The following is a 111,911-nucleotide window of genomic DNA, read 5'->3' as shown; positions in this document are numbered from 1 at the left end:
CCGGGGCGTCGCCCGACGAGTGCGTCGAGCAGATCGACATCGGCGGCCCGTCGATGGTGCGCGCGGCCGCCAAGAACCACCCGTCGGTCGCCGTCGTCACCAGCCCCGACCGGTACGCCGACGTCCTCGGAGCCGTCCGCGACGGCGGTTTCGACCTGGCCACCCGCAAGCGGCTCGCCGCCGAGGCGTTCCAGCACACGGCGGCCTACGACGTGGCCGTGGCGAGCTGGTTCGCGTCCTCCTACGCCCCCGTGGACGACTCCCGGTTCCCCGACTTCCTCGGCGCCACCTGGGAGCGCGAGAGCACCCTCCGCTACGGCGAGAACCCGCACCAGCCGGCCGCGCTGTACGTCGACGGCACCGGCAGCGGCCTGGCGAAGGCCGAGCAGCTGCACGGCAAGGAGATGTCGTACAACAACTACACCGACACGGACGCCGCGCGCCGTGCCGCGTACGACCACGCCGAGCCCTGCGTCGCGATCATCAAGCACGCCAACCCGTGCGGCATCGCGATCGGCGCGGACGTCGCCGAGGCGCACCGCAAGGCCCACGCCTGCGACCCGCTGTCGGCGTTCGGCGGTGTGATCGCCGTGAACCGGCCGGTCAGCAGGGAGATGGCCGAGCAGGTCGCCGAGATCTTCACCGAGGTCATCGTCGCGCCCGACTACGAGGACGGCGCCCTCGAGGCCCTCGCCAAGAAGAAGAACATCCGCGTGCTGCGCTGCCCCGAGCGCCCCGGCAACCCGGTCGAGGTCAAGCCCATCGACGGCGGCGCCCTCCTCCAGGTCACCGACCGTCTGCAGGCCGAGGGCGACGACCCGGCCCACTGGACCCTGGCGACGGGCGAGGCGCTCTCCGCCGGGGAGCTGGCCGAGCTCGCGTTCGCCTGGAAGGCGTGCCGGGCCGTGAAGTCCAACGCCATCCTGCTCGCCAAGGACGGCGCCTCGGTCGGCGTCGGCATGGGCCAGGTCAACCGCGTCGACTCCGCGAAGCTGGCCGTGGAGCGGGCCGGCGCCGAGCGCGCCCAGGGCTCGTACGCCGCGTCCGACGCCTTCTTCCCCTTCCCGGACGGCCTGGAGATCCTGCTCGAGGCCGGTGTGAAGGCCGTGGTCCAGCCCGGCGGTTCGGTCCGTGACGAGCTGGTCGTGGAGGCCGCGAAGAAGGCGGGCGCCACCATGTACTTCACAGGGACGCGCCACTTCTTCCACTGAGTAGCAGGACCCGGGGGCCCGCCGTCGACGGACGGCGGGCCCCTCCGTCGTCCCGGACCGCTCCCGGCCGCTACCGGCCGACCTCGTACCGCCCGACCTCGAGGAAGTACCGCAACTCCTCCGGCGTGCCGTCGATGACGTCCTCGGCCGCCGCGCGCAGGGCGGCGCCGGTCGTCGGATCGGCGAGGATGCGAGCGACGGCGACCCGGTCGTCCTCGGCCCGGGCGAGGCGGTAGCCGGTCTCGATGAAGGCGCGCAGGGCTTCCGGGGTGTTGGCGTCCAGGGCCTTGCCGGCTTCGCGTATGACGGCCTTGTCGCCGTTCTTCGTGGCGGCATGGAGGATGCGGGCGGTGGCGACCGCGTCGTCCTCGGCCTGGGCGAGCCGGTAGCCGGTCTCCAGGAAGGCGCGCTGGTCCTCGATCGTGCCGCCGAGGGCCTTGTCGGCCTCGCGGATGACGGCCTTGTCGCCGTTCCGGGTCGCGGTGTGGAGGATGCGCGCGACGGCCACGCGGACGTCGTCGTCGGACAGGTCGTCGACTCCCGTACCGGGCGCGGACGTCGCGGCGACGGCGGCGGGCCGGGCCGCGTCGGCGGCGAAGGCCGGTGCGGCCGCGAGGAGCGCCGGGGCGAGAGCGCTTGCTGCGAGGGCCAGGGCGATGCGACGCGTTCTCACAGGTGAACCTTCCGTAGGGAATTCCAGGGACCACGGCTCGGCGACGAAGCGTGGCCCACCGGACGCGGGAGGCACATGCCTCCCCCAACCCCCGTGCGCCACAAGCCGCATGACCATCCTGCCGGGAGGCACTGACAAGATCACGTCGATAACCGGGCAATGTCGAACAGGTGTTCATTGCCTGGGTGGCGCTTCCGAGCCCGCGAGCGGACACGACAGCGAGGCCGTGCCCCCGGGTGGCGGGGGACACGGCCTCGGCTGTGGTGGAGCGATCCCTGTCCGCCGGCGGCCTTCCGCGGCGGCCGGGCGGATCAGTAACGCGGGCGGTTGAACCAGGCGGACGCCTGGCTGTTGACCATCGAGGCCAGGATGATGCCGGCGATGGCGAGCGAGATCAGACCGCCGAACGTGGCCGAACCCGTCTGGCCGCTCACGGTGTTGACGATGCCACCGACGATCATCAGCGACGCGTACACGATCGTCGTGACGCGGATGCCGTTGCCGCCGTTCTTGAACTTCACACCCAGGAAGATCGACAGCGCGCCCAGGCCGAGGAGGAAAGCCGCGAGCAGCAGGCCCAGACCCGCCAGGGCGTCGGTGTCGTCACCCGAGCCGACCCCGTTGGACACGTCCTGGACCATGCCGACCACCATGCCGGCGGCGAGACCGCCCAGGATCTGGAAGCCGGAGAGGATGAAGAGGAAGACGCGGGCGGTCTTCATCAGGCCCGGCATCTCCATGGGCATCATCGGGCCGCCCGGGTAGCCGGGGTAGGCCGGCTGGCCCTGCGGGTAGCCGTAGGCGGGCGGCTGCTGGGGAGCGCCCTGCGGGTAACCGTAACCGGGCTGTCCCTGCGGGGGCTGCGGCGGGTAACCGGGCTGGCCCTGGGGCGGCGGGCCGTACGGGTTGTTCGGGTCGCCGAAACTCATGGCGGTCTTTCCTCCGTTGTCCGAGTGCGGGGACGCGCGGCACGGTGCGGAGGAGATGTGACTGATGCGGTTCGTTCCCCCCGGTACTGCCCGCGGCACTGCTGTCACATCGTTCTTTAGTCGGCTCTTACTTGTCCAGCCGCATTCCCTATGTGTTGTGCAAGTGCAACATCGCTGATCATGGACGGATACGCCCGGAGATGCGCCGGGGTCCCAGCCGGGACCCGGATTGGAAGAGTGAGGGCGTCATCAAGGAGGATGGGGGGCATGACCGCCCAGATTCTCGATGGCAAGGCCACCGCAGCCGCGATCAAGTCCGACCTGACCGCCCGCGTGGCGGCGCTGAAGGAGAAGGGCGTCACGCCCGGCCTCGGCACGATCCTGGTCGGGGACGACCCCGGCAGCCAGAAGTACGTCGCCGGCAAGCACCGCGACTGCGCGCAGGTCGGCATCGCCTCCATCCAGCGCGAACTGCCCGCCACCGCCACGCAGGAGGAGATCGAGGCGGTCGTCCGCGAACTGAACGAGGACCCGGCCTGCACCGGCTACATCGTGCAGCTCCCGCTGCCCAAGGGCATCGACGAGAACCGCATCCTGGAGCTGATGGACCCGGACAAGGACGCCGACGGCCTGCACCCGATGAACCTGGGCCGTCTCGTCCTGAACGAGCCCGCCCCGCTGCCCTGCACCCCCAACGGCGTCCTCACCCTGCTGCGCCGCTACGGCGTGGAGATCAAGGGTGCCGAGGTCGTGGTCGTCGGCCGCGGTGTCACCATCGGCCGCCCGATGCCGCTGCTGCTGACCCGCCGCAGCGAGAACGCCACCGTGACCCAGTGCCACACCGGGACACGCGACCTTTCGTCCCACCTGAAGCGAGCGGACATCATCATCGCCGCCGCCGGCTCCGCCCATCTGGTCCGCCCGGAGGACGTCAAGCCCGGCGCGGCCGTGCTCGACGTCGGCGTCTCGCGCAGCGCCGAGGGCAAGATCGTGGGCGACGTCCACCCCGGTGTTGCCGAGGTGGCCGGCTGGATCTCCCCGAACCCCGGTGGTGTGGGCCCGATGACCCGGGCACAGCTGCTGGCCAACGTGGTCGAGGCGGCGGAGCGCCGTGTCGGCTGAGGGCGGCGCCGACGGCGCGGACGACATCGAGGTCCGGGATCCGATCAGTGCGCCGGACGCGGACGGCACGCCCCGGCGGACCACCCGGCGCTTCCCGCTGTTCACCAAGGACACGGCCCGCCCGGAGGGCGGCGGCCGGGCGGCTCCCGGTGACGCACCGGCCCCCGCCCGGCAGTGGCCGGTGCTGCTCGTCTGCGGGCTGGTCGCCGTGGGCCTGCTCGTGACCGCGCTCGACGTGTTCCGGGCCGGCACGCTGCTGATCGGCAGCGCGCTGCTCCTCGGCGCGGTGCTGCGCTGGCTCGTGCCGAGCGTCGGCATGCTCGCCGTGCGCTCCCGATTCACCGACATGGTGACGTACGGCGTGCTGGGACTGGTGATCGTGCTGCTGGCGCTGATGGCCCAGCCGAAACCGCTGCTGACCGTCCCGTTCTTCAAGGACGCGTTGCACTTCACGGTCGACAACTGAGACACCGCGTACGACGGCGGCCCGTCCCCTCCCCCGAAGAGGGACGGGCCGCCGTCGTACGCCAACCCTCGGGCACGGCGGAGTCCCTGTTCAACGCCTGTCCGTGCGCTGTGGCACGGAAGTGACCGTTCCGCTACGCCCCGCGCACCGGGAACCAATGCGCGCCGTCGAGTCGTCACCCGAACGAGTCCGTTCGGAGGTGAGCGATGGGTGCGTGGCAGCCGCTGCCCGAGGGTCTGCCGCCGGAGGTGCGGCACTTCGTGGAGCAGTTACGGCTGCTCAAGGACCGTACGGGCCTGAGCCTGGTCGCGCTGGGCGCGCGCACCGCGTACAGCAAGTCCTCCTGGCAGCGCTACCTCAACGCCACCCAGCCGCCGCCCCGGCAGGCCGTCGTCGCGCTGTGCCGGGTCGCCGGGACCGGGGCGGAGGAGGCGGACCGGTTCGGGGTGCGCTGGGAGCTGGCGGTCAAGGTGTGGCCGAAGCAGACGACGCCCCCGGGGAAGCCGGAGGGCACCGAGCCGGCCGACGCCACGCCTGCGGACCCCGGGCGCCACGCGGCGGACGACGCCACGCTTCCGGTCCCCGGGCGACCCGCGGCGGCCGACGCCGAGCGGGACCCCGGCGACGACTACGAGGACGAGCCGACCCTGCCGTGGTGGGACGCGCCCCTGCCGGCCCGCCCGTCCCCGTCGAGGCGGCTGCTGACGGCGGCCGTGCTGCTCGCCGCCCTCCTGGCGCTGACCGCGCTGATCGGCGCCCTCGCGTTCGGCTGAGCCGGATGTCAGGGGCCCCCGCGTCCTGCCGTGCCCTCCGGGGTGAGGGCTCGTGCGTGTGTCCGAAAGCGCCGCCCGCGACCTGAGTGATCTTCTATGTGCGTTCCATGTGGCGATGTGTTGACAAGTTCGCGCATGTACGAGGAAGCCGTTCGACGGGCGGGCTAGCGTGGTCGACGGGGACGGCCCGGGGTGTCCCGGAGGACTGCAAGGGCTTACTACCAGGGTTGCGTGGGCCGGCCGGGGGAGCCGGTGGAACACTGGACGCGACCTGACGGGCGTGCGACGGTGCATGCCCACGGTCCCGATGCTCCCGTGCGCCCCCACCCCGGGAACTGAGATCCTTGGTGGGCGCATCCCTGTGGGTAGCCACACCGGGGACTCGACAGAGGGCACCACGCGCGGGGGAATCGCGAGTAACACCAGCACCAACCGGGGGAAGAGGGGGGACAATGCCTCGTTGGAAGGACTTGCCGGATGAGATGGATCCGCAGGTCAGAGAGTTCGCGAGCCAGTTGCGCAGACTCGTGGACCGCAGTGGTCTGAGCATCGCCGCGCTCGCCGACCGCACCGGCTACAGCAAGACGTCCTGGGAGCGGTATCTGAACGGGCGGCTGCTCGCGCCCAAGGGCGCGATCGTGGCGCTCGCCGAGGTCACCGGGACCAACCCGGTGCACCTGACGACGATGTGGGAGCTGGCCGAGCGTGCCTGGAGCCGTTCGGAGATGCGCCACGACATGACCATGGAGGCGATCCGGATCTCCCAGGCCCGCGCGGCGCTGAGCGAGTTCGGCCCGCCGCCGGCCAACGCCAAGGACGGCGCGAAGACGGGCAGGGCGGCCCGCCGGGGCGGGAGCGCCACGGCGGCCCCCGGTGTGGCCGGTCCGGCCGGTGTGTCCCCCACGGTGCCCGTCCAGCCCTCCGCCCCCGACGTGCGGGACTCCTCGGGCCGTCCGGGCCCGGCGCGGGAGGCCGGCGACGCCCGGGACGCCGAGTCCTCCGGCGGCAACTCCTGGGGCATGGCGGGCTATCGGGGCCCCGCGCCGACCGCCGCCGGGCGTGCCCCGGCGGCACCCGGCGGGTCCCCGGCGCCGGGCGGGGCTCATCCCCCCGGTACGCAGGGTTCGTTCGGCGAGCCGCCGCAGGGCCCCCGGGCCGACCGGCGGGCCGCCGCCCCTGCCGGGGCGGGCAGGCGACGGGTGACGATGTTCCTCGCGGGCGTCGTCGGTGTGCTGGTCGTCATCGGCCTGGCCCTGTACCTCACCGGCGGCGGCGGGAAGAAGGACGACGAGGCCACCCGGTCGCCCTCGCCGAGCGCCACCACCGGCCAGGACCTGCCGGCCGGGGTGAAGTGCAGCGGTGACTCCTGCACCGGCAAGGACGCCGAGGCGATGGGGTGCAGCGGCGACCTGGTGACCACCGCCAAGACCGCGACGATCGGCACGGCCGTGGTCGAGGTGCGCTACAGCGAGACGTGCGGCGCCGCATGGGGCCGGGTCACCCAGGCGTCGCAGGGCGCCGAGGTCTCGGTCGAGGTCGGCAAGGCCAAGGAGACCGGCTCCATCACGGCCGCCGGTGACACGATCGCCTACACGCCGATGGTGGCGGTGAAGGACGCGGGCGAGGCCGTCGCCTGTGTGACCCTGCCGGCCGGACAGGACGGCTGCACCCAGTAGCGGGCCGCCCCGCCCCGCCGCCTCCGCGGCCCGCCCAGGGCCCGTGAGGAAATCCGGCGGGGCAGGAATGGGCGCCGGATTACTGGGCACGCGAACCGATACCCCCACGGGAGTCCGGCATCGGTACCCCCACCCGGCGGCCGCCAGGTCCTGCTCTCCCGGACCGGTGGCCGCCGCCCCTCTTCCCCGCGCCCCAGGGTGGTTCCGCGCCATCCCGGCGACTCTGTGGGCCGGGCCACAGGGACCCGGCCGTGCGCGCTCCCGGATGCGCGATAGCCTGACCGGTGGATCTCTCGACGCCAAGAGATCGATCATCCTGACGTCCCGCACCCCGGGGCGGGGACGACCCACCGACAGCTGTCCTACGGAGAACGCCATGACCCGCACTCCCGTGAACGTCACCGTCACCGGCGCGGCCGGCCAGATCGGTTACGCCCTGCTCTTCCGCATCGCCTCAGGCCAGCTGCTCGGCGCGGACGTGCCGGTCAAGCTGCGGCTCCTGGAGATCACGCCGGCCCTGAAGGCCGCCGAGGGCACCGCGATGGAGCTCGACGACTGCGCGTTCCCGCTGCTCCAGGGCATCGACATCACCGACGACCCGAACGTCGCCTTCGACGGCGCCAACGTCGGTCTGCTCGTGGGCGCCCGCCCGCGCACCAAGGGCATGGAGCGCGGTGACCTCCTGGAGGCCAACGGCGGCATCTTCAAGCCGCAGGGCAAGGCCATCAACGACCACGCCGCGGACGACGTCAAGATCCTCGTCGTGGGCAACCCGGCGAACACCAACGCGCTCATCGCGCAGGCCGCCGCCCCGGACGTACCGGCCGAGCGCTTCACCGCGATGACCCGCCTGGACCACAACCGCGCGCTGACCCAGCTCGCGAAGAAGACGGGCTCGTCGGTCACCGACATCAAGCGGCTCACCATCTGGGGCAACCACTCCGCCACCCAGTACCCGGACATCTTCCACGCCACCATCGCCGGCAAGAACGCCGCCGAGGTCGTCAACGACGAGAAGTGGCTGGCCGAGGACTTCATCCCGACCGTCGCCAAGCGCGGTGCCGCGATCATCGAGGCCCGCGGTGCGTCGTCGGCCGCCTCCGCCGCCAACGCCGCCATCGACCACGTCTACTCCTGGGTCAACGGCACCGCCGAGGGCGACTGGGTCTCCATGGGCATCCCGTCGGACGGCTCCTACGGCGTCCCCGAGGGCCTCATCTCCTCCTTCCCGGTCACCGTGAAGGACGGCAAGTACGAGATCGTCCAGGGCCTGGAGATCAACGAGTTCTCCCGCACCCGTATCGACGCCTCCGTCAAGGAGCTCGAGGAGGAGCGCGAGGCGGTCCGCGCCCTCGGCCTGATCTGACGGGTCCGACCCGACTCACCACCACCGGTCCCCGGGCGGCGGCAGCTGCCCGGGGACCGGTGCGTTTTCCGCCTGCCCGCGGCAACGCCGCAGGAGACGGTGCAGGAGCTGCGCAGGAAACGTGAGTGCCAGGGGCGAGACGTCGGCTTCCGGTGACCGGCGTCACAGCGGTGTCCTATGCTGGTCCATCCTGGCCCGGTCAACTCCCTTGCCGCTCAGCGCAGTTGATGCAGGGCTGTGGAATCTCGGACAACAACGACCGGTTTTGTGTCGGGGGGACGATCCATGACCCAGCCGCAGCTCCCGCCCCAGCGGGCGCCGGAGCCGAGACCCGGAGAACGCCGTCCGGTCGATCCGGCGCGGAGCGAGGCGTGCCGGCTGCTGTGCGCGGGGACGTATCTGCACGTCGGCTACCGGGACGCGGTGATCGACGAGCTGTACGTGCACCGCGAGCGGTTCGCCGCTCCCTCCTACGGCTTCGACGCGGCCCGGGTCCTCGCCCACGCCCTGCGTGCCCGCCGTCAGGAGGTGGCCTGGGCGGCCGGCATGGCCGGCCTGTGGGTGGTCGCAGCGCTCCTCACCAAGTGGCTGATCATGATGGTGGTCTTTCCGATCCTCCTGATCGCGCTGGGCCGCCGGCTGGGCGGCAGCCGTGCCATCGACACGCAACTTCCGCAGCAGTTCGGCCTGATCCGCCGCCTCGTCGCCTTCACGCTGCGCTGGTACGGGCGGATCGCGCTGTTCGTCGTGTACGGCGTCCTCGTCCGGATGCTGATCGCCGGTCCCGAGGAGGCCGCGTCCGACGAGTACGTCGCCGACTCCTTCAGCGATTCCAGTGACGGCTTCCTCGACTCGTGGGGCAGCGGCGACTTCAGCTTCTCCGACCTGCTGACCGGCGACGTCGCGGACCTCAACCGCTTCACCGCCGCGTGCCTGCTGGTCCTGCCGCTGCTGCTCGCACTGCTCAGCGTGGGGCAGCGCGGTCAGTTCGCGCGCACCGTCGCGGGCGAGCTGTCCAAGCAGCGTTTCCCGGACGTGGCCGGCGACCCGGCCGAGGCCGCGACCGGGCCGCGGTTCCGTGAACTGAGCCGCCGCATCCGCCAGGAGCAGCACGCGCCACTGATCCTCTACGCGAAGTCCGATCCGTTCCGTGGCGCGGGCGTGCCGTTCGAACCGTGGTCCCTCTCGATCGAGCTGCGCCCCCGCGAGACGAGTGACGGCGACTCGCCGATCGACGCCCTCACCAAGCCCCGGGCGACGCCCGCGCCCGCGGAGCCGCTCGACAACGACACGGTCCTGAAGAAGATCCGGCCGCTGCTGGAGGAACTGCGCGAGCCGTCGGCCCGCACTTCCCCGCAGGCGGCCGACGCCGTGCTCGACCGGCTGCGCGAACTCGTCGTGGACGAGTGCGTGTTCCTGCCCGCGGAAGGGCTGCCGGGCCGGATGGCCTTCCCGTACACGCCGGAGACGTACGCGATGCACCGCGCCGACGCCGTCGAGGAGGGCGGCGAGCAGCGGCGGCACTTCCTGCGCGTCCGGGTCGGCGGCTGGGACGAGGAGATCGTCGTCACCGTGTTCGTCCGCGTCCACACCCAGGGCGGGATGCTGATGCTGGAGGTCGCGCCGCACGTACTGCCGCCGGTCGACCCGCTGTTCGCGACCGCCGACAGGATGGCGCACGAGCATCTGCACCGCGGCGGTTTCGGCCGTTACGTCTTCGCGCTGCTGCGCGTCCCGGCCGCCACCGGCGACGCGCTGCGCGTCCTGGTCCGCGCCGTCGCCCAGCAGTGGCGCCAGCTCACCGGCGTCCACGCGGACACGCTGCCGGACGGGCCCGGCGCCGCCGTGCGGGAAGTGGGCGCGGACGACCGGGCGACCCTCTTCCAGGAGATGGACGTCGCCCGCTATCTGAAGTCGATACAGGACCGGATCGCGGGCGGGGTCCGTCAGGCGCTGTGGAACGCGGGGTACGACATCGCGGAGTTCGAGCAGAAGGTCACCAACGTGTTCAACAACAGCGGGACGTTCGTCGGAGGCTCCGTCCAGGGCAACGGCATCGCCGTCGGCAAGGACAGCAAGGCCACCGCGTCGGCGGGCCAGCCGTCGGGGCCTTCGTCGGCACGTGCCGGCGGCGCGTCGAAGTAGCGGCGGACGCCGAAGCACCAGCAGACAACGGGAGGACGACATGAACCAGTCACCTGCGGGCGACGCCCAGGGCTCCGGCACGTACGTCGGGGGATCCGTCACCGGCAACGGCATCGCGGTCGGTGCGGGAGCCGGCGCCAGTTACACGTCGACGTCGGCCCCGGCCGACGCGTCGTACCAGGCGCTGCTCCAGGCCGTCCGCGAGCTCGGCGAGGACCTGAGGAGATACCCGGTCACGCCCGAGACGCGGGAACTCTCCGCGAGCCTGGAGGAAACCGAGCGGCAGGTGACCACCACCGGCCAGGCCCAGCCGGGCGTCCTCGCCCGGCTCCGTACGGCCCTCGAGGCGTCGGGCGGCGTCCTCGGCGCGATCACGTCCGCGACGGCCCTCGCCACGGCCGTGGCCGGACTCATCGGGGGCTGAACGATGGGGGGCGGGGGCGCCGGCGAGGTCCGGTGGAACAAGGAGACCCAGTCGTGGGTGCCGGTGGGCGCGGACGGTCCCCCCGCCCCGCCTCCGCCGCCCGCGAGTCCCGTTCGGCAGCCCGGGACGGACGGTGGAGCGGACGGCTCCGGCGGCGGGGCGCCGGGGGGGTGGCACACGGCGGCCCCGCCCGGCCGGCCCCTGCCGCCCGCCCCCTCCGTACCGCCCGGGGCGCCGGGCGGCCGGCGCGGCGGAGTCGTCGCCGTCGCGGTCGTGGCGGCGGTCGCGGTCACCGCGCTGGCGGTCTGGCTCGCGGTCGGCGGTGCGGGAGACGACGGCGACGGCAAGGCGGGCGGCGCCGCGTCGAGCACGGCCACCGCCTCCGGGGACGGCCGGACACCGTCCTCGGACGCCACGTCCGAGGGGGCCGGGCCCACCGATGACACGTTCTCGGCCGCGTCCGAGTCACCCGACGTACCGGTCGGCCACCGCCTGGTCGAGGACCCCTCGGGCTTCACCACCGTGGTCCCCGAGAGCTGGACCCGCAGCGAGCGCGACGGCGGGGCCGTCGTCTTCTACACCTCGCCCGACGAGCGCGGTCTGCTGCAGATCTTCGAGGTGGTCGAAGCGGGCTTCACCCCCGACGACGCCTTGGACGTCGCCGTCGACGGCCTCTCCGGGCAGCCGGGCTTCACGGAGATCAGCCGCGGACCCGTCCCCGACGAGACCGACGCGAGCGAACTCGTCTACGAGTACGACAGCAAGGACCTCGGCGAGCGGGTCAGGGCCGTCGACCGGGTGTTCCGGACGGACGACGGCCATCTGTACGCCATGGTCGTCCGCGGCACGACGGACGAATGGCCCGCGACACAGGAGACACTGCGGAACGCCAGGTCGGCGTTCACACCGAGCTGAGGCAGCGCCGGCGCGGGAGCGGCCCCGGCGCTCAAGCTGCGCCGGTCAGCTCGGCGCGCCGGGCGGCGCCGAGCCCTTCCAGGAGGGCAGCGGCGACGGCGCTCGCGCGCCGGTCCTGCTCCATCACCTCGACTCGGCCCGCCGGGGCCGGTTCGAGCACGCGCGGCCGATTGTCGCGCGGGTCCAGGGGCGAGCGGACCATGCCGTTCCGGTGACGGCCGGGGCTGGAGTGGGTTTATGTCCAGTTATGGGTGGATCTTCAGTGACCCCGCGCACTTTCGTTCACCGATCGCGCATGTAAGCGAGGGGTGCGGGCAGGTGCACTCGGTCCCGTGAGTGACGGCTGTGTGACGCACGGGTTCGAGACAGGAACGGAAGGCAACACCGATCATGGCGGACAGTACGGAACTGAAGGCACGCGGCACCATCCACGTGGGAGGGGAGTGGCGCGACGCCGTCTCCGGCGCGACGCGCGAGATCCTCGACCCCGCGGACGCGACGCCGTTCGCCGTGGTCGCGGAGGGCGACGAACAGGACGTCGACCTGGCGGTGGAGGCCGCCCGGCGCGCCTTCGACGGCGGCCGGGGCGAATGGCCGCGCACCCCCGTCGCCGACCGCGCGGCCCTGCTGCGCCGGGTCGCCGACCTGCTGGTGCGCGACCGCGAGAAGCTCGGCCTGCTGGAGAGCCGCGACGCCGGAAAGACCGTCGAGGAGGGACGCGTCGACATCGACTGCGTCGCCGACGCCTTCCGGTACTTCGCCGACCTGGTCGCCGCCGAGTCCCCCGGCCGGGTCGTCGACGCCGGTTCCCCCGACATCCACAGCGTCGTCGTGCACGAGCCGGTCGGCGTCTGCGCCCTGATCACGCCGTGGAACTACCCGCTGCTCCAGGCCAGTTGGAAGATCGCCCCGGCGCTCGCCGCCGGGAACACCTTTGTCGTCAAGCCCAGCGAGATCACCCCGCTGACGACCGTCGCCCTGATCGACCTGCTCGCCGAGGCGGGCCTGCCGGCCGGTGCCGCCAACATCGTCACCGGCCCCGGCCACTCCGTGGGCGCCCGGCTCTCCGAGCACCCCGACGTCGACCTCGTCTCCTTCACCGGCGGTCTGGCCAGCGGCACCAAGGTGGCGCAGGCCGCCGCGCCCACCGTCAAGAAGGTCGCGCTCGAACTCGGCGGCAAGAACCCCAACGTCGTCTTCGCCGACGCCTGCGCCACCGACGAGGGCTTCGACACCGCCGTCGACCAGGCCCTGAACGCCGCCTTCATCCACAGCGGCCAGGTCTGCTCGGCGGGCTCCCGCCTCATCGTCGAGGAGTCCGTCCGGGACCGCTTCGTGAGCGAACTCGCCCGCCGGGCGCAGAAGATACGCCTCGGCCGCGGCACCGCCGACGGCGTCGAGTGCGGCCCGCTCGTCTCCGAGCAGCAGCGCGACAAGGTCGAGGCGTACGTCGAGTCCGCGCTCAAGGAGGGCGCCGTCCTGCGCTCCGGCGGCCGGCGCCCCGAGCCGTCCGCCGACCGCCCGGCGAGCGGCTGGTTCTACGAGCCGACCGTCCTCGACCACTGCCACCGCGAGATGCGCGTCGTCCGCGAGGAGGTCTTCGGCCCGGTCCTCACCGTCGAGACCTTCCGCACCGAGGACGAGGCCGTCGCCCTCGCCAACGACACCGAGTACGGCCTCGCCGGCGCCGTGTGGACCGCCGACGCCGGCCGGGCCCGCCGGGTCGCGGGACGGCTGCGCCACGGCACCGTCTGGATCAACGACTTCCACCCCTACCTCCCGCAGGCGGAGTGGGGCGGCTTCGGCAAGAGCGGCGTGGGACGCGAACTCGGCCCCTCCGGACTCGCCGAGTACCGGGAGACCAAGCACGTCTACCAGAACCTGGCGCCCCAGCCGGTCCGCTGGTTCTCCGGCTGACATCTCCCTCCCCTCCGCACCGCGCAAGACTTCGCAAGATCCCTGGAGTACCCCGCTCATGTCCGAGAACACCCCTGTCTACGACTACGTCGTCGTCGGAGGCGGCACCGCGGGTTCCGTGATCGCCTCCCGGCTCACCGAGAACCCCGACGTCACCGTCGCCGTGATCGAGGGCGGCCCCAGCGACGTCGGCCGCGACGACGTCCTCACCCTGCGCCGCTGGATGGGCCTGCTCGGCGGCGAACTGGACTACGACTACCCGACGACCGAACAGCCGCGCGGCAACAGCCACATCCGGCACAGCCGGGCCCGCGTCCTCGGCGGCTGCTCCTCGCACAACACCCTCATCGCGTTCAAGCCGCTGCCGTCCGACTGGGACGAGTGGGAGGCGGCCGGCGCCGAGGGCTGGGGCGCGGTGCCCATGGAGGCGTACTACGCCCGGCTGAAGAACAACATCGTCCCGGTCGACGAGAAGGACCGCAACGCCATCGCCCGCGACTTCGTCGACGCCGCCCAGGAAGCCCTCGGCGTACCGCGTGTCGAGGGCTTCAACAAGGAGCCGTTCACCGACGGCGTCGGCTTCTTCGACCTCGCCTACCACCCCGAGGACAACAAGCGCTCCTCGGCGTCGGTGGCGTATCTGCACCCCGTGATGGACGAGCGGGAGAACCTCACGATCCTGCTGGAGACGTGGGCGTACAAGCTGGAGCTGGCCGGCACCCGCGCCGAGGGCGTGCACGTGCGGACCAAGGACGGCGAGGAGACGCTGATCCGGGCCCGCCGCGAGGTCGTCCTGTGCGCCGGCGCCGTCGACACGCCCCGGCTGCTGCTGCACTCCGGCGTCGGCCCGAAGCAGGACCTGACCGAGCTGGGCATCCCGGTCGCCCACGACCTGCCGGGCGTCGGCGAGAACCTGCTCGACCACCCTGAGTCCGTGATCGTCTGGGAGACGAACGGCCCCATCCCCGACAACTCCGCGATGGACTCCGACGCGGGCCTGTTCGTGCGGCGCGACCCCGAACACCAGGGCCCCGACCTGATGTTCCACTTCTACCAGATCCCGTTCACGGACAACCCGGAGCGACTGGGCTACGAGCGGCCGCAGTTCGGCGTCTCGATGACGCCGAACATCCCCAAGCCGAAGAGCCGCGGCCGGCTGTACCTGACCAGCGCCGACCCGTCCGTGAAGCCCGCGCTGGACTTCCGGTACTTCACCGACGAGGACGACTACGACGCCCGCACCCTCGTCGACGGCATCCGCATCGCCCGCGAGATCGCCGGATCAGAACCCCTCGCGCACTGGCTCAAGCGCGAGGTCTGCCCCGGCCCGGACATCACCGGCGACGAGGAGCTGAGCGAGTACGCGCGCAAGGTCGCGCACACCGTGTACCACCCGGCCGGCACCTGCCGTATGGGCGCCGCCGACGACGAACTGGCCGTCGTGGATCCCGAACTGCGGATCCGCGGCCTGGAAGGCATTCGAATAGCCGATGCCTCCGTCTTCCCGACCATGACCGCGGTGAACCCGATGATCGGGGTGCTCATGGTCGGGGAGAAGGCGGCGGACCTGATGGGAGGTGAGGCGTGATGAGTACGACAGCTCCCCTGACGCCTCGGAACGCGACACCCGAGACCCGGAAACCCCCGACCGGCGAGCCGGTCTTCTCCGTCGACGGCCTGTGGAAGGTCTTCGGCCCCAAGGCGCGCCGGGTCCCCGCCGACCCCGAACTGGCGGCGCTCCCGGCCGCCGAACTGCGGGCGCGCACCGGCTGCACGGCGGCCGTGCGGGACGTCTCCTTCGACGTCCGCAAGGGCGAGGTGTTCGTCGTCATGGGCCTGTCCGGCTCCGGAAAGTCGACGCTCGTGCGCTGTCTGACCCGGCTCATCGAGCCGACCGCCGGGAGCATCGCCATCGACGGCGAGGACGTACGCGCCATGGACCGCGGCCGGCTGCGTGAACTGCGCCGGCACCGGGCCGCCATGGTCTTCCAGCACTTCGGCCTGCTCCCGCACCGCACCGTCCTCGACAACGTGGCGTACGGGCTGGAGATCCAGGGCGTCGGCAAGGCCGAGCGCCGCGAGCGGGCCGCCGAGGTCGTGGCCAAGGTCGGCCTGGAAGGCATGGAGCACCGCAGACCCGGTCAGCTCTCCGGCGGTCAGCGCCAGCGCGTCGGACTCGCCCGGGCCCTCGCCGTCGACCCCGAGGTCCTGCTCTTCGACGAGCCGTTCAGCGCGCTCGACCCGCTGATCCGGCGGGACATGCAGGAGGAGGTCGTCCGCCTCCACCACGAGGAGGGCCGCACGATGGTCTTCATCACGCACGACCTCAGCGAGGCGCTGAAGCTCGGTGACCGCATCGCCCTGATGCGGGACGGCCGCGTCGTCCAGCTCGGCACCCCCGAGGAGATCGTCGGCTCCCCGGCCGACGACTACGTCCGTGAGTTCGTCCGCGACGTCCCGCGCGAACAGGTCATGACGGTCCGCACCGCCATGCGGGCCGCCTCCGCCGACGAGACCGGGAGCGGACCGGCCCTCGCGCCCGACGCCACGGTGTCCGAGGCGATCGAGGCCGTGGCCCGCACCGGCTCCCCGGCCCGGGTCGTCGAGGGCGGCCGCTGCCTGGGGGTGGTGGACCACGAGCGGCTTCTCGGCATCGTGGCCGGAACGGAGCACCCCAAGGGGGTGGTCTGATGGCGACCGTCACCGCCGCCGCCCCGCGCCCCGCGTCGCCGGGCCTCCTCGGGCGCCCCGCCGTCCGCAAGCTCGCGCTGCTCGCCGTCGTCGCCGCGATCCTGGTGCCGCTGGCCCACGCCCGCTGGTCCAGCGGAAGCTGGCCGGCCGCGCTCACCGTCGACGTCTCCGGACCGCTGACCGACACCAGTACCTGGATCATCGACCACCGCGACAGCCACCCGCTGTTCCTCTACTTCTTCGGGCACATCAGCAACGCCGTCGTGCTCGCCGTACGCGGCGTGTACCTCGTGCTGCTCGCCGCGGGCTGGGCCGGCGTCACCGCCGCCGCCGCCCTCGTCGCCTGGCGGGTCGCCGGGTGGCGGCTCGCCGCCGGGACCGGCGCCGCGTTCCTCGCCTGCGGGTTCCTCGGCATGTGGGTGCCGACCACGCAGACCCTCGCGCTGATGGTCGTCGCGGTCCTCGCCTCGGCCGTCGTGGGCGCCCTGCTGGGGCTCGCCGCCGGTCTGTCCGACCGGGCCGACAAGGTCCTGCGGCCCGTCCTGGACACCATGCAGGTGCTGCCCGCCTTCGCATACCTGCTGCCCGTCGTGCTGGTCTTCGGCATCGGCGTGCCCGCCGCCGTCCTCGCCACCGTCGTCTACGCCGCCCCGCCGATGGCGCGGCTCACGGCCCTCGGTCTGCGGGGCGCCGACAAGGAGGTCCTGGAGGCCGTCGAGTCGCTCGGCGCGACAGCGCGGCAGCGTCTGCTGACCGCCCGTATCCCGCTGGCCCGCAAGGAGCTCCTGCTCGGCCTCAACCAGACGATCATGATGGCGCTGTCGATGGCGGTCATCGCCTCCGTCATCGGCGCGGGCGGCCTCGGTGACCGCGTCTACCAGGCGCTGGCCTCGGTCGACGTCGGTGCCGCGCTCGCCGCGGGCATCCCGATCGTGCTGCTCGCCGTCGTCCTCGACCGTGTCACCGGCGCCGCCGGGGAGGCGCTCGGCGAGGAGCCGCGCCCCCACGGCCGGCGGCTGTGGCTGTACGCGCTGGCCGGTGCCGTCGCGGTGGCCGTCGCCGGACGGCTCGCGGGCCGGGTCGACTGGCCCGACGCGTGGGTCGTGAACATCGCCGAGCCCGTCAACCGCGCCGTCGACTGGATGACCGCGCACCTCTACTCCGGTGTGCCCGTCGTCGGCGGCACCGCCGACTGGGCCGGCCACTTCACCACCTGGGTCCTCGACCCGGTGCGCGACGGCCTGCAGGGGCTGCCGTGGTGGGCGGTCCTGCTGCTCGTCGCCGCTCCGGCCTGGCTGATCGGGACCTGGCGCACCGCGCTGACCGCCGTCCTCGCCATGGCCGCGATCGGTGTGCTCGGCGTGTGGAAGCCGTCGCTGGACACGCTCTCCCAGGTCCTCGCGGCCGTCGCCGTCACCCTGGTCCTGGGCTTCGCGACCGGTGTCGCCGCCGCCCGCAGCGACCGTGTCGAACGGCTGCTGCGGCCCGTCCTGGACGTCTTCCAGACGATGCCGCAGTTCGTGTACCTCATCCCGGTCGTCGCCCTGTTCGGCGTGGGCCGCGCCCCCGCGGTCGCCGCGGCCGTCGTCTACGCGCTGCCCGCCGTCGTCCGCATCACCACGCAGGGCCTGCGCCAGGTCGACCCGGCCGCCCTGGAGTCGGCCCGCTCGCTGGGCGCGACCCCCGCCCAGCAGCTCCGCCAGGTCCAGCTCCCGCTGGCCCGCTCCGCGCTGCTGCTCGCCGTCAACCAGGGCGTCGTCCTGGTCCTCGCCGTCGTCATCATCGGCGGCCTGGTCGGTGGGGGCGCGCTCGGCTACGACGTCGTCTTCGGCCTCGCGCAGGGCGACCTGGCGACCGGTCTGGTGGCCGGTGCCGCGATCGTCTGCCTCGGCCTGATGCTCGACCGGGTGACCCAGCCGACCGAACGCCGCGCGAGGAAGGGAGCCTGACATGGGTCCGCGCATCCGTACGACGGCCGCCGTGGCCCTGGCGTCCTCGCTGGCGCTGCTCACCGGCTGCGGTGCCGCCGACATGACCAAGCAGGCGTCGCCGTTCGCCAACGCGCAGGGCGCCCGGACCGTCACCCTGTCCGTGCAGTCCTGGGTGGGCGCCCAGGCCAACGTGGCCGTCGCCCAGTACCTCCTGGAGCACAAGCTCGGCTACCGCGTCGACACCGTGCAGATCGACGAGGTGCCCGCCTGGGACGCGCTCAGCCAGGGCCGGGTCGACGCCCTCCTGGAGGACTGGGGGCACCCGGACGAGGAGAAGCGGTACGTCGAGGACAAGAAGACGATCGTGAACGCCGGCGACCTGGGCGTCACCGGGCACATCGGCTGGTTCGTCCCGACGTACTTCGCGAAGGCCCACCCGGACGTCACCGACTGGAAGAACCTGAACAAGTACGCCGACCGGCTGCGTACCGCGGAGAGCGGCGGCAAGGGCCAGCTGATGGACGGCTCGCCGTCCTACGTCACCAACGACAAGGCGCTGGTGAAGAACCTCGACCTGGACTACCAGGTGGTGTTCGCCGGCTCCGAGGCGGCGCAGATCACCCAGATCAAGCAGTTCGCCAAGGAGAAGAAGCCCTTCCTGACGTACTGGTACGAGCCGCAGTGGCTGTTCGAGAAGGTCCCGATGACCGAGGTGAAGCTGCCCGCCTACAAGGAGGGCTGCGACGCCGACCCGGAGAAGGTCGCCTGCGCCTACCCGCACACCCCGCTTCAGAAGTACCTCAACGCGGACTTCGCGAAGAGCGGCGGTGACGCGGCGGCCCTGCTGAAGAAGTTCACGTGGACGACCGAGGACCAGAACGAGGTCTCGCTGCTGATCGCCGAGCAGAAGCTGTCCCCCGAGGAGGCGGCGAGGAAGTGGGTGGACCGCCACGAGTCCGTCTGGAGGAAGTGGCTGCCCTGACCCGCACGACGGCAGCGCACCCGCCGGAGCCCGGCCCGACCCCGCCCCTGGCGGGGTCGGGCCGGGCTCCGGCCGCTCGCGGCTCAGCCGTGCTGCCCCGGCCGGTAGTGGCCCGGGGTCAGACGGCAGGTCACGCCGAAGCGGTTCCAGGCGTTGATCACCGTGATCGCGGCGATCAGCTGGGACAGCTCCGCCTCCGCGAAGTGCTCGGCGGCCCGCTCGAACACCTCGTCCGGCACGAAACCGTCCGTGAGGACCGTGACGGCCTCCGTCAGCTCCAGCGCCGCGCACTCCTTCTCCGTATAGAAGTGCCGCGACTCCTCCCAGGCACCGAGCTGCACGATCCGCTCGACGCTCTCGCCGGCCGCGAGGGCGTCCTTGGAGTGCATGTCCAGGCAGTAGGCGCAGTGGTTGAGCTGTGAGGCGCGGACCTTCACCAGTTCGAGCAGCCGGGCGTCGAGGCCCTTACGGGCGGCGGCGTCCAGGCGGACCATCGCCTTGTAGACCTCGGGGGAGTGCCGGACCCACTCCAGACGGGCGGGCCGCTCGGCGGCGTAGGACTCGGGGGCGGGGGCCGTGGTGGCCGCGGTGGTCGTCGTGTTCGTCATGCTTCGACCCTAGGAGCGAGGCAGCCCAGGAGTATGGTCCACTTCCATGGCGGAACGCTGGGCCACTTTCGGCATCGACCTGCACCTCGACCCCGCGGGCCCCGGGCTGCGCCGGGGCCTGACCGACGCCCTGCGCGAGGCCGTGCGCACCGGCCGGCTCGCGCCCGGCACCCGGCTGCCGTCCTCCCGCTCCCTCGCCGGCGACCTCGGCGTCGCCCGCAACACCGTCGCCGACGCCTACGCCGACCTGGTCGCCGAGGGCTGGCTCACCGCACGGCAGGGGTCGGGCACCCGGGTGGCCGACCGCCCGGTGATCCCGCCGCCCGGCGCCCCCGTCCCACCCCGCCCGGAGAGCCCCCGCCCCGCCCACGACCTTGTCCCCGGCACACCCGACCTCGCCGCGTTCCCGCGGACGGAGTGGCTGCGGGCGGCCCGCCGGGCCTTCCTCGCCGCACCCCACCAGGCCCTCGGCTACGGCGATCCGCGCGGCCGGCCCGAACTGCGCACCGCGCTCGCCGGCTACCTCGCCCGCGCCCGGGGCGTGCGCGCCGACCCCGAGCACATCGTGGTGTGCTCCGGGTTCCTGCACGGTCTGCGCCTGCTCGGCGAGGTGCTGCGGGCACGCGGCGTACGGGCGGTCGCCGTGGAGTCGTACGGCCTCGCGCCGCACCGGCGGCAGTTGACGGCGGCCGGTCTGGCCACCCCGGCCCTGCCCTTCGACGAACGCGGCACGGACCCGGGGGAGTTGCCCGAGGGCACCGGAGCCGTCCTGCTCACCCCCGCCCACCAGTTCCCCATGGGAGTGCCCCTGCACCAGAGCCGCCGCACCCCCGTCGTGGAGTGGGCGCGCCACACCGGCGGACTGGTCCTCGAGGACGACTACGACGGCGAGTTCCGCTACGACCGCCAGCCCGTCGGCGCCCTCCAGGGCCTGGACCCCGGCCATGTCGTCCACCTCGGCACCGCCAGCAAGTCCCTCGCCCCCGGCCTGCGGCTGGCCTGGATGGTGCTGCCGCCCGCGCTGGTCGAGGAGGTGACCGAGGCCAAGGGAGGCTCCGACACCTGCGGGGTGCTCGACCAGCTGACCCTCGCCGAGTTCCTCACCTCCGGCGCCTACGACCGGCACGTCCGCGCGGCCCGCCTGCGCTACCGGCGCCGCCGGGACGCCCTGGTGCGGGCCCTCGCCACCCACGCCCCCCACATCCCCGTCACCGGCATCGCCGCCGGCCTGCACGCCGTCCTGCGCCTCCCGCCCGGCACCGAGCGCACGGTCGTCCAGGCGGCCGCCTGGCAGCACCTGGCCCTGCACGGCCTGGGCTTCTACCGCCACGAGCAGGCCGTGGCCGAGCCCCTCGACGCCCTGGTCGTGGGCTACGGCACGCCGCCGGACCACGCGTGGGCGGGAACCCTGGAGGCGCTGTGCAGGGTGCTGCCCTGAGCGAAGGCCCGCCCGGCCCCGTACAGGTACCGGATACATCATCGGCCCGCCCGGCGCCCGCCCCACGCGTACGAGGCCTCAGCCCGAGCGCCACCCCACCGCACCGCACCTGCCCGTTCTGGCGCAGCGTCCCGCCGGCCTCCGCCTCCGGCGCGATCTCGCCGTCCTTCTTCGGGTCCAGCGCGATGTCCGCGATCGCTCCCCCTGGGCTCGCGGCTGAACACCTGGACGATCTGTGCGTCGTCCGGCCCCATGACCACCCCCTGTCCGCTCCGGCCGCCCGCCGGCGGTACAGCGCAACGCCGGGGACGGCGTCAGGTCCCGGGCCTCCGGGCAGCACCCGGGGAAATCGCCGGGGCGTCCGGCGGCGGCGCCTCCCCGAAGCGCGCCAGTGCCAGCGCCCCCGCCACCGACACCAGGAACCCGAGCACCGCCAGCCAGGTCAGCCCCTCCCGGGTGCGGTCGCCCAGCCACACCACGCCCACCAGCGCCGGGCCGACGGTCTCCCCGATCACCAGGGCCGCCGTGGCCACGGTCACCGAGCCGCGCTGGAGGGCCGAGGTCAGCGCCAGGAACGCGGCCCCACCGCCGAGCAGCAGCGCGTACGTCGCCGGGTCGGCCGGCAGACGCCCGGGTGTTGCCGAGTCGATCAGCCGTACCGACACCTCCACCACCCCGAAGCCGAACCCGGCCGCGAGGCCCAGCACCAGCCCGCGCCCCCGCTCCGGCAGCCGGCCCCCGGCCAGACCCACGCCCAGCACGGCCACGGCCACCCCGAGCATCGCGAACTTCAGCGCGTCCGAACCCCCCTGGTCGCCCTCCGCCCCCGAGGCGATGCCCAGCATCGCCAGACCGGCGCACACCACGGCCACCGCGCCCCACTCGGCGCGGCTCAGCCGCACCCGCAGCAGCCGGGCCGCGACGACCGCCGTCACCGCGAGGCTGGACGCGAGCGCGGCGCTCACGGCGTGGATGGGCAGCGAGCGCAACGCCACGACCTGCAGCACGAACCCGAGTCCGTCGAGCCCCAGACCGGCCAGATAGCGCCACTGCCGCAGCGAGCGCAGCAGCACGCCCGCCTCGCCGCCCCCACCGCCCTGGGCGCTCGCCGTCCGCGCGGCCATCGCCTGCAGCACGGTCGCCGCTCCGAAGCAGAGCGCCGCACCCAACGCGCAAACCATCCCCAACAGCACAAAGCGACTCTAGGGGAGGGGGGAACGCCAGCCCGACGACGCCGACGCGCCCACCAGGTCACTAGGCTGTCAGCCTGACAAGCCACGGACAAAAGATCTCGGCGGGGGAGACAGAGATGGCGGAAGGACGACGACGGCTGCGCTCCAGCACGGTCGTGCTCGGCGGCATGGGGGTCATCGCCGCGGCCCTGACCTCGTGCGGCTCCGATCCCGACCGGCGCTGCGTCGACCGGGACAGCCGCACCTACGAGGGCTACAAGGTCGTCGCGGACAAGAACTGCGCGTCCGGCCGCGGTGCGGGCTCCTCCTCCGGCAAGGGGCGCAAGACGTCCGGCCGGGCCGACGCCGCCTGGTACTACGACGCGGACGTGTCCGGCGGCCGCGCCGACTCCGGCACCTTCAGCCGCAGCGAGGCCGTCGACCGGGGCGGCTTCGGCTGCTCCGGCAGCGGCGGCGGCTGACCGGGAGCGCCCGATGCGGCGTCGCACGATCGAACCCCGCCCCGGCTGGCAGCGGACGGTCGAGGAGCAGGGCCTCGTCTACCCCCTCACCCGCCACCCCGACGGCTCCCTGCGCCCCTACTGGGACGAGAGCGCCTACTACGTCTTCTCCCTGGAGGAGGTCGAGGCGCTGGAGGACGTCGTCGCGGAACTGCACCGCATGTGCCTCGCCGCGGCCGACCACATCGTCTCGGCGGACCGCTTCGCCGACCTCGGCATCACCGACCCGCGTGTCGTGGACGCGGTCGCCGAGTCCTGGCGCCGGCGCGCCGAACTCCCCTCGGTGTACGGCCGCTTCGACCTGCGCTACGACGGCACGGGGCCGGCCAAGCTGCTGGAGTACAACGCCGACACCCCGACCTCGCTCGTGGAGGCCGCCTCACCCCAGTGGTTCTGGATGCAGGAGCGCTTCCCCGGCGCCGACCAGTGGAACTCCCTCCACGAACGCCTGGTCGCCGCCTGGAGGAGCCAGGCCGGCCGGCTCCCGCCCGGCTGCCCCCTGTACTTCGCGTACTCCTCGGCCGACGAACTCGGCGAGGACCTGATGACCGTCGCCTATCTGAAGGAGACCGCGGAGCAGGCCGGCCTGGACACCGGCTGGATCTCCATGGAGGAGATCGGCTGGGACCGGCTCTCGGGCCGCTTCGTCGACACCCGGCTCCGGTTCATCCGCAGCTGCTTCAAGCTCTACCCGTGGGAGTGGCTGACCACCGACCGCTTCGCCGGGCACGTCCTCGACACCCTCGACAACGGCGGCGGCACCGGCACCACGCTGTGGATCGAACCGGCCTGGAAGATGCTCCTCAGCAACAAGGCCCTCCTCGCGGTCCTGTGGGACCTCTTTCCTGACCACCCCAACCTCCTGCCCGCCCACCTCGACGGCCCCCGCGACCTGGCGCACACGACGGGCTACGTCGCCAAGCCCCTGCTCGGCCGCGAGGGCGCCGGGGTCACCGTGCACGAGAAGGGCGCCCCCGCCGAGGTGCGCGACGAGTCCTGCTGCTACCAGCAACTCGCCCCGCTGCCCACGTTCGACGGCAACCACGTCGTCCTCGGCGCCTGGGTGGTCGAGGACGAACCGGCCGGCCTCGGCATCCGCGAGTCCTCCGGACCGATCACCGACGAGTACGCCCGCTTCCTCCCGCACGTGATCCTCTGACGGCCCCCATGCCCGGCAGCCCGCCCCGAGCGACCCCGGGTGCCGGGCCCGCATCGTGGACGTGCGGCCCTGCGGCCCGGCCTGCCCGGTAGGCTGGCTCACGGGCCGTGACTGGCGCGCTGGGATGGATCAACCATCGGGGAGCGGCCCCTGGACCCCGTCCAGACCGAGTGCCGTGCGCCTGGGCCGACCCGTGAACGCTGCACACGACGTCCGGAGGTCCCCATGCCAGCCGAGTCCCTCTCTCCCGAGTCCACCGCCTTCCGTGCCGCCCTCGACGTGATCCGCGCCGTCGAGCCGGGCGTGGCCGACGCGATCGGGCAGGAGCTCGCCGACCAGCGCGAGATGCTGAAGCTGATCGCCTCCGAGAACTACGCCTCCCCGGCCACCCTGCTGGCGATGGGCAACTGGTTCAGCGACAAGTACGCCGAGGGCACCGTCGGCCGCCGCTTCTACGCCGGCTGCCGCAACGTCGACACCGTCGAGTCCCTGGCCGCCGAGCACGCCAAGGAGCTCTTCGGCGCCCGGCACGCCTACGTCCAGCCGCACTCCGGTATCGACGCCAACCTCGTCGCCTTCTGGGCCGTCCTCGCCGACCGGGTCGAGGCCCCCGCCCTGGAGAAGGCCGGCGTCCGCCAGGTCAACGACCTCTCCGAGGCCGACTGGGCCGAACTGCGCCGCGCCTTCGGCAACCAGCGCATGCTCGGCATGTCCCTGGACGCCGGCGGCCACCTCACCCACGGCTTCCGCCCCAACATCTCCGGCAAGATGTTCGACCAGCGCTCCTACGGCACCGACCCGGCCACCGGCCTGATCGACTACGAGGCGCTGCGCGTGTCCGCCCGTGAGTTCAAGCCGCTGATCATCGTCGCCGGCTACTCCGCGTACCCCCGTCTCGTGAACTTCCGGATCATGCGCGAGATCGCCGACGAGGTCGGCGCCACCCTCATGGTCGACATGGCCCACTTCGCCGGTCTCGTCGCCGGCAAGGTCCTCACCGGCGACTTCGACCCGGTCCCGCACGCCCAGATCGTCACCACCACCACCCACAAGTCGCTGCGCGGCCCGCGCGGCGGCATGGTGCTGTGCGACGACTCCCTCAAGGACCAGGTGGACCGCGGCTGCCCGATGGTCCTCGGCGGCCCGCTCCCGCACGTCATGGCCGCCAAGGCCGTCGCCCTCGCCGAGGCCCGGCAGCCCGCCTTCCAGGACTACGCCCAGCGCGTCGTGGACAACTCCCGGGCGCTGGCCGAGGGCCTGACGCGCCGGGGCGCCACCCTGGTCACCGGCGGCACCGACAACCATCTGAACCTGATCGACGTCGCCTCCTCCTACGGCCTCACCGGCCGCCAGGCCGAGGCCGCGCTCCTCGACTCCGGCATCGTCACCAACCGCAACGCCATCCCGGCCGACCCGAACGGCGCCTGGTACACCTCCGGCATCCGCATCGGCACGCCCGCCCTGACCACCCGGGGCCTGGGCGCCGCCGAGATGGACGAGGTCGCCGCCCTCATCGACCGCGTCCTCACCGCCACCGAGCCGGGCACCACCAAGTCGGGCGCCCCCTCCAAGGCGGCCCACGTCCTCGACGCGAAGGTCTCGGACGAGATCTCCCACCGGGCCTCCGACCTCGTGGCCGGCTTCCCGCTGTACCCGCAGGTCGACCTGGGCTGACGTCCCGGCGAGACGCCCCGGCGCCTCACCGGTCCAGGTCGATCAGCTCCTGGCGTGGCCCCTCCCGCGGCGGTCCGGCTGCCTGCCGGGCCGCCGCGCGGCGTATCAGCGCGGTCCCGCCCGCCCCGCCCGCGAGCCCGACGACGAGCCCCGCCACCGCCCACCGCACCTCACCCGCACCCGGCCCGGAGCGCTTCGCGTCCCCGTCTCCGCCCCCGGCGACGGTCTCCGTCGCCGGGGAGCCCGTCGCCGCGCCGAACAGCCGCCCCCGCTCCAGCCGCTGGAGCACGGACCGCGGCGCGCGATGCCAGCGGATGTCGTCGTCCTCGACGTCCGGTGCGAGGTCCGAGCGCACCCAAGGGGTGCCGTCGCCGGCCACGAACAGCTGATCCTGCCGCCGCAGGGCCACGTCCCCGCCGGGCGCCCGGTCCGTCCGCGGCCAGCCCCCGACGCCCGTCAGCCCCCAGAACACGGTCAGCCGGACCGGCGGATGACGCCCCTCGACCCACTCCTCGGGCACCCGCTCCGTCCCCACGTAGGCGGGCTGGAACAGCTGCCACAGCCGGGCGAAGTCGCGGTCGCCGGAGCGCAGCGCCGTCGTCCGCCCGCCGGTGCCCGCGACGACCACGGCCACATCGGGAACGTCACGCACCCGCGCCGGCGCCGCCGAGGCGACCGCCACGGGCCCGCAGACCAGTGCCCCCCACACCAGCAGGAGCACCACACCCCGGCCCCGCCGCGATCCGCCCGCACCCCACCGCCGGCGCCCTGCGCCCCGGCCGCGCCCCGCCTCCGTCGCCGCCATGGCTCCCCCCCTCGGCCGATGCCCCGCCCCGCCGGTCACACGTCCCGCAGTTCCTGACGCGGCCCCGGCTCACCGCGCAGCCGGTCCCAGGGGCGCCGGGCCACGAGCGGGCGCAGGCCCAGCGCCAGGACCGCTCCGGCCACCGCGCCCGGCACGGCCCACCACCACCCCGTACCGGCGCCCGGCCCGGACGACGACCGCACGGGAGGTGCCGAGCCCACCGCCTCCGCCGGGCCGGTGGCGGCCTCCCGACCTCCGTCCGCCCCCGACGCCATCGGCGCCGGTGACCCGCCCGGCAGGCCCAGGTCGTCGAGCAGGGCACGCAGCTCGCCCGGACGGGCGGCCCGGTACCAGGTGCCCTTCGTCTGGCGCGCGACGTCCTGCGTCCTGCGGATCCACACGTCCTGTCCGCGGGCCATCCGATGGACCCGGTCGATGCGCCACGGCGTGACATCGTGGATCATCCAGGTGACGTTGACCTGATCGGCCGCCATCAGGTCCTCCTCCGGCGGCTGCTCCCGTGAGCCTCTGGCCGGTGTGCCGAGCAGTTCCTCCAGCGCGGCGTACCGCAGGTCGGATTGGTACAGCGACGCCGTCCGCTCAGTCCCCGGCGCCGCCAGGAGCACGCTCGTCGGCCCTCCGGCGGACGCCATCGGCGCCGCTCCCCACAGCAGCAGGGCACAGCCCGCGAGCAACGCCCCTGTCACGCCCGCCAGTCGGCGCCACGCGCCCCGCGAGCGGCCCTCTCCGGCTCCCCACATCCGAACCCCCAACCCGAGCGGTCCCCGAGCGGCCCGTCCCCGAGCCGCATGTCACTTCTGGTACACCGCCCGGCCCCCCTCGGTTCCCGTCTCCGCCCCACCTTTCCTCAACGGGCATCGAGACCGGCACCGGGAACGCGAGCCCTCACTCCTCCAGGGACCGGGCGATCTCCGTCGCCCGCCCTGCCCCCTCGACGCCCTCCAGCCGGAGCGTCACCGTGCCGCCCCCGGCCTCATGCGCCCACAGCAGCGTCGGTCCGGCTGTGCGCACCTTCCGCTCGAACAGGCCGTGCGTGTCCTGGAGCCAGAAGGAGAGCAGATGCGGCCGGGCGAACCACAGGGCCGTGGCGGGCGCCTCGCCGTCCGTCCCCTCGGGGCCGAGCGTGATCCACCGCGGCTGCTCACGGACCGTCTTGGCGAAGCGGAAGTCCAGACCCGCCCGCCGCTCGTCCAGCCGGACCGTGCGCCCGTCCTCGTGCCAGCACAGGCTGACCACGAACCGGTCGCGCGGCTCACGCGTGACGGCGACCGCGTCCGGTGTCCCGAGCCGCGCGGGCACCACCGGAGCGAACCCGGCGCGGCGCTCCACCTCGGCGAGCGGCACCGGGCGCCCGCACCCGGGGACCCGGGCACCGGGGGAGGGCGTCGCCGACGGGTCGTACCGGATCTCGGCGCCCGCGAAGCCGAACCAGTCGAGGACGGCCGCCCGCACCGGAGGCGTGAGCACGAGCACGGTCAGCAGGCCGCACAGCGCGGCCGTCAGAGCACGCCACCGCCCCCGTGCCCAGCGGCGCAGCGCGCGCAGCCGCTCGCGCGGGCCCGGCGGTTCGGACGCCGCGACGGACAGGTGCTCGGCGAGTATCTCGGCCAGCACCCGCTCGACCATCGTCTCGGCGCCGTCCGGCCCGCCCCGCGCGTCCAGAGAACGCCCGAGCGCCCGCAGTTCCTCGGGCAGGCCGGAGCCCTCGCCGGCCGGCTGTCCGTCACCCATGCTCCGCACCCCCTTCCCGAGGCTCGAACTCCGGCAGCAGCCGCCCCAGTTTCCGCAGCGCGCGGCTCAGCCGGGACTTCACCGTGCCACGGGGCCAGCCCAGTGCCTGGGCCGTCTCCCCCTCGTCCATCTCCAGGAGGTAGCGGTAGGTGACGACCAGGCGGTGCTCCTCGCTCAGCCGGCCGAGGGCGGCCTGGAGCGCGGCCCGGCGCTCCCGCTCCAGCGCGGCGACCGCCGGGTCCGCCGCCTCCGGTATCAGCGGGTCCGCCTCGACCAGCGCGGCCTCGCGCCCGGCGAGGGTGCGCCGACGGGCCGCCGCCCGCACTGTGTTCCTCGTCTCATTGGCCACGATCGACAGCAGCCACGGCCGGAAGGCCGAGCCGTCCTTGAAACGGCCCAGCGAGCAGTACGCCTTGACGAACGCCTGCTGCACCACGTCCTCCGCGTCCGCACCCGCGCCGAGCGCGGCGGCCGCCCTGAGCGCGATACCCGTATGAGCCCGCACCAGCCGCGCGTACGCCTCCGGCTCCCCGGCGCGTACGCGTGCGATCACCGCGGCCTCATCGACGATGCGGCCCCCCTCCCGCGTCCTCACATCTTTGGTACACCGCCCGGACCAGATCGGTTCCCATCCGGTCGTGGCTCGTTCCGGACCGGCTCCCGGGACCTGAGAGAATGGTGGACATGGCCACTGATCGCCCACTCGCCGCCCACGACCACCCTCAGGGGAACGGCTCCGCCGTGCCGGGCAGCCCGCGCGTCCTCTCCGGGATCCAGCCCACCGCCGGTTCGTTCCACCTCGGCAACTACCTCGGCGCCGTCCGCCAGTGGGTGGCGCTCCAGGACACCCACGACGCGTTCTACATGGTCGTCGACCTGCACGCGATCACGGTCCCGCAGGACCCGGCCGAGCTGCGCGCCAACACCCGGCTCGCCGCCGCCCAGCTGCTGGCCGCCGGACTCGACCCGGAGCGCTGCACGCTGTTCGTGCAGAGCCACGTCCCCGAGCACGCCCAGCTCGCCTGGGTCATGAACTGCCTCACCGGCTTCGGCGAGGCCAGCCGGATGACCCAGTTCAAGGACAAGTCCGCCAAGCAGGGCGCGGACCGCGCCTCGGTCGGCCTGTTCACGTACCCGGTGCTCCAGGTCGCGGACATCCTGCTGTACCAGGCCAACGAGGTCCCCGTCGGCGAGGACCAGCGCCAGCACATCGAGCTCACCCGTGACCTCGCCACGCGCTTCAACAGCCGTTTCGGCGAGACCTTCACGCTCCCGAAGCCGTACATCCTCAAGGAGACGGCGAAGATCTACGACCTCCAGGACCCGTCGATCAAGATGAGCAAGTCGGCGTCCACGCCGAAGGGCCTGATCAACCTCCTGGACGACCCGAAGGCCACCGCCAAGAAGGTCAGGAGCGCGGTCACCGACACCGACACCGTCGTCCGCTACGACGTCGAGAACAAGCCGGGCGTCAGCAACCTGCTCACCATCTACTCGACCCTCACGGGTACGGGAATCGGGGAACTGGAGCAGAAGTACGACGGCAAGGGCTACGGTGCGCTCAAGACGGACCTCGCCGAGGTCATGGTCGAGTTCGTGACGCCCTTCCGGGAGCGCACCCAGCAGTACCTGGACGACCCGGAGACGCTCGACTCGATCCTGGCCAAGGGGGCGGAGAAGGCACGTGCCGTCGCCGCGGAGACGCTCTCCCTGGCGTACGACAGGGTGGGCTTCCTGCCCGCCAAGCACTGACCCCGCCCCACCGGGGGCGGCGGGACGCGGTGCTACGCCGGCCGTACCACCGCACAGCGCTGCACATCACTTCGGTTGCGCCTGCCCGCGGCGGGGCCGTGGCCGTACAGTCGATAACGGGTGACGGCATCGGCCGTCACCCGCGCTCACCCGACGGGCACGAGCTCCGCGACGGCGGACTCACCGACGAACGACAGGAGACGACGTGGGGACCGTAACGATCGGTGTGTCGATCGCGGTCCCGGAGCCTCACGGCAGCCTGCTCCAGGAGCGGCGCGCGGGCTTCGGCGACGCCGCGGCTCACGGCATCCCCACCCATGTCACGCTGCTGCCGCCGACCGAGGTCGACTCCTCGCTGCTGCCCGCGATCGAGGCGCATCTGGCGGAGGTCGCGGCGAACGGGCGCCCCTTCCCGATGCGGCTGTCCGGCACGGGCACCTTCCGGCCGCTGTCGCCGGTGGTCTACGTCCAGGTCGTCGAGGGCGCCGAGGCCTGCACCTGGCTGCAGAAGCAGGTCCGGGACGCCTCCGGGCCCGTCGCGCGCGAGCTGCAGTTCCCGTACCACCCGCATGTGACCGTCGCCCACGGCATCGACGAGGAGTCGATGGACCGCGCGTTCGAGGAGCTGGCCGACTACCGGGCCGAGTGGCCCTGCACCGGCTTCGCCCTGTACGAGCAGGGCGCCGACGGCGTCTGGCGCAGGCTGCGGGACTTCGCCTTCGGCGGCCCGGTGGTGCCCCCGCAGGCCGGGCACGTCGAGCGCGGGTCCATCCCGGCGTCGTAGCCGCCGTCCTCAAACGGGCAGCCGGCGGAAGACCGCGCGCGGGACGTGCCGCAGCGCCGACATCACCACCCGCAGCGCGCCGGGCACCCACACCGTCTCCGAGCGCCGCCGCAGCCCCACCTCGATCGCCGTGGCGACCGCCTCCGGGGTGGTCGCGAACGGCGCCTCCTCGCGGTCGGCGGTCATCTTCGAGCGCACGAACCCGGGGCGCACGACCATGACGTGCACGCCGGTGCCGTGCAGCGCGTCGCCCAGTCCCTGCGTGAAGGCGTCCAGGCCGGCCTTGCTGGAGCCGTAGATGAAGTTGACGCGGCGCGCCCGCTCACCGGCGACCGAGGACAGCACCACCAGCGAGCCGTGCCCCTGGGACTGCAGGGCGCAGGCGCTGACCAGGGCGGCGGACACGGCACCCGTGTAGTTGGTCTGGGCGACCCGGACCGCGTTCAGCGGCTCGCGCTCGTCGCGCGCCTGGTCGCCGAGGATGCCGAAGGCGAGCAGCACCATGTCGATGTCGCCCTCGGCGAACACCTTGCCGAGCACCGCCTCGTGGGACTCGGGGTCGAGTGCGTCGAAGGCGACCGTGCGCACGTCGGCCCCCAGGGCGCGCAGATCGGCGGCGGACCGGTCCAGGGCGGGCGAGGGGCGGCCCGCCAGCCAGACGGTGCGGGTGCGGCGCGCGATCAGCCGGCGGGCGGTGGCCAGCGCGATCTCGGATGTGCCGCCGAGGACGAGCAGGGACTGGGGAATGCCGAAGGCGTCCTTCACGACAGCTCCTTGGGGGTAGTGGGGCCGGGGGCTAGGGGGTGTCTTGTCGATCAGGCCGGGCTCCCGGCGTGATCGACAAGACACCCCCTAGAGGTCGAGGCGGCGGGCCAGGTCCGAGACGAGGACGCCGCGCGGGTCCAGGCGGGCGCGCAGCGCGCGGAAGTCGTCCAGGCGCGGGTACATCGCGGCGAGCAGTTCGGGCCGCAGCCGGGAGTCCTTGGCGAGGTAGACGCGTCCGCCGGCCGAGGCCACGTCCTCGTCCAGGGTGTCCAGGAGGGCGCCCAGGCCGGGCAGTCCGGCGGGGATGTCCAGGGCCAGGGTCCAGCCGGGCCGGGGGAACGAGAGCCAGCCCGGGTCGGCGTCCCCGAACCGCTTGAGCACGGCCAGGAAGGACGGGCAGCGGTGCTCGGACACCCGCCGCACGATCCTGCGCAGGGTGTCCTCCTGGCCGTGCCCGACGGTGAACTGGTACTGCACGAAGCCGCCCCGGCCGTAGATCCGGTTCCAGTGCGGCACCCCGTCCAGCGGGTGGAAGAAGGCGGACAGCCTCTGGAGCTGCCCGGTACGCGCGCGGGGGGCCCTGCGGTACCAGAGCCCGTTGAACCAGCCGACGGTATGGCGGCTCAGCAGCCCCTCGGGCAGCACGGCGGGGACGGCGGGCAGCCGGAAGGGCCGGAAGGCGAGCGGGTGCCTACGCGCGCGCGTGCCCTTCGGCAGCGCCTCCAGGGGGGCGTGGTCGCCTCGGGTGAGCACCGCGCGCCCGGTCGCGGCGCCGCGCGCCAGCAGGTCGATCCAGGCGACCGAGTACCGGTACTGGTCGTCGGTGGCCGTCATCCTGGCCATCACGTCGTCCAGGTCGTTCGCCCGCTCGGTGTCGACCGTCATCAGCGAGGTCTGCACCGGCTGGAGTTGCAGGGTGGCGGTGAGGATCACGCCGGTCAGGCCCATGCCGCCGGTGGTGGCGTCGAACAGGGGGGTGCCGCGCGGGACCGTGCGGATCTCGCCGTCGGCGGTGAGGAGTTCCAGCGACAGGACGTGCCGGGAGAAGGAACCGGACACATGGTGGTTCTTGCCGTGGATGTCCGCGCCGATCGCGCCGCCGACCGTCACATAGCGGGTCCCGGGGGTGACGGGCACGAACCAGCCGAGCGGCAGCAGGACCTCCATGAGCCGGTGCAGGGAGACGCCCGCGTCGCACGAGACGACCCCGCCCGCCGCGTCGACGGCGTGCACACGGTCCAGGCCGGTCATGTCGAAGATCGCGCCTCCGGCGTTCTGCGCCGCGTCCCCGTACGCCCGCCCCAGGCCCCGCGGGATGCCGCCGCGCGCCCCGCAGTCACGGACCGCCGCCGCGGCCTCCTCGTAGGTCCGAGGGCGGATCAGCTGGGAGGTGGTGGGGGCGGTGCGGCCCCATCCCGTGACGGAGACGGTCTCGGCAGGCATGTCGGCGACCGTAGCGCCCGCTCGTGCGGCATTACTTCTGAAACATTCCTTCCCTCCCCGAAATGGGTGATTAATGGGATGTCGCCCAATATTGCCGTAATGATGGCCCCGTGGGCGTGAACAGTGGGTCCACATGGACCACCTCGACGCCATCGATCAGCCAGGTCTTCGGGGCGCGGACCACCGCATCCTGACCGCCCTGCACGCCCGTGCCCGCGACCCGCGGATCGCCGGCGCCGCCCGCGCCCTGTCCTGGACGGGCGAACACGGCGCGCTGTGGCTGGCGGCGGGGCTGGCGGGGGCCGCCGTGGACGGTGGGCGGCGCGGCGCCTGGCTGCGCGGCACGGCACTCACGGCCGGCGCGCACCTCGTCAGCATGGCGGTCAAACGGGTCGTGCGCCGCCCGCGCCCGGCGCACGTCGAACCGCTGGTGCGCACCGCCGGCCGGCACTCCTTCCCGAGCTCCCACGCCGCCTCCGCCACCGCCGCCGCCGTCGCCTTCGGTGCGCTCGGCGCGCCCGCGCTCGCGCCGCTCGCCGCCGCGATGTGCCTGTCCCGTCTCGTCGTCGGCGTGCACTACCCCTCGGACGTGGCCGCGGGCGCGGCCCTCGGCGCGCTCACGGTGCGCCTCGGAGCACGCTGGATGGGCACGGGAGGCGCTCATGGCTGAGGCCGGTCCCCTGACGAGCGCCGCGGGCACCAGGGAGGCGACGCTCCACGAGCAGCGCAGACCGGCGCCACGGACGGCACCCCCCTCCGGCGGACGTGGCCCGCGAGGAATGGCGATGGGCCTGCTCAGGACCGCGCGTCCCAAGCAGTGGGTCAAGAACGTCCTGGTCGTCGCCGCTCCGGCCGCCGCGGGCCGGCTCCTCTCGGTGCACGCCCTGACCCAAGTGGCTCTCGTCTTCGCGCTCTTCACCGCCTGCGCCGCCGCCGTGTACCTGGTCAACGACGCCCGCGACGCCGAGGCGGACCGCGCCCACCCCACCAAGCGCCGGCGCCCGGTCGCCGCCGGGCAGGTGCCCGTCCCCGTCGCCTACGCGGCCGGCGGCACTCTCGCCGTCCTCGCGCCCGCCCTCGCCGCCTGGCTGGCCGCCCCGGCCGTCGCGGCCCTGCTGGTGGCCTACGTCGGCATGCAACTGGCGTACTGCGTGCGGCTCAAACACGTCCTCGTGGTCGACCTCGCGGTCGTCACGACCGGCTTCCTGATGCGGGCCGTGGCCGGCGGGCTCGCGCTCGGCATCCCGCTCTCGCGCTGGTTCCTCATCACCACCGGGTTCGGAGCGCTGTTCATGGTGGCGGCCAAGCGCTACTCCGAAGCCGTCCAGATGGCCGGGAAGGCGGGCGCCACACGCGCGTTGCTCACCGAGTACACCCCCGGCTACCTGCGTTTCGTCTGGCAGCTCGCGGCCGGGGTCGCCGTGCTCGGGTACTGCCTGTGGGCCCTGGAGGAGGGCGGTGTTCCGCACACCAGCGTGCTGCCCTGGCGCCAGCTGTCCATGGTCGCCTTCGTCCTCGCGATCCTGCGGTACGCCGTGTTCGCCGACCGGGGCACCGCGGGCGAGCCCGAGGAGGTGGTCCTGCGCGACCGGGCCCTGGCGGTCATCGGGGTGGTGTGGATGACGATGTACGGGCTGGCGGTGGCCAATTGGTAGGGGCGCGGCCCACCCGCCGCGAGGTGGTGGGGTTCGCCGCCGCCGGGCTCTCCGCCTACGCCGTCGACCTCGCGCTGTTCACCGCCCTGCGCGGGCCCGCGGGGCTCGGCCCGCTCACCGCCAAGGGCCTGTCCTTCCTCGCCGGCTGCACGGTCGCCTACGCCGGGAACGCCCTCGGCACCTACCGGCACACCCGGCCGCGCGGACCGCGCCCCTACGCCGCCTTCCTCGCGGTGAACGCCGCCGGAGCCGCCGTCCAGCTGCTCTGCCTGGCCGTCAGCCACTACGGGCTCGGGTTCACCTCCCAGCGCGCGGACACCGTCTCGGGGGCGGTTGTCGGCATGGCGCTGGCTACGGTCCTGCGGTTCTGGGGCACACGGACATGGGTGTTCCGTGCGGAGGGGAGAGTCGGATCGTGGACTGGTTGAGGAGACTCCCCGTCGTGGGCCCCTGGGTGGCCCGGCTGATGACCACGCACGTCTGGCGGTCCTACGAGCGCCTCGACCGGGTGAAATGGACGCGGCTGGCGGCGGCGATGACCTTCGTGAGCTTCGTCGCGCTGTTCCCGCTGCTCACCGTGGCGGCGGCGATCGCGGCCGCGACGCTCGGCAAGGAGCAGCAGGACGAGCTCCAGGACAGGCTGGCCGACCAGGTCCCCGGCATCTCCGACCAGCTCGACATCGACGCCCTCGTGCAGAACGCCGGCACCGTCGGACTCATCGCCGGAGCCGCCCTGCTGCTCACCGGCATCAGCTGGGTGGGCTCGGTGCGCGAGTGCCTGCGCGCGGTGTGGGAGCTGCCCGACGAGGAGGAGAACCCGCTGCTGCACAAGGCCAAGGACGCCGTCGTCCTGGTCGGTCTGGGCGGCGCGATCCTGGTGACGATCCTCGCGTCCACCGTCGCCTCCGCGGCGGTCGGCTGGACGACCCGTCAGCTCGGCGTGGACGAGGGCGGCTGGGGCGGGGTCCTGCTGCGGGTCGCCGCCTTCCTGGTCGCGGTCCTCGCCGGCTTCCTGGTCCTGCTGTACGTGCTGACCCTGCTGCCGGGCGTCGAACCGCCGCGCCGCCGGCTGCTGGTGGCCGCCCTGATCGGCGCGATCGGCTTCGAACTGCTGAAGCTGCTGCTCAGCGGCTACATCCAGGGCGTGGCCACGAAGAGCATGTACGGGGCGTTCGGCGTGCCCGTCGCCCTGCTGCTGTGGATCAACTTCACATCGAAACTGGTGGTGTTCTGCGCGGCCTGGACGGCGACCGGCAGCAAGGAGGCCGAACTGGGGGACGGGTCCGCGGCACCGGAGACCTCCGGCGGCCCGGACCCGTCCGACGGCAAAGGGGTCAGGAACGGCCCCGGCGGCGCACCAGGTCGGGCAGCGGCCACCGGCGGTTGACCAGGAAGACGCCCGCGCCGAGCAGCGCGAGGACGCCCGCGGCGATGCCGAGCGCGACCCCGATGCCGCCCGCTCCGCCGGCCGTGGAGGCGCCCATCGCGGGCTCCGAGGACTTCTCCGCGCTCGTGGCGCCCCCGGCCTCCCCGGACCCGGCGCCGGGCTGCTCGCCGGTCTGGGCGCTCTTCGGCGCCACCAGCTCACCCACCGGCTGCACCTTGCCGGCCGCCTGGAAGCCCCAGTCGAGCAGCCGTGCGGACTCCTTGTAGACCTCGTTGTGCTCCTGCTTCTCGGGGTTCATCACCGTGACGAGCAGGACCCTGCCGGCGCGCTCGGCGACCCCGGTGAAGGTGTGGCCGGCGTTGGTGGTGTAACCGTTCTTCACCCCGGCGATGCCCGGATAGACCGAGATGTCCGAGTCGCCGCGCAGCAGCCGGTTGGTGTTCTGGATCTCGAAGGACCCGCGCACCGACTTGCCCTTGCTCTTCTTCGTCGCACCCGGGAACTTCGTGGTGACCGTCGAGCAGTACTCCCGGAAGTCCTTCTTCTGCAGCCCGGAGCGCGCGAACAGCGTCAGGTCGTACGCCGACGAGACCTGGCCTGGGGCGTCGTACCCGTCGGGGGAGACCACGTGCGTGTCGAGGGCCTGGAGCTCCTCGGCGTGCTCGTTCATCTCCCGCACGGTCTTGCCGACGCCGCCGTTCATCGCGGACAGCACGTGCACGGCGTCGTTGCCGGAGGCCAGGAAGACACCGAGCCACAGGTCGTGCACCGAGTACGTCTCGTCCTCCTTTATGCCGACCACGCTGGAGCCGGCGCCGACCCCGGCCAGGTCGGACACGGCCACCTTGTGCTCGGTGGTCTTCGGGAAGCGGGGCAGCACGGTGTCGGCGAACAGCATCTTCAGGGTGCTCGCCGGCGCCAGCCGCCAGTGCGCGTTGTGCGCCGCGAGCACCTCGCCGGACTCGGCGTCGGCGACGATCCAGGAGCGGGCCGACAGGTCCTTCGGCAGGACGGGGGCGCCGCCCGTCACCTGGGTGCCGGGCCGGCCCAGCAGCTCCCCGCCCACGGTCGACATGTCCGCCGGGGGTGTGGCCGACGGACTCGTGCTCGGCGACGGCCGGGGGGCCGCGTACGAGACGGGTGCGGTCAGCGCGAGGGACGACAGGACGGCGGAGGCGACCAGCAGGCCACGCCTGGCGGTCTTCGTGGGTGCGGGCACGAGCGGAAACGTACAGGGCGCTCCCAGGGAAGTCCCGTTCCCCACCTCACCCCGCTCCGCGCACCCGGCCGGGGGCGGCGATACTGAGGACATGAAGCTCAGCCGCCCCGTGTCCTGGTTCCTGCTCGCCTTCGGAGTGTGGAGCTGGGTCATCTGGGTCACTTTCGTCAAAAACCTGATCAAGGACAGCAGCGGGCTCGCGTTCGAGGACGGACGGCCCACGGCGTACTTCTGGGTGCATCTGCTGCTCGCCGTCGTCTCCTTCGTACTGGGGACGGTCGTCGGGGCCATCGGGTTGCGCGGAGTGCGCGCACTGCGCCGGACGTCATAGGAACTCGGCCACCGGGCCGGACGTTCACCGGACACACGTGAGGGAAAGGGAACGCCGGCGTGGTCATCGTCTTCGCGCTCGTCGCACTGCTAGTGGTGTCCGTCCTGGTGACGGGCAACTGGTGGATGTGGCGCCGCCTCTTCCGCGACACGACCCGCGCTCCCGGGACCGTGCGCCGCGTGGGCGCGGCCGTGATCGCCGGCGGATGGGCGCTGGCGCTCGGCGCCCTGGTCGCCGAGCGCGCGGGCGCGCCCTTCTGGCTCCAGCAGGTCCTGGCCTGGCCGGGCTTCCTGTGGCTGGCCCTGTCGCTGTACCTGCTGCTGTACCTGCTGGCCGGTGAGCTCGTACGGCCGCTGCTGCGCCGGTGGCTCGACCGGCGGGCGGGCGCCGAGGAACCCGCGGCGCGGCCGGAGCCGGACGCGACCGAGGTGGCCGCCCCGGCCGCCGCGGCAGCCGGCCCGCGCGGCCCCCGGGGCGCGTCCCCGGCCACGGGCCGCACACCGACGCTCACCGCCGGCCCGCCCCCGGCGGACGCCGGCGGCTCGGACGACCCCCGACCCCGGCCCACCCGGCGCCTGTTCGTCTCGCGGGTGGTCGCCGGCACCGCCGCGGCGGCCGCCGTCGGCACCGTCGGCCACGGCACGCGGTCCGTGCTGCGCGGCCCCAGGGTGAAGCGGGTCACCGTCCCGCTGGCCAAGCTCCCGCGCGCGGCGCACGGTTACCGGATCGCCGTCGTCAGCGACATCCACCTCGGCCCGGTGCTGGGCCGCGGCTTCGCGCAGAAGGTCGTCGACACGATCAACGGCACCCAGCCCGACCTCATCGCGGTCGTCGGGGACCTGGTGGACGGCAGCGTCAAGGACCTCGGCCCGGCGGCCGCACCGCTCGCGCGGCTCCGGGCGCGCGACGGCAGCTTCTTCGTCACCGGCAACCACGAGTACTTCTCGGGCGCCGCGCAATGGGTCCAGGAGGTGCGCCGGCTGGGCCTGCGCCCCCTGGAGAACGCCCGCACGGAACTGCCCCACTTCGACCTCGCCGGCGTCAACGACGTGGCGGGCGAGGACGAGGGGCAGGGTCCCGACTTCGCGCGGGCACTGGGCGACCGCGACCGGGGGCGCGCGTGCGTGCTCCTCGCCCACCAGCCGGTCCAGATCCACGACGCCGTCGAGCACGGCGTCGACCTCCAGCTCTCCGGGCACACCCACGGCGGCCAGCTCTGGCCGGCCAACCTCATCGCCGAGCTGGCGAACCCCACGGTGGTCGGACTGGAGCGCTACGGCGACACCCAGCTGTACGTCAGCCGGGGCGCGGGCGCCTGGGGCCCGCCCACGCGCGTGGGCGCTCCCTCCGACATCACCGTGATCGAGTTGGCGTCCCGTCAGGCCTGACCCGTGTGTGCCTGCGGCGTGGCCGAATGGTGAAACCTGCTGGAAACACCCGTAGGTAAGTTCTTTCCCATGTCGCCAGAATCCTCTTCCGCCCGATGAAACCCGTGTGATTAGGTGTGCCCGCCACTTAGGGGAGTGGCGTGAAAAATCGGACAGCTTCATGCGGGGGCCCTGCGGGGCCTGGGGAGAGGGCACACCCATGCGTACGGTTCGCATGCGGATTCTCGCGACGCTGCTGGTGCTGGCAGCCGTGGGGGTGGGTGGCTGGCAGTTGCTGCCGTCACAGCAGAACCAGGAAAGAACGATCACGGTCGGCACGACGGACGCCGTCACCTCGCTCGACCCGGCCGGCGCCTACGACGCCGGCTCGTGGGCGTTGTTCAGCAACGTCTTCCAGTCGCTGCTGACCTTCGAGCCGGGCGGCGTCACCCCCGTCCCGGACGCCGCGCAGAGCTGCGGCTTCGTCGGCGGCGGTCTGCGGATGTACCGCTGCGAGCTGCGCGAGGGCATCACGTTCCCGAGCGGGCGGGCGATGACGGGGGAGGACGTCAAGTACTCCTTCGACCGGGTCAAGCGGATCAACTCGGACGTCGGCCCCGTCTCCCTGCTGGACACGCTCGGCTCGGTGCGCGCGAGCGGCCGTACCGTCACCTTCCGGCTGTCGTCGCCGGACGCCACGTTCCCGCTCAAGGTCGCCACCGGCGCGGGCGCCATCGTCGACCGGGAGAAGTACCCGGCGGGCGAGCTGCGCACCGGTGACTCCGTCGACGGCACCGGCCCGTACACGCTGTCCGGCTACAGCGAGGGCAAGCAGGCCCTGCTCGACCCCAACCCCCGGTACAAGGGCGCCGTCAGCGGCAGCGCCACCCCGGTCGCACTGCGCTACTACTCCGACGGGAACGCCCTGGGCGACGCCTGGACCGACCGGCGGATCGACGTGGCCACGCGCACGCTCCCGCCCCGCGTCCTCGCCGGACTGGACGCGGCCGACACCGACCAGCGCGTCTCGGAGGCCGACAGCTCCGAGGTCCGCAACCTCTACTTCGACACCCGCGCCTCCTCCCCGCTGCACGACGTGCGGGTGCGCAAGGCCATGGCGTGGCTGGTGGACCGCGAGAGGCTGGCCGCGACCGTCTACAAGGGGACCGTCGACCCCCTGTACTCGCTGATCCCGAGCGGCATCACCGGGCACACCACCTCGTTCTTCGACGCCTACCCGAAGCAGAGCGCCGCGAAGGCGCGCGCCCTGCTCCAGAACGCCGGGATCAGCCTGCCGGTGCGCTTCACCTACGGCTACGCCACCGGTCGCGGCTCCGGTGCCGAGGAGGCCGAGGAGATCAAGCAGCAACTGGAGGCGAGCGGCCTGTTCAAGGTGGACGTCAAGGGCTACGAGTGGACCGACTTCCAGAAGCGGTGGGCGGGCGGTGAACTCGACGCGTACGCCGTCGGCTGGGTCGCCGACTTCCCCGACCCGGACACCTACGGCAGCCCCCTCGTCGGCACCAAGGGCACCATGAACACCGGCTACAGCGACAGGACGGTCGACCGGCTGATCACCGCCAGCCAGCGGTACGCCGACCGCGCGCAGGCCACCCGGGACTTCCACGACCTGCAGGAGGCCGTCGCCCGGGACGTGCCGGTGATCCCGCTCTGGCAGGCCAAGGAGTACGTCGTCACCACCGAGGACGTCGGCGGCGGGCAGTACCTCTCGGACGGCACCGGCGTGTTCCGGCTGTGGAGCCTCGACTGGATCTGACGCGGGACACACCCGGCCGGCGGTGTCAGGAGACGGGCACCGCCGGCGCCGGCAGGGTCACCGTGACCGCCAGCCCCTCGCCGGGCGCCGTCCGCACGGCGACCTCACCGCCGTGCGCCTCCACCACGCCCTGCACGATCGCCAGGCCCAGCCCGCTGCCCGCGCCCCCGCCGGCCCGGAAGAACCGGTCGAAGACCCGGGCCGCGTCCTCCTCGCACAGCCCCGGCCCCCGGTCGCGCACGCACAGCCGTACGGTCTTGTCGTCCCGCTCCACCTCCAGCCGCACCGGCACGTCGGCGGGCGTGTGCGTGCGGACGTTGCTCAGCAGATTGCCCAGCACCTGGCGCAGCCCCGACTCGTCGGCGTGCACGAGGAGCGACCCCTCGGCGCCGACGGTCAGCGGCCGTTCGGGCTGCTGCACCCGCAGGTCCTCCGCCGCCTCCCGCACCAGACGGCTCAGATCCACGTTGCGGAACCGCAGGGCGGGCCGCTGGTCGAGGCGGGCCAGGGTGAGCAGTTCGTCGACGAGCCGGCCCATCCGGTTCACCTCGCCGTTCATCCGGTCCCAGACCCGTTTGCGCTCGGCCTGGTCCGGCAGCATCCCCTTGTCGTACAGCTGGAGATAGCCGCGGATCGCGGACAGCGGGGTGCGCAGCTCGTGCGAGGCGTCGCCGACGAAGCGCCGCAGCTGGGCCGCACTGTGCTCGCGTGTGCGGTACGCGGACTCCACCTGGTGCAGCATGGAGTTCAGGGCCAGCCGCAGCTGCTCGACCTCCAGGGTGGCGTCGCTGCTGGAGGGGACCCGCCGGGTCAGATCGCCCTCGGCGATGGCCGACGACGTCTCCACCATGTCCTCCAGCGGCCGCAGCCGCCGGCGCACGCCGAACATCGTCAGGCAGCCCAGCAGGGCCAGCAGGGCGGTGCCGACGGCCAGGTCCATCTTGAGCGCCTTGCCCATGCCCTCGTGCAGTCCCTCGGTGGGCACGGCGACCAGCACGACGGTGCCGTCCGCCAGCCGGGCCCCCGCCATCCGGTAGCGCTCGCCCTCCACCGTGACGTCCGTCGGCTCCTCGTCGGCGGCCAGTGCCGTCGGATCGTCGACGGCCGACGCGAGGGCGTGCTGGCGGGGCGTCGGCCGCAGCGGGCCGAGAGCGACCGGCTCCCCGGTGGGGCCGACGGCGACGTACACCATGGACGGGCCCGGCAGCGGGTCGGTGTCCGTGGCGCCGTCCCCGCTGAACCTGTCCAGGGCGATGCCCAGTTCGCTCAGCGACTCGATCTGGCGCAGCGTGAACCCGGCCTGGCTGAGGGTGCCGCGCGCGCTCTTCAGCTCGGTGTCGACCTTGTCGAGCAGATAGAACCGCGCGGTCATCAGGCTGACGGCGGTCGCGACGACGATGCCCGCGGCCAGCAGCGCGACGTTCACCAGGGTCAGCTTGCCGCGCAGCGAACGTATGCCGCGGCGCCGGCACCGCTCCAGCAGGCGCCGGACCCTCATGCCAGCCCGTATCCGACGCCGCGCCGGGTGGTGATCACCGGCGGCCCCAAGGTGTCCAGCTTGCGGCGCAGGTAGCTGATGTACGTCTCGACCACGGTCGACTCCGGCGGGGTGTGCTCGTACTGCCAGACGTGGCGCAGGAGTTGCTCCTTGGGCACGACCCGTCCGCCGTTGCGCACCAGGAAGCGCAGCAGCGCGTACTCGGTGGGGGTCAGTTCGACCGTGCGGCCCGCGCGGCGCACCGAGTACGTCGTCTCGTCCAGCTCCAGGTCGCCGTAGCGCAGCGGCGGGCGCTGGGCCAGGACGTCGGCGGGGCGGGTGCGGCGCAGCACCGCCGTGATCCGGGCGACGACCACGTCCACGTCGAACGGCTTGGTGATGTAGTCGTCGCCGAAGCCGAGGGCACCGACGATCTCCGCCGGGGCGTCGCGCGCGGTGAGGAAGACCAGGGCCAGCTCGGGCCGGGTGCGCCGCAGCTCCCGGCCGAGGGCGCGCCCGTCGCCGTCCGGGAGCATGACGTCGAGCAGCGCCACGTCCGGGCGGGTGCGCTCGGCGAGGGCGACCGCGTCGCGGACGGTGCACGCCGTCATCACCTCGAACCGGTGGTAGCGCAGGGCGATCCGGAGGACGTCCGCGATGCTCTCCTCGTCCTCCACGACCAGCACGGTGCCTGAAGCCGTCGTCATGCCCCCAGTATCGGCGGGCCCGCGCGCGGCAGGGCCGGTTCCGTCTTTGGAGTTCCTTGAGAGTCATGGGCGTCGACTGCCGCGCGGGCGGGCGCGCCCCCAATGCTGTTGCGCAGGACCTGGGGGACCATCCGACCGACTAAGGAGCGTTGAGCGTGGCGGCATTGGCACGGTGGTGCTATCGGCACCGGCTGGTGGTCCTGTTGCTCTGGCTGGGGACCTTGTTCGGCCTGGGCGCGGCGAGTTCGGGGGCGGGCACGAACTACGCGAACGTCTTCTCCCTCCCGGACACCGACTCGGCGACCGCGTACGACCTGATGGAGAAGGCCTTCCCGGAGCGTGCGGGCGACACCGACACGGTGGTGTGGAAGGTGGACGAGGGATCCGTACGGGACGCGTCCGTACGCTCCCGCGTCGAACCCGCCCTGGAGGAGATCGGGCGGATGAAGGGCGTCGGTGAGGTCACCGACCCGTACGCGGAGCGAGGGGCCGCGCAGATCAGCCGGGACGGGCGGATCGCGTACGCGCAGGTCACCTTCACCGAGCAGGCCAACGCCGTCCCCAAGGAACTGATCGAGGACGTCGTGGACACGGCTCAGGCCGCCGAGCGGGACGGCCTCCGGGTCGAACTGGGCGGACAGGCCATCGCCCGCACCCAGGAGCCGCCGCAGGGCACGGCCGAGGCAGTCGGCATCCTCGCGGCCGCCGTGGTGCTGTTCCTCGCGTTCGGCTCGCTGTTCGCGATGCTGCTGCCGATCGTGGTGGCCGTCGCGGGCGTCGGCACCGGCATGATCGCCACGATGCTGATGAGCCACGTCACCGACGTGCCCGAGGTCGCCCCGCTGCTCGGCTCGCTGATCGGCCTCGGCGTCGGCATCGACTACGCCCTGTTCATCGTCACCCGGCACCGGCGCGGCATCCTGCGCGGGATGAAGCCGGAGGAGGCGGCCGTGACCGCCCTCAACACCTCCGGGCGGGCGGTGCTGTTCGCGGGCGGCACGGTGTGCATCGCCCTCGCCGGGATGCTGGTGATGAACATGCGGTTCCTGGACGGCGTGGTCATCGCGACCTCGCTCACCGTCGTCCTGAGCGTGCTGGCCGCCGTCACGCTGCTGCCGGCCCTGCTGGGCGTGCTCGGCACGCGGGTGCTCAGCCGGCGGCAGCGGGCCCGGCTCGCCGCGGCCGGTCCGGAGCCCGCGGAGGCCGGCGGGCTCGCGGCGCGCTGGTCGGTGTACGTCCAGCGGCGTCCGCGTCCGGTCGTCGCGATGGCCGTCGTGGTCATGGCGGTCCTCGCTATCCCCGTGCTGTCGCTGCGGCTGGGCGCCACGGACCAGGGCAACCACCAGGAGTCCACGACCACCCGGCAGGCGTACGACCTGCTCGCCGAGGGCTTCGGCCCCGGCTTCAACGGCCCGCTCCAGGTCGTCGTCGAGGGCGAGGCGCCCGCGGGCCTGGTCGACGGCATCCGCGGCACCGAGGGCGTCGCGCAGGTCGCGCCCGTCCCGCCCGCCAACGGGGTCACCGTGATCCAGGTCGTGCCGGACACCTCGCCCCAGTCCGAGGAGACCGACGCCCTGATCGACCGGCTGCGGGACGACGTGATCCCGCAGGCGGGGGCCGACGCCCATGTGGGCGGGGTGACAGCCGTCTTCAAGGACTTCGCGTCGGTGACCGGCGAGCGCCTGCCGTACTTCGTGGCGACGATCATCGCGCTCGGCTTCCTGCTCCTGCTGATCGCGTTCCGCTCGCTGGTGGTGCCGCTGACGGCCGCCCTGATGAACCTCATCGCGGCCGCCGCCTCCTTCGGCGTCCTGGTGGCGATCTTCCAGTGGGGCTGGGGCACCGAGCTGATCGGCGTCGGCAAGGAGGGCCCGATCACCTCGTTCCTGCCGGTCATCATGCTGTCCCTGCTGTTCGGCCTGTCCATGGACTACCAGGTGTTCCTGGTGAGCCGGATGCACGAGGAGTGGGTGCACACCAAGGACAACGCGCGCGCGGTGCGCGTCGGCCTCGCGGAGACCAGCCGCGTCATCAACTCGGCGGCGCTCATCATGATCTGCGTGTTCAGCGCGTTCGTGCTGAGCGGCGACATGGAGGGCGCGATGGCCGGCATCGGCCTCGCGGCGGCCGTCGCGCTGGACGCCTTCATCCTGCGGACCGCGCTGGTGCCGGCCGCGATGCACCTGCTCGGCAAGGCCAACTGGTGGCTGCCCGGCTGGCTGGACAAGCGCCTCCCGCATCTGGCCGTCGAACCGGCGGAGGAGCCCGCGCCGGCCGCATCGGCGCCGGACGGCACGGCCGCCACCTCGGTCGTGCACGGCTTCGTCCTCACCGCCGACGGCGAGCCCGTCGACGGCGCGGCGGTGACGCTGCTCAGCAAGGGCGGACGGCAGCTGGACCGCGTGACGTCCCTGGCCGACGGGTCGTACATCGTCTCGGTGCCCGCGCCGGGCACGTATCTGCTGGCGGCGAGCGCACCGGCGTACGGGTCACGCGCCGCGCACGTGGTCGTGGCGGACGGCCCCCTGGTGCACGACGTCGAACTGACCGGGGGCGAGGTCGACGCCGTCAACTGACGCGGTGACCTCTCAGGGGCGCTCGTCCCGGGCGGGCGCCCCCGGGCCGGCGGACTCCCCGTCCGCCGGCCCGCGCGTGCGCTCCTTCGCCGGGTCCGCGATCATCCGGGTCATCCCCGGCAGGAAGTCCGTGAACAGGTCGTGCACCTCGCGCACCAGCGGGCGCAGCACGCGGAAGCGGGCCAGCGCGACCCCGCGCGCGGTGAGCCGGGCCCCCCGCTCGGCGAGCCGGTAGCTGCGCTCGCGGCCCTCGGTCCGGTCGAAGATCCAGTACAGGACGAGCCCCATCTGGGACAGCCACATCAGCTCGGGCAGGATGTCCCGCAGCTCCTCGGGCACCTTCGTCCGGGTCGCGCCCGACAGCACCTGCCGGTGGATGCCGATGGCCTCCTGGCGGGCGTGCTCCGACTCCTGCGAGAAGGGGCTGAGCGGGCTGTCGGGGTCGGCGGCGTTCTTGAAGAACTGCACCGCGAACTCGTGGTACGGCGTGGCGATGTCCAGCCAGGCCCGCAGCACACCCGCGAGCCGCGCCTCCAGGTCCGTCTCCCGGGCCAGGATGCCCCGGACCGCCGCCCGGTGCTCGGCGGCGATCCGGTCGTAGAAGCCCTGGATCAGGTGCTCCTTGCCCTCGAAGTAGTAGTACGCGTTGCCGACGGAGACCCCGGCCTCCTGGGCGATCGCCCGCATCGTCGTCTTGTCGTAGCCGCGCTCCTGGAACAGCCGCATGGCGGTCTCCAGGATCAGGGCGCGGGTCTGCTCGGACTTGCTGGGCGTGTCGCCCTGCTCGGGGCTGTCGTTCTTCGAGGGCACGGAACGAGCCTAACCAGTGCGGATCAGGAGGACTGCGCCGCCTGGTAGAGGTTCTGCGCGTCGGCGCCGAAGTACGGGCCGTACATGCGGTTGGGCAGGAAGTTGTACTTGAAGCTGTTCACCGAGGACTGCAGTCCGGTGCCGGTGGCCTCGTCGAACCGGGTGAACCAGGGTCCGCCGCTCGCGCCCCCGGTCATGTCGCAGCCCATGCCGTGGTCGTTCGAGAGCAGGAAGTCCCGGCTGGTGGTCCCGGAGCAGTAGATGAACCTCTCGCCGTCGTAGGGGGCGGCGGCCGGGAAGCCGAAGGAGTACATGCGCTGGTTGTAGCCGGTGTTGAAGGCGAGGCCCTGCCCGCCGACGACGTCCGTGAGGCGCTGTCCGTCCAGCGGTGCCACCACCGCCGCGCCGACGTCGTAGTTGATGTCCTCGCTCGCCGTCCACTGCGGGGTGGACAGTGTCCTCGCCGCCGTCCAGCGGCCGTGGGGGGCCTGCCCGTCGTGGTAGCCGGGCACGAAGACCCAGTCGGTGTGCCACGCGCCCTCCAGCTTCACGCAGTGGCCGGCCGTGATGACGGTGCTCTTGTTGGCGCTGGTGACGGCGTTGCCGGAGCAGGACGCGGTACGGCCCTGGTAGCTGAAGAAGACGCGGCCCGCCGTGGAGACGACGGCGCCGCCGCCGGTCCACGCGCCGCCGCCGTTGGGAAAGGCGGCCGGTCCGGCGTCCGCCGTTCCGGCGGCGGGGGCGGTGGGCGCGACGGTGACCGGGCGGCCCGCGCGCGGTGCGGTGCCGACGGTCCGCGCACCCGCGTCGAGGAGGTCGAGCGGGACCGCCGAACGCATCCGCTCCGGGGTCCAGAAGGCGCGGGCCTGCTGCTGTGCCGAGGCCGGGACGGAGTGCACGCGGGCGGGCGAGCCGGGCCCCGGGGCCGCGCCCGCGGGGGTGGCGAGGGTGCCGGCGGTGACCAGCGCGGTGACGCCGACGAGGACGCCGAGGGCGGGCCGGGGTATGCGGACCATGCAGTGTGTGCCTCTCACGCGTACTCCTTCTGCGATGGGGGGTCCGGGCGGCCCGTCGGGCCGCCCGGCTGCGACAGTCGGTGCGGGTGCGGAGTGCGGAACCGGTGGCAGCGTGCCAACCCGCGCGCCGTTTTGGAAGGGTGCATGCCAAACCGGTTCCGGTTCCTGGCCGTACGCGCCCCCTCGTGTCCCCGGTTCACGAGGGGGTCGCGCACCCCCCGTCGGCACACCCTGGCGGGTGGTACGTCCAGCCCGCCCGCCGGTCGTACACCCACCCGCTGCCCTGCGGCGTCCGCCCCCGGCCCTGCGCCCCGCGCCACGCGGCGGCCGCGAGCACGGCCCCTCGGGCGAGCCGCGCCCCGTTCGGGGTGCTCAAGCGGTGGGCGAGCGGCCGATGCCTGCGCAGCGCCCACAGGGTGACGATCCAGGCTGCGGCGCCCCGGTAGACCTGCCCGGCGTCGCCGACGACGGTGATCTCGTCGAGCGTGGCCCGGTGATCGAGGCCGGGGAAGCGCCGGCGGGCCTCGGCGGACCCGGCCGGCACCGTCTCCAGCGGCACCCACGTCGGCTGCTTCACGAGCCAGTCGCGGACGAAGGCGCACAGGGAGCACTCGGCGTCGTAGAGGACGGTGAGCGCGCGGACCGGGATCCCGGCGGCCCGGGCGGGCGTCTCGGCTGTCATGGCGGGCCCCGCTCAGGCCTCGGCCGAGGGGGCGGCCCAGCCCTGCGGCGCGACCGGCGGCACCTGCTCGCGCTCCATCACGCCCCGCCGCCGGATCCTGTTGAGGACGTAGACGTTGGCGAGGTGCATGACGCCGAGCACGAGCAGGACCACGCCGAGCTTGGCCGACAGCGCCTCGAAGATGCCGCGGGTGTCCACGACGGTGTCGTCGTCGCTCAGATAGAGCGCGACGAAGCCGAGGTTGACGAGGTAGAAGCCGACCACCAGGAGGTGGTTCACGGCGTCCGCGAGCTTCTCGTTGCCGTGCAGGACGTCGGCGAGGAAGATCCGTCCGTTGTGGCTGAGCGTACGGGCCACCCAGATGGTGAGCCCGATGCTGACGGCCAGGTAGATGACATAGGCGATGACCGTGCGGTCCATGGCCCTCCCCCTTCTTGAACGTGTTCAAATCTCTGACGTGGATGACAGTAGACCTGTGTTTGAACACGTTCAACTCGCTGGCGTGAGGCGTGCGTCACGCCGTCAGGGGGCCGTGTGGGTCAGGGCCTTCGGCTCAGCTCCGGACGCTTGGTGTAGTCCGTGAAGCCGAGGACGTTCCCCCAGGGGTCGGCGATCTCCACGGTCCAGCCGGTGGCCGTCGAGAAGGGTTCGTCCAGCGGTGCCGTCCCCGCGTCCCGCAGCATCCGTGCCGCCGCCCGCGCGTCCGGCACCTCAAGCCATACGCGCGCCGAGGGCCACGGCGGTGTGCGGTGCCTGAAGGCGTCCTCGTGCCGCAGCAGGATGCCGGGCGTCTCGCCCCCCACCTTCAGCAGCGCGATCCCGGCCTCGTCGAGCCGGAACCCGACGGTGAACCCGGCCCGTTCGTAGAACCCGACGGCCTCGGCGAGATCGCCGACCGGCAGCAGCACGTTGTCGAACCCGAGCAGCTCGTAGGACTCGTCATCTGACATGGCATCAGATTAAGTGGTCGCCGCCGGGGAGAGCGGAGGGCCCGACCGCCGGGTCACCCGTTGAGATGCGGTCGGCCACCCAGCCCGGTTCGGGCCAGGAGCCGCCGGTGCGGGGCTGGCGCGGCGACGACGAAGGGCCCGCTCCCAGGGGAGCGGGCCCTTCGCGGACGTACCGAAGGCGCGTCAGTAGCGGCGCGTGATCAGTGCTCGCTTCACTTCCGCGATCGCCTTCGTGACCTCGATGCCGCGCGGGCAGGCGTCCGTGCAGTTGAAGGTCGTGCGGCAGCGCCAGACGCCGTCCTTGTCGTTCAGGATCTCCAGGCGCTGCTCGCCGGCCTCGTCACGCGAGTCGAAGATGAAACGGTGCGCGTTGACGATGGCCGCCGGGCCGAAGTACTGGCCGTCGTTCCAGAAGACGGGGCACGACGACGTGCAGGCGGCGCAGAGGATGCACTTCGTCGTGTCGTCGAAGCGCTCGCGGTCCTCCGCCGACTGCAGACGCTCGCGCGTGGGCTCGTTCGTGTCCTTCGTGATGAGGAAGGGCATGACGTCCCGGTACGCCTGGAAGAACGGCTCCATGTCGACCACGAGGTCCTTCAGTACCGTGAGGCCCTTTATGGGCTCGACCGTGATCGGCTTCTCGGGGTTGATGTCCTTGATCAGCGTCTTGCAGGCGAGGCGGTTCTTGCCGTTGATCCGCATCGCGTCCGAGCCGCAGATGCCGTGGGCGCACGAGCGGCGGAACGTCAGCGTGCCGTCCAGCTCCCACTTGATCTTGTGGAGGCCGTCGAGGACGCGCTCCTTGGGGTCGATCTCCAGCTGGAAGTCGTCCCACATCGCCTCGGCGGCGACCTCCGGGTTGAAACGGCGGACCCGGAACGTGACCGTGATGTAGGGGGAGGCGTCGGACTGCGCCTCGGCCTTGTCCAGAACGGGGGTTGCCATCAGTACTTACGCTCCATCGGCTGGTAGCGGGTCTGGACGACCGGCTTGTAGTCGAGACGAATGGACTCCGTGCCGTCGTCGCCCACCACGCGGTACGCCATGGTGTGGCGCATGAAGTTGACGTCGTCGCGGTTCGGGTAGTCCTCGCGGTAGTGACCGCCGCGGGACTCCTTGCGGGCCAGCGCGGAGACCGCCATGACCTCGGCCAGGTCGAGCAGGTTGCCCAGCTCGACGGCCTCCAGCAGGTCCGTGTTGAACCGCTTGCCCTTGTCCTGGATCGAGACGTTCTTGTAGCGCTCGCGCAGCTCCGCGATCTTCTCGACCGCCGTCTTGATGGTCTGCTCCGTGCGGAACACCATGACGTTGGCGTCCATGGTCTCCTGGAGCTCCTTGCGCAGGACCGCCACGCGCTCGGTGCCGGTGGAGGTGCGCAGCCGCTCGACCTGCTCGATGACCAGCTCGGCGGGGTTCTCCGGCAGCTCGACGAAGTCGGCCTTCTGGGAGTACTCGGCGGCGGCGATGCCCGCGCGCTTGCCGAACACGTTGATGTCCAGCAGCGAGTTGGTGCCGAGGCGGTTCGCGCCGTGCACGGACACGCAGGCCACCTCGCCGGCCGCGTACAGACCGGGGACGACGGTGGTGTTGTCCGCCAGGACCTCACCCTCGACGTTGGTCGGGATGCCGCCCATGGCGTAGTGCGCGGTCGGCTGGATCGGGATCGGGTCCGTGTAGGGCTCGATGCCGAGGTAGGTGCGCGCGAACTCCGTGATGTCCGGGAGCTTGGCGTCCAGCTGCTCCGGCGGGAGGTGGGTGAGGTCCAGGTAGACGTGGTCGCCCTCGGGACCGCAGCCGCGGCCCTCGCGGATCTCCGTGTAGATGGAGCGCGAGACGACGTCGCGGGAGGCGAGGTCCTTCATGACCGGCGCGTACTTCTCCATGAAGCGCTCGCCGTCCTTGTTGCGCAGGATGCCGCCCTCACCGCGGGCGCCCTCCGTCAGCAGGATGCCCATGCGCCAGATGCCGGTCGGGTGGAACTGGAAGAACTCCATGTCCTCCAGCGGGATCCCGCGCCGGTAGCAGGCGGCCTGGCCGTCGCCGGTCAGGGTGTGCGCGTTGGACGTCACCTTGAAGAACTTGCCGCAGCCGCCGGACGCGTAGATCACGGCCTTCGCCTGGAAGATGTGGATCTCGCCGGTCGCCAGCTCGTACGCCACGACGCCGGCGGACCTCTTGACGCCGTCGACCTCGGTGATCAGCTGGTCCAGGACGTAGAACTCGTTGTAGAACTCCACGCCCTCCTTGACGCAGTTCTGGTACAGCGTCTGGAGGATCATGTGGCCGGTGCGGTCCGCGGCGTAGCAGGACCGGCGTACCGGGGCCTCGCCGTGGTTGCGGGAGTGACCGCCGAAGCGGCGCTGGTCGATCGTACCGTCCGGGGTGCGGTTGAACGGCAGGCCCATCTTCTCCAGGTCGAGGACGGAGTCGATGGCCTCCTTCGCCAGGATCTCGGCGGCGTCCTGGTCGACCAGGTAGTCACCGCCCTTGACGGTGTCGAAGGTGTGCCACTCCCAGTTGTCCTCCTCCACGTTGGCCAGCGCGGCGGCCATGCCGCCCTGCGCGGCGCCCGTGTGGGAGCGGGTGGGGTACAGCTTCGTCAGCACGGCGGTGCGGCTGCGCTTCGTCGACTCGATGGCCGCGCGCATGCCCGCGCCACCGGCGCCGACGATGACGGTGTCGTACTTGTGGATCTTCATGGTCGGTTACCTCAGCCCCGTGCCTAGCGGATGTTCGGGTCGAAGGTGAAGATCACCAGCGTGCCCAGCAGAATGGTGAACACCGTGGCGGTGTAGAGCAGGCCCTTCAGCCACAGTCGGGTGTTCGCGCGCTCCGCGTAGTCGTTGATGACCGTGCGCAGACCGTTGGCGCCGTGGAGCATCGCGAGCCAGAGCATCAGCAGGTCCCAGACCTGCCAGAACGGCGAGGCCCAGCGACCGGCCACGAAGGCGAAGCCGATCTTCGAGACGCCGCCGTCCAGCACCAGCTGGATCAGCAGGTGGCCGATGACGAGGACGACCAGCACGACGCCGGACAGGCGCATGAACAGCCAGGCGGCCATCTCGAAGTTGCCCCGGGTGGACCGGGGGGTCTTCCTGGTCCGCGCGCGCGGCGCCTCGACGAGCGGGGCCGGGTTGTCGACGTTGTAGAGCGAGTCGCCCTCGACCGGGCCGATCCCGGACGCGGTGGTTTCAGTCGTGGACATGTGCGTCAGCTCCCGAACAGTTCACGAGCGGCGTGGCCGAGGACGGGGTAGATCGCCCCGATCATGAGCACGAGCCACAGACCGACGACGGACCAGAGCATCTGCTTCTGGTAGCGCGGGCCCTTCGACCAGAAGTCGACGGCGATGACGCGCAGGCCGTTGAGCGCGTGGAACAGGATGGCGGCGACGAGGCCGTACTCCAGCAGCGCGACGATCGGCGTCTTGTAGGTGGCTACGACCTTGTCGTAGTCCTCGGGGGAGACACGGACGAGAGCAGTGTCCAGCACATGAACGAACAGGAAGAAGAAGATGAGGACGCCGGTGACTCGGTGAGCCACCCAGGACCACATTCCTTCCCGGCCGCGGTACAGCGTTCCAGCCGGCACGGAAGTCCCTCCGGGAGCGGGGTATCGGGGCCTGCCGGCTTGTGCTGTCGGTCGGGCCCGGCCGGGTACGGTCCACCGGCCCCCAGCATCGTAGCGACGGTTGCCTGCGGCGCTTACGCCGGGCCTGGCGGTGTGATCAAACTGGCACGCGGATGGTCCATTCGCGGCCTGTGCGGCGGGATGCCCGGATCAGGCGAGATGGCTGACCAGCCGCCCCTTCGCGAGCCGCCGTAGTTCCTCCGCCGCGACAACCCTTTCTTCCTCCGGATCGTTTGCCAATCGTGACCGGATGCCTGCCAATACATGGTCCAGGCTCTCGGTGTGCGACAGGCCGTCCAGGCAGATAATGAACCCATGTCCGAATTTGGCCTCGTATGCGGCGTATGCCGCGCTCAGTGCGGTGTGTGCCGCCGAGTAGACGTCCTCCGGCAGGAACGGAAGCGCCTCGGCCGCCAGCGCGTGCGACAGTTCCGCCGGCGTCAGGTCGTACGCGGCCTCGTCGCAGGCGGCCAGCAGGGCATCGATGTCGGGATAGGGGCGGTGGTCCGCCACCCGCTCGGCCCAACGGGTGCTGTGCAGGCAGGTCAGCAGGGTGGCCCGGACCCCGTGCGGGGGAGCGGCGTTGAACGGCTCCAGCCCGCCCGGGGGCGGGGTACGGGTCTGTTCGGGCAGCGCCGGTATGGCGACTCGGCCGGGAAGGTGTGTGGGCGTCACGTGGGTTTCGGCAGGGGATTCTGGGAGAGGAGTGGCGCCACGCTACCGACTGTGGACGTGAGGTGTCCGACCGATGCCCGAATTTCAGCCGAACGGGAGAGTTTCAGAACGTGTGCTGGACGGCTGACAGTGCTCGCAGGCCCTAGGTTGGCGCCGTGAGCCAGCACAGGCGCCGGGCACCGGCGAAGAAACCCCTGAAGCAGATATGGGTGCTGATCGTCGCGGTGGTCCTCGTGACGGTCGGCGCCGGAGTGGGCATCACCCTCCTGGCGAGCGGCGGTGACGGCGACCGGGCCGGATCGGCGCAGCAGGGGTCGGCCCCGGGCGCATCCGACGGCGCCACGCCCTCGCCCACCCGGACGTACCCGCTCTCCAAGACGCCCGCGACCATCCCCGCCGTGCGGTCCCACACCGCCGCGCGCGGGCCCGGCTGGCGTCCCGCCGACGACCACCGCGTCGTCGTCAGCGACGACGAGCTCGCCGACGAGGGGAAGCTGATCGCGGGCGAGCTGGGGATGGCCTACGCGGGCCGCAAGGACGACGTCCGCCCCGGCGACGTACGGCTGTCGCTGAACGACGACGAGGGTGCGAACCCGGAGTCGTACACGATGACCGTCCGCGCCGGGCGCGTCGTCATCAGCGGACCCGGCGAGACCGGCGTCTTCTACGGCACCCGGACGCTGAAGCAGGAGGTGCACGGCGGCGGCACCGCGCCCGAGGGCGTCGTGCGGGACGAGCCGGCCAAGCCGGTGCGCGGGTTCATGCTCGACATCGCCCGCAAGCACTTCACCGCGGACTGGATCGAGGACCGGGTGCGCGAGCTCGGCGACCTGAAGTACAACCAGCTCGGCCTGCACTTCTCCGACGACCAGGCGTTCCGCATCGAGTCCACCTCGCACCCGGAGATCGTGTCGAAGGAGCACCTCACCAAGGCGCAGGTCCGCGGCATCGTGAAACTGGCCGAGAGCCGCCACATCACCGTGGTCCCGGAGATCGACTCGCCCGGGCACCTGGGGGCCGTCATCGCCGCCCACCCCGACCTTCAGCTGCGCAACGTGAACGGGGTGGCGACCCGCGGCGCCGTGGACATCTCCAAGCCCGCGGCCGCCGAGATCGTCGACGACCTGCTCAACGAGTACGCCGGGCTCTTCCCCGGCGATCAGTGGCACCTCGGCGCCGACGAGTACCAGGCGCTGGTCGTCTCCGACCCCGAGGCGTCCTACCCGCAGCTGGCCCGCGCCGCCCGCCAGGCCTTCGGCGCCGGGGCCGGCGTCGCCGACCTCGCCACCGCCTGGGTCAACGACCGCGCCGACACCGTCCGCGCCCACGACCGCACGCCCCGCGCCTGGAACGACGGGCTCTTCCGGGACACCAAGGTCCAGGCCGACAAGGACATCCAGGTGGCGTACTGGACCGGCAAGGAGATCGGGGCCCGCACCCCGGAGCAGTACCTCGCCGCCGGACGCAAGGTCATCAACTACAACGACGAGTTCCTCTACTACGTGCTCGGGCAGCCGCAGACGTTCGTCTACCCGACGGGCGAGCGGATCTACGAGCAGTGGACGCCGCGCGTGCTGCGCGGGACCACGGCCGTCCCCGCCAGGTACGACCGCCAGATCCTGGGCGCCTCCTTCGCGGTCTGGTGCGACATCGCGAGCGCGCAGACACAGGCCCAGGTCGCGGACGGCATCCGGATGCCGCTGCGGGCGATGATGCAGAAGACGTGGGACCCGGGCGGGCCGGATCTGTCCTGGGCGCAGTTCAAGGCGCTCGCGGACCGGCTGGACCGCCCCGCGGATTGACCCGAACGCCTGCGCACCCCCGTACGAATGTGGTGTATTCGGCCCGAGCCGACACCGATCAGCCGGGGGGACACCGGATGGGCTACTGGGGTTACTTCGTCGTGGGCCGCGAGCAGCGGCCGCTGGCGGAACTGGACGCGCTGTCCGGCGCCGAGGGGATGACGCTGCGCGAGCGGGCGCCGGACGGCTGGCAGGTGTGGGAGTACCCGAGCGGGGACGCCGGGATCGCGAGCATGAACGACCTGGCCGCGGAGAGCGGGGCGCCCGCGCTGTTCGGCTACGTGATGGACAGCGCCTGTGTCGTCGTGGAGGCGGCCGCCCCGCACAGCGGCGCCTGGACCACCTGTCTGGCGCGGGCCGCGACGGCCCGCCACCTCGGCGCCGGGGAGGACGGGCTCTCCCTGGAGGACTACTTCCTCGAACCGGCCGACGCCGCCGAGCGAGCCGTCGCCTGGGCCGCCGAGGCCGGGCACGAGGTGAACGCCGACGCACTGCTCGACGTACTCACCGCCGAAGCGGACTCCCTGGCCGAAAACCTCTTCTTCCGGCTGCTCGACAGGCTCGGCGTCGTCCCGCTGTGACACTCCCGGGCCGTCGCACGCAGTAAGGGGAAGTGCGGGCTCCGTGAGAAAGATGCCTGCCTGGGGCCTGTGCGGGGGCCCCGACCCTCAGAGATGACCCGCTTAGGGAGGCGTGGATGAGCCTGGTGGAACTGATCGCTCAGGCCGACGAGCGCGGACTGGCCGCCAGCGGGTTGGCTTGTTTGGATCGGTGTGTGCCGCTGCTCGGCGGTGACGACGAGGTGCTGCGGCCGCTGTGGGCCAACCTCGCGGCCGACGGCGACCCGGCCGCCTGGGGCACACTCCTCGAACAGGTCCGCGCCAAGCTGGGTGTCGCCGATGTCGTCGACGACGAGGACATCGAGGACGAGGCCGCCCTGCTGGCCCGCCGGATGCTGGCCGGCGCCCCCGCCGTCCGCTCGGCCGCCGAGGCACGTACCTGGGCCGACGCCTGCTCGGTCGCGTCCCTCCAGATCCACCGGCTCCTCGACCCCGCGCAGGACGACGGCTCCGCCGCGCCGGCCGGGGCACTGGAGTCGGTGCGCGCCGCCGACACCACGGACGACGCGCGCCCTGAGGGCGTGTCACCGCTCGTCGCCGCCGAACTGCGCCGCCAGGTCAGCGTCCTGGAACTCCTCGACAGCCATGGGGCGGGCGGTGTGCGCCGCGCCCTGGAGGTGTCGACCGAGGGTCGGCGCGTGCTGCGGGCGGTGGTGTCACGCCGGGCCCGCGGCCGGGGCTGAGCCCCGCGGCGACCCGGGCTCGGCGGACCCAAACCCGTTCCCTGAGGGAGTCCTGTGCCGGTCGTGAGGGTGCCGTGCGACGGTCCTGCACGGGTCCGGGAAAGCCGCCGGAATCGCGTGACGTATCGCCGGGCGGCCGCGCTCTCCAAGGTGTGACGACTCAGCAGGAGACCAGGCCCGCGGCGGCGACCAAGCCGGTCCGGTGGGCGGCGGACGCGGTGGCGACGATGCGCGAGGGGGCGCGGCTGCGCCTGGACTACTCCGAACAGAGTCTGTGGCGGGTCGACCGCATGATCGAGGGCCTGCGCCGCGAGGGGACGCCGTCGGCCGCCGCGGCCCACGTGCTGCGCGGCCTCGGCGCCTACGCGGGCGAGGTGATCGCCCGCCGGACCGGCGCCGAGTGGTGGACGGCCGGCGGCGACCACTGGATCCGCACGCCCGACGGACGGCTGTGGGACCCGATCGACGAGGCCCGCCGCTGTTTCACCGGCGACGGGTCGCTGCGCCTGATGTGCCGGGACGCGACGGGCGGAACCCACCGCTGACCCGGTGGTGCGGGGCGCCCGGCCGGCCGGGCGCCCCGCGGCCGTGGGTCACGGCGTGAGCGTCTGCCCCAGGTGGGCGCCGGACGGCGTGCCCAGCGGAGTCCGGCTGAGGATGACGGTCCCGCTGAAGCCGGGTCCCGCGCCGCCGCTCGGGACGTAGACGAGGATGCCGTTGCCGGCGTCCTCGCCCTCCACGCCGAGGACCAGGTCGGCCCGGCCGTACCCGGTCAGGTCGGTGAGCGACACGGAGGAGCCGGCCGTGTCACCGGACTCCGAGACACCCGGCACCCCGGACGTGTCCTGGGAGAACGCGACCGAGCCGGCGCCGGTCAGGCCGGACGCGGTGCCCTTGAGCAGCACCGACATACCGGCGTTGGACCGGTTGCCGTCGCGGCTGACGTCCTCGCCGGGCAGACCGACCAGGGCGTCCGCGTACCCGTCGGCGTTCTGGTCGGCGACCGAGACCGAGCCGCCGAAGGCGTCACCGGCCTCGTTGGAGCCGGGCACGGACGCCGTGTTCTGGTGGATCACCTTCATGCCGGTGGTGGTGAACCCGGTGGAGGTACCGAACAGCATGGTCACCTGGCCGCCCTCGGCGGACCCGGACTCGGCGACGGACGGCTGGCCGATGACGATGTCGTCGTACCCGTTGCCGTCCACGTCGCCGGCCGCGACCGCGCGCCCGCCCTTGACGGACAGGACGCCCGCCTTGGTCAGGCCCGTCGCCGAACCGGCGAAGCGGACCACACGGCCGATCCCGCCGGCGTCGCGGTAGTTGAGGGCCACGTCGGCGTAGCCGTCCCGGTCGAAGTCGCCCGTGGCGGCGTCCAGGTACGCGATCGCGCCGGTGGCCGAGGTCAGCGTGCCGGTGCTGGTCCTCCCGCCGGTCAGCCGGGCGTTCCAGTTGCCGCCCTTGCCGGTGCCGGCCGCGAAGACGTCGGCCTTGCCGTCGCCGTCGAAGTCGCCGACCGCGACCGTCGAGCCGAGCTTGGCGCCGGTGGCCGTCACCGTGCCCGACGTGGTGTACGAGAAGCCGGAGTCCAGGGCCGGGCCGTACAGCACGGTGACCGCGCCGCGGTCCGCGTGGCCGCTGGTGTCGTCCTCGCCGGGCGCGCCGATCGCGAGGTCGGCGTGACCGTCGCCGTTGACGTCGCCCCACGCGGTGGCGGTGCCGAAGGCGTCGCCGGACTCGTGGGAGCCGGGCACGCCGGTGCTGCTCTGGCTGATCGTCCTCTTCGCCGCCGTGACCGGGCCGTCGGTGCCGCCCGGGACGACGGTCACGGTGCCGCCGCCGCTCAGCGCGCGGGGCGTGCCCGCGACGAGGTCGGCCAGTCCGTCACGGTCGGTGTCCGAGGTGGGCAGGGCGTGCGAGATGCCGGGGGTCGCGGCGAGCTGGGCGATCCGGGAGAGCTTCGGGTACAGGTTCGCGCCCGGGCAGGCCGTGGCGTTGGTGTCCCGGTGCCCGAGGACCCGGGGCAGGGTGACGGTGGTGCCCTGCGGGATCTTGTTGCCGCTGAAGCCCTGCGGGACGCCGGACGTCAGGCCGACCTTGCCGGTCGGATCGATGCCGTACATCCCGAACTTCCAGGCCACGATCCGGGCGATGGCGTCCAGGCCGGCCCGGCTCGGCGCGGCGCTCTCGAAGTTGCCGATGTACGAGATGCCGACCGTGTCGGTGTTGAACCCGGCGTCGTGGGCCCCGATGACCGGCAGGTCCATCCCGCCGCTGCGCCCCTCGAAGATCTGGCCGCAGCGGTCGACGACGAAGTTGTAGCCGATGTCGAAGTAGCCCTGGCTGAAGTGGGCCTGCTGGATGGTCCGCATCCGGGCCCGGGAGTCGGCGCAGGACACCGTGTTGTCGGTGTCGACGCCGGTGTGGTGGATCACGGCGGCCTTGACCGTGTCGCCGTACGTGGGCGTGCCGTCGTAGTCCGTCGACGCGCCCCACTCGGCCTGCGTGACGATCGGCGGCTTCACGACCGTGGAGGGCCGGGGCGCCGGCACGGTGGGCGTCGGGGACGGGGACGCGGTGGGGGTGCCGGTGTCCGTCGGCGTGTCCGTCGGGGCCGGGGCCTCGGTGGTCGTGGCCGGGTCGGTCGGAGCCGGGTCGGTCGTGGCCGGGTCGGTCGTGGCAGGTGTCCCGGTGGGGTCGGCGGTCGTCGCGGGGTCCGTCGGGGTGTCCGTCGCCGGGGCCGTGGTCTCCTCGGCGGAGAACGCGGCCGGCCGGGGCGATCCCTCCGGGTCCGTGCCGGGGTCGAGCAGCTTGACGTCCATGCCGGCCGGCTGGCCCTTGGCCTCGGTGCCGTCCGCGTTCACGACCCGCAGTTCGACGCCGTCGGAGTCACCGGTCCACACCGACTCCGTACCGCCGCGCAGCGCGGCCCGCTCGCCCTCCGCGCCGTCCGCCTGGCTCGGCTCCAGCGTGATCCGCCGCCACGCCGACCACTTGCCGGTGTCCAGGTCGCGGGTGCGCACCTCGGGGGTGCCCTTGGCCTGCGCCTCGGGGTCGTTCCAGGTCAGCACGACCGCGCTGAAGCGCTCGGTGCTCCGCCTCTCCAGGCCCCTGCGCCCGGCGCCGCGGTCCTCGAGCTTGAGCGTGTGGACCGCGGGCCCGCGGCTCTCGCGCGCGTCGTCGGCCTTCGTCGACGGTTCGGCGATGGCGTAGGTCACCACGCCGGCGGCGCTCAGGACCACGGCCCCCACGGTCAGCCACGCACGTCTCTTCAGACTGAGCGGCTTGTACGCATGAGTCTTACGAGGACTCAACTGTCCCACCCCTATGAGCAGTCACGGATGTCACACCTGTCACACAGGTGGCGAATACACACAGCGCAGCCACACCCGATACCGTCACCCGGCGCCGCAGCGGGGGAGTCGTGCACGGCGACGGGGCCGCGTCCGTGACGGACGCGGCCCCGTCGGCCGGAGGCGGTGTCAGCCCGCCCAGACCTCGGCCTCGTCGGCCGGGACGGTGGTGGCCAGGCCCAGTTCCTTGCGGGCCGGGACCGACGCGTTCGGGTCGATGCCGTCGAACGCCGGGTCGTAGGCGATGTAGAACGCGTCGGCGTCGGCGGCGTCGGCGGCCTTCTTCCAGTCGGCGGCGGCCTTCGTCAGGGTCGCGCGCAGCTTGGCCACCTCGGCGCCCTCGACGTCCTGCAGACCGTCGACGTGCGCGGCGAGGGCGGCCGCGACGGCCTTGGCCTGCTTCTTGTAACCCGCCAGGTCGTCCTCGACGGCGTCCTTCTCGGACTGGTTGGCCCACAGCGCCTCGTAGACCGCGTTCGAACCCTTCAGGAACGTGGCCTGCTCCGGCTTGAGGGACTTGGCGGTGTTCAGCGTGCCGCTGAACTTGCCGTCCTCCTTGGTGTAGGTGCAGCTGACCGCGCGGTCGCCGGTCGCCCAACTCTCCTTGGTCGGCGTGTAGTAGAAGAGCGACACGCCCTTGGGGAGGGCCCAGGTGTCCGGGGAGTACTTCTGCGCCTCGACCGGGCACTGGTTGTCCGCGATCGTGGAGACGCCGTCGTCGCCCGGGTACTCCTTGCCCTTGTCGATCGCGAACTCGCCCACGACCTGGCCGACATGGGCCTCGTCGCACGGCACGATCTCCACGGTGAAGGCCGTCCCCTCGGCCTTGCCGTTCGGGTTGTAGCAGTCACCGATGTCCAGGGAGAACACGGAGCGCTGGCGGGCGACCTTCTTCGCGCCGTCCTGGGCGCTGTCGACGGCGTCGGAGACGCCCGAACACCCCACCGCCCCGGCTGCGATCAGAGCGACGACGGCGGAAAGACCGCGAAGGGAGCGGGAGGGGGCGTGGGTAGCCATGACGTGTTCATCCTCTTAATTGATCTTTATAGGGCGGACGCGCCTCGCCCCGTACGAAGGGCCGAAGGGGCATCGGCCCTCACTCGCGGCGTCTGACTCGCGAGGTGCCGAGAGGGTTGTACCGGACCGCGGACAGGACCGATACGGCCGTCACCAGTGACACTTCCGTGGTTCCGGGCGCTGATGATCGTGAAGGGGCGTGCGCAAGGGTGGGCGTACCACGAGGTACGGATTCGCCACGAACCGGTACGGACGAGGACTGTTCTTGGCTCGAGGAGGGGAACCCCGCCGCGCGCTCGCGCACGACGGGGAACTGGGCGCGGCCGTCGCGCGGGCCCAGGAGGGCGACGAGGCCGCGTTCGCGGTCGCGTACCGGCTGGTGCAGCCGGGGCTCCTGGGGTATCTGCGCGGTCTGGTCGGCAACGACGCCGAGGACGTGGCGTCCGACGCCTGGCTGGAGATCGCCCGGGACCTCGGCCGGTTCACCGGGGACGGCGCCGGATTCCGGGGCTGGACCGCGACGATCGCCCGGCACCGGGCGCTGGACCATCTGCGCCGGCAGCGTGTACGGCCCCGGTCGTCCGTGCTGGAGCAGGACGTGCTGGCGCTGCCCGATCCGTCCAGCACGCACGAGAGGGCACTGGAGTCGATCTCCACGGAACAGGCCCTGCGCCTGGTCAGCGGACTGCCGAGGGACCAGGCCGAGGCGGTGCTGCTGCGCGTGGTCGTCGGACTCGACGGCCCCGCGGCGGCCCGGGTGCTCGGCAAGCGCCCGGGCGCGGTGCGCACGGCCGCGTACCGGGGGCTGAAACGGCTGGCCGACCAGCTCGGCGCGGCCGGTGTGACGGATGACGGCCCCGGGACGCTGGGGGAATCGACATGACCTGCGCGGACGGCGGTCGGACGCCCGGCGTGACGTGCGTCGCGGTCGGTGGGCGCGGGTGAGTCGTACGGACGGACGGGACGTACGGACAAGGGAGACGTAGGGGCACTACGGCTCCCGGGGGCACGGCTGTCACACGCAGGGCGTACGTGCCCGGCGGGCCGGGAGTCGGCAGAGCGAGTCGGACGGGAACGGAAGCGGACATGGGTGAACGGCAGAGCGGCGGTGCGACGCCCGGCCGTCGGCGCGCGCGCCCCGAGCGTGTGACGGCCCGTCACCCGTCCGGCACGGACACGGTGCTCGACGACATGGAGCTGGAGGCGCTCCTCTCCGCCGCCGTACTGCGCGGGCACCGCCCGGACGCCGAGGGCGAGCAGCGGGCCGTGGTCGCGTTCCGGGCCGCCCGCGCCGAGGGCGCCCACCGGGCGCGCACCCGGCGCCGGGACGACTGGCGGCCCCGGGAGCGCCGCCGCCTGGCGATGTCGGCGCGCACCACGTTGTCCCTGCTGCTCGCCAGTCTCACGATGGGCGGGGTCGCGGTCGCCGCGATCAATTCCTCCGGTCCCTCGGAGGCGCCCGAGGAGCGACGGACGTCCCCCTCCGAAAGCGTTTCCCGCCCGACGGCCGCGCCCTCCGCGCAGCCGTCCGCCGCACCCCTGCCCACCCGCCCGGACCACCCGGACACCGCGCGGGACACCGAGGCCGAATGCCGTGCGTACGGCAAGGTCGACGGCCGGGGCAAGGCGCTGGAGTCGACGGCGTGGCAGCGGCTCGTCGCGGCGGCGGGCGGTGAGGACAAGGTCGCCGCGTACTGCGCCGACCGCCTTGCCACGGCACCGGCCCACCCGGGCCGCACGCCCGGGAACGGCACCGGCAAGAGCAGTCCGCCGTCCGGGAACGGCACGGGCAGGAGCGGCCCGCCGCCCGGGAACGGCACTGCCGGGACGCCGGCCACCGGCAAGGGGCAGGACGGCACGGGGTCCGGTCGGGGCACGGCCGGGCAGGGTGCCGATGGCGACGGGAACTCCGGGAAGAGCAAGAACTGACCGCGCTCGGGAAGCGGAGCGGCGTGAACGGCGCCCCCGTGTGCGCGTATGCGCAAGGCCCTCGGGAAGGCGCGAAGCCGGCCAAAGCAACGGCCGGGGCCGCCACCCCCCACAGGAGAGGCCCCGGCCGTCGCGCGGCACGGGCCGCGCGGCGGCCCGTACTCTCTACAGCGCCATGACTGCGTTTTCTGTCACACCCGGACGGCGGGACGGCCGAAACACGGGATGGTTGCATGTTGTACAGACATGGACGAGCAGCGGTTTCACGCCGTAACGTGCCTTTCGCGCCGGACGCGGAGGCTGTAAGACCACCGCAACGACCTGCGGTCCTGTTGCCGCAACCATCAATTGAGGTATCCAGTGCTGGGGGACGACGCGGAGCTGACCACCGCGGTGCTTGCGGCACAGGACGGGGACGAGACCGCCTTCCGTACTGTGTACCGCTCCGTGCACCCGCGGCTGCTCGGATACGTGCGGACGCTGGTGGGCGACCCGGACGCCGAGGACGTCGCCTCCGAGGCGTGGCTCCAGATAGCGCGCGACCTGGACCGGTTCAGCGGTGACGCCGACCGGTTCCGCGGCTGGGCCGCGCGGATAGCGCGTAACCGGGCGCTGGACCACATCAGGATGCGTGGGCGCCGCCCCGCGATCGGCGGCGACGAGACGGAACTGACCGGGAAGGCCGCGGAGTCCGACACGGCTGGCGAGGCCATCGAGGCGCTGGCCACCGACGGCACCCTCTCCCTCATCGCCCGGCTGCCCCAGGACCAGGCCGAGGCCGTCGTGCTGCGCGTGGTCGTGGGGCTCGACGCCAAGACGGCCGCGCAGACACTGGGCAAGCGCCCGGGCGCCGTACGGACCGCGGCGCACCGGGGTCTGAAGCGCCTCGCCGAACTCATCGGCGACGATCCGGAATCGGCCGGGGTGCTCGACGCCCTGCCGCCGCAGCGAGAACCGCGCCGCCGCGCGGTGACGTCCGCGAGTGTGACGCATCTGCGTACGCGGGCGCAGAAGGATGTGTGATGGCCGACGAGCTGAACAGGTGGCTGGACCGCGAAACGGCGGAACGCTTGCTGCGGGGAGAGCCACTCGAAGCTGTCGACCCGGCCGACCGCGATCAGGCCGAACGGCTCGCCAAGACCCTTGAGGCACTGACCGCCGAACCGGTCCCGACCTGCGGAGAACTCCCCGGAGAGGCCGCCGCGTTGGCGGCTTACCGGGCTGCCCGCGCGGGCCGGGCCACCACGGCCGCGACCCCCGGGGCCCCCGGCGGCCAGGCCGCCGACGAGGTCGGCCTGGTGCGTCTCGGCCGCCCCGGCGCCCGGCCGCGCCGCCCGCGCTGGGGGCGGCCCGTCCGGCTCGCCCTCGCCGCCGCGCTGGCCGCCGGCATGGTCGGCGGGGTCGCCGTCGCGGCCGGAACCGGAGTCCTGCCGACGCCGTTCGACGACGACGAGCCCGCCCGCCCCGCCGCCACGGTCCCCGCGTCCCCCCCGACGGAACGGCCGCTCGTGTCGCCCTCCCCGGAGCGGGACGCGCCGGAGGGCACCGGACCCGGCGGGTCCCTGGCGCCCGCGGACCCGGGCGCCACCGAGGGCATCGAGCCCGGCGGCCCCGCGGACGACGAGGCCACGGGTGACGGCCGGCGCGGCTCCGGCGGCTGGTGGCGCGGTGCCGTCTCCTCCTGCCGCGACATCCGGGACGGCAAGGCGCTGTCCGGCGAGCGCAGACGGGCGCTGACCGGCGCGGCGGGCGGCCGGGACCGGGTGCGGACCTACTGCGAGAAGGTCCTCGGGCACGTGGACGCCAGGACCGGCGGCGACGCCGACGACCGGGACAAGGGCAAGGGCAAGGGCAAAGGCAAGGGCAAGGGCAAGGGGCACGGCGGGAACGACGACGGCGACTGGAGCGACCGGGGCGACACGCGCCACGACGACCAGGACGACGCCCCGAACGGGCTGACCCGCGGCGACGACGGCTCCGGCGACGACCGGCAGACGGAGGGCGACGGGTCCCCCGGACGCGGGGCACCGCGTGCCGCCTCCACCCCCACCCCGACCGCGTCCGCCGTAAGCCGCTGACCTGCGGTTCTCCCGTCCCGCGGAAAAATTTTCGCGCCCGGAGTGACGTTTTCGCGCGCCCCGGCGCTGATCAGAGTGAGCCGACTGGTCATCGGCCCTCGCACAGAGCCGGGGTTCCCCCCGTACCTGCGGCTCGTGCATCGGCGCGGGCGGGACACGTTCCCCCGGTCCCGCCCGCGCCCCACACTCCTCGCCTCACCGGTGGACGACGACCTTGTCACCGGTCCGCACTCGCGCGAACATCTCCCGGATCGCCGGCTCGTCCGCCACGTTCACACAGCCGTGCGAGGCGCCCGCGTAACCCCGGGCCGCGAAGTCCGCCGAGTAGTGCACCGCCTGGCCGCCGCTGAAGAACATCGCGTACGGCATGGGGGAGTCGTAGAGCGTCGACACATGGTGGCGTGACTTCCAGTAGACGCGGAACACGCCTTCCCGGGTCGGGGTGTACTCCGAGCCGAACCGCACCGGCACCGTCAGCTCCGTACGGCCGTCCACCATCCAGCGCAGTGTCCGGCTCCCCTTGCTGACGCACAGCACCCGCCCGGTCAGGCACCGCGCGTCCGGCGGGTCGGCCGGCTGCCCGCCCATCAGATACAGGTCCCAGGTGCCGGGTTCCCGCGTCATCCTCAGCAGCCGCTCCCAGGTGACCCGGTCCGTCCGGCCGGTCCTCGGCAGTCCCCGTTTTCCCTGGAAGCCCCGGACCGCCCGCTCGGTGAGGTCGTCGTAGACGCCGGTCGGCCCGTCGAAGAGCCAGGCGACCTGACGCAGCCGCGCCTGGAGCTCCCGCACGTCACGGCCCTCGTCACCGGGCCCCCACAGGACGGCGGGCGCGGCCGGGCCCGCCGGGGCGCTCGGCTTGCCGTCGGGCGGCGCGGACTTCGGCGACGGGGTGCCGCCGGGGAGCTCTATGCGCACCGGTGAGTGCCGTTCCCCGTCCGGCCCCTCGACCGTGCAGCCGGCGAGCACCGCGAGCGCCGCGCCGCAGGCCAGCACGGCCGCCGGCGCGCGCAGGCCGCCGGCGCGCGCGCCGCGCCCGCCCCGTGTCCCGCGTCCCATGCCCCTGGTACGCATCCAGGCCCCCGTCGTCTCATCGTGGCCACCCCGGGCCGTCCGGATGTCACTCGACATGTTCCCCGCGCGTGACCGGTGGCGAACCAGGCTGCATGGTGGAACACAGGAGTCACGGCGACCGGCGGGCCGTGCCGGCGCCCGACACCCCAGCGACGCGAGAGGCACCCACCATGGCGCGTGAGTCGGAGTCAGGACTGCCCGTCGAGCCGGTCTACGGGCCGGACGCGCTGCGGGGCTGGGACCCGGCCGTGCAGCTGGGCGAGCCGGGCGCCCACCCCTTCACCCGCGGCGTCTACCCGACGATGTACACCGGCCGGCCCTGGACGATGCGCCAGTACGCGGGGTTCGGCACGGCCACGGAGTCCAACGCCCGCTACCGGCAACTCATCGCGCACGGCACCACCGGCCTGTCGGTCGCCTTCGACCTGCCCACCCAGATGGGCCACGACTCCGACGCGCCCCTCGCGCACGGCGAGGTCGGCAAGGTCGGTGTGGCCGTCGACTCGATCGACGACATGCGGGTGCTGTTCGACGGCATCCCGCTGGACCAGGTGTCGACGTCGATGACCATCAACGCGCCGGCGGCCCTGCTGCTGCTCCTGTACCAGCTCGTCGCCGAGGAGCAGGGCGTGTCCGCGGACCGGCTCACCGGCACGATCCAGAACGACGTGCTGAAGGAATACATCGCGCGCGGCACCTACATCTTCCCGCCGAAGCCCTCGCTGCGGCTGACCGCGGACATCTTCCGGTACTGCCGGGCCGAGATCCCGCGCTGGAACACGATCTCCATCTCCGGGTACCACATGGCCGAGGCGGGGGCGAGTCCCGTCCAGGAGATCGCCTTCACCCTCGCCGACGGCATCGAGTACGTCCGTACGGCGGTCGCCGCGGGCATGGACGTGGACGACTTCGCGCCCCGGCTGTCGTTCTTCTTCGTGGCCCGGACGACGTTCCTGGAGGAGGTCGCCAAGTTCCGCGCCGCCCGCCGGATCTGGGCGCGGGTCATGCGGGACGAGTTCGGCGCTCGGAACCCGAAGTCCCAGATGCTGCGGTTCCACACGCAGACGGCCGGCGTGCAGCTGACGGCCCAGCAGCCCGAGGTGAACCTGGTCCGGGTGGCGGTGCAGGGCCTCGCGGCGGTGCTCGGCGGCACCCAGTCGCTGCACACCAACTCCTACGACGAGGCGATCGCCCTGCCGACGGACCGGTCGGCCCGGCTCGCCCTGCGCACCCAGCAGGTGCTCGCGTACGAGACGGACGTGACCGCGACCGTCGACCCCTTCGCCGGGTCCTACGCCGTGGAGCGGATGACGGACGACGTGGAGGAGGCGACGCGGGACCTGATGCGCCGGGTCGAGGACCTCGGCGGTGCCGTCGCGGCCATCGAGCACGGCTTCCAGAAGGGCGAGATCGAGCGGAACGCCTACCGGATCGCCCAGGAGACCGACTCCGGGGAGCGGGTCGTGGTCGGCGTCAACCGCTTCCGGCTCGACGAGGAGGAGCCCTACGAGCCGCTGCGGGTCGACCCCGCCATCGAGGCGCGGCAGGCGGAGCGGCTCGCCCGGCTGCGCGCGGAACGGGACGGGCGGGCGGTGGAGTCGGCGCTGGCCGCGCTGCGGAAGGCGGCGACCGGCGACGACAACGTGCTGTACCCGATGAAGGAGGCGCTGCGGGCCCGCGCCACCATCGGCGAGGTCTGCGGCACCCTGCGCGAGGTGTGGGGCCGCTACGAGCCGTCCGGCACCTTCTGAGCACAGCCGGCGGACGGCGCCGTCCCATCCTGCGGAACGCCGGGTGCACGGGCCGGGACGCGTGTGACACTCCTGTCCATGTTCGGCGTCATCGATCTCCCCACCTATCTGGCAGGTCTGGTCCTCATCATCCTGCTGCCCGGTCCCAACTCGCTCTACGTCCTCTCGGTGGCCGCCCGGCGCGGCGTCCGCGCCGGGTACACCGCCGCGGCAGGCGTCTGGTGCGGGGACGCCGTGCTGATGACCCTGTCGGCCGCGGGGGTCGCCTCGCTGCTCCAGGCGAACGCCGTGCTGTTCGGGATCGTGAAGTACGCCGGCGCCGGCTATCTGACCTGGCTGGCGATCGGCATGCTGCGGGCCGCCTGGGGCATGTGGCGCACCCGCCGGGAGACGGTCGCCGCGGCCACCGGCGAGGCCCCGGCCGGCGAGGAGCGGCCCTTCCGCCGCGCCCTGGTCGTCAGCCTGGTCAACCCGAAGGCGATCCTGTTCTTCGTCGCCTTCTTCGTGCAGTTCGTCGACCCGGCCTACGCCCACCCGGCCGTCTCCTTCGTGGTGCTCGGCATCTTCGCGCAGCTGGCCAGCGTCCTCTACCTGAGCGCCCTGATCTTCAGCGGGACCAGGCTGGCCGCCGCCTTCCGCCGCCGCAGGCGCCTGTCGGCCGGGGCGACCTCGGTGGCGGGTGCGCTGTTCCTGGGGTTCGCGGTGAAGCTGTCGCTGGCGAGCGCCTAGAAGAGGCGGAGTTCCCCGGCGTACTCCGCCAGTGCCTCGGAGGTGGTCCCGGCCCGGCCGACGGGAGGGCGAGGCCGGTCGGCCGGTCCGCGCGAGCGCGACGCCGTACGCCCCCACGCTCGGCTTCGTCACCGAGGAGCAGGGTGCCGAACCGCTGCCCGGTGAGCGGGGGCGGGCCCGCTACGGGATCCGCTGAGCGGCGCTCACCCCGGCCGGGAGGCCCGCGCCGACAGCGTGCGGCGCAGCAGCGGGGTCGCCCACTCCTCGACGTAGTGGTTGAGCAGCCGGGCCAGCAGCAGCATCGCGGCCACCGTGAGCAGGGCCGTGACGGAGGAGGGCAGGCCGAGGCCGCGGTGCAGGGCCCGGATGACGACCCAGCCCAGATGCTCGTGGACGAGGTAGAACGGGTACGTCAGCGCGCCGGCGACCGTCAGCCAGCGCCAGTCGGCCCAGGCGAGCCATCCCAGCGCGACCGCGGCGACGGCCAGATAGCCGCAGGTGACGACCAGGACGATGCCGAGGGAGCTGCGGTAGGAGAAGGCGTCGACGTCCGGCGCGTGCCACAGCCGGGCCACCGCGTAGTGCTGGCCGATGAGCCAGCTCACGGCCACGATGCCCCACGCGTAGGCGTCCCGGCGGTCGCGGTGCACCAGGTACAGGCCGATGCCGCCGACGAAGAAGGGGGCGTACTCGGGCATCAGCACGAGGTCGAGGATGGGTTCCCCCGCCCCCTGCGCGAGGGCGGCGGCGAGCGTCCAGGCCGCGCAGAACAGGATGATCCGCTGCCGGGTCGCGCCGGGCAGCACGACGCACAGCGCGAACAGCGCGTAGAAGCGGATCTCCGCCCACAGCGTCCAGCACACCCCCAGCACCCGGTCGGCGCCCAGCGGCTGCTGGAGCATCGTCAGGTTCAGCAGCGCGTCGCTGGGCGACACCGCCCGGTACGCGACGACGGGCAGCGCGAACACGGCCGTCACCAGGACGACCGCGGCCCAGTAGGCGGGCAGCAGCCGGGCGGCGCGGGACGCGAAGAACGACGTCAGGGTGCGGCCCCAGCCGCTCATGCAGATCACGAACCCGCTGATCACGAAGAACACCTGCACGCCCAGGCAGCCGTACGCGAACCAGCCGTGGAGCGTGGGGAACTGCAGGCTCGGCGAGCTGCCCCACGCCTCGGTGACCTCGCCGTCCCGCCCCCCGTAGTGGTACGCCGCCACCATCAGCGCGGCGACCAGGCGCAGCCCGTCCAGGGCGCGCAGCCGGGTCTGCCGGGGGCGGGCGGGGGCGGTGGGGCGGACCGGGGTGCCCGCCGTGGTGGGCGCGTCGATCACGAGGTGCCCCTGCGGGCGGACCGGCGTATGTCCCGTGCCCGGCGGGCCACCCGGCGGACCGTGGCATTGCGGGGGATGAAGGCCAGTTGCCCGGGCAGCCCGCCCGGCAGCCCCAGCGAGGTCAGCCGCCTGCGCTTGAAGTAGCGCAGCATGCCGCTGCCCGGATGGTGCGTCAGAAAGCGTTCCGTCTCCGCGCGCAGGCCCGGCAGGATCTTCGGCTGCATCGCGAAACCGACCGCGCGCACCAGCGCGCCCAGCGCCTCGACGTCCAGGCCCGGGTGCTGGCCGTCGACCGCCGCCCGGTCCTCCAGCGCGGGCAGCAGCGCGTCCACGATCGTGACGGGCACCCGGTTGCTGTTCTCGTACGGCGCCAGCCGCTCCAGCAGCAGCTCCGTGCCCACCCGGGCCACGGGCAGGCCGTACAGCGCGGACGCCGTGAGCAGCGCGGTGGAGAAGCAGCCGGCCACCAGCGCCGGACGCGTCCGCTGGAACAGCACCTCGGCGAGGACCGGCGTGTCGCAGACGACGAGGTCGGCGCCGAGCCGTCCGGCCTCCTCCTCCAGGCTGCGGGTGAACCGCGCGGGCGCCGAGGGGTGCGGCTTGAACACCACCCGCTCGTGTCCGAGCGCCACCACGCCCCTCAGCATCCGCAGATGCAGGGCGTCCTCCTCCTCGGGGGAGAGGATGCCGAGCGCGGACAGGTACTGGCCGAGCAGCAGCGCGGGCTCCTCGACGTCCGGCAGGCCCTCCTCCCCGTCCGCGAGGTCGGCGAGCACCTTGGTCAGGGCCGGGGTCGGCACGATCTCCGCCGGCACGCCGAACTCGGTGAGCAGCAGCGGCGCGAGGCCCGGCACCAGGTCGACGTGCAGCACCCGGTCCACCCGGGTGCCGACCAGCGGATCGATCTTGTTGCGGGTCGGGCCGTAGCTCATCAGGCCGTCGGCGTAGACCGTCACCGGGGCGCCGGTGAAGATCTGGGCGAGCGCCAGCGACGGGTTGACCTGGATCGACTCGACCGCCAGGGCCACGTCGTCGTCGCCCAGGCGCCACTCGTGGCGCACGAACCGCTCCCACAGCGGCAGGTCGTCCGGCCGGGGGGCCCAGCCGCCGGGGTGGAACGGGAAGAACGTCTCGTTGTACGACAGCACGTCGTCGAAGCGGTCCCGCAGCCGCCCGAATCCCGGCAGGGTCTCCAGGCCCGGTGTGGTCTCCGGGGTCGCCGCGTTGTTGCAGACCAGCAGGATCCGGCGGTCCGCGGGGCCGAAGCAGCCGGCGTCCAGGGCGGCGGCCAGGGTGGCGGCGCCGTACAGCGTGGACGCCTGGAAGATCTGGGTCGTCACGCGGCGGCCCCCGCGACGGCGGGACGGCGGCGCAGCCGCCGCAGCCGGGTGGCCCGCTGCACGTCCATCGAGTCCAGTGCCTCCTCCAGCACGCCCTGCGGCATCCGCCGCAGCGCCGCGGCACTCATGGCTTTGAGTCGTCTCGCCACCGCGGGCTCGAACCTCTCGATGGAACCCAGGTGATGGGAAATGATGGCGCAATACGTGCGCACGGCTTTCGGCAGCAACGCGTCCGCCGCGGGGTCCTCGGCGGTTTCCGCGACGACCTGGTCGAATGCGCGGATGAAATCCAATTGCCGTACGTCCCCGATCTGCGTCAGGGAAGAGGCGACCCCGCGCCGGTAGAAGACACCGAGCAGGCCGACCGCCGCGAAGGAATCCGCCTCCCGGTGCAGCCGCCAGATCCACGGCCGGTCCTCCGCGGTGCGCAGCCCGTCGGTGAAGTGCAGCAGCCCCCGCTCGACCAGCCGGCGGTGGTAGATCCCCGCCCAGGCGTACGCGTAGTCGACGGACGTGGAACGGTCGGCCGGCAGGATCGCGTCCCGCGGCCGCAGCACGACCCCGCGGCGGCCGTGCGGCACGCGGTGCACACTGCGGGCCCGCGCCGTGCACTGGACGTGGTCCGTGCGCACGAAGTCGCAGCCCAGCTCCTCGATCGCGGCGACCAGTCGGGCGTAGTAGCCGGGCGCGAGCCAGTCGTCGCCGTCCAGGAACGTCAGGTACTCGCCGCGCGCCCGGTCGATCCCGGTGTTGCGCGCGGTCGCCAGTCCTCCGTTCCTCTCGTGCCGCACGAGGACGGCGCCCGGCAGTTCGCGCTGGGCGCGCGCGAGGATCTCCGGGGTCCCGTCGCGCGAGCAGTCGTCGACGAGGATGAACTCGAAGTCGTCGCGCGCGTTCGCACGAAGGCTCCGGAGGGTGTCGGGCGCGTATTGCCGCACATTGAAGAACGGCACGATGACGGAGAGCTTGACCACGGAAAAGACGGTAGGGCGCGGCCCGGCATTCGTCTTGACGCCTTCCTTGAATTCAGGTGAACGACGTGTGGCGAAGCCGTGAACCGGGCTTTTTCACGGGCCTCACCCGACCTGATTCTCCGTTCGTCGGTGTGCTGTTAACCGTTTGTTGTGTTCGGGTTGGGCGGGTGCTTCGAATGCATTCCTAGCGTCTTCGGCGTGCCAGCAAGTACGACGAAGACCCGGCGAACGGCCGTGCTCGCGGATTCCGACACCCGGTGGAAATGGGGCGCGCTCACCGCGCACCGCATCGCCCCCGAGGACGCGGACGTCCGCCTGGACGGCTACCTTCTGCGCGGCCGGGCCACGCCCACGGCCCGTCAGCTCCAGGAGACCGGCGCCCACGCCGACTCCCTGCGCGAGGTGACCGCGGCCGAGTTCCTGCGCGTCATGGCGCGGGAGCCGTACGACGTGATCGTCCTGGCGCTGGTCGGCGGCGGGGTGCAGGCCGTGCTGCACGGCCTGCGCGGGGTGTGGGCGGACCGGCCCGAACGCCCCGTCGTGGTCACCGGCTACGTCGGCGTCGTCTACGAGAAGCTCGCCGACGGCCTGCTGCTGCGGCACGGCGCGGACCTCGTCCTCGCCAACTCACGGCAGGACGCCGAGCGTTTCCGCGCGGTGTACGAGGGGGTCGGCGCCGACGCCTCGGCGGTGACCGAGGTGGCACTGCCCTTCCTCGGCGGTGAGCCGCACACCCGCGAACACGAGCCCCGCACCGTGGTGTTCGCGGCCCAGCCCTCCGTGCCGGACAACCGCCGTGACCGCACCTACCTGCTGAACCGGCTCATCGGGCACGCCCGCAGGCACCCCGAGCGCGAGGTGCTGCTCAAGCTGCGCTCCAGGCCCGGCGAACACACCACCCACATCGAGGAACTGCCGTACCAGAAACTGGCCCGGGGCCAGGACCTGCCGCCCAACCTCCGCCTGGTGTACGGGCACATGGGGGAGGTGCTGGACCGCACCGACCTGCTCGTCACGGTCAGCTCCACGGCCGCCCTGGAAGCCCTGCACCGCCGTGTCCCGACCGCCGTCCTCACCGACCTCGGGGTGCGCGAGGCCCTCGGCAACCACCACTTCATCGGCTCCGGCTGCCTCGCCTCCTGGGACCAGCTCGACGCCGGGTACCTGCCGGAGCCGGACGAGGACTGGGTGGCCCGGCAGGGCGTGGCCGCCGGCGGAACCTACACCACGGCGTTCGACCACGCCCGCGAACGCGTCGCCCGCCTGCTGGGCCGGCCGGGCGGGCTGCCACCGCTCGCGCCCTGGTACACCCCCGAGACCGCGCCCGGCTACCTGCCCGGCATCCTCGCCCGCCACCATCTCGGCCCCGACGGCGCGCCGCTGCCCGGAGCGCCGGCCGCGGACGACGCGCCCGGCCCCGTCCGGCAGATCGTGCGCCGGGCCGCGCGCGGCGCCTACCGGCACGGCGTCCAGCGCGTCGCCCCCGTGATCCGGCGGATGGGCGAGCTGTGACCCCCCATCGACAAGGAGAACCCATGTCCGACCCGGCAGCGGGCCACGGCGCTTCGACCCGCCGGGTGCTCGCGGTGATCCCCGCACGCGGCGGCTCCAAGGGCGTGCCCGCGAAGAACCTCGCCCCGGTGGGCGGAGTCCCGCTGGTGGCCCGCGCGGTACGCGAGTGCCGGGCGAGCCGGCTGGTGACCGACGTCGTCGTCTCCACCGACGACCAGGCCATCGCCGCCGCCGCCCGGGAGGCCGGCGCCGAGGTCGTGCTGCGGCCCGGCGCCATCGCCGGGGACACCGCCACCTCCGAGGCGGCGGTCCTGCACGCCCTCGACACCCATGAGGCGCTGCACGGCGCACCCGTCGACGTGGTCCTGCTCGTGCAGTGCACCAGCCCGTTCCTCGTCCGCGACGACATCGAGAAGGTCGCCGCCGCCGTCGCCGAGAACGGCGCCGACACCGCCGTCACCGTGGCGCCCTTCCACGGCTTCGTCTGGCGCGAGACCGGCGAGCCCGCCGAGGGCGGCGACGGCGTCAACCACGACAAGTCCCACCGCCCGCGCCGCCAGGACCGCCCCCAGGACTTCCTGGAGACCGGCGCCGCCTACGCCATGGACGCGGCCGGCTTCCGCGCCCACCGGCACCGCTTCTTCGGCCGCACCGACCTCGTGCGCACCGACCCCGCCCGGGTGCTGGAGATCGACGACCCGCACGACCTGGCCCGCGCCCGCGCGCTGGCGCCGCTGCTCGACGCCGAGCGGCCGCTCGGCGCCCTCCCGGCCGCCGGCGACATCGACGCGGTCGTCCTGGACTTCGACGGCACCCAGACCGACGACCGGGTGCTGATCGACGCCGACGGAAAGGAGTTCGTCTCCGTGCACCGCGGCGACGGACTCGGCATCGCCGCCCTGCGCAAGAGCGGCCTGAAGATGCTGATCCTCTCCACGGAGCAGAACCCGGTCGTCGCCGCCCGCGCCCGCAAGCTGCGGATCCCCGTGCTGCACGGCATCGACCGCAAGGACCTCGCACTCAAGCAGTGGTGCGAGGAGCAGGGCATCGCGCCGGAGCGCGTGCTCTACGTCGGCAACGACGTCAACGACCTCCCGTGCTTCGCCCTGGTGGGCTGGCCCGTGGCGGTCGCGAGCGCCCACGACATCGTCCGCGGCGCCGCACGCGCGGTCACCACCGTCCCCGGTGGCGACGGCGCCATCCGGGAGATCGCCGGCTGGATCCTCGGCCCCTCCCTCGACTCCCTCACCCAGTAAGGACATCTCTGCCATGAGCACCAACTCCCGCCTGCGCTCGTTCGGTTCGCGCGAGGTCGGCCCCGGCCGCCCCGTCTACATCTGCGGCGAGATCGGCATCAACCACAACGGCGAGCTGGAGAACGCCTTCAAGCTCATCGACGTGGCCGCCGAAGCCGGCTGCGACGCCGTCAAGTTCCAGAAGCGCACCCCGGAGATCTGCACCCCGCGCGACCAGTGGGACATCGAGCGCGACACCCCCTGGGGCCGGATGACCTACATCGACTACCGCCACCGCGTGGAGTTCGGCGAGGACGAGTACCGGCAGATCGACGCGTACTGCCAGGAGAAGGGGATCGACTGGTTCGCCTCCCCGTGGGACACCGAGGCCGTCGCCTTCCTGGAGAAGTTCGACCTGCCCGCCCACAAGGTGGCCTCCGCCTCGCTGACCGACGACGAACTGCTGCGCGAGCTGCGCGCGACGGGCCGCACGGTCATCCTCTCCACCGGCATGTCCACCCCGCGCCAGATCCGGCACGCCGTCGAGGTCCTCGGCTCCGACAACATCCTGATGTGCCACGCCACCTCGACCTACCCGGCCAAGGCCGAGGAGCTGAACCTCCGCGTGATCAACACGCTGGAGAAGGAGTACCCGAACGTCCCGATCGGCTACTCCGGCCACGAGACGGGGCTGCAGACCACCCTGGCCGCCGTCGCCCTCGGCGCCGTCTTCGTCGAGCGCCACATCACCCTGGACCGCGCGATGTGGGGGTCCGACCAGGCCGCCTCCGTCGAGCCACAGGGCCTCACCCGCCTCGTCCGTGACATCCGCACCATCGAGGCGTCCCTCGGCGACGGCGTGAAGAAGGTGTACGACTCCGAGCTCGGCCCGATGAAGAAGCTCCGCCGCGTCTCCGGCGTGGTCGCCGAGGCGGAGATCGCCGCCGCGGCCGGCGAGCCGGTCACGGTCTGAGCCCGGACACCACGAGGCAGGGACGGTCGTACGCCGATGAGCCGCCGCGCCGGGAACGCCGGCCACTCCACCCTCGCGTTCGTCGAGAGCCCGGTGCAGCTCCTGAACGTTCTGGAGTGGGCCCATGCCCGCGCGTCCGGTGCGGAGCTCACCCTCGTCGTGCTGTCCCCGACCGACCCCATGACGCGTGGCCAGCTCCGCCGGATGGCCGAGCTGGCCCGCCAGGAGGGGCACGGGATCCGCTGGGAGGAGGCCCGCGGCGGCCCCGCGGCCCCCTTCCGCACCATCGGAGGGCTCGCGGCGCTGCTGCGCGGCGCCGGGCGGATCGTCCTCGGCGACCCCTTCTCCCGCTACGTGCAGCTCCTGCTGACGATCACCGGCGCCCGGGACCTCGTCGTCGTCGACGACGGCACCGCGACCATGGAGTTCGTGGCGCAGCTCGCCCGCGGCGACCGCCTGGTGCGCTGGCACCGCAAGGGCGGCCGCCCCGGCCCCCGCGACCTGGTGTTCGCGCCGGTGTCGGCGGTCGCCCGCAGGCGCCTCACCCCGGGCGCCCGGCGGACGGTGGAGGTCTTCTCGGCCATGCCGGTGGAGGAGGCGCCGCCCGGGGTGACGGTCACGGCGAACGCCTTCGCCTGGACCCGGGACCGCTTCGGCCCGCCCCGCCTCACCAAGGGCGCCGACCTGGTCGGCACGTCCCTGGTCGAGACCGGGGTCGTGGACGGCGACCGGTACCTGGACGCCGTCCGGGCCCTGGCCGCGGCGCACGGCGCCACCCGCTACTTCGCCCACCGCCGCGAGAGCGCGGAGAAACTGCACCGGCTCGCGGTCGGGACGGGCCTGGAGGTCGTCCGGCCGGACCTCCCCCTGGAGCTGATCGCCCGGCGCGGGCCCATCGGGCGCACGGTCCTGAGCTTTCCGTCGACCGTCGTGCACACCCTGCCGCTCGCCCTGGCCGGCACCGGGGTCAGGGTGGCGGTGTGCGACATCGACCCGGCGTGGCTGACGGAGCACGCGTCACCGCGGGCCCAGGGCTTCCTCTCGGGGGTCACCGGCACCGCGCGGGACGTGCACCGGCTGCCGGCGGTCAGCGCGGTGTGAGCGCGGCGGCCTCCCGGCGAGGAGGCGTGCTCCTCGGCTGCGGGCTGCCGCAGCGTCCGCGCCGTCAGCCGCGGACCGGCCTCCGCCGGCCTGGCGGCGACCGCCCGTCCCGCCGCATCGACCCTCTCCTCCGCCGTGCGTCCGATCCCGACACGTGAACACGCCCGACGGTTCTGTCCCAGGCGTGGTATGCGTGGAGTATGGGGCAACTCGGGTTCTTGACGCCTCGTCGGCTCCCCAGGTCGGCTCGGTGAAAAGCGCGCGAGTTTACCCACCCGAATCAATACCTACGCGTCGGACGACCAGATTTTCTTCCCCGAACGGGTTGAACTTTTGTTGATCGAGGGTCAGTCGGCCGTCTCGGCGTCCTACCCTTCAGAGGGTGAACCAACTGATGTCCGCAGAGTCCGAGGCCGACCAAACCGGAGAATCAGCCCTGCCCGGCACCGTGCCGGAAGCGCTGCGCGCCGAGCTCATCGAGTTCCGGCGCGACCTCCACATGCACCCTGAGCTCGGCAATCAAGAGTTCCGAACGACCGCCGCGATCAAGGCCCGCCTGGAGAAGGCCGGCCTGAAGCCCCGCGTCCTCGCGAGCGGCACCGGCCTCGTCTGCGACATCGGCGAGTGGGACGGCGGACGCCCCATGCTCGCGCTGCGCGGCGACATCGACGCGCTGCCCATCCCGGACACGAAGAGTGAGTGCCCGTACCGCTCCACGGTGCCCGACCGCGCGCACGCCTGCGGCCACGACGTGCACACCACCGTGGTGCTCGGCGCCGGGCTCGTCCTGGCCGAGCTGGAGCGGCGCGGACAGCTGCCCCGGCCGGTGCGCCTGCTCTTCCAGCCCGCCGAGGAGGTCCTCCCCGGCGGCGCCGTCGAGGCCATCGCGAACGGGGTGCTCGAAGGGGTGGGCCGGTTCCTGGCCCTGCACTGCGACCCGAAGGTGGACGCGGGCCGGATCGGACTGCGCGAGGGCCCCATCACCTCCGCCTGCGACCGCCTCGAGATCGCCCTGGCCGGGCCCGGCGGCCACACCGCCCGCCCGCATCTGACGACCGACCTCGTCACCGCCGTCGCCCGGGTGGTGACCGACGTGCCCGCGATCGTCGCCCGGCGCGTCGACGCCCGCAGCGGACTGTCGGTGACCTGGGGCCGCGTCGAGTCCGGGCACGCGCCCAACGTCATCCCGCAGCACGCCGAGGTGGCCGGAACCGTGCGCTGCCTGGACCTCGACACCTGGCGGCAGGCGCCCGACCTGGTCGTCGCCGCGATCGACGAGGTCGCCAACCTGCATCGCGCGAAGTCGGAGATCAACTACGTGCGGGGTGTCCCGCCCGTCGTCAACGACGCCGACTCCACCGAGCTGCTGCGCGAGGCGATGACCGCCCGTCGCGGCGCCGACTCCGTCGAGTCCACCGAGCAGAGCCTCGGCGGCGAGGACTTCTCCTGGTATCTGGAGCACGTCCCCGGCGCCATGGCCCGCCTCGGCGTCCGCCACCCGGGCGACCGGATCGGCCGTGACCTGCACCAGGGCGACTTCGACGTCGACGAGTCGGCCATCGCGGTCGGCGTGGAGCTGTTCACGGCGGCGGCCCTGCTCGACGCCGGCCGCTGACCGCGGGGCCCGCCGGCCGGCCCCGGACGCCCCGCAGCCCGTCCCGCGCCCGCTCCGCTTGCGACCGCTCGGGGGCGGGGGGAGTCTGGGCCGTGGCGGGCGGTCCGGAGTGCTGTCGCGTGGAGGGCACCGTGGGTGCCGTCGCCCCATGTGTGCCTTTCGGTCCGGTGGTTCACAAGGACGTAACCGGCCATCGGCACGAATGGATAACGGCACGGCGAAACCCCGTTCCCAGGAGTGTCTACGCGCGTTAATGTGCGCCGAACCCAGCACCCACTGCGGGGCTTGGAGAATGGGGACTTCACGATGCGTCGGACATCCAAACTGACCAGTGTCGCGGTGGGGGTCGCGTCGATCGCGCTCGCCGCCACGGCGTGCGGTGGTACCAGCAGCGACAGCGGTAGCGACGGCGGCGGCGACGCCAAGGGTCTCGCCATCGCCTACGACATCGGCGGCAAGGGCGACCAGTCCTTCAACGACGCCGCCTACGCCGGCCTGCAGAAGGCGGCGAAGGAGTTCGATTACAAGACCGCCGACATCGAGCCCACCGAGGGCGAGACGGACGCCGACAAGGAGCAGCGGCTGTCGTCGCTGGCCAAGCAGGGCTACAACCCGGTGATCGGCGTCGGCTTCGCCTACGGTCCCGCGATGGAGGCCGTGGCCAAGAAGTACCCGAAGACCACCTTCGGCATCGTCGACTCCGTGGTCGAGGGCAAGAACGTCGCCTCCCTCGTCTTCGCCGAGCAGGAGGCCTCCTACCTGGCGGGCGTCGCCGCGGCCAAGGCCACGAAGACGAACACGGTCGGCTTCGTCGGCGGTGTCGACGTCCCGCTGATCCACAAGTTCGAGGCCGGTTACAAGCAGGGCGTCCAGGACACCAACCCCAAGGTCAAGGTCCTGTCGCAGTACCTGACGCAGACCGCCGAGGAGGGTGGCTTCTCCAGCCCCGACAAGGGCAAGGCCGCCGCCGAGGGCCAGATCGAGAAGGGCTCGGACGTCGAGTACGCCGCCGCCGGCCTCTCCGGCCAGGGCGTGATCGAGGCCGCCGCGAAGGCCAAGGTCTGGGCGATCGGTGTCGACTCCGACCAGTACAAGCAGGCGGCTCTCGCCAAGTACAAGAACTCCATCCTGACCTCCGCCCTGAAGGACGTCGGCGGCGCTGTGTTCACGCTGGCCAAGTCCGTCCACGACGGCAAGCCGCTGACCGGCACGCAGACCTTCGACCTCAAGGTCAACGGCGTGGGCCTCGCCGACTCCAACCCGGAGTTCGCGAAGATCCCGGGCCTGACCGAGGCCGTGGAGAAGGCCAAGGAAGGCATCATCGACGGCACCATCAAGGTCAAGACGGAGTAGCAGCGGCCGTACGGCGGATCGTCGTACGAGGGCAGCGGGCGGGCATCCGGCGGGTGCCCGCCCGCTCGCCGTTCCCGGTCCCGCCGCCGGCCGTCCGAGTGACGCGCCGGTCACCCGCGGCCACCCTCCGGCCGCCGTGGACGGCCCCCGGCCCGCCCCGCGCGTGCGATTGGCCACGGGCCTATAACAAGGTGGACAGAAGGGGTTTCCTGGCAGGTCTACGCGCGTTACTCTGCGGCGGAAGCAAGCGCCGTTGCTGCACGCTGTCCCACGGCTGTACCCCCCCGGCGCTGGTACGACAGGAGTCTCACGACATGCGCCGGATTTCCCGGATCACGGTCGCAGGCGCAGCGACCGCCTCTCTGGCCCTCGCTCTCTCCGCCTGCGGCGGCACCTCCACCAAGGCCTCCTCGGAGGACTCGAAGGGCGGGGACAAGGGTCTCGCCATCGCCTACGACGTCGGCGGCAAGGGCGACCAGTCCTTCAACGACGCCGCCTTCGCGGGCCTGGAGCAGGCGAAGAAGGAGTTCGGCTACCGGACCGCCGACCTCGAGCCCACCGACGGTGAGACGGACGCCGACAAGGAGCAGCGCCTCGCCTCGCTGGCCAAGCAGGGCTACAACCCGGTGATCGGTGTCGGCTACGCCTACGCCGCCGCCGTCAAGGGTGCCGCCGAGAAGTTCCCGGACACCACCTTCGGCATCGTCGACGACTCCACCGTCGAGGCGAAGAACGTCGCCGACCTCGTCTTCTCCGAGGAGCAGGCGTCCTACCTGGCCGGTGTCGCCGCCGCCAAGTCCACCAAGACGAACACGGTCGGCTTCGTGGGCGGCGTGGACATCCCGCTGATCCACAAGTTCCAGGCCGGCTTCGAGCAGGGCGTCAAGGACACCAACCCCAAGGCCAAGGTCCTGACCCAGTACCTCACGCAGACCGCGGAGGAGGGCGGCTTCTCCAGCCCCGACAAGGGCAAGTCGGCCGCCGAGGGCCAGATCGAGAAGAAGGCGGACGTCGTCTACGCCGCCGCCGGTCTGTCCGGTCAGGGTGTCATCGAGGCCGCCGCCGCCAACAAGGTGTGGGCCATCGGCGTCGACTCGGACCAGTACAGCCAGGAAGCGCTCGCCAAGTACAAGGACTCGATCCTGACCTCGGCGATGAAGGACGTCGCCAAGGCCGTGTACAACCTGGCGAAGTCGGTCGAGGACGGCAAGCCCGAGACCGGTATCGTTCGTGGCGATCTGAAGTCGGGTGAGGTGAGCCTGTCGAACTCCAACCCGAAGTTCGCGGACAACGCCGAGCTTCAGGCAGCCCTCAAGACGGCCAAGGAGAAGATCGTCAGCGGCGAGATCAAGGTCAAGACCAGCTGAGTGAAGCCAGACCCTGAGCAGCGGTAACCCCAGGGGTTGTGTCCGCTCGACGGGGTACGGGGAGGCTCACTCCCCGTACCCCGTTGTCGCGGTACGCCGGCCCCTTTTCAGGCCATAGGGGCGCTACGCGCGTAGACGACCCCCGTCCCCAGGAGTGTGCGCCATCAACGCGTCCAGCAGCCCTCCGGCCGGCGCGGCGGTCAACGGTCAGGTGACCGCCGTCGAACTCGCCGGGATCACCAAGCGATTCCCGGGCGTCGTGGCCAACCACGACATCCACCTCACCGTCCGCAAGGGCACCGTGCACGCCCTCGTCGGCGAGAACGGCGCCGGCAAGTCGACGCTGATGAAGATCCTCTACGGCATGCAGAAGCCGGACGAGGGCACCATCGCGATCGACGGTGAGCAGGTCACCTTCTCGTCCCCGGCCGACGCCATCGCGCGCGGCATCGGCATGGTCCACCAGCACTTCATGCTCGCGGACAACCTCACCGTCCTCGAGAACGTGGTGCTGGGCAGCGAGAAGCTGTACGGCATCGGCGCCAAGGCACGCCGCAAGATCAAGGAGATCTCGGAGCGCTACGGCCTCGGCGTGGAGCCCGACCGCCTCGTCGAGGAGCTCGGCGTCGCCGCCCGCCAGCGCGTGGAGATCCTCAAGGTCCTCTACCGCGGCGCCCGCACCCTGATCCTCGACGAGCCGACCGCTGTCCTCGTGCCGCAGGAGGTCGACGCCCTCTTCGAGAACCTGCGCGAGCTGAAGTCCGAGGGCCTGTCGGTCATCTTCATCTCCCACAAGCTGGGCGAGGTGCTCTCCGTCGCCGACGAGATCACCGTCATCCGCCGCGGCACCACCGTCGGCACGGCCGTCCCCGCCGAGACCACGCCGAAGCAGCTCGCCGAGATGATGGTCGGCAGCGAGCTGCCCACGCCGGAGACCGCCGAGTCCACGGTCACCGACCGCCCGGTCATCACCGTCGACAGGCTCCGCCTGGAGACCGCCGGCGGCAAGGCGCTGCTGGACGACATCACCTTCACCATCCACGCGGGCGAGGTCCTGGGCATCGCCGGCGTCGAGGGCAACGGCCAGACCGAACTGGTCGACGCCCTCATCGGCCTCAAGCACGCCGACTCCGGCACGATCACCCTCGCCGACGAGGAGATCACCGGCTGGGCCACCCGCAAGCGCCGCGAGCAGGGCATCGGCTACATCCCCGAGGACCGGCACCGCCACGGCCTGCTCCTGGAGGCCCCCCTCTGGGAGAACCGCATCCTCGGGCACGTCACCGAGGAGCCCCTCGCCAAGGGCGTCTGGCTGAACCCGAAGGCCGCGCAGCAGGACACGCGCCGCATCGTCGAGGCGTACGACGTCCGCACCCCCGGCATCGACGTCACCGCCGCCTCGCTGTCCGGCGGCAACCAGCAGAAGCTGATCGTCGGCCGCGAGATGAGTCACAAGCCGCGCTTCCTGATCGCCGCGCACCCCACCCGCGGCGTCGACGTCGGCGCGCAGGCCGCGATCTGGGACCACATCCGCGAGGCCCGCCGCGAGGGCCTGGCCGTGCTGCTGATCTCCGCCGACCTGGACGAGCTGATCGGCCTGTCCGACACCCTCCGCGTGATCTACAACGGCAGGCTGGTCGCGGACGCCGACCCGGCCGCCATCACCCCGGAGCAACTGGGCTCGGCGATGACGGGTGCCGCCACCGGGCACCTCGAGGACGACGACACGACCCCCGGGACTCCGAACCTGAGCAAGTCTCCCGAGTCCGGCGAAGACGAGGCACGCTGATGAAGAAGTTCGACAAGGAGCGCGTGCTCCTCGCGGTGGCCGGACCGGTCATCGCGCTCGCCGTGGCGTTCGTGCTCAGCGCGATCGTCCTGATCGCCTCGGGCAAGAGCCCGGTCGAGCCGTACGCCCTGATGTTCGAGCAGCTCGGCTTCTCGGACATCCAGGTGCTGATCATCAACCAGGCGACGCTCTACTACATCGCGGCCCTGGCGGTGGCCATCGGCTTCCGGATGAACCTGTTCAACATCGGTGTCGACGGCCAGTACCAGCTCGCCGCCATGATGGCCGCCGTCGTCGGCGCCCACGCCAGCCTGCCGGCCGGCCTCCAGGTGCCGCTGCTGATGCTCACCGCCGTTCTCACCGGCGCCTTCTGGTCCGGTATCGCCGGTGTCCTGAAGGTCACCCGCGGCGTCAGCGAGGTCGTCGCGACGATCATGCTCAACGCGATCGCGACCTCCGTGATCGCCTACCTGTGGCTGCCGAACGTCTTCGGCGTCAAGGTCGGCAACAACAACACCACCGGCGAGATGCACAAGTCCGGCTGGGTCCCCGGCATCCCCGTCGGCGAGGCCGGCGAGATCTACGGCCTGGTCTTCCTCGCGGTGCTGCTCGGCGTCGGCTACTGGGTCGTCCTCAACCGCACCCGCTTCGGCTTCGACCTGCGCGCCTCCGGCGCCTCGGAGACGGCCGCCGCGGCCAGCGGCGTCGACCCCAAGCGCATGGTGCTGACCGCCATGCTGCTCTCCGGCGGCATCGCGGGCCTCGCCGGCCTGCCGATCCTGCTCGGCGACACCCACACGTACAGCCTGAACTTCCCCACCGGCATCGGCTTCCTCGGCATCGGCATCGCGCTGCTCGGCCGCAACAGCCCCGTCGGCATCGCGTTCGCCGCCCTGCTGTGGGCCTGGCTCGACAAGGCGTCCCCCGAGCTGGACTTCCACGGCTACGACAAGGAGATCGCGGTCATCATGCAGGGCCTGATCGTGCTCTCGGTCGTCGTCTCCTACGAGGCCGTCCGTGAGTGGGGCCTGCGCCGCCAGCAGCGCCGGGTCGGCGCCGAACTGGCAGCCGGTCACGTCCTCGGCGCCGACAACAACACCACGAAGGAGGTGGCTGGCCGATGACTGCCCCGACCTCAGCGGTTGATGTCAACCAGCCCTCGCTGCAGCCCGCGGCGCCGACCGGCCGCCGTCTGTCCTGGCCGGTGCTGCTGCTGGTCATCGCCGGAGCCCTGGCCCTGACCTCGATCGTCCGCCTCGTCACCGGCGCCGACGGCATCACCAACGTCAGCCAGATGTCCACCGCCCTCCAGCTCGCCGTGCCGATCGGCCTCGCCGGTCTCGGCGGTCTGTGGGCCGAGCGGGCCGGCGTCGTCAACATCGGCCTCGAGGGCATGATGATCCTCGGCACCTGGTTCGGCGCCTGGGCGGGCTTCCAGTGGGGCCCCTGGACCGGTGTCGTCGTCGGCATCCTCGGCGGCTGCATCGGCGGCATCCTGCACGCCATCGCCACCGTCACCTTCCGGGTCAACCACATCGTCTCCGGTGTGGCGATCAACATCCTCGCCCTCGGCATCACCCGCTACCTCGCGCCCCTCGCCTTCGAGGGCCACCCGGGCGGCTCCGCCAAGCAGTCCCCGGCGGTCGACTCCCTCGGCCACTTCACGGTGCCCGGCCTGTCCGACGGGCTCAGGGACCTGAACGACCACGGCTGGTTCTTCGTCTCCGACATCGCCGGCTTGCTCGGCGGACTGGTCACCAACGTCTCCTGGCTGACCCTGATCGCCGTCGCGCTGGTCCCCGGTACCTGGTACATCCTGTGGCGCACCGCCTTCGGTCTGCGGCTGCGCTCCTGCGGTGAGAACCCGGTCGCCGCCGAGTCCCTCGGCGTCAACGTCTACAAGTACAAGTACATCGCCGTGATCATCTCCGGTGGTCTGGCCGGACTCGGTGGCGTCTTCCTCTCCATCGTGGCCAACCCCTTCTACCTGGAGGGCCAGGTCAGCGGCCGCGGCTACATCGGCCTCGCCGCCATGATCTTCGGCAACTGGATGCCGGGCGGACTCGCCCTCGGCGCCGGGCTGTTCGGCTACACCGACAGCCTCAACCTGCGCGGCGGCTCCACCAACGTCCACGCCCTGCTGCTGCTCGGCGCCCTCCTGCTGATCATCGGCGCCATCTGGCTGGTGATCCGCAAGAAGTACGTCCCGTCCATGATCACCGCGGTGGTCGGCGCCCTGGTGTACACCTGGTACGCCACCACCAACGAGGTGCCCAACCAGGTCGTCTCCGCCACGCCGTACGTCGTCACCCTCGTCGTCCTCACGCTGTCCGCGCAGCGCCTGCGGATGCCGAAGGCGGACGGCCTGCCGTACCGGAAGGGACAGGGCAAGTGAGCCCGGCCGCCGCCCCCGACGTCGACTGGGACACGCTTCGGGCGGCCGCGCGGGACGCCATGTCCCGCGCCTACGCGCCCTACTCCGGCTACCCGGTCGGCGTCGCGGCCCTGGTCGACGACGGCCGCACGGTCACCGGCTGCAACGTCGAGAACGCCTCGTACGGGCTCGGTCTGTGCGCCGAGTGCGGACTGGTCTCGCAGCTGCAGAACACCGGCGGCGGCCGGCTCACGCACTTCGCGTGCGTCGACGGCGAAGGCCGGCCGCTGGTGCCCTGCGGCCGCTGCCGCCAGCTGCTCTACGAGTTCGGCGGCCCCGACCTGCTGCTCGACACCCCGGCCGGCATCCTGCCGCTGTCGGAGATGCTGCCCCAGGCGTTCGGCCCGGACCACCTCGGCAGGTAACCCCCCTGCGGCCCCTCCGCGTCGCTCGCGCGACCGTCCGGAGGGGTCGTGTCTCTTCTGGAACCTTCGGAAGGAAAGCCATGGCTGTTTTGTCGACGGACGCCATCTCCGTCATCCGCACCAAGCGGGACCGCGGCGAGCTCAGCGACGAACAGATCGACTGGGTCATCGACGCGTACACCCGCGGGGAGGTCGCCGACGAGCAGATGTCCGCGCTCGCCATGGCGATCCTGCTCAACGGCATGAACCGCCGCGAGATCGCCCGCTGGACCGCCGCGATGATCGCCTCCGGCGAGCGCATGGACTTCTCGTCCCTGAGCCGCCCGACCGCCGACAAGCACTCCACCGGCGGAGTCGGCGACAAGATCACCCTGCCGCTCGCGCCGCTGGTCGCCGCCTGCGGCGCCGCCGTCCCGCAGCTGTCCGGCCGCGGGCTCGGCCACACCGGCGGCACCCTGGACAAGCTGGAGTCCATCCCCGGCTGGCGCGCGCTGCTGTCCAACGAGGAGATGCTGGACGTCCTCGGCACCACCGGCGCGGTGATCTGCGCGGCGGGCGACGGCCTGGCGCCCGCCGACAAGAAGCTGTACGCCCTGCGGGACGTCACCGGCACCGTCGAGGCCATCCCGCTGATCGCCTCCTCGATCATGTCGAAGAAGATCGCCGAGGGCACCGGCTCGCTCGTCCTGGACGTGAAGGTCGGCTCCGGCGCCTTCATGAAGACCATCGAGGACGCGCGCGAGCTGGCGTCCACCATGGTGGGCCTCGGCACCGACCACGGTGTGAGGACGGTCGCCCTGCTCACCGACATGTCCACCCCCCTCGGCCTCACCGCGGGCAACGCGCTGGAGGTCCGCGAGTCCGTCGAGGTCCTGGCCGGCGGCGGCCCCGCCGACGTCGTCGAGCTGACCGTCGCCCTGGCCCGCGAGATGCTGGCGGCGGCCGGGCTGAAGGACGCCGACCCGGCGAAGGCGCTGGCCGACGGCTCCGCGATGGACGTCTGGCGGCGCATGATCGCGGCCCAGGGCGGCGACCCCGACGCCGAGCTGCCCGTCGCGCGCGAGCAGCACGTCGTCACGGCCCCGTCCTCCGGTGTCCTGACCCGCCTCGACGCCTACGGCGTCGGCGTCGCCGCCTGGCGCCTGGGCGCCGGACGCGCCCGCAAGGAGGACCCCGTGCAGGCGGGCGCCGGCGTCGAGATGCACGCCAAGCCCGGTGACACCGTGACCGCGGGCCAGCCCCTGCTCACCCTGCACACCGACACCCCGGAGCGCTTCGCGTACGCCCTCCAGTCGCTGACGGACGCCTACGACATCGCTCCGTCGGGCACGGCCTTCAGCGCCCCGCCGGTCGTGCGGGAACGTATCGCCTGACCCGCGGTTTCCCCTTCCGGGTGAACGGGACCGGTGGACCCCCGCCGGTCCCGTTCGGCGTGACGGCCGGCACCGGTGGGTTCCCCGCCGGCCGACCCTCAGCCCAGGAGTGCCGCCACCACCACCAGGACCGGCACCGAGAGCACCGTCGACAGCAGGATCGAGTCGCGGGCCAGGCGCTCGGCGACGCCGTAGCTCGACGCGTAGGTGAACAGGTTCTGCGCGGCGGGCAGGGCCGAGGTCACCACGACGTCGAGCAGGGGAGCGCCCCGCAGCCCGAAGACGCCCGCCGCCAGTGCCCAGGCCGCGGCGGGCTGGCCGAGGGACTTCAGCGCGACCGAGAGGAACACGGGGTGCCGGTCCGGGCCCCGGCCCGGCATCGTGCTGCCGCACAGGGAGATGCCGAAGGCCAGCAGGACCGCGGGGACCGACATGCCGCCGATCAGGGTCAGCGGGTCCATCACCGGCGCCGGCACCCGCACCCCCGCCGCCGAGACCGCCACACCCGCCAGGGAGCCGAGCGCGATCGGGTTGCGCAGCGGCGTCAGCAGGCGCCGCCGCAGGGGGCCCTTCCCGCCGCCGCCGGACAGGTCGAGGATCGTCAGCGCGACCGGCGTGATCCCGACCAGCTGGAACAGCAGCACCGGCGCCACCAGCGACGCGTCGCCGAGGACGTACACGGCGATGGGGATGCCCAGGTTCCCGGCGTTGACGTAACTGGAGCACAGGGCGCCGATCGTGGTGCGGCCCACGCCCCACCGCCGTACGGCACCGACCGCCACGAAGACCCCGGCCGCCGCGGCCGTGCTCAGCGCGGTGACCAGGAGACGGCTGGAGAAGATCACCGAGAGGTCGGTCCCGGCGAGGGTGGTGAAGAGGAGCGCGGGCGACGCCACATGGAAGGCCAGCTTCGTCAGCACCTCCCGGCCGTGCTCCCCGAGGTGGCCGCGCCGGCCGATCACATAGCCGACGGCGATGACCACCGCGATCACCGCGAACCCCGTCAACACCCCTTGCACGGAGTCCCCTTCGCGGGAAGCGGGACGCGCGGTCTTCGAGGAGTCGCCGGTGCATGAGGCATACACCCAACCCTCCGGTGACGGAGGGGGCCCGGTCAATGTGATCCCGACCGGCGGACACGCCACCGCAGGCCCCGCGATGAGTTGGCGGCCCGGGCCCGGTCTACCGCTCGTGGACGCCAAGACACCCGCGGTACTCGTGCTGGCCGGCCCCGTCACCCGGGGCGAGGTGGCGGGGCTGTGCGCGGCCGTCCGGGCACGCCTGGAGAGCGGCCGGTCGAGGGTGGTCGTGTGCGATGTCGGCGGGCTCGGCCCACCGGGCCTGGGCACCGTCGACCTGCTGGCCCGGCTCCAGCTCAGCGCCCGGCGCGCCGGTGGCCGGATACGGCTGCGGGACCCGGACCCCGCCCTACACGCCCTGCTCGACCTCGTCGGCCTCCGTTTCGAGGTGGAGGGGCAGCCCGAAGAGCGGGAACCAGCGCTTCGTGTCGAGGAAGCAGTGGAACCCGGTGATCCGCCCCCCTGAGATCTCCAGGACCTGGACCGCCCACGGCGTGAACCCGCCCGCCTCCGGGTCGGGCTTGTACTGGGCGAACCCCGGCAGCCCGTTGACCTGGACGGGGACCAGCCGGGAGCCCGCGCACGGGGCGCCCAGCGTCGTCATGAACCCGGTGATGTCCCCGGCGCCGGTCAGCCACAGGTCGAACGGCGGCATCGTCATGACGGCGTCCTCGTGCAGCAGCGCCGTCAGCGCCGTCATGTCGTATCCCTCGAAGGCGGCGACATAGCGCTCCAGGAGCTTCTGCTGCTCCTCGTCCAGCGGGTCGGCGACCGCCGCCTCGGCGCCGGGCTGCTGCTGCTCGGCGAGGGTGGCCCGGGCCCGCTGGAGCGCGCTGTTGACCGACGCGACCGAGGTGCCGAGCAGCTCGGCGACCTCGCTCGCCCGCCACGCCAGCACCTCGCGCAGAATCAGCACCGCCCGCTGCTTCGGCGGCAGTTGCTGGAGCGCGGCCATGAAGGCGAGCCGCACCGACTCCTTGGCGACCGCGGCCTCGGCCGGGTCGTCGGTCGTGGGCAGCACCCGGCTGTCCGGCACCGGCTCCAGCCAGGTGTGGTCCGGGCGCGGGGAGAGGGCGGCCTGCGCGAGCGGCGTCGACTCGGTGAGGTCCATGGGCCTGGCCCGTCTGTTGCCCGCGGTCAGCATGTCCAGGCAGACGTTCGTCGCGATGCGGTAGAGCCACGAGCGGAGGCTGGAGCGGCCCTCGAACTTGTCGTAGCTGCGCCAGGCGCGCACCATCGTGTCCTGCACCGCGTCCTCGGCCTCGAAGGACGAACCGAGCATGCGGTAGCAGTACCCGGTCAGCTCGACGCGGTGCTTCTCCAGCCTGACGTCGAGGTCCGTCTTCGTGGTCGCCGTACCGTCGCTCATCGTCCACCCACCCCTGGGGCCGTCCTGGGGGACGCCTCGTCGCGTCCCACCACTTCGGAAGCTACCGCAGCCCACTGACAATGGCCCCCGGAGTCGGAGAACCCGCAGGTGGACGGGGACATGGCAGCGGGGCGCACCCCCATGCCACGAGTGCGCCCCGCCGGTGTGCGGCCGTGCTCCGGGCTCAGCCCAGCGGGACGCCGTTCACGGGCAGGCCCTGCGTCGGCAGGCTCTGCACCGGCAGACCGCCGAGGAGCCCGGCGGCCACGCCCGTCGGGGCGCCGGCCAGCGTCCGCGCGGCGGCCGGCTGCGCGGCGGCCAGCCCGGCGGCGACCGCCTCCTGCCCGCCGGCCAGGCTCTCGGCGGCGTTCGGGGCGGCCTGCGTGAGGCTCTCGGCCGGGAGCGTGCGGGTCACGGTGTCCAGCGCCGCGCCGGTGTCGGGGACGGCGGGCGCGGCGTTCGCGGCACCCGCACCCGTGGCGGCGAAGGCGGCACCGAGCGCGGCGACACCGAGGGACTTGGCGGCAGACTGCTTCATGGAAAACCTCAGAATTCGAGAACGGGGATGTGAGCGGTTCTTCGACCGTAAACAACCCCGCCGTTCGGCCGCAAACATCGAATTGCGGACGGATTGTGAATGGCGTCCGCAGCCCCTGTGCGCGCAGGGTCGCCGATCAGTCGCCCTGGCCCGGAGAACCGCTGGTGGGGACCGTCTGCCGGAAAAGCCACTCGGACTTGAGTTCGGCATATCCGGGCTTGATCACGTCATTGATCATCGCCAGCCGTTCATCGAAAGGAATGAACGATGATTTCATCGCATTGACGGAGAACCACTGCATGTCGTCGAGCGTGTAACCGAACGCCTCGACAAGATGCTCGAATTCCTGGCTCATGCTGGTGTGGGACATCAGGCGGTTGTCGGTGTTCACCGTGGCGCGGAAGTGCAGCCGGCGCAGCAGCCCGATCGGATGCGCCTCGTACGAGGCGGCCGCGCCCGTCTGCAGGTTGGAGCTCGGGCACAGCTCGAGCGGGATGCGCTTGTCCCGCACGTACGACGCGAGCCGGCCGAGCTCCACCGAGCCGTCGTCCCGCACCCGGATGTCGTCGATGATGCGCACCCCGTGCCCGAGCCGGTCGGCGCCGCACCACTGGAGGGCCTGCCAGATGGACGGCAGCCCGAAAGCCTCACCGGCGTGGATCGTGAAGTGGTTGTTCTCCCGCTTGAGGTACTCGAAGGCGTCGAGATGCCGGGTCGGCGGGTGGCCCGCCTCGGCGCCCGCGATGTCGAAGCCGACGACGCCCAGGTCGCGGTAGGTGTTGGCGAGCTCGGCGATCTCCAGCGAGCGGGCCGCGTGACGCATCGCGGTGAGCAGGGCGCCCACCCGGATGCGGTGGCCGTTCTCCCGGGCGATCCGCTCGCCCTCCCGGAAGCCCTCGTTGACGGCCTCGACGACCTCCTCCAGGGTGAGCCCGCCCGCCAGATGCTGCTCCGGGGCGTAGCGCACCTCGGCGTAGACGACCCCGTCCTCCGCGAGGTCCTCGGCGCACTCGCGGGCGACGCGCACCAGGGCGTCGCGGGTCTGCATGACCGCCACGGTGTGCGAGAACGTCTCCAAGTAGCGTTCCAGGGAGCCCGAGTCGGCGGCCTCCTGGAACCAGAGGCCGAGCTTGCCGGGGTCGGTCTCGGGAAGCTGGGAGTAGCCCGACTCGCGGGCGAGCTCGACGATCGTGCCGGGGCGGAGCCCGCCGTCGAGGTGGTCGTGCAGCAGAACCTTCGGGGCCCGGCGGATCTGGTCCGAGCTCGGGGTGTGCGCCTTCGGGGCGGTCTGGCTCGTCATTTCCGCACTCTAACGCCTACGCGCGTAGAGAGCGCGTCCCCGCGCACACGTCCGGATCGCCGCTTTACACATCCGTCGATACGTAACGGTGACCGCACGGACGGGTCGCGGACGACCCCACTTCTGCCACTGTTCTGTCATGGCACAGCAAGCGACGCCGGTGCGCAGGGTCCGGCTGGGCAGGGCGATGGGGCCGGAGCCGACGGCGGTGAGCGGCGCCGTCCTGCTGCTCCCACCGGGTGACGAGACCTCATACCGCAGACCCGCACCGCTGTTGGCCACCCCCATGACCCGCGCCCTCGGCCGCCGGCTCACCCGCGCCGGGCGCCCGGAAGGGCTCGCCGTCCACGTCGTCCACTACCGCTACCGCGGCTGGAACGGCGACGAGGCCGCCCTCCTGAGCGACGCCCTGTGGGCCGCCGACGAGGCCGTACGGCGCTACGGCGACGTGCCCGTGTGTCTCGCCGGCCTCGACATGGGCGGACGTGCGGCGCTGCGCGCGGGCGGCCACGAGGCCGTCAACTCCGTGCTCGCCATCGCCCCTTGGCTGCCCGACGAGGACAGCGCGGACCCGCCCGAACCGGTGAAGCAGCTCGCCGGGCGGCGCGTCATGATCGTCCACGGCACGAACGACGAGCGCACCGACCCCGAACTGTCCTTCCGGCTGGCGGCGCGGGCGAAGAAGGCGAACCGGGAGGTGTGCCGCTTCGAAGTGCACTCCGATCGGCACCGGTTGCAGCAGCACCGCGACGAAGTCCTCTCCCTGGCCGAGGACTTCGTCATGGGTGCGCTGTTCGGGACGGTGTTCTCGCGGCCGGTCGCCGACGCGTTCGCCGCACCGCCGCCCCTCGGGCTGCGCATGCCGCTCGCCTCCGGGTTCGGCAAGTCGCTGCGCCGGTAGCCCTGTCTTCGCGCTCTCAGGGCAGCAGCGTCCCCCTGCGGGAGAGCAGGAACTTCTTGAACGCCGCCACCGGGAGCGTGTCCGGGCGGTCCGCCAGCCAGGCGACGCCGATCTCGCGGGCCGCCCGGGGAGCCGTCACGGTCAGCTCGCTGACGCCCGGCCGGGGCACGGCCGGCGGCGGCAGCAGCGCCACGCCCAGACCGGCCGCCACCAGCCCCCGCAGGGTCTCCGCCTCCTCGCCCTCGAAGGCGATCCGCGGCCGGAACCCGGCCTCCAGGCACAGGTCGTCGGTGATCCGGCGCAGCCCGTAGCCCGGCTCCAGCGTCACGAAGTTCTCCTCCGCCGCCTCCGCCAGCCGGATGCGCCGGCGGCCGGCCAGACGGTGGTCGGCGGGGACGACCAGCCGGAGCTTCTGCTCGTCCAGGCGGCGGGCCACCAGGTCGGGGGCGTCCGGGACCGGCGACGTCAGGCACAGGTCCAGTTCGCCGGCCCGCAGGCCCTCCAGCATCGCCTCCCCGTAGTTCTGCACCAGGCTGAAGCGGACGCGGGGATGATCGGCGCGGAAGGCCTGCAGCAGGCCCGGCACCGTCTCCGCGCCCATGGTGTGCAGAAAGCCGAAGGCGACCTTGCCGGTCGCCGGGTCGGCGTCGGCGCGGACCTCCTCGGCGGCGCGCTCCACCTCGGCGAGGGCACGCTCGACGGAGGCGAGGAACGTGCGTCCCGCGGGGGTCAGCGAGACCGTACGGCCGTGCCGGGCGAACAGATCCACGCCGAGATCCTGTTCCAGACGGACCATGGCGCGTGACAGCGTCGACTGGGGCACCCCCATCTCCCGCGCGGCCCGGGTGACGTGCTCGGTCCGGGCCACACCGGCGAAGTAGGCGAGGCGGGGCGCGAGCAGCCGCGCCATGTCGGCCATGTCTTCTGTGTCACCGAACGGTGACAGTCGACCTCGTGAACTGTACTGATGCGCCATGGGAACGATTATGGCGAATCCATGCATTGGACGGATCAGTGACCCGTACGTAGCGTCGAAGCATGTCTCCCGCCAGTACCGGGGCGTCCACTCCCGTGGTCGCCGCACCCGCAGCCCCTGTCGCCGACTCCCGTATGGCCCCGGGCGGCCCCGGCTACCGCCGGATGAGCCTCGCCCTGTTCCTCGCCGGCGTCGCGACCTTCGCCCTCCTCTACTCCACGCAGGCCCTCCTGCCGCTGATCTCCGGTGAGTTCGGCGTGCCCGCGAGCGCGGCCAGCTGGACGGTGGCGGCCGCGACCGGCGGACTGGCCCTGTTCGTGCTCCCCATGAGCGCCCTCTCCGAGCGGTTCGGCCGCCGTACCGTCATGACGGCCTCCCTGGCCGTCGCGGTCACCGTCGGCCTCGCGGTGCCTTTCGCACCGAACCTGACCGCGCTCGTCGCCCTGCGGGCGGTCCAGGGCGCCGCGCTGGCGGGCCTGCCGGCCTCGGCGACCGCGTACCTCGCCGAGGAGGTGCGTCCCAGGGCGCTGGTCACGGCGATCGGGCTGTTCGTCGCCGGCAACAGCGTGGGCGGCATGAGCGGACGCGTCATCACGGGCTGGGTGGCCCAGGAGTGGGGCTGGCGGGTGGCGGTCGGCGTCATCGGCGCCGTCGCGGTGGCCTGCGCGGTCGCCTTCCGGCTGCTGCTCCCGGCACCGCGCCACTTCACGTCCGGGTCGCTGCGGCCGCGGGTGCTGGCGCGGACCGTGCGCGACCATCTCTCCGACCCGCTGCTGCGCCGGCTGTACGCGATCGGCGCGCTGTTCATGACGGTCTTCGGCGGCGTGTACACCGTGATCGGCTACCGGCTCACCGAGGCGCCGTTCTCGCTGCCCCAGGGCGTGGTCGGCTCCATCTTCCTGGTGTACCTCGTCGGCACGGTCTCCGCGTCCACGGCGGGACGGCTGGTGAACCGGCTCGGCCGGCGCGGTGCCCTGTACGCGGCCGGTGCCACCACGGCGTCGGGGCTGCTGCTGTCCCTGGCGGGATCGCTGCCGCTGGTGCTGCTGGGGCTCGTGCTGATCACCGCCGGGTTCTTCGCGGGGCACGCGGTGGCGTCCTCCGCGGTCAGCAAGACCGCCACGCACGGGCGTGCTCAGGCGGCGGCGCTGTACCAGTCGGCCTACTACATCGGCTCCAGCGCGGGCAGCACCGTGGGCGCGGTCGCCTTCCACGCGAGCGGCTGGGGCGGGACGGTCGGCGTCGGGCTGCTGGCGGTCCTCGGCGTCGTGACGATCACCGTGCTGGGGACGCGGGCGGCTCGGGCCCGGGCGGCCGTGGCGGCCGCCTGACGGGGGCGGGCGGCGGCGTGCCGTGTGTCCGCACGTGACGGACCACCCCCTGACCGGTACCGGGTCAGGGGGTCCGTCATGTCACCACGCCGTGCGGGTGCTGTCCGCCTTCTCCTCGGACGGCAGCAGCAGCCAGAGCGCTATGTAGAGCACGAACTGCGGGCCCGGCAGCAGACAGGAGAGCAGGAAGACCACGCGCATCGTCGTGGCGGAGGTGCCGAAGCGGCGCGCCAGCGCGGCGCACACTCCGCCGATCATGCGGCCGTGGGTGGGTCGGGCGAGCGCGGTCATGGTGCGGCTCCTTCGTGAGCGTCGGTCGGCGGCTCCTTGTCGGGCCCTCCGAGTGGTGTCTCCTCCACTGACCTCGACGCTACGAGGACAAACAGGATGAAGCGTCGTGCTACGGGGCCATCCCGACCCTGGGGATCGTCGGGGTCCGACCCTGAGACGGCTCCTCCTGGGGTACCGGCGCACGGTGCCCCCCGGTGGACCCGCGACGGAAGCGGGCCCGGGCCGCGGGGACGACGGCCGTGTGCGCCAGTGCCACGCCCACGGTGTTGAGCAGCAGGGAGTCGACGTCGACGATCTGGCCGGGGACGCCGGTCTGGAGCAGCTCGATGCCGAGGGAGATGAGGGCGGCGGCGGTCGTCGTACGGGCCAGGGAGCCCAGCGGGGAGGACGTCGGCCTGCCGTGGGCCATCGGCAGCAGGACCCCGAGCGGGGCGAGCAGGGCGAGGCCCTCGACGATGGAGCGGGTGGCCTCGCGCCAGCCGAGGGCGAGGTCGGCGCGGATGCCGGCGAACGGCTGGAGGTTGGCGGGCATCACCCAGGGGACGTCCAGGGGGCGCAGCGTGAGCCAGGCGACCAACGCAAGGTGGGCGACCAGGAGGATGCCTCCTGTCGCGCGGACGCGGATCACGGCGCTGTCGCCGATGGAGCCTTGACGCTGCACGCCCCCCAAGACGCGCCCATCGGTGGGATCGGTTCCGGGAGGTGGGGGCGGGGCGGGGTGAGGTGTCCGCCACACGGTGTGGCCGGGGGCGGTGCGGGGGTGCGGTGCGTCCGAGGGTGCGGCGCCGTGAGGGAGTGCCCGCGGGCGCGTCCTCGCCGTCGGTGGGGGAGCGCCTCACGCCTGCCGCGTGCGGGGGAGGGCGGGGCCGGGGTGGGGGCCCGCCGTGCCATACCCGGCCGGGGGCGGGTCAGGTCGTGCCCGCCTCCGTGGACGGGGGCTCGTTGCTGCCGGGGCGGGCGCGGACCTCGTCCGTGCACTCGTAGCGGCGGGGCGGCGTGTCCGCGGGGCCGCCCAGGATGACCGAGCCGTCGCCCTCGGCCGCCGCGGAGTCCGAGAACGTGCAGACGATCTGGGCCAGGGCGTACGAGGTGAGGGACGTCGGGGCGGTGGTCAGGCGCAGGGTCTCGTCGGGGTCGTTCCGGCGCGGGCCCGTGACGCCCATGGCGCCTCGGACGTCCGTGGTGTAGCCGGCCTCCTTCTCGGCCGCCGACGGGGTCGCCTGGAGCTCGTCGAGGAGGACCTGGGCCACCAGGACGCGGCGCGCCGCGTCGGCCGTGCCGTCGGGGACGCGCACGGTCCGGTCGACCGCGACCAGCTGGGAGCCGCACAGCAGGAAGACCTGTACCGGAAGGCCGCGGCTCGCCTGGGAGGAGGCGTCCGGTTCGGAGAGCGAGCAGTGGACGCGGGAGGGGGCGGGACCGAAGTTGGTCGGCACCTCCGTGGACCGTATGCCGCAGCCCGCCAGCGAGACGGCCGCCAGGGCGAGGAGGGCCGTGAGACGCGGGTTCATCAGGCGTCCTCCTTCTTGTCCGCCGGCTCGTCCCGGGGCAGGCGCAGGGTGAAGACGGCGCCGCCGTCGGGGGAGTTGGCGGCGGTGATGTCGCCGCCGTGGATGTGGGCGTTCTCCAGCGCGATGGACAGGCCGAGGCCGCTGCCCTCGGAGCGCGGCCGGGAGGCGCTGGCCTTGTAGAAGCGGTCGAAGACGTGCGGGAGGACGTCCTCGGGGATGCCGGGGCCGTGGTCGCGTACGTCGATGACGACCGCGTCGTCCTCCTCGCGGACCGTGACCCGCACCGGGGAGCCGCCGTGCTTGAGGGCGTTGCCGATCAGGTTGGCCAGGATGACGTCGAGGCGGCGCGGGTCGAGGCGGGCCACGATGCCCCGCTCGGCGTCCAGCTCCACCGCGTCCAGCCAGGCGCGGGCGTCGATGCAGGCGGTGATCTGGTCGGCCACGTCGACGTCGTCGAGGACCAGGCGGGCCGTGCCCGCGTCGAAGCGGGTGACCTCCATGAGGTTCTCGACGAGGTCGTTCAGGCGGCGGGTCTCGCTGACCACCAGGCGGACCGCGGGCTCGATCATCGGGTCCACCGAGCCGGTCCCCGCCTCCAGCTCCTCCTCGAGGACCTCGGTGACGGCGGTGATCGCGGTGAGCGGGGTGCGCAGTTCGTGGGACATGTCGGCCACGAACCGGCGGGACGCCTCGTCCCGGCCGGCCATGTCGGCGACCCGTTTCTCCAGCGCCTCGGCGGCGTTGTTGAACGTCCGCGACAGATCGGCCAGTTCGTCCGTGCCGGACACCCGCAGCCGGGTGTCGAGCTTGCCCTCGCCGAGGCGGCGGGCGGCGACACCGAGGCGGTGCACCGGCTTCAGCACGGTCGTGGCGGCGGCCTGCGCGAGGAGCGCGGAGCCGATCAGGGCCAGGCCCGTGGCGATGCCCAGGGACCAGGCCAGGGAGTTGAGGTCCTTGGCCTCCTGTTCCAGGGACTTGAGCATGTAGCCGGTCGGGCCGCCGCCGATCACCTTGGTGCCGGCTATCAGGTACGGCTTGTCGTCCTTCACGATCCGCTGCCAGTACAGGTGGTACTCGGCCCTGTCGGAGGAGTCGACCCGCTGCTTGTCGTTGACCGCCGTGCGCAGGGACTCGGGTACGTCGGCGAGGGTGAAGCCGTCCAGGGCGCCGGAGCTGCTGTACAGCGGCTTGCCGTCGGCGTCCTGGGCGGCCAGCAGCACGCTGAAGCGCTGGCTGCTGTTCGCCATCTGCCCGGCGGTGTGCTGCAGTTCGTCCTGGGTCGGCCGCTCGGGCAGCAGCCCGGCCCGGTTCTGCATCTCCTGCTGGAAGTCGCGCAGCACCGCGTCCTGGGTGCGGGTGAGGACCGCCTCCCGGTTGAGCCAGTACGCGATCCCGGAGGCGGAGACGGCGGCGGTGAGCGCCACCAGGGCGAACACCACCACCAGTCGCAGCCGCAGACTCGTGAGACGCAGCCTCGACCACACTCCCTTGCGAGCCGCGGACCAGCCGCGGAGACCTGCCTGCGTGTCCGTCACTGAGGCGCGTCCAGGCGGTAGCCGACCCCGCGGACCGTGCGGATCAGGGTGGGCGAGGACGGGACGTCCTCGACCTTGGCACGCAGACGCTGCACACAGGCGTCCACCAGGCGGGAGTCGCCCAGGTAGTCGTGTTCCCAGACCAGCCGCAGCAGTTGCTGACGGGACAGGGCCTGGCCGGGGCGGCGGCTGAGCTCCAGCAGCAGGCGCAGCTCGGTCGGGGTGAGCTGGAGGTCCTCGCCGTTCTTCGTGACGGTCATCGCCGCGCGGTCGATGACCAGGCTGCCGAAGGTCGCCGCGTCGTTCGACTCCCGCTCCCCGCGGCGCAGCACCGCGCGGATCCGGGCGTCCAGGACCCGGCCCTGCACGGGCTTGACGACGTAGTCGTCCGCGCCGGACTCCAGGCCGACCACGACGTCGATGTCGTCGCTGCGGGCCGTGAGCAGGATGATCGGCAGCTGGTCCGTGCGCCGGATGCGCCGGCACACCTCGAAACCGTCGATGCCGGGCAGCATCACGTCCAGCACGATCAGGTCCGGCCGCTGCTCACGCAGCAGTTTCAGACCGTCCTCGCCGGTGGCAGCGGTGGCCACCCGGTGTCCCTGGCGCGTCAGTGAGAGCTCCAGGGCCGTACGGATGGCGTCGTCGTCCTCGATCAGCAACAGGGAAGGCACGCCGCACATTCTGGCCCATGCGGGGGTGGTGTTTCGACACCTGTACGAGCAGTTCGCTCACGCGCGCGCGGTGCCCGGGTGTCCCGGACCCCTGTGACAGGTCTGTGACAGTCGGCGGACAGGGCCATGAAAGTGGCCGGGCAAGCTTTTCGGCACAGGCAGGACAGCACCGAAGAACAACCGGAAGTCCACGACGGGGGGCGCGAGATGAACACGCTGCACGGCACCAGCACCAGCGCAGTGATCACGCGTCTGCACGACGTGAACGGGGGCCGGGGGACGACGGGGCGGGGGTGCGTTCGCGGCACGGGGCGTCAGCACACCGGTTACATGACGGTGGTCGACGGCCGCACGGGGGAGACGCACGGGGGATCCGCGTACGGGGAGGACTCGGGGGAGAGCCGGCGCTCGCTGTCGGAGGCGGAGTTCACCGCCTACGTCCAGGAGCGCCGCGCCTCCCTGTACGCCACCGCCTACCACCTGACCGGTGACCGCTTCGAGGCCGAGGACCTGCTGCAGAGCGCGCTGTTCTCGACGTACCGGGCGTGGGACCGGATCAGTGACAAGGCCGCGGTGGGTGGTTACCTGCGGCGGACGATGACGAACCTGCACATCAGCGCGTGGCGCCGCCGCAAGCTGAACGAGTACCCGACCGAGGAGCTGCCGGAGACGCCCGGCGACACGGACGCGATGCGCGGCACGGAGCTGCGCGCGGTCCTGTGGCAGGCGCTGGCCCGGCTGCCCGAACTCCAGCGGACGATGCTGGTCCTGCGCTACTACGAGGGCCGCACCGACCCGGAGATCGCGGAGATCCTCGACATCAGTGTCGGCACGGTGAAGTCGAGCATCTGGCGGTCGCTCCGCCGGCTGCGCGAGGACGAGGTCCTCAGCTTCGGCCGTGACGAGGAGGACGCCTTCGGGGAGCTCGTCGCCTGAAGGTGAAGGGGGGACCGTTCGGGGGAGCGGTACCCAGTGGGGGGACTCACGGGGGCTGGGGGGCCACCGGGGGGACCACGGGGGGAACGGGGGGTGCTCCACCACGGGGGAAGCGGTGGAGCACGACGGTGCGGGGCCGGGGCCGGGGGGTCCACCGGCCCCGTTTCCGTGCGCGGTCAGCGGGCGGTCATGTGCGCCGCCCCGGCGCGGTCGTCCCCGACGGCGACGGCCTCGGTGGGATCGGCTCCCTCGACCGCGTAGACGCCGGTCGTGGCCTCGGCGACTCCGGTGCCCGGCTCACGGGGCGTGTCGTAGCAGGCCGCCACGGTGGCGGTGCCCAGCCGCTCGCCCACGGTGAAGACCGACTTTCCGGTGGGCAGGTAGTCGCGGCCGTCGTAGACCACCAGACCGGAGCAGGACGCCTCGCCGGATGCCTTGCCGCCTTCGCCGGAACACCCGGCCGCGGTCAGGGCCGCCACCACCATCACGAGCAGTACCGCACGCCTCATCGTTCGTCCTCTCCGTCGGCCGTCGTGCCTACGACGGAGAAGGGGGCGTGATCGTTCAGCCCGCCGGTGCCGGTGTCACCGCGGCGGCCGCCGTGAGGCGGCTCAGGGCCTCGTCCTTGTCGCAGGCGTGGGCGCCCAGGGCCGTCTGGCGGGCGACGATCGAGCGCTCCAGGCGCATCAGCCGCCAGCCGCGGCGCAGCAGGAACGGCACCGACTTGCGGCCCTCCCGCAGATCGCGCAGGAAGCGGCGCCGGAACGTCCTCACCGAGCCGCGACTCAGGCACAGGGCGTCCGCCAGCAGTCCGAGCTCCCGGCAGCGCGACACGATCTCGGCCGCGAAGATGCCCTCCGCGATGAACAGCGGGGTCCGCCCGATGTCCACGCTCTCGTGCCCGGTGCGGGCGCTCAGCGAGATGTCGTAGACCGGCACGTCCGTGCGCTGGGTGCGGCACAGGTCGGCGATCGCCGCGACGGCCGCGTCGGCGTCCCACGAGTCGGGGTGGTCCCAGTCGATGTCGGAGCTCCCGGGGACCTGCGGCAGGGTCGGGTCGCCGGCCTCCTTGTAGAAGTCGTCGAGCCGGAGCACCGGAAGACCGGAGAGGGCCGCGAGGAGGGACTTGCCGGAGCCGGAGGGGCCGCAGAGCAGCACGACTCGCGTCGGTATGGGCACAGGGGAACTCACGGGACACCAGTCTGACGTATCCACCGGCCCCCGGACGACCCGGCGGACGTTGTTGATGCGCGCATCACATCCCGGGGCCGTTCCGGCGGGCGCGCGCACCGGAACGGCGAAGAGCCGTGGCTCCCCCGGACGGAGGGGAGACACGGCTCTCCGGTCGGCAGGGCGTCCTCAGTACGAGGAGCCGGACGCGCCCAGCGAACCCGTCGGGTGCCAGACCGTCTTCATCTCCAGGAACGCCGTCATCCGGTCGGTGCCGGGAGTGGCCGACCAGTCGTCCACAGGCTGTGGACGCAGCACGCGCTTGAGGTTGTCCGCCGCCGCGATCTCCAGCTCCTTCGCCAGCACCTCGTCGGCGCCCGCGAGGTCGATCGCGTTGACGTCCTGGTGCGCGGCGAGCGGCGTGGCGATCTCCGCCGTACGGCCGGAGAGGATGTTCACCACTCCGCCGGGGACGTCGGACGTGGCCAGGACCTCGGCCAGGGACAGGGCGGGCAGCGGGGCCTTCTCCGAGGCCACCACGACCGCCGTGTTGCCCGTCGCGATCACCGGGGCCACGACCGAGACCAGGCCCAGGAACGACGAATCCTGAGGCGCCAGGACGGCCACCACGCCCGTCGGCTCGGGCGAGGACAGGTTGAAGAAGGGGCCCGCGACCGGATTGCCGCCGCCGACCACCTGGGCGATCTTGTCGGTCCAGCCCGCGTACCAGACCCAGCGGTCGATGGCCGCGCCGACCTGCTCGGCCGCCTTCGACTTGGACAGGCCCTCGGCGTCGGCGACCTCGTGGACGAACTGCGCCCGGCGGCCCTCCAGCATCTCGGCGACGCGGTAGAGGACCTGGCCGCGGTTGTACGCGGTCGCGCCGGACCAGCCGCCGACGGCCTTGCGGGCGGCGACCACCGCGTCACGGGCGTCCTTGCGGGACGACAGCGGTGCGTTCGCCAGCCAGTTGCCCTTCGAGTCCGTCACCTCGTACACCCGGCCGCTCTCGGAACGCGGGAACTTCCCGCCGACGTACAGCTTGTAAGTCTTGAGGACACTCAGACGGTCAGACATCGAGGTACGCCTCCAGGCCGTGGCGACCGCCCTCGCGGCCGAAGCCCGACTCCTTGTAACCGCCGAACGGCGAGGTCGGGTCGAACTTGTTGAACGTGTTGGACCAGACGACGCCCGCGCGGAGCTTGTTGGCCACGGCGAGGATCCGCGACCCCTTCTCCGTCCAGATGCCCGCCGACAGGCCGTACGGGGTGTTGTTGGCCTTGGCGACGGCCTCGTCCGGGGTGCGGAAGGTGAGGACCGACAGCACCGGGCCGAAGATCTCGTCCCGGGCGACGGTGTGCGCCTGCGTGACGTTCGTGAACAGCGTCGGGGCGAACCAGTAGCCGCTCTCGGGCAGGTCGCAGGCGGGCGACCAGCGCTCGGCGCCCTCGGCCTCGCCCCGCTCCACCAGAGCGGTGATACGGCTCAGCTGCTCCTCGGAGTTGATCGCGCCGATGTCGGTGTTCTTGTCGAGCGGGTCGCCGAGGCGCAGCGTCGACAGACGGCGCTTGAGGGAGTCCAGCAGCTCGTCCTGGATCGACTCCTGGACGAGCAGCCGGCTGCCCGCGCAGCAGACCTGGCCCTGGTTGAAGAAGATCCCGTTGACGATCCCCTCCACGGCCTGGTCGATCGGGGCGTCGTCGAAGACGATGTTGGCGCCCTTGCCGCCGAGCTCCAGGGTGACCTTCTTGCGGGTGCCCGCGACGGTGCGCGCGATCTCCTTGCCGACGGCCGTGGAGCCGGTGAAGGCGACCTTGTTCACGTCCGGGTGCGCGACGACGGCCGCGCCCGCGTCTCCGAAGCCGGGCAGGATGTTGACGACACCCCTGGGCAGGCCCGCCTGGCGGCAGATGTCCGCGAAGAACAGGGCCGAGAGGGGAGTGGTCTCGGCGGGCTTCAGGACGACCGTGTTGCCCGTCGCGAGCGCCGGGGCGATCTTCCACGCCAGCATCAGCAGCGGGAAGTTCCAGGGGATGACCTGGCCGGCGACGCCGAGCGGCCTCGGGTTCGGGCCGTAGCCGGCGTGGTCGAGCTTGTCCGCCCAGCCCGCGTAGTAGAAGAAGTGCGCGGCGACCAGGGGGAGGTCCGCGTCGCGGGTCTCCTTGATCGGCTTGCCGTTGTCCAGCGTCTCCAGGACGGCCAGCTCGCGGCTGCGCTCCTGGATGATGCGGGCGATGCGGAAGAGGTACTTGGCGCGCTCGGAGCCGGGCAGCGCGGACCACTTCTCGAACGCCTTGCGGGCGGCCTTCACCGCGCGGTCCACGTCCGCCTCGCCGGCCTGGGCGATCTCGGAGAGGACCTCCTCGGACGACGGCGAGACGGTCTTGAAGACCTTGCCGTCCGCCGCGTCCGTGAACTCGCCGTCGATGAACAGGCCGTACGACGGGGCGATGTCGACGATCGAGCGGGACTCGGGGGCCGGGGCGTATGCGAATACCGATGCCATGGTGATCAGTCCACCGTCACGTAGTCGGGGCCGGAGTAGCGGCCGGTGGCCAGCTTCTGCCGCTGCATCAGCAGGTCGTTCAGAAGCGAGGAGGCGCCGAAGCGGAACCAGTGGTTGTCCAGCCAGTCCTCGCCGGCGGTCTCGTTGACCAGTACGAGAAATTTGATGGCGTCCTTGGAGGTGCGGATTCCGCCGGCCGGCTTCACGCCCACCTGGATACCGGTCTGGGCGCGGAAGTCGCGTACCGCTTCCAGCATAAGAAGGGTGTTGGCCGGGGTGGCGTTGACGGCGACCTTGCCGGTGGACGTCTTGATGAAGTCCGCGCCGGCCAGCATGCCGAGCCAGCTCGCGCGCCGGATGTTGTCGTATGTCGACAGCTCGCCGGTCTCGAAGATGACCTTGAGCCGGGCGCCGGATCCGCAGGTCTCCTTCACGGCGGTGATCTCGTCGTACACCTTCAGGTAGTTCCCGGCGAGGAACGCGCCGCGGTCGATGACCATGTCGATCTCGTCGGCACCGGCGGCGACGGCGTCCCGCACGTCCGCGAGCTTCACGGACAGCGCGGCGCGGCCCGCCGGGAAGGCGGTGGCGACCGAGGCGACCTTCACGGAGGAGCCGGCGACGGCCTCCTTCGCGGTGGCCACCATGTCGGGGTAGACGCAGACGGCCGCGGTCGACGGGGTCGTGCGGTCGGTCGGGTCGGGGCGGACCGCCTTGGCGCCGAGCGCCCGGACCTTGCCCGGGGTGTCCGCGCCTTCCAGCGTCGTCAGGTCGACCATCGAGATGGCGAGGTCGATGGCGTACGCCTTGGCGGTCGTCTTGATGGAACGGGTGCCGAGGGACGCGGCCCGCGCCTCCAGGCCGACCGCGTCTACGCCGGGCAGCCCGTGGAGGAAGCGGCGCAGCGTGCTGTCGGACGCGGCGACGTCCTTGAGTGCGTGAGCTGCGGCAGGTGCATTGGTGGGCATGGTCACCAGACGAGCATATCTACGCGCGTAGCGGCTGTACACCCCGTGGCGCGGATCCGTGAGGGGGGCGGCACCGGCGCGGGGTGCGTGGTGTCGGTGGGTCGGGTGGGGTGGGTGGCGGGGCGGTCCGGGGAACAGGCGAGCGGCTCCGTTTTTCGGACGTACGGCAGAATCGGCACCATGACGACCCCCGCGCCCAGCCCCGACCCCGCCGTGAAGGACCGGGTCTACCGGTCGCCCATGGGCATCCTCGGCGGTGCCCTCCTGCTGGCCATCGCCCTGTGGCTCGGCATCGACGCCCTGGTGATCGGCACGGGGCGCACCCCGTGGCTGGCCCTCGCCGCCCTCATCCTGGCCGTGCCGCTGGTCTCGGCGTTCACGCTGCGCCCGGCCGTGTACGCCAACGAGGAGCGGCTGCGGATCCGCAACCCGCTCCGGGTCGTCGTGCTGCCCTGGGGGCAGGTCGCGTCCCTGCGGTCGCGCTACTCCAACGAGGTCGTCACGGCGTCCGGCGCCAAGTTCGCGCTCTGGGCCGTCCCGGTGTCGCTGCGGGCCCGCAAGAAGGCGGCGCGGCAGACGGCGGCCGCCGAGCGCGGCGCGTCACGCGGCGGGCGCCGGGGCGGTGACCGGGGGCTCGGGCTGGGCCTCGGGACGCCGGGCGCGGGCGCCGGGGCGGACGGGCCCGTGCGCGCCGAGACGGACAAGGTCATGGACGAGCTGCGGGAGCTGCTGGAGCGGTGGGAGGACCGGGCGTCGCGCAGTGACGCCCCGAGCGTGGGCGAGGTCAGCGTGCGCTGGGCCTATGAGGTGATCGGGCCGGCGGTGGCCGGGGCCGTGCTGTTGGTGGTCCTGCTCGCCGCGGGCTGAGCGGCCCCGGTCGGGTGCGGCCTTGCGGGGTGCCTCGGTCGGCCCGAGGCACCCCCGTCGTGTCTCAGATGCCCGCCGCCGTCGACAAGTCCCTCTTGATCGCGGTCAGCAGGTCCGTCGCCTTCGCGCGGGCCGCCGGCAGGGCCCCGCGGTCCGCCACCGGGACCACGACCTCCAGATAGCACTTGAGCTTGGGCTCCGTGCCGCTGGGGCGGACGATGACGCGCGCGCCCTGCAGGGTGTAGCGCAGGCCGTCCGTGGGCGGGAGCTTTTCCGTGCCCTCGGTCAGATCCTCGGCGCGGGTGACGGGCAGGCCCGCCAGCTCGGCCGGCGGCTGCTCGCGCAGGCGGCGCATCGCGTCCGCGATCACCGACAGGTCCTCCACCCGCACCGAGAGCTGGTCGGTGGCGTGCAGGCCGTGCTCCACGGCGAGGTCGTCCAGGAGGTCGGGCAGGGCGCGGCCCTCGGCCTTGAGCGTCGAGGCCAGCTCGGTGATCAGCAGGGCGGCCGTGATGCCGTCCTTGTCGCGTACGCCCTCCGGGTCGACGCAGTAGCCGAGCGCCTCCTCGTAGCCGTAGCGCAGACCGTCCACCCGGGCGATCCACTTGAAGCCGGTCAGGGTCTCCTCGTACGGCAGCTTCGCCTTCTCGGCGATACGGCCGAGGAGGGAGGACGAGACGATCGATTCCGCGAACGTGCCCTGCGCTCCGCGGGCGACCAGGTGCGCGGCGAGCAGCGCGCCGACCTCGTCGCCGCGCAGCATGCGCCACGCGCCGTTCTCCTTGACGGCCACCGCGCAGCGGTCGGCGTCCGGGTCGTTGGCGATGACCAGGTCCGGGTCCTCCTCGCGGGCCTTCGCGAAGGCCAGGTCCATCGCGCCGGGCTCCTCCGGGTTGGGGAACGCGACGGTGGGGAAGTCCGGGTCCGGCTCGGCCTGCTCGGCGACCAGGGCGGGGGCAGGGAAGCCCGCGCGCGCGAAGGCGGCGAGGAGGACGTCCTTGCCGACGCCGTGCATCGCCGTGTAGACGGTCCGGGCGGTGCGGGGGGAGTCCTCGGCGAGGACCGCGTCCGTGCGGGCGAGGTAGGCGTCGAGGACGCTGTCGCCGAGGGCCTCCCAGCCGGTGTCGGGGCGGGGGACGTCGTGGAGGGACGCGATCGCGGCGATCTCGGCGGCGATCTGCGCGTCGGCGGGGGGCACGATCTGGGAGCCGTCGCCGAGGTAGACCTTGTAGCCGTTGTCGCGGGGCGGGTTGTGGCTGGCGGTGACCTCGACGCCGGCCACCGCGCCGAGGTGCCTTATCGCGTACGCGAGGACCGGGGTGGGGAGGGGGCGGGGCAGGACGGCGGCGCGGAGGCCGGCGCCGGTCATGACGGCCGCGGTGTCGCGGGCGAAGTCGGCTGACTTGTGGCGGGCGTCGTAGCCGATGACCACCAGGCCGGCTGTGCCGTCCCCGTGGGGGGTCCCCTGCTTCTTGAGGTACGCCGCGAGGCCGGCGGCGGCGCGGATGACGACCGAGCGGTTCATGCGGAGCGGGCCGGCGCCGAGTTCGCCCCGCAGGCCCGCGGTGCCGAACTGCAGGGTGCCGGCGAAGCGGGCGGCGAGCTCGTCGGTGTCCCCGGCGTCCAGGAGCGCGGCGAGTTCGGCGCGGGTCTCCGGGTCGGGGTCCTCGGCGAGCCATGCCTGGGCCCGGGCGATGAGGTCGTCTTGCACGTCGGTCAGCCTCTCGTGGTGGTCGGGTCGGAGGGCGGGTGCGGGCCGTCTTCCCGGCGCGGGCCGCGTCGTCCGTGCCTGCGGGGGGCCCGTTCCGCCGGGTGGGGCGTCTGCGGCGCCGGGCCCTGGAACGGGGTGCGGGCCCGGGGCGGGGGTGTCCGTCCCCGGCCCGGCGGCTCGGGCGGAACGGCTGTGCCGCTCCTTGACGCCGGGCGCCGCGGGCGCGGACACCGCCACCTCGGGCCCTCCTCGCCGTACGCGGCCGCCCCGCCGTGCGGCCCCCGGGCGGGGGGCTCCACGGCGGTGCCGCGGCTCGGGGCTTACAGGCGGTCCAGGACCTGGGCCAGGAGGGAGCCCATGCGGGCGGCCGAGTCGCGGCCCGCCTGGAGGACCTCCTCGTGGTTGAGGGGTTCGCCCGTCATGCCGGCGGCCAGGTTCGTGACCAGGGAGATGCCGAGGACCTCGGCGCCGGCCTCGCGGGCGGCGATCGCCTCGAGGACCGTCGACATGCCGACCAGGTCCGCGCCGATCACGCGGGCCATGCGGATCTCGGCCGGCGTCTCGTAGTGCGGGCCGGGGAACTGTGCGTAGACGCCCTCTTCGAGGGTGGCGTCGATCTCCTTGCACAGGGCGCGCAGGCGGGGGCTGTAGAGATCGGTGAGGTCGACGAAGTTGGCACCGACGATGGGGGAGGTGGCCGTGAGGTTGATGTGGTCGCTGATCAGGACCGGCTGACCGGGGCGCATGCCCTCGCGCAGGCCGCCGCAGCCGTTGGTGAGCACGATCGTCTTGCAGCCCGCCGCCACCGCGGTGCGCACACCGTGGGCGACGGCGGCCACGCCGCGGCCCTCGTAGTAGTGCGTGCGGCCCAGGAAGACCAGGGCCCGCTTGTCGCCCGTGCGGTACGAGCGGATCTTGCCGCCGTGCCCTTCGACCGCCGGCGGCGGGAAGCCGGGCAGCTCGGTGACCGGGAACTCGGCCTCGGGCGCGCCGAGGGCGTCCACGGCCGGTGCCCAGCCGGAGCCCATCACCAGGGCGACGTCGTGCGTGTCGGCGCCCGTGAGTTCGCGCAGGCGCGCGGCGGCGGCGTCGGCGGCCGCGTGCGGGTCGCCCTGGATGTCGTCCGGAAGAAGAGATGCGTTCACGCGACTGAGGGTAGCCGGTTTGGTCCTACGCGCGTAGATGACGGAGCTCACGGGATGGCGATCGTTGTCTTGTCGTATCCGACGAAGAGGGGGCCGGGGGGTCAGCAGGGGCGCTTGCGCAGTTCCATGACGTAGTCGTGAGGGGCTCCGGCCGATTCGGCGGCGTCCGCGATCTCGCCCAGGTAGCGGGCCGAGGGGAGGCCGCCCTCGTAGGCGTTCAGGACGTACGTCCAGGCCGGCTCCTCGCCCTCCAGGGTGTGGGCGCGCACCCGTAGCCGGCGGTACACGCCCAGGCCCACGCCCTCCCAGCGGTCCAGGGACTCCTCGTCCATGGGCGCGATGTCGTAGAGCGCGACGAAGACCTGCTCCAGGGGGTCCTCGACGAGCGTGGCCAGCGCGCCCTCCCAGCCGAGCTGCTCGCCGCCGAACGTCAGGCGCCACCCGTTGAGCCAGCCGGTGGCGCGCAGCGGCGAGTGGGGGGCGCGGCGGGTCATCAGCCGCGCGTCGAGATTGCCGGCGTACGCGGCGTAGAGCGACATGGGGAGAGGGTACGGCAGTGCCACTCCCGTAACGGTGGTGTCTCGGGCGGCCCCCCAGGCGGTCGCACCCCGAGGCGTGCGGGACAATGGAGTACGTGACTCGGATCGTGATCATCGGTGGCGGACCCGGCGGATACGAAGCGGCGCTGGTGGCCGCTCAGCTCGGCGCGGAGGTGACCGTCGTCGACTCCGACGGTCTGGGCGGGGCGTCGGTGCTGACCGACTGCGTGCCGTCCAAGACTCTGATCGCCACGGCCGAGGTGATGACCACCTTCGACTCCTCCTACGAGGAGCTGGGCATCATCGTCGCCGACGACACCCCGCACATCGAGACGCCCGCGCGTGTCGTCGGCGTCGACCTGGGCAAGGTCAACCGCCGTGTGAAGCGGCTCGCGCTCGCCCAGTCGCACGACATCACCGCCTCGGTGACACGGGCCGGCGCCCGGGTCATGCGCGGGCGCGGGCGGCTGGAGGGCATGCAGGCCCTCGACGGGTCGCGCAAGGTCGTGGTGCGGACCGCCGACGGGAGCGAGGAGACGCTGGTCGCCGACGCCGTGCTCATCGCGACGGGCGGCCATCCGCGCGAGCTGCCCGACGCCCGGCCGGACGGCGAGCGGATCCTGAACTGGACCCAGGTCTACGACCTCGACGAGCTGCCCGAGGAGCTCATCGTGGTCGGATCCGGTGTCACCGGTGCCGAGTTCGCCGGTGCCTACCAGGCGCTGGGGTCGCGGGTCACGCTCGTGTCGTCCCGGGACCGGGTGCTGCCCGGCGAGGACCCGGACGCCGCCGCCGTCCTGGAGGACGTCTTCCGGCGCCGCGGCATGAACGTCATGGCGCGCTCGCGTGCCGCCGCCGCCAAGCGCGTCGGCGACCGGGTGGAGGTCACGCTGGCGGACGGCCGGGTCATCAGCGGCAGCCACTGCCTGATGGCGGTCGGCGCCGTCCCGAACTCCGAGGGCCTCGGCCTGGAGGAGGCCGGCGTCAAGGTCCGCGAGTCCGGGCACATCTGGACCGACAAGGTGTCCCGGACGACCGCGCCGGGCGTCTACGCCGCCGGTGATGTGACGGGCGTCTTCGCCCTCGCCTCGGTCGCGGCGATGCAGGGACGTATCGCCATGTACCACTTCCTGGGCGACGCGGTGGCCCCGCTGAATCTGAAGACCGTCTCCTCGAACGTCTTCACGGATCCTGAGATCGCCACCGTCGGCTACAGCCAGGCCGACGTGGACGGGGGCAAGATCGACGCCCGCGTGGTGAAGCTGCCGCTGCTGCGCAACCCGCGCGCGAAGATGCAGGGCATCCGGGACGGCTTCGTCAAGATCTTCTGCCGGCCGGGCACCGGCATCGTGGTCGGCGGGGTGGTCGTCGCCCCGCGCGCCTCGGAACTGATCCACCCCATCTCGATCGCCGTCGACAACAATCTGACGGTCGAGCAGATCGCGAACGCCTTCACCGTGTACCCCTCGCTCTCGGGGTCGATCGCCGAGGTCGCCCGGCAGCTGCACACCCGCAAGGCGGGCGCCGACCTCTGACGGCCGGATCCGACTCCTCGCTGGTCACGGGGAGTTGCCGGGCATGCGGGCGGCATAGGCGGCGGGACTAGGCCTTATACCACTCCGCATGCCAGCGGACGAACAACTTCTGTTATTCGGCGCAAACTGCTGAAACCAGACGGTCGTTGGGGTTACTGTCAGTTTCGTGTTCGCTGCAGAACGTCGCCAATTGATCCTCGAAATGGTGCGAGCGAACGGGGCCGTGTCGCTCCGTGAGCTCGCCCGCGTCGTCCAGACCTCCGAAGTGACCGTACGGCGGGACGTGCGCGCGCTGGAGGCAGAAGGACTCCTCGACCGCCGGCATGGCGGTGCGGTATTGCCGGGCGGGTTCACGCGGGAGTCCGGCTTTCCGCAGAAGTCACATCTCGCGACCGCCGAGAAGACGGCCATCGCCGACCTCGCCGCGAACTTCGTGGAGGAGGGCGAGGCCATCGTCGTCGGGGCGGGGACCACCACCCAGGAACTGGCCCGCCGGCTCGCCCGGGTGCCCGGGCTGACCGTCGTCACCAACTCCCTACTGGTGGCCCAGGCACTGGCCCACGCCAACCGGGTCGAGGTCGTGATGACCGGCGGCACGCTGCGCGGGTCGAACTACGCGCTCGTCGGCAGCGGCGCCGAGCAGTCCCTCCAAGGGCTGCGGGTGTCGCGGGCCTTCCTCTCCGGGAGCGGTCTGACCGCCGAGCGCGGACTGTCCACGTCCAACATGCTGTCGGCCTCCGTCGACCGGGCGCTGGTGCAGGCCGCGGCGGAGGTCGTCGTCCTCGCCGACCACACCAAGCTCGGGACCGACACGATGTTCCAGACGGTGCCCTCGGACGTCATCACGCGGTTGGTCACCGACGAGCCGCCGGCCCATGACGACCGTGCCCACGCCGAGCTCCAGGCCCTCGCCGACCAGGGGGTGCAGATCGCCGTGGCCGGGGCGGCCGGGGCGTCGGGGGGTGACGAGGTCCCGGCGCGGCGGCAGCAGCGCGCGCTGCCGGGACCGCGCCGGGGTCAGGCTCCTCCGGGGCTGCGGCCCGCCGCCGCGATGCTCGGTGAGCAGGGCGCCGAGCGGGAGCGGGCCCGGGTCGCCGACCTGCGGCGGCGCTGAATTCGCCTAGGGCTTCAGGCCCCGCAGGGTCAGGTTCAGCAGCCGGTCCGCGAGGTCCGGGTCGGCCGGGGTCTCCTCCGCCGCCAGGGCGATCGCGTGCGTGAGCTGGAGCAGGTCGGCGATCGCCACGTCCGTGCGGACGGAGCCGGCCTGCTGGGCGCGGGCGAGCAGCGCCCCGCCCGCCTGCCGGATCGGGTCGCTGCACCGGGCGAGCGCGGAGGACCCGTCGGCGGAGACGGCCATCAGGGAGCGGGCCAGACCCCGGTACTCGCCCGCGTGCGTCACCATCTCGCGCAGCCAGGTCACCAGGGCCGCACAGGGCTCCGGGGCGTCGAGGAGTTGGCGCGAGCGGGTCAGCAGCTCACCCGCGGCGTCCTCGAAGACGGCGCTCACCAGGGCGTCCCGGTTGGGGAAATGCCGGTACAGCGTGCCGATGCCCACGCCGGCGCGCCGGGCCACGTCCTCCAGGGACGCGTCGGTGCCGTGCTCGGCGAAGGCCGCGCGGGCCTCCGTCAGCAGCCGTTCGTGATTGCGGCGGGCGTCCGCGCGCATGGCACGCGGAGGCACCAAGAGGTCCTCGCTCCCCGCTCGCTCACGTGAGGTGGCGCCCACCCTGCCTCCTAGGGGCCTTTCGTTTGGATCATCCCGGCGTCGCGGGGTCAGGCACGCGCATCCGCGGCGTTGTCGTCACTCGCCGACGCTCCGCGTCGACTCCCTCCTCCGCCTTGCAGCCGCACGCACCAGACCCCGCTCGGGCACGTCACCATGTC

Annotated in this window: 106 protein-coding genes, 1 pseudogene and 1 riboswitch (1 of these 108 running past the window's edge); of the genes and pseudogenes, 58 read left to right on the top strand and 49 right to left on the bottom strand. The window is 72.6% G+C overall.

From position 1 onward, the window contains the following. Positions 1–1,211: the 3' portion of a bifunctional phosphoribosylaminoimidazolecarboxamide formyltransferase/IMP cyclohydrolase gene (gene purH, locus ABZ899_RS19630; RefSeq protein ID WP_361347523.1), read on the top strand. Its footprint begins 355 nt before the window's first position; 1,211 of the gene's 1,566 nt are visible here — the last part of the coding sequence; the start codon falls outside the window, past its left edge; the stop codon is at positions 1,209–1,211. A gap of 70 nt (positions 1,212–1,281) precedes the next feature. On the opposite strand, the gene ABZ899_RS19625 is transcribed toward purH, so the two are convergent. Both ABZ899_RS19625 and ABZ899_RS19620 read right to left on the bottom strand, forming a co-directional pair. Continuing rightward, entirely contained in the window at positions 1,282–1,884 is a 603-nt protein-coding gene (locus ABZ899_RS19625; RefSeq protein ID WP_361347521.1) for an ALF repeat-containing protein, read from the bottom strand. A 311-nt stretch (positions 1,885–2,195) separates the two neighbouring features. Beyond that, positions 2,196–2,813: a hypothetical protein gene (locus tag ABZ899_RS19620; protein WP_361347519.1), complete on the bottom strand. Its 618-nt coding sequence runs from the start codon at positions 2,811–2,813 to the stop codon at positions 2,196–2,198. A gap of 267 nt (positions 2,814–3,080) precedes the next feature. Between ABZ899_RS19620 and ABZ899_RS19615 the strand changes: the two genes are divergently transcribed. From ABZ899_RS19615 to ABZ899_RS19580, 8 genes are all read left to right on the top strand, one after another. Next, positions 3,081–3,935 carry a bifunctional methylenetetrahydrofolate dehydrogenase/methenyltetrahydrofolate cyclohydrolase gene (locus tag ABZ899_RS19615; RefSeq protein WP_361347516.1) on the top strand — a complete coding sequence of 285 codons (855 nt, stop codon included), beginning with the start codon at positions 3,081–3,083 and terminating at the stop codon, positions 3,933–3,935. After that, positions 3,925–4,401 carry a DUF3017 domain-containing protein gene (locus ABZ899_RS19610; RefSeq protein WP_361347513.1) on the top strand — a complete coding sequence of 159 codons (477 nt, stop codon included), beginning with the start codon at positions 3,925–3,927 and terminating at the stop codon, positions 4,399–4,401. Before ABZ899_RS19615 ends, ABZ899_RS19610 begins: the two co-directional genes overlap by 11 nt. Positions 4,402–4,607: 206 nt before the next feature. Continuing rightward, a complete protein-coding gene (locus ABZ899_RS19605) occupies positions 4,608–5,174 on the top strand; it encodes a helix-turn-helix transcriptional regulator (RefSeq protein ID WP_361347511.1) in 567 nt (188 codons plus the stop codon). 452 nt (positions 5,175–5,626) lie between these two features. After that, positions 5,627–6,850, top strand: coding sequence for a DUF2690 domain-containing protein (locus ABZ899_RS19600; protein WP_361347509.1), 1,224 nt, complete (start codon positions 5,627–5,629; stop codon positions 6,848–6,850). Between the two features lie 376 nt (positions 6,851–7,226). Next, positions 7,227–8,216: a malate dehydrogenase gene (locus tag ABZ899_RS19595; protein WP_361347507.1), complete on the top strand. Its 990-nt coding sequence runs from the start codon at positions 7,227–7,229 to the stop codon at positions 8,214–8,216. A 285-nt stretch (positions 8,217–8,501) separates the two neighbouring features. Then, positions 8,502–10,361 (top strand): hypothetical protein, encoded by a 1,860-nt coding sequence (locus tag ABZ899_RS19590; protein WP_361347504.1) that lies wholly within the window; start codon positions 8,502–8,504, stop codon positions 10,359–10,361. A 40-nt stretch (positions 10,362–10,401) separates the two neighbouring features. Further along, on the top strand, positions 10,402–10,785 hold the full coding sequence (locus tag ABZ899_RS19585) for a hypothetical protein (protein WP_361347501.1): 384 nt from the start codon (positions 10,402–10,404) through the stop codon (positions 10,783–10,785). A gap of 273 nt (positions 10,786–11,058) precedes the next feature. Beyond that, positions 11,059–11,700, top strand: a complete 642-nt coding sequence (locus ABZ899_RS19580; RefSeq protein ID WP_361347498.1) for a hypothetical protein — start codon at positions 11,059–11,061, stop codon at positions 11,698–11,700. Positions 11,701–11,731: 31 nt separating this feature from the next. On the opposite strand, the gene ABZ899_RS19575 is transcribed toward ABZ899_RS19580, so the two are convergent. Then, complete coding sequence (locus ABZ899_RS19575; RefSeq protein WP_361347495.1) at positions 11,732–11,902, bottom strand: hypothetical protein; 171 nt, start codon at positions 11,900–11,902, stop codon at positions 11,732–11,734. A 188-nt stretch (positions 11,903–12,090) separates the two neighbouring features. On the opposite strand from ABZ899_RS19575, the gene ABZ899_RS19570 reads away from it, so the two are divergent. Genes ABZ899_RS19570 through ABZ899_RS19550 form a run of 5 tightly spaced genes read left to right on the top strand, consistent with a single transcriptional unit; the run spans position 12,091 to position 19,221 of the window. Further along, positions 12,091–13,617 (top strand): aldehyde dehydrogenase family protein, encoded by a 1,527-nt coding sequence (locus tag ABZ899_RS19570; RefSeq protein ID WP_361347492.1) that lies wholly within the window; start codon positions 12,091–12,093, stop codon positions 13,615–13,617. A gap of 58 nt (positions 13,618–13,675) precedes the next feature. Continuing rightward, positions 13,676–15,205 carry a GMC oxidoreductase gene (locus ABZ899_RS19565; protein WP_361347489.1) on the top strand — a complete coding sequence of 510 codons (1,530 nt, stop codon included), beginning with the start codon at positions 13,676–13,678 and terminating at the stop codon, positions 15,203–15,205. Continuing rightward, complete coding sequence (locus ABZ899_RS19560; RefSeq protein ID WP_361347486.1) at positions 15,205–16,308, top strand: glycine betaine/L-proline ABC transporter ATP-binding protein; 1,104 nt, start codon at positions 15,205–15,207, stop codon at positions 16,306–16,308. Before ABZ899_RS19565 ends, ABZ899_RS19560 begins: the two co-directional genes overlap by 1 nt. Beyond that, positions 16,308–18,257: an ABC transporter permease subunit gene (locus ABZ899_RS19555; RefSeq protein ID WP_361347483.1), complete on the top strand. Its 1,950-nt coding sequence runs from the start codon at positions 16,308–16,310 to the stop codon at positions 18,255–18,257. Before ABZ899_RS19560 ends, ABZ899_RS19555 begins: the two co-directional genes overlap by 1 nt. A 1-nt stretch (position 18,258) precedes the next feature. After that, complete coding sequence (locus tag ABZ899_RS19550; RefSeq protein WP_361347480.1) at positions 18,259–19,221, top strand: ABC transporter substrate-binding protein; 963 nt, start codon at positions 18,259–18,261, stop codon at positions 19,219–19,221. Positions 19,222–19,304: 83 nt separating this feature from the next. On the opposite strand, the gene ABZ899_RS19545 is transcribed toward ABZ899_RS19550, so the two are convergent. Next, on the bottom strand, positions 19,305–19,829 hold the full coding sequence (locus ABZ899_RS19545; protein ID WP_361347478.1) for a carboxymuconolactone decarboxylase family protein: 525 nt from the start codon (positions 19,827–19,829) through the stop codon (positions 19,305–19,307). Positions 19,830–19,875: 46 nt separating this feature from the next. On the opposite strand from ABZ899_RS19545, the gene ABZ899_RS19540 reads away from it, so the two are divergent. Then, positions 19,876–21,267 carry a PLP-dependent aminotransferase family protein gene (locus ABZ899_RS19540; protein WP_361347475.1) on the top strand — a complete coding sequence of 464 codons (1,392 nt, stop codon included), beginning with the start codon at positions 19,876–19,878 and terminating at the stop codon, positions 21,265–21,267. Positions 21,268–21,581: 314 nt separating this feature from the next. Here the strand turns inward: ABZ899_RS19540 and ABZ899_RS19535 are convergent, their stop codons facing one another. Further along, positions 21,582–22,448, bottom strand: coding sequence for a hypothetical protein (locus ABZ899_RS19535; protein ID WP_361347472.1), 867 nt, complete (start codon positions 22,446–22,448; stop codon positions 21,582–21,584). A gap of 128 nt (positions 22,449–22,576) precedes the next feature. On the opposite strand from ABZ899_RS19535, the gene ABZ899_RS19530 reads away from it, so the two are divergent. The 3 genes from ABZ899_RS19530 to ABZ899_RS19520 all read left to right on the top strand — a co-directional run bounded on the left by ABZ899_RS19530 (position 22,577) and on the right by ABZ899_RS19520 (position 25,793). Beyond that, the gene (locus tag ABZ899_RS19530; protein ID WP_361347469.1) at positions 22,577–22,921 is read left to right on the top strand and encodes a hypothetical protein; all 345 of its coding nucleotides are present in this window, start codon (positions 22,577–22,579) and stop codon (positions 22,919–22,921) included. Positions 22,922–22,934: 13 nt separating this feature from the next. Continuing rightward, a complete protein-coding gene (locus ABZ899_RS19525; RefSeq protein WP_361347466.1) occupies positions 22,935–24,119 on the top strand; it encodes a glutathionylspermidine synthase family protein in 1,185 nt (394 codons plus the stop codon). 97 nt (positions 24,120–24,216) lie between these two features. Next, a riboswitch (ZMP/ZTP riboswitch) is annotated at positions 24,217–24,313 on the top strand. Positions 24,314–24,344: 31 nt separating this feature from the next. Further along, entirely contained in the window at positions 24,345–25,793 is a 1,449-nt protein-coding gene (locus tag ABZ899_RS19520) for a glycine hydroxymethyltransferase (protein ID WP_361347463.1), read from the top strand. Between the two features lie 25 nt (positions 25,794–25,818). On the opposite strand, the gene ABZ899_RS19515 is transcribed toward ABZ899_RS19520, so the two are convergent. The 4 genes from ABZ899_RS19515 to ABZ899_RS19500 all read right to left on the bottom strand — a co-directional run bounded on the left by ABZ899_RS19515 (position 25,819) and on the right by ABZ899_RS19500 (position 28,945). Next, positions 25,819–26,598, bottom strand: coding sequence for a hypothetical protein (locus ABZ899_RS19515; protein ID WP_361347460.1), 780 nt, complete (start codon positions 26,596–26,598; stop codon positions 25,819–25,821). A gap of 35 nt (positions 26,599–26,633) precedes the next feature. Next, a complete protein-coding gene (locus tag ABZ899_RS19510; RefSeq protein ID WP_361347457.1) occupies positions 26,634–27,305 on the bottom strand; it encodes a hypothetical protein in 672 nt (223 codons plus the stop codon). Between the two features lie 199 nt (positions 27,306–27,504). Continuing rightward, positions 27,505–28,350, bottom strand: coding sequence for a hypothetical protein (locus ABZ899_RS19505; protein WP_361347454.1), 846 nt, complete (start codon positions 28,348–28,350; stop codon positions 27,505–27,507). Next, entirely contained in the window at positions 28,343–28,945 is a 603-nt protein-coding gene (locus tag ABZ899_RS19500; protein ID WP_361347451.1) for an RNA polymerase sigma factor, read from the bottom strand. Before ABZ899_RS19500 ends, ABZ899_RS19505 begins: the two co-directional genes overlap by 8 nt. 89 nt (positions 28,946–29,034) lie before the next feature. Between ABZ899_RS19500 and trpS the strand changes: the two genes are divergently transcribed. Both trpS and ABZ899_RS19490 read left to right on the top strand, forming a co-directional pair. Continuing rightward, entirely contained in the window at positions 29,035–30,102 is a 1,068-nt protein-coding gene (gene trpS / locus ABZ899_RS19495) for a tryptophan--tRNA ligase (RefSeq protein ID WP_361347448.1), read from the top strand. Between the two features lie 205 nt (positions 30,103–30,307). Then, positions 30,308–30,886 (top strand): 2'-5' RNA ligase family protein, encoded by a 579-nt coding sequence (locus tag ABZ899_RS19490; protein ID WP_361347445.1) that lies wholly within the window; start codon positions 30,308–30,310, stop codon positions 30,884–30,886. Positions 30,887–30,895: 9 nt separating this feature from the next. On the opposite strand, the gene ABZ899_RS19485 is transcribed toward ABZ899_RS19490, so the two are convergent. Continuing rightward, positions 30,896–31,651 carry a decaprenylphospho-beta-D-erythro-pentofuranosid-2-ulose 2-reductase gene (locus ABZ899_RS19485; protein WP_361347442.1) on the bottom strand — a complete coding sequence of 252 codons (756 nt, stop codon included), beginning with the start codon at positions 31,649–31,651 and terminating at the stop codon, positions 30,896–30,898. 87 nt (positions 31,652–31,738) lie between these two features. Beyond that, complete coding sequence (locus ABZ899_RS19480) at positions 31,739–33,094, bottom strand: FAD-binding oxidoreductase (RefSeq protein WP_361347439.1); 1,356 nt, start codon at positions 33,092–33,094, stop codon at positions 31,739–31,741. Positions 33,095–33,227: 133 nt separating this feature from the next. Here ABZ899_RS19480 and ABZ899_RS19475 point away from each other — a divergent pair, with 133 nt between their 5' ends. Genes ABZ899_RS19475 through ABZ899_RS19460 form a run of 4 tightly spaced genes read left to right on the top strand, consistent with a single transcriptional unit; the run spans position 33,228 to position 36,136 of the window. Then, on the top strand, positions 33,228–33,764 hold the full coding sequence (locus ABZ899_RS19475; RefSeq protein ID WP_361347436.1) for a phosphatase PAP2 family protein: 537 nt from the start codon (positions 33,228–33,230) through the stop codon (positions 33,762–33,764). After that, entirely contained in the window at positions 33,757–34,749 is a 993-nt protein-coding gene (locus ABZ899_RS19470; protein WP_361347434.1) for a decaprenyl-phosphate phosphoribosyltransferase, read from the top strand. Before ABZ899_RS19475 ends, ABZ899_RS19470 begins: the two co-directional genes overlap by 8 nt. Further along, positions 34,743–35,177 (top strand): GtrA family protein, encoded by a 435-nt coding sequence (locus tag ABZ899_RS19465; protein WP_361347431.1) that lies wholly within the window; start codon positions 34,743–34,745, stop codon positions 35,175–35,177. The genes ABZ899_RS19470 and ABZ899_RS19465 overlap by 7 nt, the downstream gene beginning before the upstream one ends. Then, positions 35,165–36,136, top strand: a complete 972-nt coding sequence (locus tag ABZ899_RS19460; RefSeq protein WP_361347429.1) for a YihY/virulence factor BrkB family protein — start codon at positions 35,165–35,167, stop codon at positions 36,134–36,136. Before ABZ899_RS19465 ends, ABZ899_RS19460 begins: the two co-directional genes overlap by 13 nt. Here ABZ899_RS19460 and ABZ899_RS19455 read toward each other — a convergent pair. Next, entirely contained in the window at positions 36,084–37,355 is a 1,272-nt protein-coding gene (locus ABZ899_RS19455) for a D-alanyl-D-alanine carboxypeptidase (protein WP_361347426.1), read from the bottom strand. The genes ABZ899_RS19460 and ABZ899_RS19455 overlap by 53 nt on opposite strands. Positions 37,356–37,446: 91 nt before the next feature. Between ABZ899_RS19455 and ABZ899_RS19450 the strand changes: the two genes are divergently transcribed. The 3 genes from ABZ899_RS19450 to ABZ899_RS19440 all read left to right on the top strand — a co-directional run bounded on the left by ABZ899_RS19450 (position 37,447) and on the right by ABZ899_RS19440 (position 40,830). Continuing rightward, positions 37,447–37,686 carry a hypothetical protein gene (locus tag ABZ899_RS19450; protein ID WP_361347424.1) on the top strand — a complete coding sequence of 80 codons (240 nt, stop codon included), beginning with the start codon at positions 37,447–37,449 and terminating at the stop codon, positions 37,684–37,686. 59 nt (positions 37,687–37,745) lie between these two features. Further along, positions 37,746–39,074, top strand: a complete 1,329-nt coding sequence (locus tag ABZ899_RS19445) for a metallophosphoesterase (protein WP_361347421.1) — start codon at positions 37,746–37,748, stop codon at positions 39,072–39,074. A 199-nt stretch (positions 39,075–39,273) separates the two neighbouring features. Then, the gene (locus ABZ899_RS19440) at positions 39,274–40,830 is read left to right on the top strand and encodes an ABC transporter substrate-binding protein (RefSeq protein WP_361347418.1); all 1,557 of its coding nucleotides are present in this window, start codon (positions 39,274–39,276) and stop codon (positions 40,828–40,830) included. Between the two features lie 25 nt (positions 40,831–40,855). Here ABZ899_RS19440 and ABZ899_RS19435 read toward each other — a convergent pair whose 3' ends face one another. Together ABZ899_RS19435 and ABZ899_RS19430 are read right to left on the bottom strand one after the other, a co-directional pair. Continuing rightward, positions 40,856–42,328, bottom strand: coding sequence for a HAMP domain-containing sensor histidine kinase (locus ABZ899_RS19435; RefSeq protein ID WP_361347415.1), 1,473 nt, complete (start codon positions 42,326–42,328; stop codon positions 40,856–40,858). After that, a complete protein-coding gene (locus ABZ899_RS19430; protein WP_361347412.1) occupies positions 42,325–43,014 on the bottom strand; it encodes a response regulator transcription factor in 690 nt (229 codons plus the stop codon). Before ABZ899_RS19430 ends, ABZ899_RS19435 begins: the two co-directional genes overlap by 4 nt. Before the next feature lie 164 nt (positions 43,015–43,178). Here ABZ899_RS19430 and ABZ899_RS19425 point away from each other — a divergent pair, with 164 nt between their 5' ends. Next, the gene (locus tag ABZ899_RS19425; protein WP_361347747.1) at positions 43,179–45,590 is read left to right on the top strand and encodes an MMPL family transporter; all 2,412 of its coding nucleotides are present in this window, start codon (positions 43,179–43,181) and stop codon (positions 45,588–45,590) included. 12 nt (positions 45,591–45,602) lie between these two features. Here ABZ899_RS19425 and ABZ899_RS19420 read toward each other — a convergent pair whose 3' ends face one another. The 10 genes from ABZ899_RS19420 to ABZ899_RS19375 all read right to left on the bottom strand — a co-directional run bounded on the left by ABZ899_RS19420 (position 45,603) and on the right by ABZ899_RS19375 (position 53,353). Further along, the gene (locus tag ABZ899_RS19420; RefSeq protein ID WP_361347408.1) at positions 45,603–46,400 is read right to left on the bottom strand and encodes a TetR family transcriptional regulator; all 798 of its coding nucleotides are present in this window, start codon (positions 46,398–46,400) and stop codon (positions 45,603–45,605) included. A 23-nt stretch (positions 46,401–46,423) separates the two neighbouring features. Continuing rightward, positions 46,424–47,416 carry a peptidase gene (locus ABZ899_RS19415; RefSeq protein ID WP_361347744.1) on the bottom strand — a complete coding sequence of 331 codons (993 nt, stop codon included), beginning with the start codon at positions 47,414–47,416 and terminating at the stop codon, positions 46,424–46,426. 196 nt (positions 47,417–47,612) lie between these two features. Further along, a complete protein-coding gene (locus ABZ899_RS19410; RefSeq protein ID WP_361347405.1) occupies positions 47,613–48,098 on the bottom strand; it encodes a DCC1-like thiol-disulfide oxidoreductase family protein in 486 nt (161 codons plus the stop codon). Between the two features lie 12 nt (positions 48,099–48,110). Then, positions 48,111–48,518 (bottom strand): hypothetical protein, encoded by a 408-nt coding sequence (locus ABZ899_RS19405; RefSeq protein ID WP_361347402.1) that lies wholly within the window; start codon positions 48,516–48,518, stop codon positions 48,111–48,113. A gap of 119 nt (positions 48,519–48,637) precedes the next feature. After that, the gene (locus ABZ899_RS19400) at positions 48,638–49,048 is read right to left on the bottom strand and encodes a VOC family protein (protein WP_361347399.1); all 411 of its coding nucleotides are present in this window, start codon (positions 49,046–49,048) and stop codon (positions 48,638–48,640) included. A gap of 183 nt (positions 49,049–49,231) precedes the next feature. After that, positions 49,232–49,993, bottom strand: coding sequence for a succinate dehydrogenase iron-sulfur subunit (locus ABZ899_RS19395; protein ID WP_361347396.1), 762 nt, complete (start codon positions 49,991–49,993; stop codon positions 49,232–49,234). Further along, positions 49,993–51,747, bottom strand: coding sequence for a succinate dehydrogenase flavoprotein subunit (sdhA, locus tag ABZ899_RS19390; protein WP_361347393.1), 1,755 nt, complete (start codon positions 51,745–51,747; stop codon positions 49,993–49,995). Before sdhA ends, ABZ899_RS19395 begins: the two co-directional genes overlap by 1 nt. Before the next feature lie 23 nt (positions 51,748–51,770). Further along, on the bottom strand, positions 51,771–52,253 hold the full coding sequence (locus ABZ899_RS19385) for a succinate dehydrogenase hydrophobic membrane anchor subunit (RefSeq protein ID WP_361347390.1): 483 nt from the start codon (positions 52,251–52,253) through the stop codon (positions 51,771–51,773). 5 nt (positions 52,254–52,258) lie between these two features. Then, the gene (gene sdhC / locus ABZ899_RS19380) at positions 52,259–52,639 is read right to left on the bottom strand and encodes a succinate dehydrogenase, cytochrome b556 subunit (protein WP_361347387.1); all 381 of its coding nucleotides are present in this window, start codon (positions 52,637–52,639) and stop codon (positions 52,259–52,261) included. A gap of 189 nt (positions 52,640–52,828) precedes the next feature. Further along, positions 52,829–53,353 carry a 2-oxo-4-hydroxy-4-carboxy-5-ureidoimidazoline decarboxylase gene (locus ABZ899_RS19375; protein ID WP_361347384.1) on the bottom strand — a complete coding sequence of 175 codons (525 nt, stop codon included), beginning with the start codon at positions 53,351–53,353 and terminating at the stop codon, positions 52,829–52,831. 155 nt (positions 53,354–53,508) lie between these two features. Here ABZ899_RS19375 and ABZ899_RS19370 point away from each other — a divergent pair, with 155 nt between their 5' ends. The 4 genes from ABZ899_RS19370 to ABZ899_RS19355 all read left to right on the top strand — a co-directional run bounded on the left by ABZ899_RS19370 (position 53,509) and on the right by ABZ899_RS19355 (position 57,003). Next, complete coding sequence (locus ABZ899_RS19370; RefSeq protein WP_361347382.1) at positions 53,509–55,155, top strand: glycoside hydrolase family 20 protein; 1,647 nt, start codon at positions 53,509–53,511, stop codon at positions 55,153–55,155. A 77-nt stretch (positions 55,156–55,232) separates the two neighbouring features. Then, positions 55,233–55,736 carry a hypothetical protein gene (locus tag ABZ899_RS19365; RefSeq protein WP_361347380.1) on the top strand — a complete coding sequence of 168 codons (504 nt, stop codon included), beginning with the start codon at positions 55,233–55,235 and terminating at the stop codon, positions 55,734–55,736. A 116-nt stretch (positions 55,737–55,852) separates the two neighbouring features. Beyond that, the gene (locus ABZ899_RS19360; RefSeq protein ID WP_361347377.1) at positions 55,853–56,458 is read left to right on the top strand and encodes a hypothetical protein; all 606 of its coding nucleotides are present in this window, start codon (positions 55,853–55,855) and stop codon (positions 56,456–56,458) included. A gap of 152 nt (positions 56,459–56,610) precedes the next feature. Further along, positions 56,611–57,003 (top strand): hypothetical protein, encoded by a 393-nt coding sequence (locus ABZ899_RS19355; RefSeq protein WP_361347374.1) that lies wholly within the window; start codon positions 56,611–56,613, stop codon positions 57,001–57,003. Positions 57,004–57,051: 48 nt separating this feature from the next. On the opposite strand, the gene ABZ899_RS19350 is transcribed toward ABZ899_RS19355, so the two are convergent. Beyond that, positions 57,052–59,697, bottom strand: coding sequence for an FG-GAP-like repeat-containing protein (locus tag ABZ899_RS19350; RefSeq protein ID WP_361347371.1), 2,646 nt, complete (start codon positions 59,695–59,697; stop codon positions 57,052–57,054). Positions 59,698–59,937: 240 nt separating this feature from the next. Next, positions 59,938–60,825 carry a septum formation family protein gene (locus ABZ899_RS19345; protein ID WP_361347368.1) on the bottom strand — a complete coding sequence of 296 codons (888 nt, stop codon included), beginning with the start codon at positions 60,823–60,825 and terminating at the stop codon, positions 59,938–59,940. Positions 60,826–61,090: 265 nt separating this feature from the next. Between ABZ899_RS19345 and ABZ899_RS19340 the strand changes: the two genes are divergently transcribed. From ABZ899_RS19340 to ABZ899_RS19325, 4 genes are all read left to right on the top strand, one after another. Continuing rightward, positions 61,091–61,708, top strand: a complete 618-nt coding sequence (locus tag ABZ899_RS19340; RefSeq protein ID WP_361347366.1) for an RNA polymerase sigma factor — start codon at positions 61,091–61,093, stop codon at positions 61,706–61,708. Between the two features lie 203 nt (positions 61,709–61,911). Continuing rightward, complete coding sequence (locus tag ABZ899_RS19335; protein WP_361347363.1) at positions 61,912–62,754, top strand: hypothetical protein; 843 nt, start codon at positions 61,912–61,914, stop codon at positions 62,752–62,754. Positions 62,755–63,114: 360 nt separating this feature from the next. Then, entirely contained in the window at positions 63,115–63,777 is a 663-nt protein-coding gene (locus ABZ899_RS19330) for an RNA polymerase sigma factor (protein ID WP_361347360.1), read from the top strand. Next, positions 63,777–64,832: a hypothetical protein gene (locus ABZ899_RS19325; protein WP_361347357.1), complete on the top strand. Its 1,056-nt coding sequence runs from the start codon at positions 63,777–63,779 to the stop codon at positions 64,830–64,832. Before ABZ899_RS19330 ends, ABZ899_RS19325 begins: the two co-directional genes overlap by 1 nt. Before the next feature lie 195 nt (positions 64,833–65,027). Here the strand turns inward: ABZ899_RS19325 and ABZ899_RS19320 are convergent, their stop codons facing one another. Next, complete coding sequence (locus ABZ899_RS19320; RefSeq protein ID WP_361347355.1) at positions 65,028–65,888, bottom strand: L,D-transpeptidase family protein; 861 nt, start codon at positions 65,886–65,888, stop codon at positions 65,028–65,030. A gap of 185 nt (positions 65,889–66,073) precedes the next feature. Between ABZ899_RS19320 and ABZ899_RS19315 the strand changes: the two genes are divergently transcribed. From ABZ899_RS19315 to ABZ899_RS19305, 3 genes and pseudogenes are all read left to right on the top strand, one after another. Further along, positions 66,074–67,654: a methylmalonyl-CoA mutase family protein gene (locus ABZ899_RS19315; RefSeq protein ID WP_361347353.1), complete on the top strand. Its 1,581-nt coding sequence runs from the start codon at positions 66,074–66,076 to the stop codon at positions 67,652–67,654. A gap of 78 nt (positions 67,655–67,732) precedes the next feature. Then, a complete protein-coding gene (leuE, locus tag ABZ899_RS19310) occupies positions 67,733–68,383 on the top strand; it encodes a leucine efflux protein LeuE (protein ID WP_361347351.1) in 651 nt (216 codons plus the stop codon). Positions 68,384–68,468: 85 nt separating this feature from the next. Beyond that, a pseudogene (locus ABZ899_RS19305) lies at positions 68,469–68,552 on the top strand (TetR family transcriptional regulator); the annotation flags it as partial. Between the two features lie 34 nt (positions 68,553–68,586). Here the strand turns inward: ABZ899_RS19305 and ABZ899_RS19300 are convergent. The 3 genes from ABZ899_RS19300 to ABZ899_RS19290 are packed head-to-tail and all read right to left on the bottom strand — an operon-like array spanning position 68,587 to position 72,028. Next, complete coding sequence (locus tag ABZ899_RS19300) at positions 68,587–69,714, bottom strand: acyltransferase (protein ID WP_361347348.1); 1,128 nt, start codon at positions 69,712–69,714, stop codon at positions 68,587–68,589. Further along, positions 69,711–71,054: a polysialyltransferase family glycosyltransferase gene (locus tag ABZ899_RS19295; protein ID WP_361347345.1), complete on the bottom strand. Its 1,344-nt coding sequence runs from the start codon at positions 71,052–71,054 to the stop codon at positions 69,711–69,713. The genes ABZ899_RS19300 and ABZ899_RS19295 overlap by 4 nt, the downstream gene beginning before the upstream one ends. Continuing rightward, a complete protein-coding gene (locus ABZ899_RS19290; protein ID WP_361347342.1) occupies positions 71,051–72,028 on the bottom strand; it encodes a glycosyltransferase family 2 protein in 978 nt (325 codons plus the stop codon). The genes ABZ899_RS19295 and ABZ899_RS19290 overlap by 4 nt, the downstream gene beginning before the upstream one ends. 198 nt (positions 72,029–72,226) lie before the next feature. Between ABZ899_RS19290 and ABZ899_RS19285 the strand changes: the two genes are divergently transcribed. From ABZ899_RS19285 to ABZ899_RS19230, 12 genes are all read left to right on the top strand, one after another. Beyond that, the gene (locus ABZ899_RS19285) at positions 72,227–73,540 is read left to right on the top strand and encodes a DUF6716 putative glycosyltransferase (protein ID WP_361347339.1); all 1,314 of its coding nucleotides are present in this window, start codon (positions 72,227–72,229) and stop codon (positions 73,538–73,540) included. Positions 73,541–73,563: 23 nt separating this feature from the next. Further along, complete coding sequence (locus ABZ899_RS19280) at positions 73,564–74,796, top strand: N-acylneuraminate cytidylyltransferase (RefSeq protein WP_361347336.1); 1,233 nt, start codon at positions 73,564–73,566, stop codon at positions 74,794–74,796. Between the two features lie 13 nt (positions 74,797–74,809). Next, a complete protein-coding gene (locus ABZ899_RS19275) occupies positions 74,810–75,748 on the top strand; it encodes an N-acetylneuraminate synthase family protein (RefSeq protein WP_361347333.1) in 939 nt (312 codons plus the stop codon). A gap of 36 nt (positions 75,749–75,784) precedes the next feature. Further along, complete coding sequence (locus ABZ899_RS19270; protein ID WP_361347330.1) at positions 75,785–76,849, top strand: hypothetical protein; 1,065 nt, start codon at positions 75,785–75,787, stop codon at positions 76,847–76,849. 394 nt (positions 76,850–77,243) lie between these two features. After that, positions 77,244–78,464 (top strand): M20 family metallopeptidase, encoded by a 1,221-nt coding sequence (locus ABZ899_RS19265; protein WP_361347328.1) that lies wholly within the window; start codon positions 77,244–77,246, stop codon positions 78,462–78,464. Positions 78,465–78,770: 306 nt separating this feature from the next. After that, entirely contained in the window at positions 78,771–79,817 is a 1,047-nt protein-coding gene (locus ABZ899_RS19260) for a BMP family ABC transporter substrate-binding protein (RefSeq protein ID WP_361347325.1), read from the top strand. A 314-nt stretch (positions 79,818–80,131) separates the two neighbouring features. After that, a complete protein-coding gene (locus ABZ899_RS19255) occupies positions 80,132–81,184 on the top strand; it encodes a BMP family ABC transporter substrate-binding protein (protein WP_361347323.1) in 1,053 nt (350 codons plus the stop codon). A gap of 211 nt (positions 81,185–81,395) precedes the next feature. Next, positions 81,396–82,973, top strand: a complete 1,578-nt coding sequence (locus tag ABZ899_RS19250; RefSeq protein WP_361347741.1) for an ABC transporter ATP-binding protein — start codon at positions 81,396–81,398, stop codon at positions 82,971–82,973. After that, on the top strand, positions 82,973–84,097 hold the full coding sequence (locus tag ABZ899_RS19245; RefSeq protein WP_361347320.1) for an ABC transporter permease: 1,125 nt from the start codon (positions 82,973–82,975) through the stop codon (positions 84,095–84,097). The genes ABZ899_RS19250 and ABZ899_RS19245 overlap by 1 nt, the downstream gene beginning before the upstream one ends. Continuing rightward, on the top strand, positions 84,094–85,368 hold the full coding sequence (locus ABZ899_RS19240; protein ID WP_361347318.1) for an ABC transporter permease: 1,275 nt from the start codon (positions 84,094–84,096) through the stop codon (positions 85,366–85,368). Before ABZ899_RS19245 ends, ABZ899_RS19240 begins: the two co-directional genes overlap by 4 nt. Next, positions 85,365–85,772 carry a cytidine deaminase gene (locus ABZ899_RS19235; protein WP_361347316.1) on the top strand — a complete coding sequence of 136 codons (408 nt, stop codon included), beginning with the start codon at positions 85,365–85,367 and terminating at the stop codon, positions 85,770–85,772. Before ABZ899_RS19240 ends, ABZ899_RS19235 begins: the two co-directional genes overlap by 4 nt. Positions 85,773–85,852: 80 nt before the next feature. Beyond that, a complete protein-coding gene (locus tag ABZ899_RS19230; protein WP_361347314.1) occupies positions 85,853–87,145 on the top strand; it encodes a thymidine phosphorylase in 1,293 nt (430 codons plus the stop codon). A 98-nt stretch (positions 87,146–87,243) separates the two neighbouring features. On the opposite strand, the gene ABZ899_RS19225 is transcribed toward ABZ899_RS19230, so the two are convergent. Beyond that, positions 87,244–88,164, bottom strand: a complete 921-nt coding sequence (locus ABZ899_RS19225; protein ID WP_361347311.1) for an AEC family transporter — start codon at positions 88,162–88,164, stop codon at positions 87,244–87,246. Between the two features lie 139 nt (positions 88,165–88,303). Between ABZ899_RS19225 and ABZ899_RS19220 the strand changes: the two genes are divergently transcribed. Beyond that, positions 88,304–88,690, top strand: a complete 387-nt coding sequence (locus tag ABZ899_RS19220) for an STAS domain-containing protein (RefSeq protein WP_361347738.1) — start codon at positions 88,304–88,306, stop codon at positions 88,688–88,690. Here ABZ899_RS19220 and ABZ899_RS19215 read toward each other — a convergent pair. The 3 genes from ABZ899_RS19215 to ABZ899_RS19205 form a co-directional block, all read right to left on the bottom strand. After that, the gene (locus ABZ899_RS19215; protein ID WP_361347308.1) at positions 88,574–89,593 is read right to left on the bottom strand and encodes a sigma-70 family RNA polymerase sigma factor; all 1,020 of its coding nucleotides are present in this window, start codon (positions 89,591–89,593) and stop codon (positions 88,574–88,576) included. The genes ABZ899_RS19220 and ABZ899_RS19215 overlap by 117 nt on opposite strands. Positions 89,594–89,777: 184 nt before the next feature. Then, positions 89,778–90,131, bottom strand: coding sequence for an ATP-binding protein (locus tag ABZ899_RS19210; RefSeq protein WP_361347306.1), 354 nt, complete (start codon positions 90,129–90,131; stop codon positions 89,778–89,780). A gap of 136 nt (positions 90,132–90,267) precedes the next feature. After that, positions 90,268–91,431: an adenosine deaminase gene (locus tag ABZ899_RS19205; protein ID WP_361347303.1), complete on the bottom strand. Its 1,164-nt coding sequence runs from the start codon at positions 91,429–91,431 to the stop codon at positions 90,268–90,270. Positions 91,432–91,570: 139 nt separating this feature from the next. On the opposite strand from ABZ899_RS19205, the gene ABZ899_RS19200 reads away from it, so the two are divergent. After that, positions 91,571–92,332 (top strand): alpha/beta hydrolase, encoded by a 762-nt coding sequence (locus ABZ899_RS19200; RefSeq protein ID WP_361347300.1) that lies wholly within the window; start codon positions 91,571–91,573, stop codon positions 92,330–92,332. Positions 92,333–92,348: 16 nt separating this feature from the next. Here ABZ899_RS19200 and ABZ899_RS19195 read toward each other — a convergent pair whose 3' ends face one another. After that, on the bottom strand, positions 92,349–93,308 hold the full coding sequence (locus ABZ899_RS19195) for a LysR family transcriptional regulator (RefSeq protein ID WP_361347297.1): 960 nt from the start codon (positions 93,306–93,308) through the stop codon (positions 92,349–92,351). Between the two features lie 62 nt (positions 93,309–93,370). On the opposite strand from ABZ899_RS19195, the gene ABZ899_RS19190 reads away from it, so the two are divergent. Beyond that, positions 93,371–94,639 (top strand): MFS transporter, encoded by a 1,269-nt coding sequence (locus tag ABZ899_RS19190; RefSeq protein ID WP_361347295.1) that lies wholly within the window; start codon positions 93,371–93,373, stop codon positions 94,637–94,639. 81 nt (positions 94,640–94,720) lie between these two features. Here ABZ899_RS19190 and ABZ899_RS19185 read toward each other — a convergent pair whose 3' ends face one another. From ABZ899_RS19185 to afsQ1, 5 genes are all read right to left on the bottom strand, one after another. Beyond that, positions 94,721–94,930, bottom strand: coding sequence for a PspC domain-containing protein (locus ABZ899_RS19185; protein ID WP_361347292.1), 210 nt, complete (start codon positions 94,928–94,930; stop codon positions 94,721–94,723). Between the two features lie 109 nt (positions 94,931–95,039). After that, the gene (locus ABZ899_RS19180; protein WP_361347290.1) at positions 95,040–95,591 is read right to left on the bottom strand and encodes a VanZ family protein; all 552 of its coding nucleotides are present in this window, start codon (positions 95,589–95,591) and stop codon (positions 95,040–95,042) included. Between the two features lie 247 nt (positions 95,592–95,838). Then, complete coding sequence (locus tag ABZ899_RS19175; RefSeq protein ID WP_361347289.1) at positions 95,839–96,441, bottom strand: hypothetical protein; 603 nt, start codon at positions 96,439–96,441, stop codon at positions 95,839–95,841. Continuing rightward, entirely contained in the window at positions 96,441–97,976 is a 1,536-nt protein-coding gene (locus ABZ899_RS19170; protein WP_361347286.1) for a HAMP domain-containing sensor histidine kinase, read from the bottom strand. Before ABZ899_RS19170 ends, ABZ899_RS19175 begins: the two co-directional genes overlap by 1 nt. Further along, positions 97,973–98,650, bottom strand: coding sequence for a two-component system response regulator AfsQ1 (gene afsQ1, locus ABZ899_RS19165; protein ID WP_037886857.1), 678 nt, complete (start codon positions 98,648–98,650; stop codon positions 97,973–97,975). The genes ABZ899_RS19170 and afsQ1 overlap by 4 nt, the downstream gene beginning before the upstream one ends. 207 nt (positions 98,651–98,857) lie before the next feature. Between afsQ1 and ABZ899_RS19160 the strand changes: the two genes are divergently transcribed. Next, the gene (locus ABZ899_RS19160; protein WP_361347283.1) at positions 98,858–99,586 is read left to right on the top strand and encodes a SigE family RNA polymerase sigma factor; all 729 of its coding nucleotides are present in this window, start codon (positions 98,858–98,860) and stop codon (positions 99,584–99,586) included. A gap of 176 nt (positions 99,587–99,762) precedes the next feature. On the opposite strand, the gene ABZ899_RS19155 is transcribed toward ABZ899_RS19160, so the two are convergent. From ABZ899_RS19155 to deoC, 5 genes are all read right to left on the bottom strand, one after another. After that, the gene (locus ABZ899_RS19155) at positions 99,763–100,095 is read right to left on the bottom strand and encodes a DUF6281 family protein (RefSeq protein WP_361347280.1); all 333 of its coding nucleotides are present in this window, start codon (positions 100,093–100,095) and stop codon (positions 99,763–99,765) included. 55 nt (positions 100,096–100,150) lie between these two features. Continuing rightward, on the bottom strand, positions 100,151–100,777 hold the full coding sequence (locus ABZ899_RS19150) for a uridine kinase (RefSeq protein ID WP_361347277.1): 627 nt from the start codon (positions 100,775–100,777) through the stop codon (positions 100,151–100,153). A gap of 168 nt (positions 100,778–100,945) precedes the next feature. Beyond that, positions 100,946–101,833 (bottom strand): aldehyde dehydrogenase family protein, encoded by an 888-nt coding sequence (locus tag ABZ899_RS19145; protein ID WP_361347274.1) that lies wholly within the window; start codon positions 101,831–101,833, stop codon positions 100,946–100,948. Further along, positions 101,826–103,262: an aldehyde dehydrogenase family protein gene (locus tag ABZ899_RS19140; protein WP_361347272.1), complete on the bottom strand. Its 1,437-nt coding sequence runs from the start codon at positions 103,260–103,262 to the stop codon at positions 101,826–101,828. The genes ABZ899_RS19145 and ABZ899_RS19140 overlap by 8 nt, the downstream gene beginning before the upstream one ends. 5 nt (positions 103,263–103,267) lie before the next feature. Then, entirely contained in the window at positions 103,268–104,230 is a 963-nt protein-coding gene (gene deoC / locus ABZ899_RS19135; protein WP_361347735.1) for a deoxyribose-phosphate aldolase, read from the bottom strand. 180 nt (positions 104,231–104,410) lie between these two features. Here deoC and ABZ899_RS19130 point away from each other — a divergent pair, with 180 nt between their 5' ends. After that, complete coding sequence (locus ABZ899_RS19130) at positions 104,411–105,097, top strand: PH domain-containing protein (RefSeq protein WP_361347269.1); 687 nt, start codon at positions 104,411–104,413, stop codon at positions 105,095–105,097. A 64-nt stretch (positions 105,098–105,161) separates the two neighbouring features. Here ABZ899_RS19130 and ABZ899_RS19125 read toward each other — a convergent pair whose 3' ends face one another. The 3 genes from ABZ899_RS19125 to ABZ899_RS19115 form a co-directional block, all read right to left on the bottom strand. Next, positions 105,162–106,808, bottom strand: coding sequence for a phospho-sugar mutase (locus ABZ899_RS19125; protein ID WP_361347267.1), 1,647 nt, complete (start codon positions 106,806–106,808; stop codon positions 105,162–105,164). 320 nt (positions 106,809–107,128) lie between these two features. Next, positions 107,129–107,953 (bottom strand): purine-nucleoside phosphorylase, encoded by an 825-nt coding sequence (locus tag ABZ899_RS19120; protein ID WP_361347264.1) that lies wholly within the window; start codon positions 107,951–107,953, stop codon positions 107,129–107,131. Positions 107,954–108,054: 101 nt separating this feature from the next. Then, on the bottom strand, positions 108,055–108,492 hold the full coding sequence (locus ABZ899_RS19115) for a gamma-glutamylcyclotransferase (protein WP_361347262.1): 438 nt from the start codon (positions 108,490–108,492) through the stop codon (positions 108,055–108,057). An 86-nt stretch (positions 108,493–108,578) separates the two neighbouring features. Here ABZ899_RS19115 and ABZ899_RS19110 point away from each other — a divergent pair, with 86 nt between their 5' ends. Both ABZ899_RS19110 and ABZ899_RS19105 read left to right on the top strand, forming a co-directional pair. Beyond that, the gene (locus tag ABZ899_RS19110; protein WP_361347259.1) at positions 108,579–110,027 is read left to right on the top strand and encodes an NAD(P)H-quinone dehydrogenase; all 1,449 of its coding nucleotides are present in this window, start codon (positions 108,579–108,581) and stop codon (positions 110,025–110,027) included. 166 nt (positions 110,028–110,193) lie between these two features. Beyond that, positions 110,194–111,141 (top strand): DeoR/GlpR family DNA-binding transcription regulator, encoded by a 948-nt coding sequence (locus ABZ899_RS19105; protein WP_361347256.1) that lies wholly within the window; start codon positions 110,194–110,196, stop codon positions 111,139–111,141. A 6-nt stretch (positions 111,142–111,147) separates the two neighbouring features. On the opposite strand, the gene ABZ899_RS19100 is transcribed toward ABZ899_RS19105, so the two are convergent. Then, positions 111,148–111,693, bottom strand: a complete 546-nt coding sequence (locus ABZ899_RS19100; protein WP_361347732.1) for a helix-turn-helix domain-containing protein — start codon at positions 111,691–111,693, stop codon at positions 111,148–111,150. Positions 111,694–111,911: the final 218 nt, after the last annotated feature.

The sequence above is a fragment of the Streptomyces sp. NPDC046859 genome, assembly GCF_040645135.1.
In the GTDB taxonomy this organism is placed as follows: Bacteria; Actinomycetota; Actinomycetes; order Streptomycetales; family Streptomycetaceae; genus Streptomyces.
The sequence above is the reverse complement of the archived record's forward strand: the minus strand, read 5'-3'. Positions and strand labels throughout refer to the sequence as shown.

Excerpts from the sequence above, each read along its gene's own strand:
- ABZ899_RS19620 (WP_361347519.1), bottom strand. The coding sequence starts at position 2,813 with ATGAGTTTCGGCGACCCGAACAACCCGTACGGCCCGCCGCCCCAGGGC.
- ABZ899_RS19615 (WP_361347516.1), top strand. The coding sequence starts at position 3,081 with ATGACCGCCCAGATTCTCGATGGCAAGGCCACCGCAGCCGCGATCAAG.
- ABZ899_RS19605 (WP_361347511.1), top strand. The coding sequence starts at position 4,608 with ATGGGTGCGTGGCAGCCGCTGCCCGAGGGTCTGCCGCCGGAGGTGCGG.
- ABZ899_RS19600 (WP_361347509.1), top strand. The coding sequence starts at position 5,627 with ATGCCTCGTTGGAAGGACTTGCCGGATGAGATGGATCCGCAGGTCAGA.
- ABZ899_RS19595 (WP_361347507.1), top strand. The coding sequence starts at position 7,227 with ATGACCCGCACTCCCGTGAACGTCACCGTCACCGGCGCGGCCGGCCAG.
- ABZ899_RS19590 (WP_361347504.1), top strand. The coding sequence starts at position 8,502 with ATGACCCAGCCGCAGCTCCCGCCCCAGCGGGCGCCGGAGCCGAGACCC.
- ABZ899_RS19585 (WP_361347501.1), top strand. The coding sequence starts at position 10,402 with ATGAACCAGTCACCTGCGGGCGACGCCCAGGGCTCCGGCACGTACGTC.
- ABZ899_RS19575 (WP_361347495.1), bottom strand. The coding sequence starts at position 11,902 with ATGGTCCGCTCGCCCCTGGACCCGCGCGACAATCGGCCGCGCGTGCTC.
- ABZ899_RS19570 (WP_361347492.1), top strand. The coding sequence starts at position 12,091 with ATGGCGGACAGTACGGAACTGAAGGCACGCGGCACCATCCACGTGGGA.
- ABZ899_RS19565 (WP_361347489.1), top strand. The coding sequence starts at position 13,676 with ATGTCCGAGAACACCCCTGTCTACGACTACGTCGTCGTCGGAGGCGGC.
- ABZ899_RS19560 (WP_361347486.1), top strand. The coding sequence starts at position 15,205 with ATGAGTACGACAGCTCCCCTGACGCCTCGGAACGCGACACCCGAGACC.
- ABZ899_RS19555 (WP_361347483.1), top strand. The coding sequence starts at position 16,308 with ATGGCGACCGTCACCGCCGCCGCCCCGCGCCCCGCGTCGCCGGGCCTC.
- ABZ899_RS19550 (WP_361347480.1), top strand. The coding sequence starts at position 18,259 with ATGGGTCCGCGCATCCGTACGACGGCCGCCGTGGCCCTGGCGTCCTCG.
- ABZ899_RS19545 (WP_361347478.1), bottom strand. The coding sequence starts at position 19,829 with ATGACGAACACGACGACCACCGCGGCCACCACGGCCCCCGCCCCCGAG.
- ABZ899_RS19540 (WP_361347475.1), top strand. The coding sequence starts at position 19,876 with ATGGCGGAACGCTGGGCCACTTTCGGCATCGACCTGCACCTCGACCCC.
- ABZ899_RS19535 (WP_361347472.1), bottom strand. The coding sequence starts at position 22,448 with ATGGTTTGCGCGTTGGGTGCGGCGCTCTGCTTCGGAGCGGCGACCGTG.
- ABZ899_RS19530 (WP_361347469.1), top strand. The coding sequence starts at position 22,577 with ATGGCGGAAGGACGACGACGGCTGCGCTCCAGCACGGTCGTGCTCGGC.
- ABZ899_RS19525 (WP_361347466.1), top strand. The coding sequence starts at position 22,935 with ATGCGGCGTCGCACGATCGAACCCCGCCCCGGCTGGCAGCGGACGGTC.
- ABZ899_RS19520 (WP_361347463.1), top strand. The coding sequence starts at position 24,345 with ATGCCAGCCGAGTCCCTCTCTCCCGAGTCCACCGCCTTCCGTGCCGCC.
- ABZ899_RS19515 (WP_361347460.1), bottom strand. The coding sequence starts at position 26,598 with ATGGCGGCGACGGAGGCGGGGCGCGGCCGGGGCGCAGGGCGCCGGCGG.
- ABZ899_RS19505 (WP_361347454.1), bottom strand. The coding sequence starts at position 28,350 with ATGGGTGACGGACAGCCGGCCGGCGAGGGCTCCGGCCTGCCCGAGGAA.
- trpS (WP_361347448.1), top strand. The coding sequence starts at position 29,035 with ATGGCCACTGATCGCCCACTCGCCGCCCACGACCACCCTCAGGGGAAC.
- ABZ899_RS19480 (WP_361347439.1), bottom strand. The coding sequence starts at position 33,094 with ATGCCTGCCGAGACCGTCTCCGTCACGGGATGGGGCCGCACCGCCCCC.
- ABZ899_RS19475 (WP_361347436.1), top strand. The coding sequence starts at position 33,228 with ATGGACCACCTCGACGCCATCGATCAGCCAGGTCTTCGGGGCGCGGAC.
- ABZ899_RS19470 (WP_361347434.1), top strand. The coding sequence starts at position 33,757 with ATGGCTGAGGCCGGTCCCCTGACGAGCGCCGCGGGCACCAGGGAGGCG.
- ABZ899_RS19450 (WP_361347424.1), top strand. The coding sequence starts at position 37,447 with ATGAAGCTCAGCCGCCCCGTGTCCTGGTTCCTGCTCGCCTTCGGAGTG.
- ABZ899_RS19440 (WP_361347418.1), top strand. The coding sequence starts at position 39,274 with ATGCGTACGGTTCGCATGCGGATTCTCGCGACGCTGCTGGTGCTGGCA.
- ABZ899_RS19435 (WP_361347415.1), bottom strand. The coding sequence starts at position 42,328 with ATGAGGGTCCGGCGCCTGCTGGAGCGGTGCCGGCGCCGCGGCATACGT.
- ABZ899_RS19430 (WP_361347412.1), bottom strand. The coding sequence starts at position 43,014 with ATGACGACGGCTTCAGGCACCGTGCTGGTCGTGGAGGACGAGGAGAGC.
- ABZ899_RS19415 (WP_361347744.1), bottom strand. The coding sequence starts at position 47,416 with ATGGTCCGCATACCCCGGCCCGCCCTCGGCGTCCTCGTCGGCGTCACC.
- ABZ899_RS19410 (WP_361347405.1), bottom strand. The coding sequence starts at position 48,098 with ATGACAGCCGAGACGCCCGCCCGGGCCGCCGGGATCCCGGTCCGCGCG.
- ABZ899_RS19405 (WP_361347402.1), bottom strand. The coding sequence starts at position 48,518 with ATGGACCGCACGGTCATCGCCTATGTCATCTACCTGGCCGTCAGCATC.
- ABZ899_RS19400 (WP_361347399.1), bottom strand. The coding sequence starts at position 49,048 with ATGTCAGATGACGAGTCCTACGAGCTGCTCGGGTTCGACAACGTGCTG.
- ABZ899_RS19395 (WP_361347396.1), bottom strand. The coding sequence starts at position 49,993 with ATGGCAACCCCCGTTCTGGACAAGGCCGAGGCGCAGTCCGACGCCTCC.
- sdhA (WP_361347393.1), bottom strand. The coding sequence starts at position 51,747 with ATGAAGATCCACAAGTACGACACCGTCATCGTCGGCGCCGGTGGCGCG.
- ABZ899_RS19385 (WP_361347390.1), bottom strand. The coding sequence starts at position 52,253 with ATGTCCACGACTGAAACCACCGCGTCCGGGATCGGCCCGGTCGAGGGC.
- ABZ899_RS19365 (WP_361347380.1), top strand. The coding sequence starts at position 55,233 with ATGGGCTACTGGGGTTACTTCGTCGTGGGCCGCGAGCAGCGGCCGCTG.
- ABZ899_RS19360 (WP_361347377.1), top strand. The coding sequence starts at position 55,853 with ATGAGCCTGGTGGAACTGATCGCTCAGGCCGACGAGCGCGGACTGGCC.
- ABZ899_RS19345 (WP_361347368.1), bottom strand. The coding sequence starts at position 60,825 with ATGGCTACCCACGCCCCCTCCCGCTCCCTTCGCGGTCTTTCCGCCGTC.
- ABZ899_RS19335 (WP_361347363.1), top strand. The coding sequence starts at position 61,912 with ATGGGTGAACGGCAGAGCGGCGGTGCGACGCCCGGCCGTCGGCGCGCG.
- ABZ899_RS19325 (WP_361347357.1), top strand. The coding sequence starts at position 63,777 with ATGGCCGACGAGCTGAACAGGTGGCTGGACCGCGAAACGGCGGAACGC.
- ABZ899_RS19320 (WP_361347355.1), bottom strand. The coding sequence starts at position 65,888 with ATGGGACGCGGGACACGGGGCGGGCGCGGCGCGCGCGCCGGCGGCCTG.
- ABZ899_RS19315 (WP_361347353.1), top strand. The coding sequence starts at position 66,074 with ATGGCGCGTGAGTCGGAGTCAGGACTGCCCGTCGAGCCGGTCTACGGG.
- leuE (WP_361347351.1), top strand. The coding sequence starts at position 67,733 with ATGTTCGGCGTCATCGATCTCCCCACCTATCTGGCAGGTCTGGTCCTC.
- ABZ899_RS19280 (WP_361347336.1), top strand. The coding sequence starts at position 73,564 with ATGTCCGACCCGGCAGCGGGCCACGGCGCTTCGACCCGCCGGGTGCTC.
- ABZ899_RS19275 (WP_361347333.1), top strand. The coding sequence starts at position 74,810 with ATGAGCACCAACTCCCGCCTGCGCTCGTTCGGTTCGCGCGAGGTCGGC.
- ABZ899_RS19270 (WP_361347330.1), top strand. The coding sequence starts at position 75,785 with ATGAGCCGCCGCGCCGGGAACGCCGGCCACTCCACCCTCGCGTTCGTC.
- ABZ899_RS19265 (WP_361347328.1), top strand. The coding sequence starts at position 77,244 with ATGTCCGCAGAGTCCGAGGCCGACCAAACCGGAGAATCAGCCCTGCCC.
- ABZ899_RS19260 (WP_361347325.1), top strand. The coding sequence starts at position 78,771 with ATGCGTCGGACATCCAAACTGACCAGTGTCGCGGTGGGGGTCGCGTCG.
- ABZ899_RS19255 (WP_361347323.1), top strand. The coding sequence starts at position 80,132 with ATGCGCCGGATTTCCCGGATCACGGTCGCAGGCGCAGCGACCGCCTCT.
- ABZ899_RS19245 (WP_361347320.1), top strand. The coding sequence starts at position 82,973 with ATGAAGAAGTTCGACAAGGAGCGCGTGCTCCTCGCGGTGGCCGGACCG.
- ABZ899_RS19240 (WP_361347318.1), top strand. The coding sequence starts at position 84,094 with ATGACTGCCCCGACCTCAGCGGTTGATGTCAACCAGCCCTCGCTGCAG.
- ABZ899_RS19230 (WP_361347314.1), top strand. The coding sequence starts at position 85,853 with ATGGCTGTTTTGTCGACGGACGCCATCTCCGTCATCCGCACCAAGCGG.
- ABZ899_RS19220 (WP_361347738.1), top strand. The coding sequence starts at position 88,304 with ATGAGTTGGCGGCCCGGGCCCGGTCTACCGCTCGTGGACGCCAAGACA.
- ABZ899_RS19215 (WP_361347308.1), bottom strand. The coding sequence starts at position 89,593 with ATGAGCGACGGTACGGCGACCACGAAGACGGACCTCGACGTCAGGCTG.
- ABZ899_RS19210 (WP_361347306.1), bottom strand. The coding sequence starts at position 90,131 with ATGAAGCAGTCTGCCGCCAAGTCCCTCGGTGTCGCCGCGCTCGGTGCC.
- ABZ899_RS19205 (WP_361347303.1), bottom strand. The coding sequence starts at position 91,431 with ATGACGAGCCAGACCGCCCCGAAGGCGCACACCCCGAGCTCGGACCAG.
- ABZ899_RS19200 (WP_361347300.1), top strand. The coding sequence starts at position 91,571 with ATGGCACAGCAAGCGACGCCGGTGCGCAGGGTCCGGCTGGGCAGGGCG.
- ABZ899_RS19195 (WP_361347297.1), bottom strand. The coding sequence starts at position 93,308 with ATGGCGCATCAGTACAGTTCACGAGGTCGACTGTCACCGTTCGGTGAC.
- ABZ899_RS19190 (WP_361347295.1), top strand. The coding sequence starts at position 93,371 with ATGTCTCCCGCCAGTACCGGGGCGTCCACTCCCGTGGTCGCCGCACCC.
- ABZ899_RS19185 (WP_361347292.1), bottom strand. The coding sequence starts at position 94,930 with ATGACCGCGCTCGCCCGACCCACCCACGGCCGCATGATCGGCGGAGTG.
- ABZ899_RS19175 (WP_361347289.1), bottom strand. The coding sequence starts at position 96,441 with ATGAACCCGCGTCTCACGGCCCTCCTCGCCCTGGCGGCCGTCTCGCTG.
- ABZ899_RS19160 (WP_361347283.1), top strand. The coding sequence starts at position 98,858 with ATGAACACGCTGCACGGCACCAGCACCAGCGCAGTGATCACGCGTCTG.
- ABZ899_RS19155 (WP_361347280.1), bottom strand. The coding sequence starts at position 100,095 with ATGAGGCGTGCGGTACTGCTCGTGATGGTGGTGGCGGCCCTGACCGCG.
- ABZ899_RS19145 (WP_361347274.1), bottom strand. The coding sequence starts at position 101,833 with ATGTCTGACCGTCTGAGTGTCCTCAAGACTTACAAGCTGTACGTCGGC.
- ABZ899_RS19140 (WP_361347272.1), bottom strand. The coding sequence starts at position 103,262 with ATGGCATCGGTATTCGCATACGCCCCGGCCCCCGAGTCCCGCTCGATC.
- deoC (WP_361347735.1), bottom strand. The coding sequence starts at position 104,230 with ATGCCCACCAATGCACCTGCCGCAGCTCACGCACTCAAGGACGTCGCC.
- ABZ899_RS19130 (WP_361347269.1), top strand. The coding sequence starts at position 104,411 with ATGACGACCCCCGCGCCCAGCCCCGACCCCGCCGTGAAGGACCGGGTC.
- ABZ899_RS19115 (WP_361347262.1), bottom strand. The coding sequence starts at position 108,492 with ATGTCGCTCTACGCCGCGTACGCCGGCAATCTCGACGCGCGGCTGATG.
- ABZ899_RS19110 (WP_361347259.1), top strand. The coding sequence starts at position 108,579 with ATGGAGTACGTGACTCGGATCGTGATCATCGGTGGCGGACCCGGCGGA.
- ABZ899_RS19100 (WP_361347732.1), bottom strand. The coding sequence starts at position 111,693 with ATGCGCGCGGACGCCCGCCGCAATCACGAACGGCTGCTGACGGAGGCC.